This window comes from Streptococcus infantis ATCC 700779 (assembly GCF_000187465.1).
GTDB lineage: Bacteria > Bacillota > Bacilli > Lactobacillales > Streptococcaceae > Streptococcus > Streptococcus infantis.
Window position 1 is genome coordinate 835226 of record NZ_GL732439.1, and the last position, 115343, is coordinate 950568.

Consider the following 115343-nt stretch of genomic DNA (forward strand, 5'->3'; position numbering starts at 1 on the left):
CAACAGAAGCTCCTACTACAACAGAAGCGCCTACAACAACAGAAGCTCCTACAACAACAGAAGCTCCTACTACAACAGAAGCGCCTACTACGACTTCTGTAACTACTACTGAAGCGCCTACTACGACTTCTGTAACTACTACTGAAGCGCCTACTACGACTTCTGTAACTACTACTGAAGAAAAACCTGGACTGCCAAAAACTGGAGAAGGTAAAGGAACATTAGTCACTATCATTGGTTTTGTAACCTTAATTTCATCCATTATTTTGGTAGCATTTCTACATAAATCAAAAAAAGACTAATTCTAAATTAGAGATTAGGTTTGATTAGAAGTTCAAAAAGGATTTACTTTTAAAAAGTAAATCCTTTTTGTATGATTAAAAATAAAAATCGATAACCATTTTATGGTCATCGATTTTAAAATATTTTAGTCCTTTTCACCAAGTTTACTATTGATAGTCATCATGATACTTGCAATCTTTTCACCCCAATATGGATCAGAAGCGTAAAGAGTGTTCATTCCAGATGATTTATTACCAAGATGAGTTCTACCTTCATCAATATAATTCTCTCGGATCCATTTAGCTGCCCCCAAGATTCCTTTGTCGACATTGTCAAAACTCTTTGCTGAATCATATGGAGTTGTATCATAGGCAGCAATACCAAAGAAGTTATTCTTATCCTTAGCAATCTGACTACGTCCCCATGCACTTTCTAGAGCACTGTGCGCCATTAGATAGAGTGCATTGACCTGATAACGTTTCTCTGCTTCTTTGAAGACCTCTCCTTTACCTGCGAGACGACTTCCGTTAATATTCATAAGAGAATAAACTTTATCTAGTTCAGCTGCTGTGTAATTGGTTGGCTTTCTTAAGTCTCGATAGAGGAATGGATTCTCGACTTTAAAGGTATCAAAGTTAACACCATCCGCTGAATAGTATTTTTTACCAATAGCCATAGATGAACTATGAGGTGCTACACGAACGCTTGTATATGGTGATAATTCGTGGTAAACGTAACGACCGTCAGTCGTATAATGAGGGATAAACTCGTCACTTTCATTCACAGCTACAAGGTCACTCTTATTCATAAAGCCTGAAAGTCCAGAAATCTGAACTGGTAGTCTTTCTCCTTGAGCTCCTGAGGCAGAAACAGCCACGATAGAACCTTGCGAAATATAGCTAAGTCTACTACCAGAGGCACTATATACATAGGCTATAATTGGTTTTACCTTATAGTAAGTTGATGCAGACGGATTAGAAATCCATTTTCCATTATTCTCGAAACTATAATCTTTACCTTTGATTTTAAGAGTTCCAGTAGCATATAGTCCATCTTCTTTCAGATAATACCAAGCATTGTAACTCTTATCAAAGATCCACTCATTTTTGGCCATATAGCCACCTGATTTAAGATAGTAGGACCCTTGCCATTGATTTTCAGCATAAGTCCCATCTGGTTTTAAGTAGAACCAGCTATTGTACTGTTTGTCAAAAATCCATTCACTTTGTGCCATAGCACCACTATCTTTTAGGTAGTATTTATCTTTCCATTGACTACTCAACATGACCCCGTCTTTGTCAAATAAGTACCAAGAGCTATTAATCTTTTCCCATTTATTACGAACGACTTTACCTGAATCAGTAGCATAGTACCACTTTTCATCCATTTTTACCCAGTTCTTTTCAGCCATAGCACCGCTAGTCTGAAGAAGATAGTCATTATAAATGGTTTTACTTAACATGATACCAGCTTCATCAAAACGATACCATGAACCGTTAATTTTTTCCCATTTGTTGCGGATAATCTTTCCTGATTCTGTGGCATAGTACCACTTTTCATCCATTTTTACCCAGTTCTTTTCAGCCATAGCACCGCTAGTCTGAAGAAGATAGTCATTATAAATGGTTTTGCTTAACATGATACCAGTTTCATCAAAACGATACCATGAATCGTTAATTTTTTCCCATTTGTTGCGGATAATCTTTCCTGATTCTGTGGCATAATACCACTTCTCATCTATTTTTACCCAAGAAGTTTCAACCATAGCACCGCTTTTATTAAAGAGATAGTCATCATAAACTGTATTGCTAAGCATGGTACCATCCTGGTTAAAATAATACCAAACTCCAGCAATCTTCTTCCAATTTTTGACAGCCTTTTTATTTTCATAATAACGCCATTGACCATTCTCTTTTTGCCAACCTTCTTTGTTGACCTCTTCAGTAATTTCTTCTGTTGAAGAGTTATCCTTGGTAAGGGCTGTTTCTTGTTTCTGTGTAGATTGAGAAGAATCTTTTTCTGGATTCTGTTGATTTGAGTTTTGATTCTGCTTATCGTTCTGCTCTTGACCTTGAGCTTGCTTTTTCTCTTTAGCTTCTTTACTCGTTCCATTTGCTACAGTTTTTTCTGAACTTTGTACTTTGTTTGTAGCTTGGTTTTCCTCTGCTAATACAGTTGTTTTAGAAATCCCGGCTATGGAAAGAACAATTGTACTTGCTAGTAATATCTTTTTCATTTTTTACCTTTCAATTTTATATTCCCTATATTTTTTACTTCTTACTTATCGTTTTAAAGACAACGTTTATCCACTTTATTATACAATATAATTTCAATTATAAAAGTAACGTCTTAAAGAAGAAAGAAAGTTGTAATATTGTTAAAACAATTTAGAAATAAAAGTCAACAAAAAGTAGTCGAACAGGGTGTGAACGACTACTTTTTATCATTTATCTAAACTTCTGCTGTTCTGACATTCTTCTTCAATCGAATAGGATTTATAAAAATTGATAAAAGAGCTAGTACTGCAAAAGCAATACCTACATACCAGTAAGGGGCATCAAGAGTAGTTGAACGACCAGATAGATTGACAATCCCACGGAATAGTGTTCCTGTTGTAGCAATTGCTACTGCCGAATTCCATAAATTAAGACTAATACGAGAAAATTGAGGAAGAACTTTGAGAAAGATTGCTAGTAGAATTCCTCCAATAAGAGGTACCGCAAATAAATAGTGCATATGGACAGATGTCTCTCCAAAACTAAATGCTTCATAAATTCTAGAAAAAGCAAAGAAGAAAATCGTAATTAGTGTATAAGAGATGGCAGCTTTTTTAAAACGTTTTTTGTTAGGATTAATAACCGATGTAGACAATATCACTCACCGCCCTTTCTGAAATTTTGTTTCCTCCAGTCGTTGGTTTGTTGATAATCTGACCGTTGAAGTAAAGTGTAGAGGATCCCCCACCATCAAGATTGTAGGCAGTTTTTGCACCATAGGATTTCATAACTTCAGCAAGCTGGTACAAAGAGAGACCTTCACTTTCAGAAGTACGTCCGTCAGAAACAACAATAATGTAGTGGTTTTCGTCGATAATACCAATAGCTGTACGTGGATTCGAAGCCATAGCTTGTCCAACTTCTTGGTTTTTTCCTACTGCTATTTCACCATTTTCGACCAAGGCAGGACCAAAAGCTAAGAGATTAACAACTCCGTCTTTGACTAGTTGCTCAGCTGAAATCTGATCCTCGTAAATAATCTTGAAAGAACCATCTTTATAAATGGCTAAATCACCATTATTAGAATTTTCACGGACAGTATCACGATAGACAACTCCATTACGGATAACATAACCCGAAGAGTTGGCACCGTAATAGTCGCCATTGACTGCTAAAATTGCATCATTATCTGCAGCAGTGACAGATGTTTTAGCTGTTACGTTTGTTCCAAATGAGTTTTGAGCAAATGCTGTTTTTAGATATTCTGATGAATTTACTGTAACATCTGCAACATACACCTGGGTATGATTAACCGTCGTTTCAGTCAAATTGATAGAGATATTCTCGTCCTTATAACTTGAGTTAGTTACTGTTGCTGTTTTAGCAGCTTGACTAGCTTGAGCTGTATTGGAACTTGTATTAGTTGTTGCTACTGTCGAAATAGTCTCAGCAAGAACAAAAGTCTTTAACATGGAGTAACTAAAGGATCCTGTCAAGAGTAGGCCAAGAATCGAGGCATAAGCATATGGTTTCTTTAAAAATTTCATAGTACAGTTGATGTCCTTTCCTTAAAGATGAATTTCTTCTGCACTGTCCAAGAGACAGCGAAGAGAAGGATGCCGACGATAACTTTAGCGATCAGAAGGTTGACACCAAAGACTGTAAAGAAGAGACGAATCAGTAGCGTGTCTAAGACAAAGAGTCCAACTGCTAGACCAAAGTATCCCATTCCTGTTTTCACAAGGCTATCGTCGTTTTTAAAGACTAGTTTTTTATTTGTAGAGTAGTTAAAAACGGAGCTTGTCACACGAGCTAGTCCGTTAGCTAGGAAAATTCGGAAACTTGTTGGCGCTGTTGGTAAAAACAAGATTGCAATAGCGTAAACGATATAGTCTACAACAAAACTACTGAGAGATGACAGGGCGAATTTAAAAATATTTTTATAAATCATGAGCCCATCTTTTATTGGTCGGAAGTGTGAATCCTCATTATCATTGATATAGACAGTTTCGATGGGAACTTCTAAAATTTGATATTCTTTAGTAGCTTCAAGTAGCATATTCATTTCATATTCATAACGTTGTCCTTCGATCTTTAGCATAAAAGGAATAAGATTTGTTGTAAAAGCTCGAAGTCCTGTCTGAGTATCTGCTACTTCTACCCCAGTTTGAATCTTAAAAAGTGCTTTTGTCAAGCTATTTCCGAAACGGCTACGAAGGGGTACTTTACCTGTGAAGGCCCGCACACCTAAGACTAGCTTATTAGGATTTTCAGAAGCTTTGTTAGCCGTACGGAAAATATCCCAAATCTTATGCTGACCATCTGCGTCTGCCGTTACAACCGTTCCATAGCTATTTTGTTGTTGGATATAAGCAAAGGCCGTTTTAAGCGCTTGGCCTTTACCTTGATTCACTTGGTGACGGAGCACCGTAGCATATTGTTCTGCTTTATCAAAGATATTTTGACACTTTGATGAACTACCGTCGTCGATAATTAGAATATGAAAATCACTCTTTTCGTGGATTTTTTCGATGAGTTTGATAAGTTTATTATCAGGTTGATAAGCTGGAATTACTATATAGTTCATACCGGCACTCCTTTCTTAATGATGGTATAACTATACAGAACATCGCTTAAAGATACCTTATATCAGTTTTCTTTAAGAAAAAGTTTAAGAAACTTTAAGAATGGAACTCATTTCCTTTAGAAATCAAAAACAAACAATATTAATAAATATACAAAAATCCTCAAATAGCAAATGAATTTGAGGATGGAATTTATTATAAAATAAACTATTTACTCTATTTTATCTCTTAATTTCTCGACAAAGAGATAGGCTGCGGGACAAGTTAAAGTGTTTTTGATAGTCAGATTATTGATTTGATAAATCTTTTTACGGTCGGTATGTGGAAATTCTCTACAAGCCTTGGGACGGACATCATAGATGGAACAGAGATTGTCACCACCGAGAAACGGACAAGGCATTGACTTAAAGACCTTATCACCGTCTTCATCAACTTGGAGAAACTCGGCTTCGAAGGCTGGTAATTTCATTTTAAAGTACTTGGCAATGCGTATAATATCTGCTTCCTTAAAGTCTGGTCCAAGGCTCTTGCAACAGTTAGCACAGGCTGTACAATCAATTTCTTCAAACACTTCTTGGTGAATCTCCAGCGCAATCTTATCTAGGTTTTTTGGTGCTTTCTTCTTCAAATTTCCAAGAAATTTACGATGTTCTTTTTGCTTTTGTAATGCTAATTGGTGATAGTATTCGATATCGATTTCTTTTGGCATAGATTCTTTTACATCCTTTTCTGAAACTAGTATACCATAACTGAAAATAAATAAAAACTACTGCCATTAAGGCAATAGTTTTTATAAGATTAGTTGACTTCGACCACCTCAACCATTTCTTTACCAAGTAAAATCAAATATTTTTCAACTTGATCTATTTGGTAAGAACGAGACAAGGCTTCTGCATAAAGTTCCAGTTGACCACGATAACGCTCAATCAATTGACTAGCATAATCGTATCGGTCTGTCTTGTAGTCAAATAGAATAATCTTGTCCTCATAGACTAGATAACCATCTAAGATTCCACGGACAACAAAATCTTCCTGACTTTTATCATCTCGTTTTAACATTGAGAACGGTTGTTCTCGATACAGTTTATCTTGGTTTGCAAGAATCTCTTGACCAAGATCTGTATCAAAGAAAGACAAGATTTTTTCTAGATTAACTTTATCTTTAACAGCTGAACTCGCTTGCACTTGTTCCAATGCTTCTGTTAGAGTTTCGATACTTGGTTTATGACAAAGGTTAATTCGCTGCATAAGTTCATGGGTAGCACTACCAATTTCAGCTCCAGTAACTTTTTCAGTCTTGGAAAAATCTGGCAGTTCAAATTGGAGAGTAGTTTCTTTTGGCCTACTTTGACCAGCTACCACTACACCTTCCATATCCATGACTGGTTCATAAAACTTTTTAATCTGACTTGGAGTTTGCACACTTGGAAGATTGATTGCTGCACGGTGGATTTCATTATACACTTCCACTTCTTTCAGCATTTGTAAAGCTTCCCTAATGGTATCAGACTGACGGTTGCTTGCCTGAGAAAGATCTTGGAGCTGGCTTTTATTTTCCAATTTACCGATAGCTTCTTCTGTCAGTTGTTCTTCACCCTCGAAACGAACACTAAAGTGTAAGTCCTCTTTAGAAAAAGCTTGATAGATGGCCCAAATCCAGTCCTGGAAATTTTGAGCATCTAACCTGGTTTGACGAGTTAGGAGACCTTGCCCATTTGTCGGGTATTCTTTAGACTCCAACTTTTCTCTCGATCCCTTTCCGACTAGATAAAGTTTTTTCTCAGCACGAGTCATAGCTACATACAGTAAACGCATTAACTCAGAATAGCTTGCTAATTGGAGCTCCTCTTCATTTTGACTATAAGTCAAGCTTGGAATCGATAACTTAATTGTAGATGGAAGATATTCCTCTTTTGCATTTGTAGCTACTCTAGCTACGTACTTAAGACCAAGGCCATTTTTACGACTTAGGATAACTTCAGACATGGAATCTTGCTTGTTAAATTGCTGATCAATATTGAGAATAAAGACATAAGGGAACTCAAGCCCCTTACTCTTATGAATACTCATAAGCTCCACAGCATCCTTAGGTGGAGCTACAGTGACACTGGCAAGGTCGTGCTTGGCTTCCAAGACTTGATCAATCATAGTTATGAAACGTGATAAGCCTTTAAAATTACTCTTTTCAAACTGGTCAGCTCGTAGTGCTAGGGCATAGAGGTTGGCCTGTCTAGCTTGACCATTTGGTAAAGCACCAACATAATCATAGTAGAAACGTTCGCTATAGATTTTCCAAATAAGGTCATAAAGCGAATGCGTTTTTGAGAACAAACGCCAAGCATTAACAGTTTCCAAGAAAAGGTTAAGCTTTTTATGGAGTTCAGATTTTATTAAATCCTTTTGGATACTAGTTTTTGCTTGAGCATTGACTAGTTTTTCATAAAAGTTCTCTTGAACCTTATCCTCAGAATTTTGAAGAGATAGACGAGCTAATTCATCTTCATCAAAGCTAAACATAGGAGACTTCATGAGAGCTACTAAAGCAAAGTCTTGGAGAGGATTATGGATAACACGAAGAGTATCCAACATAACCTGCACTTCTAAAGATTGCAAATAATTGTTTAGAGCGCCATCAGTTTTAACTGGTATCCCATATTCCGACAAAGCAAGTAGAACATGGTCATTCCGACTTCTGCTGGCAGTTAAGAGAGCAATGTCATTAAAAGGAACCCCTTTATCATTATGAAGATGCAATATCTCCTTAATGACCATTCGCATTTCACCAGTCAGTTTGTTGGACGAAAACTCTTCCTCTTCCTTAGAATCACCATCAACATCCTTATCATACAAGAGGACTTCTGCCTTGTTTTCTGGATCTGGCTGTAAATCAGTATTTCCGAAAACAAGTTGATGCATGCCGTCATAAGAAATCTCTCCAACTTCCTCATCCATGAGATGCTTAAAGACGTCATTGGTAGCATTTAGTACTTCAGAACTACTACGGAAGTTTTCCTTGAGCAGTATTAACTGACCTTCTTTGCTATCCTGAGCAAAACTGTGGAATTTTTCATTGAAGATTTGGGGATCTGCCTGTCTAAAACGATAAATAGACTGCTTGATATCTCCCACCATAAAACGGTTATGCCCGTTAGAGAGAAGTTCTAACATTCTTTCCTGGATATGGTTGGTATCTTGGTACTCATCGACCATGACTTCGTGGAAGCGTTCCTGATACTCTTTTCGAACTTGAGGGAAGTTTTCCAGAATCTCAATAGTATAGTGACTAATATCCGCAAATTCGAAGGCATTTTCTTCACGCTTACGCTTTCGATAGGCATCAACAAAATCACTCATGAAAACTTGAAAAGTCATTGCCAAGTCCCAAGACTCTTGATGATAATCTTCTTGGAATTTCAATAAAGTAATTTGGTCATTTAGTGCAATTAGCTTTTCAAACTTGTCTTTTCTCTTTTGGTTGTATGCTTCTTTCAGTTCTAGGAGTTCAGCCTTGCGACTAGCATTTGTGAGAGCACGGCCACCCTTATCCTTAGAAATACACACAACTCGCTCTAGAACTTCTTGATATTGATTAAAAGTTGATTCGTTGGTTAAAGCTCCGATTTCATCAAGAACTTGTTGGACAGCTTCTAAGTAGGCAGCTTTCCCAAATTCCTTGGCATCATTCTCTAGATGGTAACGGAAGAAACTTTCCAATTCCCAGAGTATTTGCTGAATATCTTGAGCCAGCTTTTCTTTAGAACTTGTAAAATCGGCCTTTTTGAATCCTTTTAAGAAAGATTCCTGTAGCCAGGCCTGAGGATTACTTGTAGATTGCAAAAAGTCATAAATCATATAGACCTGTTTACGCAATCCACGTGCATCCTTACTTTTACCCGCAAAGTTCTTGACCAGCTGACTAAACTGTTCTTGTTCCTTACTTTGGTAGTGACTTTCGAAAACTTGTCGAAAAACATCATTCTTTAAGAGGAGTTGCTCACTTTCATTCTCAAGAATGCGGAAGTTTGGAGCGAGGTCAATCAGATAACCATGTTTAGCCAGGAACTTCTGAGTAAAAGAGTCCATAGTTCCGATAGCAGCGTTTGGTAAATCAGCTAATTGTCTTCCAAGATGCTTTTTTAGCTCCATATCTTGAGTTTCTTGGATTTGTTGGCTGATTTTCTTTTCCAAGCGTTCTTTTAACTCGGTTGCTGCCTTTACCGTAAAGGTTGAGATAAAGAGTTGGCGAATTTCTACACCACGCGCTAGTTGATCAAGAATTCGTTCAGCCATGACAAAGGTTTTTCCTGAGCCAGCTGATGCTGAGACCAGAATATTTTGACCAGAACTGTATATAGCTTGAATTTGCTCAGCAGTTTTCTTGGGTTTCTTGTCAGAATGAGCTTCTTCTATTTGCAACTTTTCAATCTCTTCTTGGGATAAAAATTTCATCGCTCCAACTCCTCTCTTATTTTATTAAACCATGTTTCTTTATCATTGCTCTTAGCGACCTTATCTAACAATCTAGCTTGACCTAAATGGTAATTAGCTTCAAAACCAGTTATCGACTGATATTGTTGGACATAAGGAGCAATACTTCTGCCGTCTTCTGTGTAAGGATTGATAGCAAATCTACCAGATAAAATCTTCTCAGCAGCTTTCTTATAGATAAGGGCATTATAATCCAACAATAACTGGAATTCCTCATCAGACAACTGATAGGTCTTGTTTTTATTATATAGTTCCCCAAGGTTCTTTATCTCTTTTTCAAGAAATAACCCTTGATACTTCATAGTCTTAGTTGTTTCTGCTAAAGCCTTTGAAAGAGTTTTAACAGTTTGTAAGGACTGAACTGGCTCAGTCATCTCTAAATACATGGCACCAAAGAAGTCTGTATTTCCTTCTTTTTTAAGTGCAGCCAGATAGGTTGGTAATTGTGAATTAAGGCCGTTATAAAAGAGAGGGAAGTTAAACTGAGTTAGAGAAGATTTGTAGTCTACAACACCAATCGCATCACTTGTCTTTAAGCGATCTATACGGTCAACTTTACCACGGACATAGACATTTCTGCCGTTATCTAACTGGACAAAGGCTTGTTCCTTACCACCAAAGACTGCTTCTTCCTGAATTGTTTCAATTTCAGAATTATGACGAAGTATATGCCCAGTTGCACGCGCAACGTCTAAAAGAACTTCCTTGGTTAATTGGGCTTCCAAACTTTCTTGATAAATGGCTTGAAACTCACGTTCTTGACTGGTTTCAGAGATTGCTTGTTCTAAACGTCGGTCAAAAGGTGTATCAACAGGAAGTTTCATAGCTCGTTCAAAAATACGATGCAAGAAATTCCCATGGCTTCGAGCATCAGGTCGCAAACGTAATTCTTCCTGCAAGCCTAAGACATAACGAAGGTAATAGCTGTATTCATTACGATAAAACTCTGTTAATCCAGAAGTTGATAGATAGAAATCCTGATCTTGAGGATACAAGGCTTCCAAAGTTTCAGTAGCTAAGGTCTTACTTTTTGGACTAGTCGGTAGGACAGGATTTTCAAGACCTTGATCTTCTAATTTTCTCCCCATGACACGAGCTAGAACCTTAATAAAGGTTAAGTCCTGCTCACTTGTCTCCGACTCACCTTGCTGGTGATAAGCAACAAGACTAGACAAAAGACTGTGATAAGAACCAATATCATCCTTTGATAGGTTTCTTCGATCGATTCTCTTTTCAATCTTGCTAAAACCAAAATCCTGCAATTCTTTCAGATAAAATGACTCTTTGCTCTCGTTTTCATTGAGTAAACTTGGTGTCGATAAGACCAATTGCTTCTTGGCAGAATTTACCAAAGAAAGCATGGTATAGCGATTCTTCTTAAGATTTTCATGGCTAGCAATCAATAATTGAGAGCCTTCTTGAGTCCTTTGGTTCAGTACTTCTCTTTCTTCATCACTCAATAAACTCATGTTTTGGGTGATTTTAGGTAGATGATCCTGGGTTAAGCCAAGTGCATAGATGTAATCAGAAGTCAAAGGCGCAATCAAATCATAACTTTGCACCAGAACCTTATCTACCGTTGCTGGGATTGTACGATAATTTGACAAGGACATCCCTGAATGAAGAAGAGCCAAGAAATCATCTAAAGTGACCTGGGACCCTTCAAAAACAGTCGCAAATTGCTCCATTACGTGGCAAAATGCTTTCCATACCTCTTCTTGTCTTTCTTGCTCTGTCGCATCCATCGTTTCAGATAAGGATTGTAATTGCTTGGTAACAGATGCGTCCTTCAAAAAGTTATTCCATTTTGTAAGGATATTTTCAGTCTTTTGCTTACGACTGGATAATAAAGTTTCTAGTGGATTTAGGACACGGACACGCAGCTCATTTAATTTTTCTAAATCAAATTTTCCATGATGATTTTTTGTAAACTCTTGTTTAAAGTTAGAAAGTCCATCAATACCTAAATAGCGGATATATTGTTCAAAGCTATCGATTTCTTCTTGACTAATGTCGGTATATAAGCCAGTTCGCAAGAGATTAATCAAATCTTCTTGACGGAAATAGTACCGTTTGAGACGTCCCACAGATTCTACAAATTGAGTCAAAGGATGATGAGCCATAGACTCACTTCTCCCCAGATAGAAGGGAATCTGATATTGATTAAAAATTGTCTGCAAGGACAGTTTATAAGACTCTACGTCTCCTAGTAAGATATGAAAATTCTTATAGCTAAGTTTTGGCTCTTGGTGCAATTTCTGGCGAATACTACGAGCAACGAGCTCCAGCTCTTCTTTTTGTGTCAGACAAGACCAGATTTGCAATTCTTCTCTATCCTTAGCATCCACTTCCAAACTGATTTCAGAATAATCATAAGCACTTTCCAGTAATTTTGAGGCCTTGGCAAAAGCATCAAGGTTTTTATGTTCTTGACATGCATCTTCTGCCTTGGTCTGATATTTAAAAGCTAAATGACGTAGAAACTCAACACTGGCTTGATAGAGGTTACCTTCACTAAAAGAGCTATTATAGGCTCTCTTAGACGCATATACACCAATAATAATTTCAACACCCTTACGATGAAGCAAATCCACTAGGTGTTCCTCTTCTGCAGAAAAACGGGTAAAACCATCAATGACTAGGGCAATTTCACTAAAATCACTACTTACCTTGTTTTCTTCGATAGCATCAATCAGATAGGATAATGGACTTCCTTGTGAAACTTGACCTTGATTTAAATACGCTGTTATCTTTTCAAAAATCAAGATTAAATCAGAGCGTTTATCAGCATCTGTCAAACTTTCCAAGTCCAAAAAACTCATCTTTGCCGTTGTCATTTCATGATAAATCTCAATCAGTTGCTGGATGAATTGAGGATCTTGCTTAATAGCCCCGTAAACACGTAAATCCTTAGGATCAATCTCGGACAGACACTTATAGAAAGCCATACCAAGACCGATATCATCAAGACTAGTCCTCTCAGGAATATCATTTAAAACCAGATAACGAGCCATTTGAGCGAAGCGCGTGACTGTGATAGCAAAAGAAGCCTGCTGGCTTAAACATTCCAGCACGGCACGTTCCTTTTCAAAAGAAAGAGAGTTAGGGGCGATATAAAAGACTCGTTTGCCTTGGGCAACTAGTCCTTGAGCCTCCTTAGTTAGGATTTCTGTCAAAGAAGTCCGAATATCGGTATAAAGTAGTTTCATCTCTGCCTCATTTGTTTTTTCATTACTCTATATTATACCATGATTTAACAGAAGATTCTGCCTCTGATTCCCAAAATATGCTATAATATAGGCAAAAGACGAGAAAAGGAAAGACTATGATTAAATTACTTGCCCTAGATATGGATGGTACTCTTCTAAACGAAGCCAAGGAAATTCCTCAAGCTCATATTGATGCCATTCATAAGGCTATCGAAAAAGGTGTCAAACTAGTTCTCTGTACTGGACGACCTCTCTTTGGGGTTCTTCCCTACTACAAGAAACTCGGTCTTGATTTGCAAAATGAATATGTTATTGTCAATAATGGTTGTTCTACCCACCAAACCAGCGACTGGAGCCTTGTCGATTGGCGAGAACTTAGCAAATCTGACATCGAATACCTCAATGACCTTGCTGAAAAGAGTGAGGTTCAGTTGACTCTCTTTGATGAAGACCACTACTTCGTTCTTGGAGGCAAACCAAATCCTATTGTTCAATATGATGCCACACTTGTCTTTGCTGACCTGACTGAAATCTCACTGGAAGAAGCTACTAGTGGTAAATATCGTATGTTCCAGGGAATGTTTTTAGGGACAAAAGAACAAACGGATGACTTTGAACAACGATTTGCTGATGAACTTTGTCAGAGATTTAGCGGTGTTCGATCTCAACCAGTTATCTATGAAGCAATGCCACTCGGTACAACCAAGGCATCTGCTCTTTCTCGTTTGGCTGAGATTTTAGATATCCAACCTTCTGAAATCATGGCTATGGGTGATGCCAATAACGACATTGAGATGTTAGAGTTTGCTGGGCTGGGGATCGCCATGGGAAATGCCAGCGACCACGTCAAATCTCTTGCTGATGCCGTAACTGCCAGCAATGAAGAAAATGGTGTTGCACGCGCTATTGAGAAATATATTTTTTAGATATATAAAAAGCAACTAACAGATAACTCTGCTAATTGCTTTTTATTTTTAGAATATTGCTGTCAAAGCGGTGATAAGTCCAAAAATGATACCTGGTGCATTAGCTGCTGCCAAAGGAATATCACGTTCTTTTTTAAAGAGACCGTAGTAAACCCAAAGACTGCAGTTAAGTGCAGCTACTGCTGGTTGGATAAAATTCCCTTTTTGACCAGCAAGGTTATTCATAATTTGAGGAATATAAGAAACATACATCATTACAGACATAAAGGTTGCAATCCAACCTAAAGTTTTCATTTGTTTTTCAGTCATTTTTTCTCCTTTCAAAAACAGTCTCAATTATACACTGTTTTTTAAGATAGTGAAGTTTAAAAAGCTATTTGTTAAAAACTTGTAAATTATCACAATCTTGTGATAAGGGAATCTTATTCGTTTAGAAACTTACTTTTTCTCAATCGGTGCAACACTGGCCAAAAGTTTTTTCAAACCGACTTCTGGGAAGTTGATTTTTAGTTCCTGTGTAGCTCCACTACCCGATACTTCAAGGACAGTCCCTTGACCCCATTTTTTATGAAGGGCAATATCACCGATAGACCAGCTAGTTTCACTGGAAGACGATTTACTAGTAGATGCAAATTGTCCAAATGGTAAGCCACTTGATTGGATCGATGTAGGCGCAGTATTCCGTTTTCGTTCTTGAAGAGCCTGTGCCAGACTCATTCCTTGCCCAAATGTAGTACCACCACTACTGTAAGATGCTTTAAAGCTTGTATTAGCAGGACGAGCCAAACCTTGATAGGTCAACAAATCTGAACTAATTTCATTGATAAATCGTGTCGGACGGTTATAGTTAGTCTTACCGAATAGTAAGCGAGAGTTGGCGTTGGTTAGATAGAGAATTTTCTCGGCGCGAGTGATTCCTACATAGGCCAAACGACGTTCTTCTTCCAATTCATCTGGATCTTCAGAGGCACGACTAAGAGGAAAGACATTCTCCTCCATCCCGATGATAAAGACAACCGGAAACTCTAGTCCTTTCGCTGCATGGAGGGTCATCAAGGTAACCTCTGATGTCTCCTGACTGCCAGAGTCAGTGTCGGCAATCAAGGCAAGATCATTTAAGAAACGACTCAGTTTGTCCAAACCTGTTTCTTCTTCTTGACTATCAGGATTGTCGTCAAAGTTCTTGGTAACAGATAGGAACTCTTCGATATTTTCAACCCGCGCCTTGCTTTCCAAGGTTGCCTGAGCATTAAGAATATCGACATAACCTGTTTTTTCAAGGACAGCCTCAACCAACTCTGTAATGGTTAATTGGTCCAGTTGCTCCCGTAAATCCAGTATCATATTGGCAAAATCCCAGATCGACTGAGCTGCCTTACCCTTAATTCCTGATAACATGATATTGGCTGAAGCATCTAGCATGGACATTTCTTGCAAATTAGCAAAATCACGAATCTTCTCAACAGTACCTGGGCCAATTCCACGCTTTGGTTCATTGATGATACGCTCAAAACTGATATTATCACTTAGGTTGGCAATGAGATTGAGGTAAGCAATGATATCACGAATTTCCTTACGGCTGTAGAATTTCGTTCCACCAACCATGGTATAAGGAATATTAGACTTGAGCAGAGCTTCCTCGATCGTACGTGACTGGGCATTGGTACGATAAAGAACTGCGAAGTCTTTATGAAGGAAGTTTTGATTACGACCAAGTTCATCGATGGTTTTGGCTACAAAAACAGCCTCATCCTGTTCATCGTTAGCTCGGTAGTAAATAATTTGTTCGCCATCTGCATTTTGAGTCCATAGATTCTTAGGACGACGATTTTTATTGTTTTTGATGACATCATTAGCTGCTTGGAGAATGGTTTTGGTTGAGCGATAGTTTTCCTCCAATAAAACAACCTTGGCTTGAGGATAGTCCTTTTCAAAATCAAGGATATTTTGCATATCAGCACCACGCCATCCGTAGATAGACTGGTCCGCATCCCCAACAACACAGATATTTTTAAAGCGAGAAGCCAACAGTTTGACCAGTTGGTACTGGGCATGGTTAGTATCTTGATACTCATCAACATGGATATATTGGAATTTTTGCTGATAGTAAGTCAAGACATCGGGATTTTGATCAAAGAGACGCAAGGTCAACATAATCAAATCATCAAAGTCAACTGACTCAGACTGACGGAGTTCCTTTTGATAGGCATCATAACACTTAGCGACAATGTTTGTATATAAATCTCCTGCTTGTGCAGCATAAGCAACATCGTCAATTAGATCATTCTTAGCATTAGAAATGGTCCCTAAAATAGAGCGTTCATTCCACTTTTTAGGATCCAAGTTTAACTGCTTGAGAATGCGTTTCATCAATGTTCGCTGCTCACCTGGATCGATGATGGTAAAGTTGCGATTGTAACCAATATGATCCGCATCACGACGTAAGATACGAACGCACATAGAGTGAAAGGTCGCTATCAAACAGTCCTGTGTAGCTGGATTGAGCCCGTAGGCACGTTCTTTCATTTCACGAGCAGCCTTATTGGTAAAGGTAATGGCTAAAATATTCCAAGGATTAACCATCTTTTCATCAATTAAGTAGGCAATACGATGGGTCAAAACTCGTGTCTTACCAGAACCAGCCCCCGCCATGATCAGCAGTGGACCTTCTGTTGTTTGGACCGCTTCAGCCTGTCGGTCATTCATACCGTTTAATAAAGGGTTCATTTTCTCTTCCTATTCTTCAAATCAATGTTTCTATTATATCAAAAAAGACTGAAAATAACTCTATCAGGGACAAGCTTCTTTTTTTCCTAAAAAAGAACACTAACAAGTGTTCTTTTTATTTTAATCATGAATAGATTGTAAAAGTGTCAACAAGGCTTGAGCCGATCGGCGTCCTGCTTCTACGATAAATTCATCAAATGTAATAGAAGCTTCGTGGTTAGCATTATCACTCATGGCACGAACAACCAAGAATGGTAGATTAAGCGCGTGAGCTGCTTGAGCGATAGCCGCTCCTTCCATCTCAACCGCAAGCACCTGAGGAAAATGTTCTTTTATAGCTTTAATCTTATCTTCACCCGCAATAAAACTATCACCGGTCGCTATCAACCCTAAATGCCATTTTTGGCTAAGTTTAGACAAACTCTCTTGAATCAAACTAACAAACTTCTTGTCAGATTCGAAATAGAGTGGTTGTTGGGCCATTTGACCGTATTCATAACCAAAAGCAGTCACATCAACATCATGATAAGCTAGATTATCAGCAATCACTACATCTCCAACTTCGATTCCTTCTGCCAAAGCTCCAGCTGAACCAGTGTTGATAACAGCATCTACTTTAAAGTGGTTAGCTAAGATTGCTACACTCATAGCAGACATAACTTTACCAATTCCACTCTCGACCAAGACAAGCTCGACTGAACCAATTTTACCCGTATGATACTGATTTCCTAATACCGTCTCTTCTTGAGCGTTTTCTAAATGTTGAATCAGATAAACTAGCTCTTCTGGCATAGCTGCTATAATTCCAATTTTCATGACATTCCCCTTAAATAAATCTCATTGCTAACACTAGCAAAATCAAGAGAAGAATAACAGCAAATAGAATCTTATTCAGTTTTGAGTTAAAAACATTTCTCTTAGTATTTTCAATTCGACGACTTTTATGGATTTGTGGTTCAACCTCAATCGTTAGGGTATCTTGACTAAAACCATGGTCACTTGAACGTGAAGCTCTATAATGTTGAGATGAAGTGGATAAAATCTTTGTTTCTTGATCATCTACTAAAGTAGGACCAGAGATATCTTCACCACGTTTTGCACGCTCGATTATTTCGTCTGTTAATAAAGGTTTTCCCATAGGTTCCTCCCCTATTTTTCTTGTAATTCCCAGTACTGGATAGCCATGATAGTCTTGGCATCACAGATATCACCAGACTGGATCAGTGCTTTTGCTTCTTCAAGACTAACTTCAAGTAATTCTAAAGTTTCATCTTCATCCTGTGGACGTGGATTATTAACCTTTGTCAAATCACTTGCCAAATAAAGTTTTAATCGCTCATTACAGAAACCAATAGCAGAATAGAAATCATACAAAAGAGTTAGTTTTCCAGTGTAGGCAGCTTCTTCTTCCAATTCGCGAAGGGCTGCCGCTTCAGGATCAGCGTTTTCTCCAATTTCTAGTTTTCCTGCAGGAATTTCAACAGAAACTTTTTCAATCGCCTTGCGATATTGCTTGACTAGAACAATCTTATTTTCTGGAGTAACTGCAAGAACACATACTGCACCATTATGGAAAATCAAATCACGTTGAGCTGTCCCTTTTCCATTAGGAAGTTCAACCTGATCTTGGACCAATTTAAAAATAGGACCTTTATAGATTTCTCTACGGCTGAGTGTTTTCTCTTCAAATTCCATGGTTAGCTCCTATTTGTTTTTAGGATGGTGAGGGAGATGAGTTGCATATTCGTCTTTGTTAACTTGGCGGCCACGACCGATGGCAATAGCATCAGCAGGCACGTCTTTAGTAATGGTTGAACCTGCGCCAACAAGAGAGTTATCTCCTAGTTCAACAGGAGCGATGATGGTTGAATTAGAACCAACAAAGACATTGTTGCCGATAACTGTCTTGAATTTATTTTTCCCATCATAGTTCACTGTTATAGTACCAGCACCAAAGTTGACGTCACTGCCAACTTCACAATTACCAATGTATGTTAAATGGCCAGCTTTTGTATTTTCTCCAATGCTAGAACCTTTCACCTCAACAAAGTTTCCAATATGAACATCTTTTGCCAGGCTAGAACCTGGACGAATATGAGCGTAAGGTCCGACTGTAACACCATCAGCAACTGTGCTCTCCTCAATCATAGAGTTGGTAATCACTGCACCTGAACCGATAGTACTATCGACAATATAAGTTCCATTCGTCAAAATAGTTTCAGCACCAATCTTACTAGAACCTTTGAGGGTTACATTAGCTTCAATTTGTACATCTGGAGCAATTTCAACATCCACATCAATATAAGTCGCTTCTGGATTTACAAAACTAACGCCATTAACCATGTGAGCTTGGTTAATACGACGACGCATAACAGCTTCTGCTGTAGCGAGCGCTACACGGTCATTTACTCCAAGACTTTCATCAAAGTCTTTAAGAGTATAAGCTCCTACTTTTTCTCCAGCTTCACGGAATATTCCAATCACATCCGTGATATAGTATTCACCTTGAGCGTTGTTGGTATTGATGTTTTTAAGAGCTTCAAAGAGACGTGCATTATCAAAAACATACGTTCCTGTATTGATTTCTTTGATTTGCTTTTCAAAATCAGTCGCATCTTTTTGTTCAACAATTCTTAGTACTTCAGCATTATCGTTACGAACAATACGTCCATAACCAAATGGATCTTCAGCTTCTGCGGTAAGGATAGTGGCTACGTTCTTGTGGTTCACATGAAAATCAATCAAGTTTTTCAAACTTTCACCCGTGATTAATGGTGTATCACCTGCAATAACCAATGTTTGTCCAGAAAGACCCTCAAGAATTGGTTCGGCCATCATAACCGCATGACCAGTACCTAATTGCTCAGTTTGTCTCACAAAATCAGTCTGTCCTGCTAAAACTTGCTCTACAAGTTCAGCCTTATGCCCGATTACAGTAACTGTTTTTTCGGGATTAATTGCGCCCACGCTACGAAAAACATGCTCAAGCATTGAAATTCCCGCAACCTTGTGCATAACTTTAGGTAGATCTGATTTCATACGGGTACCTTTACCCGCTGCTAAAATAATTGCATAATTTGCCATATTTTTCTCTTTTCTATAGAAATTCTTTATCATTATACCACAATTTACTTCACGATACACAAATTTGTTGACCTCAACATCACGCTAATGACTGTCACTACTCCGTTTTGAGTATATTTTTTGATTTTTTTCACAAATTACGATAAACTATAGGAGTATGAGAAAAAAAATTCGTCCAGCTTTTATAGTTATTATATTTGCTGCTTTTATAGGACTCTTGATTCTCAATCGTCCACGATTCGAAGAACATCCTGTAAAAACCAAACAAAATCCAGTTCAAATAGAAACACAAGCTCTACATAACTTGGATAAGCCTATCATCGATATCTCTGGTTGGCAAAGACCGTCAGAGATTAATTATGATATTTTATCTAAAAATATCTCTGGTGCTATTGTTCGAGTCCACGGAGGAAACCAGATTACTACTGAGAACGATGCATCTTATACGAATGGAACAGATAAAGCTTATAAAAGTCATATCGTTGAGTTTCAAAAGAGAAATGTTCCAGTTGCTGTCTATGCCTATGTATCTGGAAAAAGTGTAGAGGATATGGAAAAGGCTGCTGAAGCATTCTACAATTCAGCTTCCCCATACAATCCAAGTTACTATTGGTTAGATGTCGAAGAAAAAACCATGTCAGACATGAATAAAGGGGTTGAAGCTTTCCGTGCTAAACTAGAATCTCTAGGTGCTAAAAACATCGGTATCTACATCGGAGTTTACTTCATGGAAGAGCATAGCATCAGCACAGATAAGTTTTCACCTATTTGGATTCCTTCCTACGGACCTGATTCGGGCTACTTTGAAAGTTCACCAAATACAGACCTTGACTTTGATCTTCATCAATACACCTCAAAGGGTAAACTGGTTGGATTTGAACATCATCTAGACCTAAATCTTATTTCTTTGTCAAAAGATAAGGAAGAGACGTTTAGAAAACTATTTTTAAAACCTTAATTTCATTCAGCAAGCAAGATATTACTTCTGCTTGCTTTTTTTATTTCTCTTACTTTGTGATATAATACAAGAAGAGAATTTTAGAGAATAAATATGGAGAGAGTTTATGTTATCTTGGATTTCAAAAATGATTAAAGGAATTGTTATTGCGCTAGGATTTATCTTGCCTGGTATTTCTGGTGGAGTCTTGGCAGCTATTTTAGGTATTTATGAGAGAATGATTCGTTTTCTTGCCCATCCATTTAAAAACCTAAAAGAAGATATTCTTTATTTCTTACCTGTTGCTATCGGTATGTTACTAGGTATTGGTCTATTTTCTTATCCAATTGAGTACTTACTAGAGCATTATCAAGTTTATGTTTTATGGAGTTTTGCGGGTGCTATTATTGGTACAGTCCCTAGTCTTGTAAAAGAGGCTACTCAAGATTCTGAAAGAGACAAAGTCGATCTTATCTGGTTTTGGGTGACCTTTATTGTTTCTGGAATTGGTCTTTACGCTTTAAACTTTGTGGTTGGTTCACTCAACGCAAGTTTCACAAGTTTTATCCTAGCCGGTGTTCTTCTTGCTCTAGGTATTTTAGTTCCAGGATTAAGCCCCTCAAATCTTCTCTTGATTTTAGGTCTCTATACCCCGATGTTAACTGGATTTAAAACTTTTGATTTATTTGGTACCTTCCTTCCGATAGGAATTGGAGCTGCTGCTACACTTATTATTTTTTCAAAATTAATGGACTACGCTCTTCGAGTGTATCACTCTCGTGTTTATCACTTCATCATTGCAATCGTTCTTTCAAGTACACTCTTGATATTGATTCCAAATGCGGGTAATGCTGAAAGCATTAACTACAGTGGTTTATCTCTTGTGTCTTATGTGATTGTTGCCTTCTTTTTTGCTCTTGGCATTTGGTTAGGTATTTGGATGAGTCAGTTGGAGGATAAATACAAATAATGGCTAAGAAAGTTAAAGTAAAAAAGACCTTAGTAGAGCAAATTTTGACTAAGGCAGGTGTTGACCATCAAGGCATTCAAATCAATGCTTTAGAAGGAGAACTTCCTTCTGGTTATAATAGAAATCATATCTTTAAGACCTTAGCATTATTGGGTGATAAAACTGGTCCGGTAATAGGAATTGTCCCTATCACCGAACACCTTTCTGAAAAGAAATTAGCAAAGATTTCTGGAAATAAAAAAGTGGCCATGATTCCTCAAAAGGATTTAGAAAAAACGACTGGATATATCCATGGAGCTAATAACCCTGTAGGTATCCGTCAAAAACACAACTACCCTATTTTTATTGATGAAACAGCTTTAGAATTGGAAAAAATGATTGTCTCTGCTGGCGAGGTCGGGCACAGTATCATCATCGCACCTAAAGATCTGGCAAACTTTGTAAAAGCCAGCTTTGTTGATATCTTGGAGGAAAGTAACTCATGAAACTTTACTTTGTCCGTCATGGTCGAACAGTCTGGAATCTAGAAGGTCGCTTTCAAGGGGCTGGCGGAGATTCACCACTTCTCCCTGAATCCATTGATACCTTAGAGGAACTCGGTCAATATCTTAAAGATATCCCTTTTGACAAGATCTATTCGAGTGATTTACCGAGAGCTGTAAAATCAGCTGAAATTATCCAAAGTCAGCTGACAAATCCTTGTCCTTTAGAAAGTGTTCCTGAACTCAGAGAATGGCACCTGGGTAAACTGGAAGGTCTAAAAATTGCGACTTTAAATGCTATCTACCCTCAGCAAATTCAAGCCTTCAAAACTAACTTAGCTAAGTTTGATACTCGCATGTTTGAAGCTGAATCACTCTACACTACAACTCAGCGCACCATCCAATTTATCAAGTCCTTAAAAAACTCTAAGGCAGAATACCTATTACTTGTTGGTCATGGAGCAAACCTTACTGCAAGTCTTCGCACGCTAATAGGCTATCAGGAAGCTCTGCTTCGTAAAGACGGAGGTTTGGCTAATGCAAGTCTATCAATTATAGAAACTGATGACTTTGAAAGATTTACTCTAAAGACTTGGAACGATACTTCTTATCAAAAAATATAAAACTTGATATTAACAATCAAGTTCTTTTTAGTTTTTATAGAATATCCGTGAATTTCTTGACTATTTATGATAAAATGGAGTATCGTGAAAAATTAATTTATTATTTCAAATTTCGATTAAAATTAGGAGGAACTCATGTCAATAGAACACATGGAAGAACTAAATGACCAGCAAATCGTTCGTCGCGAAAAAATGGCTGCGCTCCGTGAACAAGGAATTGATCCTTTCGGTAAACGTTTTGAACGTACTGCCAACTCTCAAGAACTAAAAGATAAATTTGCTGAGCTAGATAAAGAACAACTACACGAACTAAATGAAACTGCCACTATCGCTGGACGCTTGGTGACTAAACGAGGTAAAGGTAAAGTTGGTTTTGCTCACCTTCAAGACCGTGAAGGTCAAATCCAAATCTACGTTCGTAAAGATGCTGTCGGTGAAGAAAACTACGAAATCTTTAAGAAAGCCGACCTCGGAGACTTTCTTGGTGTCGAAGGTGAAGTCATGCGTACCGATATGGGAGAACTCTCTATTAAGGCTACACACATCACTCACTTGTCTAAAGCCCTTCGTCCGCTTCCAGAAAAATTCCACGGTTTAACAGACGTTGAAACTATTTACCGTAAACGTTACCTTGATTTGATTTCAAACCGTGAAAGTTTTGAACGTTTTGTTACTCGCTCAAAAATCATCTCTGAAATTCGTCGTTATCTTGATCAAAAAGGTTTCCTAGAAGTTGAAACACCTGTGCTTCACAATGAAGCTGGTGGTGCTGCTGCTCGTCCGTTTATCACTCACCACAATGCACAAAACATTGACATGGTGCTTCGTATCGCAACTGAGCTTCACTTGAAACGTCTTATCGTCGGTGGTATGGAACGTGTGTATGAGATTGGTCGTATCTTCCGTAACGAAGGGATGGATGCTACACACAATCCTGAGTTCACTTCTATCGAGGTTTACCAAGCTTATGCAGACTTCCAAGATATCATGGACTTGACTGAAGGTATTATCCAACACGTTGCAAAAGCTGTTAAAGGCGACGCTCCAGTTATCTATCAAGGAACTGAGATCAAACTTAACGAACCATTTAAACGTGTACACATGGTGGATGCCATTAAGGAAATCACAGGGGTTGATTTCTGGCAAGACATGACCTTCGAAGAAGCTAAAGCAATCGCAGCTGAGAAGAAAGTTCCAGTTGAGAAACACTATACTGAAGTTGGTCATATCATCAATGCTTTCTTTGAAGAATTTGTTGAAGAAACTTTGATTCAGCCTACCTTTGTTTATGGACATCCAGTAGCAGTATCTCCACTTGCTAAGAAGAACCCTGAAGACGAACGCTTTACAGATCGCTTCGAGCTATTCATTATGACCAAGGAATACGGAAATGCCTTTACTGAGCTCAATGATCCAATCGATCAGCTTAGCCGCTTTGAAGCCCAAGCCAAAGCCAAAGAACTTGGTGACGATGAAGCAACTGGCATTGACTACGACTACATCGAAGCCCTTGAATATGGTATGCCACCAACAGGTGGTTTGGGAATCGGTATCGACCGTCTTTGCATGCTACTCACTGATACTACTACTATCCGTGATGTACTTCTTTTCCCAACTATGAAATAAAAACTAAACTCCTAGATGATTTCTAGGAGTTTTTTGTAGTTAAAAAGACAACCTTATCAAAGAGGTTGTCTTTTGTGTTTGAATTAGAATAGACCTAAAACAGTTCCATCACTTTCAACATCCATGTTGAGAGCGGCAGGTCGTTTTGGAAGTCCAGGCATGGTCATGACATCACCAGTAAGGGCTACGATAAAGCCTGCACCCAGCTTAGGTACCAATTCACGAATAGTAATTTCAAAGTTTTCAGGTGCTCCAAGAGCGTTAGGATTATCTGAGAAACTGTATTGAGTTTTGGCCATACAGATTGGCAATTTGTCCCAACCATTTTGTACGATTTGTGCAATTTGTGTTTGAGCTTTCTTTTCGAAGTTTACTTTGCTACCACGGTAGATTTCAGTAACAATCTTTTCGATTTTTTCTTGAACAGAAAGGTCGTTGTCATAGAGACGTGTGTAGTTGGCTGGGTTTTCGTCAATTGTTTTGACAAGAGTTTCAGCCAAAGCAACGCCTCCTTCAGCTCCATCAGCCCATACGCTAGCCAATTCGACTGGAACATCAATTGAAGCACATAGTTCTTTCAAGGCTGCAATTTCAGCTTCTGTATCAGAAACAAATTCATTGATAGCAACAACCGCTGGAATACCGAACTTACGAATATTTTCAACGTGGCGTCTCAAGTTTGCAAATCCAGCACGTACTGCTTCCACATTTTCCTCTGTCAGAGCATCTTTAGCAACTCCACCATTCATTTTAAGGGCACGAAGAGTCGCTACAATGACTACTGCACTTGGAGCTGTTGGCAAGTTTGGAGTCTTGATATCCAGGAACTTCTCTGCACCAAGGTCTGCACCAAAGCCAGCTTCTGTTACAGTATAATCAGCTAAACGAATAGCTGTTTTTGTCGCCAAAACAGAGTTACAACCATGGGCAATATTGGCAAATGGGCCACCGTGTACGAATGCAGGTGTACCATAGATTGTTTGAACCAAGTTGGGTTTAATAGCATCTTTCAAAATCAATGCCAAGGCACCCTCAACCTGTAAATCACCAACTGAAACTGGTGTGCGATCATAACGGTAGCCGATGACGATATTAGCCAAACGACGTTTCAAATCTTCAATATCAGTTGCCAAACAAAGGATAGCCATGATCTCTGAAGCAACTGTGATATCAAAACCATCTTCACGTGGAATACCATTAAGTGGACCACCAAGACCAACAGTTACGTGACGAAGAGCACGGTCATTCAAGTCAACAACACGTTTCCAAAGAATACGACGTTGGTCAATTCCTAGCTCATTTCCTTGGTGCAAGTGATTATCAATCAAGGCAGAGAGAGCATTGTTTGCAGTTGTAATAGCGTGCATATCACCAGTAAAGTGAAGGTTGATATCTTCCATTGGTAACACTTGGGCATAACCACCCCCAGCAGCTCCACCTTTAATACCCATAACAGGGCCAAGTGAAGGTTCGCGGATAGCAATCATAGTTTTCTTACCAATCTTGTTCAAAGCATCAGCAAGACCAATGGTAATGGTTGATTTTCCTTCACCTGCTGGCGTTGGGTTGATAGCTGTAACAAGAATCAACTTACCTACTGGATTTGCCTCAACCTCACGAATCTTGTCAAAGCTTAGTTTAGCCTTGTACTTTCCATACAACTCCAAATCATCGTATGAAATACCAAGTTTCTCAACAACATCAACGATCGGTTTTAACTCAATACTCTGTGCAATTTCAATATCTGTTTTCATAAAAAACTCCTCTAGCCTCTAATGTGTTAATTCATTATATCATAAAACAAGATTTTTAACAGTCATTATGATTAGTAACGTTCGTGAATATGGCTAAATAACAGACTTTCTTTATCTCTATTTAATTTTTTATATGCCTTTATAGATTTTAACTATGGATTAACATCCTATTTTCGGCCCTTGTTACATCGCTTTCATTTTACTTAATGCTCATTTTTTTGTACAATAGTTCTATGAAAATTTTAGTTACTTCTGGTGGTACAAGTGAAAAAATTGATAGAGTTCGTTCTATTACCAATCACTCTTCCGGTAAACTTGGAAAAATTATCACCGAGACTCTTCTAAAGGCTGGCCATGAAGTTTGTTTGATTACCACTCTTCAGGCAGTTAAGCCAGTTAGTCATCCAAACTTGAGAATCATCGAAATTAAAAATACTGCTGATTTGCTGCAAGTCATGAAAGATAAGGTTATGGATTACCAGGTCTTAATCCATTCTATGGCTGTATCAGATTACACTCCTGTCTATATGGCTGGTTTTGATGAGATTGAATCTAGTCAAGATTTAACAGAGTTTTTAGATAAGAAAAATCAGGAAACAAAAATCTCATCTAAGGAAGACGTCCAGGTTCTATTTCTCAAGAAGAATCCAAAAATCATATCTCTGGTTAAAGAATGGAATCCTAACATTCACCTGATTGGATTTAAATTACTGGTTGATGTCAGCCAGGAACATCTGATTCAAATTGCCCGGGAAAGTCTTGAAAAGAACCAGGCTGATTTAATTGTCGCAAACGACCTTACTCAGATTAGTAGCGAGCAACATAAGGCTTACCTAGTTGAAAAAAATTCTTTCCAAACTGCTATGAGTAAACATGAAATTGCTGATTTACTCCTCGAGAAAATAAAAAGTTATGACTAAAAGAAAGGGATTTTATGGCCCGTATTACACTCGCTATTACAGGATCTATTGCTGCATACAAGACAGTTGACCTAGTTAGTTCTTTAAAAAAACAGGGGCATTCTGTTACTGTTCTTATGACTCAGTCAGCAACAGAATTCATTCAGCCATTAACTTTACAAGTACTATCTCAAAATACTGTACATCTCGATGTCATGCACGAACCTTTTCCAGATCAAGTGAATCACATTCAAATAGGAAAAGAAACAGATTTATTTATCGTAGTTCCTGCGACAGCCAATACAATCGCTAAATTAGCTCACGGTTTTGCTGACAATATGGTGACTGCTACTGCTCTTGCTTTGCCACACTTTGTACCCAAACTATTGGCTCCAGCTATGAACACAAAGATGTATGACCACCCTGCGACCCAAGCTAATCTTAAAACTTTAGAAGATTATGGTTATACAATTATTTCTCCCAAAGATTCTCTACTGGCCTGTGGGGATACAGGTCGTGGTGCTCTCGCTGATCTCGAAACTATTTTACAAAAAATAAAGGATAAAATTCATGAACAAACGCTCTAATATTGCTCCAATCGCTATCTTTTTTGCCATTATGATTGTTATTCATTTACTAAGCTCGATTTTATTTAATGTACTTCCCTTTCCAATCAAACCAACCATCGTTCACATTCCAGTAATTATTGCAAGTATTATCTACGGACCAAGAATCGGCGCAACCTTAGGTTTTCTGATGGGAATGCTTAGCTTAACGGTTAATACTCTCACAATCCTGCCAACAAGCTATCTCTTCTCACCATTTGTACCAAATGGTAACTTCTATTCAGTTGTAATCGCAATTGTTCCTCGTATCTTAATCGGTTTGACACCTTATTTCGTCTATAAACTACTAAAGGGAAGAGCTGGACTCATCTTTGCAGGTGCACTTGGCTCACTCACTAATACAGTATTTGTCTTAGGTGGTATCTTCTTCCTCTTTGGAAATGTTTATAACGGGGACATCCAACTGCTACTCGCGTCTGTAATCTCGACAAATTCGATAGCAGAGTTGATTATCTCGGCTGCTTTAACTCTCGTCATTGTTCCGAGACTTGAAAAAATTAAACAATAAAAAACTGTATCAAGAGATACAGTTTTTTTAATTATTACTGGGCTAAACGAGCTTCTTCTAAAATCTTCTCAATCTTTGTTGTCAGTAAATCAATAGCTACAGTATTGGTTACACCTTCAGGTATCACAATATCAGCATAGCGTTTAGTAGGCTCAATAAACTGATGATACATAGGTTTTACGACTCCAAGGTATTGATCAATGACGCTGTCTAAACTACGACCACGTTCTTCCATATCGCGTTTAATACGACGGATGATACGAACATCATCATCAGTGTCCACAAAAATCTTTATATCCATTAAATCACGAAGACGTTTGTCTTCCAAAACCAAAATTCCTTCCACTATAAATACGTCTTGAGGTTCTTGGCGATAGGTTTTCGAGCTTCTTGTATGGGCAGCATAATCATAGGTAGGAATATCAACAGGACGACCCGCTAACAATTCTTTGATCTGCGCAATCATCAAATCAGTATCAAAAGCAAAAGGATGATCATAGTTGGTTTTGATACGCTCCTCAAAAGTTAAATGAGATTGATCTTTATAGTAGGAATCATGCTCAATCATGGCAATTTTTTCGTTGGGAAAATGCGATAAAATCGCTTTAGAAACACTGGTTTTTCCTCCACCAGATCCCCCTGTTACTCCGATAATGATTGGTCTGTTTTGCATAGTTGCCTCCGTATTTTTCCTTTGTCTATTTTACCATATTTTTAGAAAATTTTACAGGATGACTTTTTAAATTATAGTACAAAAAACCTTGTAGTTTAGTTCTACAAGGTTTTAATGTTTTTAATCAAAGTTAACGTATTCTTTAGAAAGTTCAAGAACTTCTTCCATTGTTGAACATTCAGTAAGAGCACGGTTAGCGTATTCTTGCATCTTAGCTGTGTCAAGTTTCTTCATCAAGCTACGTGTACGAAGTACTGAAGTAGCTGACATTGAGAACTCATCCAAGCCCATTCCGATAAGAAGTGGAACAGCTGTTTGGTCACCAGCCATCTCACCACACATACCAGCCCATTTACCTTCAGCGTGAGCTGCTTTGATAACATTGTTGATCAAGCGAAGGATTGATGGATTGTATGGTTGGTAAAGGTATGAAACTTGTTCGTTCATACGGTCAGCAGCCATTGTGTATTGGATCAAGTCGTTTGTACCGATTGAGAAGAAATCAACTTCTTTGGCAAATTGGTCTGCAAGCATAGCTGCAGCTGGGATTTCAATCATGATACCAACTTGGATATCATCTGCAACTGCGACACCTTCAGCAACCAATTTTGCTTTTTCTTCTTCAAGAATAGCTTTAGCAGTACGGAACTCTTTCAACAAAGCAACCATTGGGAACATGATACGCAATTTACCGTGAACAGATGCACGAAGCAATGCACGCAATTGCGTACGGAACATTTGGTTACCAGTTTCTGAGATAGAGATACGCAAAGCACGGTAGCCCAAGAATGGGTTCATTTCTTTAGGAAGATCGAAGTAAGGAAGTTCTTTATCCCCACCGATATCCATTGTACGAACGACAACAGGTTTACCGTTCATACCTTCAAGAACTGCTTTGTAAGCTTCGTATTGGTCGTCTTCCGTTGGGAAATCTTGAGAATCCATGTACAAGAATTCTGTACGGTAGAGACCAACAGCTTCAGCACCATTTTCGTTCACACCTTCAACGTCTTTTGGTGTACCGATATTAGCTGCCAACTCAAAGTGTTTACCATCTGCAGTAACAGTTTTAGCATCTTTCAAAAGAGCCCATTCAGCTTTTTGTTTAGCGTAAGCTTCACCAGCTGCTTTGAATTCTGCAATTTGTTCTTCAGTTGGGTTGATAACAACTTCACCTGAAATACCTGAAACAGCCAAAATGTCACCATCTTTTACAAGTTCAGTGATGTTGTTTGTACCCAATACAGCAGCAATTTCAAGTGTACGAGCCATGATAGCTGAGTGACTTGTACGTCCACCAATGTTTGTTACAAAAGCTTTTACAAAGTTTTTGTCCAATTGAGCAGTATCAGACGGAGTCAAGTCATGTGCGATCACAATCACTTCTTCATTGATTGAAGCTGGGTTTGGCAGTTTCTTACCAAGAAGATTTGCCAAAACACGTTTGGTAACGTCGCGAATATCCGCTGCACGTTCCTGCATGTATGGGTTGTCTTCCATGCCTTCAAAGATTGTGATAAACATGTCTGTAACTTCTTTCAGACCTGCTTCTGCATTTACTTTCTTAGCACGAATTGTTTCTTTAATCTGACCGATCAATTCAGGGTCAGCAAGAACCATCAAGTGAGCGTCAAATACTTGCGCCGCTTCTTCACCAAGCGTACCTACAGCCTTCTCGCGGATAAGAGAAAGCTCGTTTTGAGAAGCTTCAAGAGCAACATCCAAACGAGCCTCTTCTGCATTTGTATCTTCGACTGTAATAGTCTCGAATGATAAATCCGGTTGAACGAGTAGATATGCTTTAGCAACTGCAACACCATCAGATGCTGCGATTCCTTTAAGCATTTCTGTCATATCCTTATGCCAATCCTTCTTTTTCCATTGTTTCTGAGATAGCAGCGATAGCGTCATCAGCGTCTGCACCTTCAGCAGTGATTGTAACGTCAGCACCTTGACCAACACCAAGGCTCATAACACCCATGATAGATTTAAGGTTAACTGATTTACCTTTGTATTCAAGAGTAATATCTGAAGCAAATTTGCTTGCAGTTTGTACCAACAATGTTGCTGGACGTGCGTGAATACCTGTTTCTGCCACTACGTGGAAATCTTTAGAAGCCATAATTTGACTCTCCTTTAAATGTTTTCTTTTTGAGTTATATCTGATAACCCTTACAATTTGATATTATATCACCTTCTAGGATTTTTTTCAAGTATTTTATGGGATTTCTTCTTTTTCCTTTCAGATAACTTGCTGAAAATCTTCTATTTTATGTATCAAAATACATCATGTAGTTTTTTATAATTTTAACATTTAGAAAACGCTGTTATTTATGGGTTTTATTTTTTACAATCACTATATATTGTGTTTAGACAACTCTCATCTAAAAAAAATCTACAATATTTAGTTTTTCTTCGTTGACAAAGATTTTTTTTCTGATATACTTAAGAAGTAATTAAATTTTGAAAGAGGAGTTACAGAATGGTAACCGTTTATTCTAAAAACAATTGTGTTCAATGTAAAATGACCAAACGATTCTTAGATAGTAACAACATCGCATATCGCGAAATCAATCTTGATGAACAACCTGAATTTATTGAACAAGTTAAAGAGCTAGGCTTCAACGCTGCTCCTATCATTCAAACACCAACTGAAGTTTTCTCTGGTTTCCAACCAGCAAAACTTAAAGAACTTGCTTAAGTATCAGGATTAAAAGCTTCTATGTCAATCTTAGAAGCCTTTCTTTTGTAATGAATTAAAGGAAATTTTATGGGATTAAAACAACTTGAGGATGTAACATACTTCCGTCTAAATAATGAAATCAACCGTCCTGTTAATGGACAAATCATGCTCCACAAAGATAAAGAAGCCTTGGACGCTTTCTTTAAAGAAAATGTTGTACCAAATTCTATGGTTTTTGATTCTATCACTGATAAAATCGATTACCTTATTAAACAAGACTATATCGAAACAGCGTTTATCAAGAAATATCGTCCAGAATTCTTAGAAGAGCTTTACCAATTTATTAAGGATCAAAACTTCCAATTCAAGTCTTTCATGGCAGCATACAAGTTTTACAATCAATATGCCTTGAAAACTAATGACGGAGAGTACTATCTTGAGAGCATGGAAGACCGTGTCTTCTTTAACGCTCTTTACTTTGCTGATGGTGACGAAGCTATCGCAATTGATATTGCCAATGAAATCATCCACCAGCGTTACCAGCCTGCTACACCTTCTTTCTTGAATGCAGGCCGTGCACGTCGTGGTGAATTGGTATCCTGTTTCTTGATTCAGGTAACAGATGATATGAACTCTATTGGACGTTCTATCAACTCAGCTCTTCAACTTTCACGTATCGGTGGTGGTGTCGGAATTTCCCTCAGCAACCTTCGTGAAGCTGGAGCACCTATCAAAGGGTATGAAGGGGCTGCTTCTGGTGTCGTACCAGTTATGAAGCTTTTCGAAGACAGCTTCTCTTACTCTAACCAATTGGGTCAACGTCAAGGTGCTGGGGTTGTTTACCTTAACGTCTTCCACCCAGACATTATTGCTTTCCTTTCTACTAAGAAAGAAAATGCTGATGAAAAAGTTCGTGTCAAGACTCTTTCACTTGGTGTTGTGGTACCAGATAAATTCTACGAATTAGCACGTAAGAATGAAGAAATGTACCTCTTCAGTCCTTATTCTGTTGAAAAAGAGTATGGTGTACCTTTTAACTACATCGATATCACAGAAAAATACGATGAATTGGTGGCAAATCCAAACATCCGTAAGACAAAAATTAAGGCCCGTGATTTGGAAACAGAAATTTCTAAATTGCAACAAGAATCTGGCTATCCTTACGTAGTCAATATCGATACTGCTAACCGTGCAAATCCTGTCGATGGTAAGATTATCATGAGTAACCTGTGTTCAGAAATTCTTCAAGTCCAAGAACCAAGTCTTATCAACGATGCGCAAGAATTCCTTCAAATGGGTACTGACGTTTCATGTAACCTTGGTTCAACCAACGTTGTAAATATGATGACATCACCTGACTTTGGACGTTCTATTCGTGCAATGGTTCGCGCTTTGACCTTTGTAACAGATAGCTCTCACATCGTTGCTGTTCCAACTATCGACCACGGAAATAGCCAAGCTCATACATTTGGACTTGGTGCTATGGGGCTTCACAGCTATCTTGCTCAGCAATTAATCGAATATGGATCTCCTGAGTCTGTTGAATTTACAAGCATCTACTTTATGCTTTTGAATTACTGGACTTTGGTAGAATCAAACAATATTGCGCGTGAACGTGGCATTACCTTCCACAACTTTGAGAAATCAGACTATGCAAATGGTACTTATTTCGATAAGTATACGTCTGGTCAATTTGTTCCAAAATCTGATCGAGTTAAAGAACTCTTTGAAGGAATCTTTATCCCGTCTGCAGCTGATTGGGCTGAACTTCGTGATAAAGTTAAAGCAGATGGACTTTACCATCAAAACCGTCTTGCTGTAGCGCCGAATGGTTCTATCAGCTACATCAATGACGTGTCTGCTTCTATCCACCCAATTACTCAACGTATTGAAGAACGTCAAGAGAAGAAAATTGGTAAGATTTACTATCCTGCTGCAGGATTATCAACTGAAACTATTCCTTACTACACTTCTGCCTATGACATGGATATGCGTAAAGTTATCGATGTCTATGCTGCTGCAACTGAGCACGTAGACCAAGGGCTTTCACTCACTCTCTTCATGCGTAGTGATATCCCAACAGGTCTTTATGAATGGAAGAAAGAGAACAAACAAACAACACGTGACCTATCTATCCTTCGTAACTACGCCTTTAACAAGGGCATTAAGTCTATCTACTACGTTCGTACCTACACAGATGACGGCGGTGAAGTTGGTGCTAACCAATGTGAAAGCTGTGTGATTTAATGGAAATAAAGAAGAAAGTAATTAAATTTTCCCTATTTTTAGCATTAGCAATTCTTGGTTATTTATTTGGTTTTTTATCAATTTGGGTCAACTCCAAATTAGATTATAATTCAACTCTAATAATGATTTTTTCATCACTATTCCTTCTTTTTGCTAATACAGATGCAAATAAGCTATTTTTTAATTATAAAAATATTGAAATTGTTGATGAAGTTAGAATAAATAAGTATGTCAGTATCCTAAAATACCTATATTTATACTTTACATCTTACCCTTTAATCATTAGTGCAATTAAGGAAATACACTGTTTCTATACAAATTTAAACTGGGAAATGATACAGACCCATCCAATAAATTTTGTATTATCTATTCTTCTACCATACATTTTTGCACTTGTATTAATAGACATTTTCAAAAGAATAAACTACTTAATAATGTCAAAAGAGCATAAAATACGTATGTTCATTAAAATATTGCTTTCAAACAAAATATTGCTTTCAATCTATAGAATAGAATTAAGACATATTATATTAAAGAAAAAATACCCAGCTATACTTGACAATACTAAAAAAAATTTAAAAGAAAAGCTAAACATAGATTCAATTCATCTAGCACCTGTTTCCAATCAGGATATTAGTATTTATTCAAACAACACAGATTCATATATCTTGACTGTTCAAATAAAATATATAGATACTGCAAAGGAAGAGCCACTAACTATTGAATCAATTTTATTAAAAATTCAAATAGATTTTGAAAATAATAGGATAAATCATGTTGAATTCTTGGACTAATAAATGACCATCATTCTTTACTATCAATTTAAGAAAGAGATTTCAAATGGAAACTTACTACAAAGCCATTAACTGGAATGCCATCGAAGATGTCATCGATAAATCAACATGGGAAAAACTAACCGAACAATTTTGGTTGGATACACGTATTCCCTTATCTAATGACTTAGATGACTGGAGAAAGTTATCAAATCAAGAAAAAGACTTGGTAGGAAAAGTCTTTGGCGGTTTGACACTTTTGGATACCATGCAGTCTGAAACAGGGGTAAATGCTCTTCGCGCTGATATTCGTACTCCTCACGAAGAAGCTGTTTTTAACAACATCCAATTTATGGAATCTGTCCACGCTAAATCTTATTCTTCTATTTTCTCAACCTTGAATACAAAGACTGAGATTGAAGAAATCTTTGAATGGACTGATACAAACCCATATCTTCAGAAAAAGGCACAAATCATCAATGAGATTTACCTTAACGGAACACCACTTGAAAAGAAAGTGGCTAGTGTATTCCTTGAAACCTTCCTCTTCTACTCTGGTTTCTTCACTCCACTCTACTATCTAGGAAATAACAAGTTGGCAAACGTGGCTGAAATCATCAAGTTGATTATTCGGGACGAGTCAGTTCATGGAACATATATTGGTTATAAATTCCAACTTGGTTTTAACGAATTACCAGAAGAAGAGCAAGAAAAGTTAAAAGACTGGATGTACGACCTTCTTTACACACTTTACGAAAATGAGGAAGGTTATACAGAAAGCCTTTATGATGGTGTCGGTTGGACTGAAGAGGTTAAAACTTTCCTTCGCTACAACGCCAATAAAGCTCTTATGAATCTAGGACAAGATCCTCTCTTCCCTGACTCAGCTGACGATGTAAACCCAATTGTTATGAATGGAATTTCAACTGGTACATCCAACCACGACTTCTTCTCTCAAGTTGGTAACGGATATCTGCTTGGTGAAGTTGAAGCTATGCAGGACGATGATTATAACTACGGATTAGACTAATTAAAAAATATAAAAACATCTGAGTAAAAAATAAACACAGATGTTTTTTGTTTTTGTTTATTTTTGTTTTATTTAAGTTGCTTGGATGTTTAAAATGTGATAAAATGATATTGGATATGGGGGTGATTCAATGCTAAAACAAGAAAAACTAGATGTGATTTTAGAGATTGTCAATACAAGAGGAACCATCACAGTCAAAGAAATAATGAATCGTTTAGATATTTCTGATATGACTGCTCGACGTTATCTGCAAGAGTTAGCTGACAAGGACCTACTTGTTCGAGTGCATGGAGGTGCTGAAAAACTTCGTTCTGGTTCTCTATTAGCAAATGAACGCTCGAATGTCGAAAAACAAGGTCTTCAGATTGCTGAAAAACAAGAAATCGCAAAATTTGCTGGTCATTTAGTCGAAGAAAGAGAAACGATTTTTATCGGTCCAGGTACTACTCTTGAGTTCTTTGCGCGTGAACTTCCGATAGATAATATTCGTGTAGTAACAAATAGCCTTCCTGTTTTCATTATCTTGAATGAACGAAAACTGACTGATTTAATTTTGATTGGTGGAAATTATCGAGAAATCACTGGTGCCTTTGTCGGAACCTTAACGCTCCAAGATATCGAAAGTCTTCAATTCTCTAAAGCTTTTGTTAGTTGCAATGGTATAAAAGATCATGCTATCGCTACTTTTAGCGAAGATGAAGGTGAAGTCCAAAAGCTAGCATTAAATAATGCTAATAAAAAGATCCTTCTTGCTGACCACAGTAAATTTAATAAGTTTGATTTTTATACTTTCTATAATATCTCTGATATTGATACAATTATTTCAGATTCAAAACTTAACCAAGAAACCCTGCAAGATTTATCAAAACAAACTAATATCATCAAACCTCAATAAAGCATTCGACTAACGAATGCTTTATTTTTTACTCCAAAATAATTTAACACTCTCACAAAAAATTAAGCCCATCATCTTGATGAGCTTATTATATTAGTGTTGAAATGGCATAAAATCCGAAACAAAGGAAATGTTATCCTTATCTTCTGCGTTGATAAAATTTAAAAATAGCTTTTGAAATTCTTCAAATTCATAGTCTGAATGACAAATCCACTCCTTACCCGTCGAGACATACCATTTCCCAAGACATGTAAGTTCTTCCTTGGTCAAGGATGGTATATGCGAGCAATGTTCAAAGTTAATAATATAAACTTTTTCATAGATTGATTTGATAAAATCTTTGAGCATAAACTTACCTCGCTTAAATTCTATACCTAATAATTAGTTGTACTATTCAATCACTTGTGTCTCAGCTAGTTTTTTGTACCAATGTGCAGATTTCTTAGGATAACGTTCTTGTGTATCGAAATCAACGTAGAAGAGTCCGTAACGTTTTTCATAACCATTAGACCATGAAAAGACGTCCATCAATGACCAGATGAAGTATCCTTTGACATTTGCACCATCGGCAATCGCATCAGACAATACTTCCAAGTGTTGTTTCACATAATCGATACGGCCATCATCGTAAACAGTGTTGTCCACAAATTCATCTTTGTATCCTAGTCCGTTTTCAGTGATGTAGATCTTCTTGTAGTTTGGATAATCCGCCTTCACACGCATGATCTGATCATATAGCCCTTGAGGATAAATGATCCAGTCCCAGTCAGTGCGAGGTACATAGTCAGGAGCTACACGACGACCAACACCTTTAATTTGGTACTTAGAGCTTCCTTTTTCCCCTTTACCGTTGTGGATGATTTCAGTTTCACCATCAAATGCTTCCATCCAATCACTCATGTAGTAGTTAATTCCAAGGAAGTCATTCAAGTCTTTAGCTGCTTCAAGTGCCACAAAGTCTTCATCTCGAAGATCCAACTCCCCACCATTAACTGAAAGAATGTGGTTTACACCTTCCATGGTTGCATCTGAATAGTGTCCAAGGTAAGTAGCATCCAAGATAAATTTGTTGTGGATGATATCTTCCAACTCAGCAGCCCGAACGTCTGCTGGATTTTCTGGATCCAAAGGGTACTTAGTTGGAAGGGCGTGAACAACCCCGATTTCACCTTTGTAGCCTTTGTCTTTGTACAATTTCACAGCACGTGCATGAGAAACCATCATATTGTGGTGAGATTGGAAAACTTTGGCAAGGTCATATTGAATACCTGGTGGGAATTTACCAACCAAGTATTGACCATCACCGATTGGGCCAATTTCATTGAAGGTTGTCCAGTAGTTTACTTCTGGGAATTCTTCAAAACAGAAAGCAGCATAATCTACAAAGTGTTCGATATTTTCACGATTCAAGAAGTCTCCGTTTGAGTGAAGAGCTTCCGGAGTATCAAAGTGGTGAAGGGTTACAAAAGGTTCTACATGACGTTTATGACATTCTGCAAATAACTTATGATAGAATTCTACTCCTTTTGGATTGACTTCACCATAACCAGTTGGGAAAATACGTGACCAAGCAATAGAAATACGAATTCCGTTGACGCCATATTCTTCCGCCAACTGTAAGTCTACTGGATATTTATGGTAGAAATCGCTTGCTGGTTCAGCAGTATACCAATAGTTATCTGCTAAGTATTTGTCCCATGCAACAGGTCCTTTACCGTCTGTATGAGTCGCACCTTCTGCTTGATAGGCAGCCGTTGCCCCACCAAAAATAAAATCTTTAGGAAGTGTTTTTGTCATTTTTTCACCTATTTCTTGATTGGATAAAATCAAAAGTGAGGGGAGAGGAGTTAGTGAGCCATCCATCTCCATCTCACTTCTTGTTCCAAGCCACCGAATTGTGACATGAGGAGGTAAAAACGATATATTTTTACCGACGAATTAACAAGGCGATTAGGAAAATCGCCATAGCGATTTCCGTTACGATAGGAGACTGTTTCACAGTCCCTATCGTTAATCGAATTGCGCCTGAACAAATGCCAGAGCACCTTTTCCATCACGGGTTAACTTGATGTACTGAGCACCTTCTGTCTTCGCCAATTTGATGCCTAGTTTATCTGTTTCAGCCTTCATATCTTCGAAGTTGGAAGCAACCTGAGGCGCCAAGATAACAAGGTCAAATTCTGGCAACATTTCACGGTGGGCTCCATAGCCACCTGCTGCAGCTTTAACTGGAACTTTATACTCTTCTGCGGCTTTATTCAAAGCATTGGCAAGAAGACCACTTGTTCCTCCACCCGCACAAAGAACGAGGACGTTTGTTTCTTCAGTAATTGTATTTTTTGCTGATTCTACTCCAGCTTTTGCAAGAATAGCATCTGCTTTTGCAGTGTTAAAGTTTGCAGCTACTTTATCTTTTAATTCATCATTAGCTTTACCTGAACGTTCTTCTTCAAGAATTTGTTCATCATAAACCTTGAGGAATGGATAGTAGATAGCAATATCTACTACAATTAACAATGCTGCAAGAGCGAATGATAAGAACTGGAAGTTTGTACCAAGAACAATACCAAGAGGTCCTGGTGTAGTCCATGGAAGGTTGGCAGTAAATGAGTTCATGCCAAGTGTTTCAATAAAGAACTTAAAGATCCATACGTTTGCAATTGGTGCAAAGATGAATGGGATAAAGAAGATTGGGTTCAAAACAAGTGGTGCACCAAACAAGATTGGTTCGTTTACACCGAAGAATGTAGGAACTACTGAAGCGCGTCCAATAGCACGATTTCGTTTCGATTTACACAACCACATAAACATGAATGGAACCACAAGAGTTGCTCCTGTACCACCCATAGTGACGATAAACATTTGTGTACCAGAAGTAAGGATTTTATCAGCGTGCATACCTTGTTGAAGGAGGTTCAAGTTGACTTCAGCATTTGCATAAGTGATCGCTGCAATCGCAGGCTCAACGATAGATGGGCCATGGATACCAATAAACCAGAAGAATGCGAAGGCACCAAAAATGATCGTAATACCAACATAACCGTCTGCTGCTGAGAATAGAGGCGCAAAGAATTTACCGATTGATTCTGCTACGCTTGCACCAACAAATTGACGAGCAAGTAAGTCAAGACCGTAAAGGGAAACGACAGAAAGCGTAAATGGAATAACATCTTTAAAGACTTGTGAGATATTTGGTGGAACTTCGTCAGGCATTCGAATAGTAACATTATTTTTCACACAAACCTTATAGATTGCTACAGTAACAAAGGCTGCTAGGAAAGCTGAAAGCAAACCTTTTGTTCCGAGGAAACCTGTTGCAAAGCCACCTTCAATTGGGTCAGCTGCCAAGATCAATAAACCAACAATAGCAGCTAATAGAGTTGACATATAGTTGATTTGGTTGGTTTTTTCCATGCTACGGTTAACAGAGTCTGTTAATGATTTAGCTGTTGTACCAGCAACCAAAAGTGCGAGAATACCCATTGAATAGCTATAAGGTTTCATCAAAAGCGCTACAACATCATCAGACCATACAAATCCCCATGAATTAGGCACAAAGGCAATCAAGATAAAAATACTTGAGAATAGAATGACTGGCATCCCAGCGATAAATCCATCACGAATAGCACGAAGATAGATATTTCGAGATAGTTTTTCAAAGAAAGGCTTTCCTTTCTCGATATAGGCAATTAACTTATTCATTATTTAGCTCCTCTTTTATAAAGTTCAATTAAATGATGCATCAAATCTTTTAGCAAGATTGTTGTCATCAGGTGATCTTGGCCATGCATCATGGTCACGCTATAGGCTAAATCTTCACCTGCAGCTTCCTTTGTTAACAAGCTTGTTTGGGCATGGTGAGCCTCTGCGATGCAAGCACCAGCTTCTTCAACTAACGCATCTGCTTTAGCAAAATCACCAGCTTCAGCAGCTTTCAGAGCTTCTAAGAGTTTTGAACGAGCATCGCCAGCATAGGCAACAATCTCAAAACCTAACAATGTTACTTCTTCTCTATTCATGATAGATTTCTCCTTATATAATTTTTAGTAAATATTATGACAATAAACGTTGAATGTGTAGAACAAGGTAAACTCGTTCACTCTTATAAAGGTCTACCCCAGTTTCCTGAGCAATCACCTCATAAATATTACTACCAATTTCAAATGCTTTTGGATATGTAGTTTTGATATGTTCCTCCATATCTAGCAAGGACTGGTTATCATCACGAGTTCGATCCAGATAATCTAAGAAATAATTCAAATGAATCATAAAACGGTCATAGAAATTATTATTATCTGGTGTTCTCTGAATATCATAGCTTCTTAAAACATTTTCAACACTCTTTAAAATTTCTTTTCTCTTATCAATTGACTCAACTACTTCGACTTCATTCACACCTTCTGCGTTGATAAAATGATAAGCAATACGAATAATCTCGTCTTCAGGAAGATTTTCTGTTAGTTTCTGACGATAAATTTCAAAAGCTTCATTTGCAATACGAAAAGCTGTTGGATACTTGGTAGAAATATCAGGTAAATTACTATCCTTATAACGCCCTTGGCTAATCGCTTGATAAGAACAATAGATATGGTCTGTCAAGGTTACGTAGAGGTACTCTTGAACAGGATATTGGTATTTTTTTGAAAGATTATCGATAATTTCATAAGTAACGGTAATAAAGTCTAACGGAACATCCTTGAGTAGAGTCATAAAATTTTCTCGAGATTCTTCAGTCTTCATCCGAAAGACTTTTTCAACCTGATCCTCAGAAATCAAATCTCCCTTCTTCTTACCAAACGAAATACCCTTACCGACTACGATCAACTCCTCTCCCTTGCTATTCCGCACAAGAGAAACATTGTTATTCATTGGATTTAATATCCGATACATGTCGACCTCCTTGTTGTGTCATTTAAGAGCTAGAGTATAAAAAATGACCACAAATGACCCTGAAAATAAATTTCTGAGTCATCTGTGATCATGCCTAATATTACTTAGTAACACTCACTCTTATTAACTTGTGACTTAAGTATAGCACAAGATTTTTATTTTGTAAACCTTTACATACAACTTTTTTTAAAAGTTTTTTAGCTGGGTTTTGACATAAAAAGGGTGGAAACTTACACACGTTCGGTCCATGAAGTTGCTGTTGTTTTAAGAACTTTGTTTAGTTCATCAATGTTCTCAAAACCAGTTGTACGAAGCCATTCGCGAGCTGCTGCTTCACCGTCTTTGATATAAGCTTCAACTGATCCAGCCCATGTTGCACGTCCACAAAGAACACCATTGAAGTTTGCACCTGATTCGTGGGCAAATACAAGAGTTTCTTGGAAGAGCTTAGCTGATACTCCTGCACTCAAGTAGATGTATGGCAAGTTAGTAGCTTCGTCTTGAGCTTTAAAGAAGTCTGCAGCTTCTTCACGTGTGTGAACGATTTCGCCATCGCCAAAGCCTTCAACGTATTTCACGTTAACTGGAACTTCCACTTTCAAGACATCTATGTTAAAGCGTGGGTCTGAGAAGACCTTCATAGCACCGATAACCTTGCGTGGTTTTACTTTAGCGTATTCTGCAGAACCTGCGTCCGCAATCTTTTCATCGTAAGCCAAGATTTCAAGGAAGAATGGAATATCTTCAGCTACACACTCAGAACCAATACGTTCAATGTAGGCTTGTTTTTGTTGGTTGAGTTCGTCAGAGCTATCTACATCATAGTAAAGCAAGAATTTAACGGCATCTGCACCTTGTTCCTTGATACGTTTTGCAGACCAAACGTCCAAGCAGTCTGGCAAGCGTTTTGTACTTGTTGTATCGTATCCTGTTTTCTCATAAGCAAGGAGAAGACCTGCATTTGGGTCAAGAGCTTTTGTAGCTGGAAGTCCGTACTCAGGGTCAAGTAGCATAGATGAAGCATATTTAGTCAATTCATCCGCTACCAATACTTTAAGTTCTTCCATTTGAGCAACTGTTGGCTCTTCTGTTTGGTATTGAGCCATGAGGCGTTTCAAAGCACCACGTTGGTCAAAGGCAAGAGCTGAGATGATACCATTCTCATCAGAGAGTTTTTGCATACAAGCGCGTTTATTTTCTGTTAAAACCATTTTATACCTCTTTTACAATTAATTGGTCATATAGACCTTGATAGTTAGCCATATTGACATGACCGGTCATTTTTTCTTGAGCATTAAGCATACCAAGGACATTTGCCTTGATCAACAGTACTTGATCCGTTTCTTTATGGAAAAGACCTGAAGCAATACCTGCCACTGTAGAATCGCCAGAACCGACTGGATTTACTACTTGAATTCTTGGAATATCTACTTTGTAGAAAGTGTTACCGTGTTTAGCGAATGCTCCGTTAGCACCTAAGGAAACGATAATCCACTCGATTCCATCAAATAGTGGTTCTTGAAGGACTTCCTTTAATTCATCCAAGTCTTTAGAAATTTCTCTTCCTAAAAGTTGAGATAATTCTTCATTATTTGGTTTGATGACTGTTGGTTTATGTGGAGATTCAAGAACCGCCTGAAGTGAAGCTCCTGAACAGTCCAAAACAACAGGTTTACCAGCTTGGTTAGCAAGTTCAACCAGACTAGCATAATAATCAACCGGAAGTCCTGCAGGTAGACTACCTGAAATGGCCACTACCTCTACAGTTTCTAAAAGTTCTTTGAAATGAGCCAAGAAATCTTGACCTTCTTTTTCTTGAACTTCAGGACCTTTTTCTAGGATTTCTGTTTGGTTTTCTCCATGTAGAATTGCGATACAGTTACGGGTTTCACCTTGAATAGAGAAGAAACGCTTGCTTACTTTATCATCAATATTCTCTACTAAAAAATCACCAAGTTTACCACCGACAAGTCCTGTTGCGACTACGGAGTCACCAAATTCTGATAGGACACGAGTAACGTTAAGACCTTTACCACCAGCCGTTTTAGTGACATCTACAACACGGTTGACAGTGTCAATTTTCAGTTCATCCAAAGGATAGGAAATATCAATGGATGGGTTCATTGTGACTGTTAAAATCATAAGTCACCTCTTAGTCGTGGTATTCACCACGATCCCATTTTTCAAGGAACTCTGTAAAGAAGTTGGCATCAGTTTGATGATCGTTATGAGTTTCTAAGTGTTGGATTTTAGCGATCAATTTTTTGTTTTCTTCTGATGGTTTGTATTCCGCATTGATGAAAGCATCAATGATATCACACATAAGCAATTCACCAGTGATTTTACCACCAAATCCAATTACGTTTGCATTCAATTGTTCTTTTGCATATAGAGCTGTTGTCATATCGCGAACCAAAGCAGAACGAACACCAGGAACCTTGTTAACAGCATTATTAATACCTACACCAGTACCACAGATACATACACCAAGATCAGCTTGGCCACTAACTACTGCTTCACCAACTTTTTTACCAAAGATTGGATAGTGGGTACGAGCGTGGTCATAAGTACCAAAGTCGATAACTTCATGTCCTTTTGATTTCAAAAATTCTGAAACAGCCATTTTTTCATTTGTTACGATGTGGTCACATCCGATTGCAATTCTCATTTTATCTTACCTTTCTTTCAATATCAAATTAGCACATTTTGTTCAACATGTCGACCCTGATTTGGTGACGACCACCGTCGTATTTACCATTTACAAAGCCTTTAGCAATGTTTTTAGCTAATTCATCACCAACAAGTTGAGCACCCATAGTAATCATACGTGAGTTGTTGTGACCGCGAGTCATATAAGCTGAACGTTCATCAGATACTTCTGCAGCAACCATTCCTTTGATTTTAGTAGCAACCATAAACGGACCTGCACCATAAGCATCAATAACGATACCAAGGTTTTGTTCTTCTTTCTTAACTTCTTCCGCAACTGCTAGAGTTACATCAACAAAGTCTTGACCTTCTGCTGTAACATCCACTACGTGGAAGTTTTCTTTTTCCAAGAAGTCTTTTACAACTTCTTTCAATCTTAAACCTGCAGCATCTGCACCAATAACAATAGCCATATTGTATACTCCTTTTTTATAATAGACCAGTAAAACTTTTTGATTCTAGCCTAAAAGAGACCTTTCTCAAATAGTTACTAGTAGTTTTGTTGACAATAATTTAAATTAAGAACAAAAATCTTATTCGTTTCTTAATAAGCTTTCTTCATAGAAAAGCCAGAACAGTAATCTTGTTAAAACAAACACAAATTGTTCTTTATAAACATAATATACTACTATTAGTTGGAAAAGTCAACAATTTATGTTTGTTTTTGTTTATTTTTTTATAAAATCTCGATATTGAAACCAAGCTGTTCAAAACGGCCAGGCTTCAAAATTTTAACATCTTTCTTATCTTCCAGTCTATCTCCTTCTTCTATTGAAGTAGACAAACCTGACCATGGTTCCAAGGCAATAAAAGGGCCTTTATTAAGAGTTGACCATACAATTAAATTTGGAAACTCTTTAAAATGTAGTTTTAAACCTTTATCATGTTTTCGTGAACGTAAAGCTACTGTGCGAGATTCCAACTCATCTAATGTCACAGCATCATAGCTAAAGAAGTCAAAATTTAAATCTAATTCTTTTTGATTATTCAACCAAGAACTTCTATCTTTGAAATCCAACATTCCTGTTTCTGGGAAAGGTTTTGGAACTGTACATGTTTCTGGCTTTTCAAATTCAAGATAGTAATCTTCATATACCTCGTCATCTAGTAAGGGACAGTTAAAACCAGGATGCCCACCGATAAAATATGGCATACTCTTTTCAGATTCTTTATTATAGATTTTATACTGAGTACGTATGGTTTTCCCAATCACTGTATAAGTGATTTCTAAACGAAAATGATAAGGGTAATTTGCATACATTTCTTCATCATCTTCAATAGCGAATGTAACAGAATTATCTGTTTGTTCAATTAATGTAAAATCTTTTTTTCTTACTAAGCCATGTCGAGGGATTTTTCCTTCTTTTTGACTACCATCTTCCATATCATAAAGAACCGTATCATTTCTTACTGAACCACATATTGGGAATAATACGGGTGCTTGCCCACTCCAATAAGTTGGATCCCCCTGCCACAAATACTCTACATCATCTTTATCTTTTATAGAGGATAGCGCTCCTCCAAGTGTTTGAAACTCAACATTTAATTGATCTGATTTTAATACAATCACAAGTCTTACCTCCAATTTTCTAAAAAAACTAGGCTGACTGCTCCATAGTGGAAACTGACAACCTAGTTTTTACAATTTACATTTTTAGGAGCAAATTATTTTGAGTTTGCTGCGTATTCTTCGTTACGTTTGATCATTTGTTTTCTGTACCATGCAAAAATACCGATATAGAAAGTAAGGAAGATTACTGCACCAATAATTGCTTTGATATCACCTGTTGTAGTGTTACCAATTGTCCAACCAAGAAGTTTTTCAATTGGTCCTTCAAGTGTTGAGTGAGTGATCAATTGAGTTTGGCTCACACCTTCTGGGAAGGCACCTACACTTTTAGCAAGATCTGTTGCAAATGGTGCGATAAGTGTACCTGAAAGAAGGAAGAGTGGCAACAAGAGTGTTCCGAAGATAATCATACGGAGCAATTTACCACGAGTAACTACCAAGAGAGCTGGAGTCACACCCATAGCGATGATACCAGCAAGTGGCAAGATACCATTTCCGACATTTGAAAGAAGCACTGCTTCAATCAACATGATTGGTGCAAGTACGTTGGCACAAGCCCAGATTTCAGCACGACCAGCGATAAATGGCCAGTCAAGACCGATGTTGAATTTACGTCCTTGAAGACGTTTAGTAGCAACGTTTGTAATACCTTGTGAAAGTGGTTCTACGGCTGCGATGAACCATGAACCGATCAATGAGAAGAGCTCCAAGCAGACACCGGCAGTCAAACCAAGTGACAACCAACCTTTAATTACAAGTTCCCATTTTTCAGCACCTTCTACACCTGGAACCGGTTGTGGAGTACCCATCAAACCGATAACGATACCAAGGATGAAGCCGATGAAGAATTTAGATCCCCAGAAACCGATTCGTTTGTTCAATTTAGCAGCATCAAAGTCGTATTTATCAAGACCTGGGAAGAATTTATCAAAAATCTTGTCCAAAACCATGATAACTGGGTTCATCATGTAGTTCATGTGAGTTGAAGTCATTGGTGATGAACTTGGTGCATTAAGAAGATCATCGAATGTTGGTTTCATCAAATCAGAGTTAATAATTTTAAGAACCCCTACAAGAACAACTGCTGCAGTCGCGATGAAAAGAGAAACCCCTTGACCAACTCCACTCTTGTCAGCATACCATTTAATCAAAAGACCTGTGATAGACAAGTGCCAGATATCGAAGATATCAACGTCAAGTGTGTCTGTTTTCTTCATTGCAAGCATTACAATGTTGACAATCAACATAACTAGCAAGAAGTATAGAGTCCATGCAGATCCCCAAGTGATTGTAGCAAGTGGTGCCCAACCAACGTCGGTGATGGTCAATTGAATACCAGTATTTTCAACGAATTTTGCAAGTGAAGCTGAGAAAGCTCCGTTAAGCATTCCGATGATAGCACCGATACCAGTAAGTGCGATGGCAAGTTTAATACCACCTTCAAGTGCTTTGGAGAATTTAACTCCGAAAAGCAAAGCCAATACTGTCAAAATGATCAGCATGATGATTGGGCCACCCATAGCCAAGATTGGTTTAAAGAAATCGTTGGCTAGATTGATAATGAAATCCATAATTTTTCCTCCCTTTATTTTTATGGAAAATTACAAAATAATAATTAACTTAATCCGTGTTCTTTGATTGCTGCTTCAATATTGTCATATACTGGAGCGCTCATTGCTGGAATACGGAACAAGATTGGTCCAGCTTCTACTACTGGGATACCAGGGTCAAAACCTAAGTCTGTTGCAGCAATTGGTGTGAAGATATCATAACCTTTAATCAAGTCTTCGTTGACATCTTTAACCATAACTGCGTCACACTGTACGTCGTATCCACGGTTAGATAGCTCTTCTTCTAGAGCGCTTTTAATTTGGTGGCTTGAGTTAACACCTGCACCACATGCAGCAAGAATTTTAATCATTTGGATTTCCTCCGATTTTTATTTACTATTTACTTATGAATTTAAGCAGTTGCTTCTGAGATATACTGGAACAAAGCTTCTGGTTCTGTAATCTTAGAAAGTGCTTCTAAATGACCATTACCTGTAAAGAAGTCCATCAATTGAGCAAGAATATTTGTTTGACTCGAACTTGAATTATTGATGATAAAGAAGAGTAATGATACTTCTACTTCCTTGTCAGGAGCAATCATGTTGTGGAATGTTACTGGTTTCGCTAAGCGAACCACAACAACGTTTTCAGTTAAATTATGAATCGTGTCTGTGTGAGGGATTGCTACATTCGGCAAGTCCTTCCCAAGAAATTCCATATCTAAACCTGTTGGGAACATTTTTTCACGTTCAATCAATGCCGATCGATAGGTATCCGTAACAACTTTCTTTTCTTCCAATAGGGTTGCAACTTGATCAAAGAGTTGCTCTTGATTATCTGCTTCTAAACAAAAAACTAAGTCTTTGCTGAAGAAATGATCTAATCCCATGACCTTCTCCCTTCATATTTAACTTTTATGATACAAGTATAACACTATATGAAACCGTTGTCAATATATTTTTGTTGTATTTTGTTTGATTTTTATTTTTTTTGTTTGATTTTAAACAACAAATAATTTTAAATAGTTTTGAAAAAAGGTAGAAAAAAACAGGACATACATCCTGTTTTTCTATTAATCTTTTTTTGTAGTCCAACTTTGTTCAATCAATGGAAGCATATCCTTCAACACTTCAGGTGTTCCTTCTAGAGAAACGTATCTTAACTTTCCATCATCTGATTCAAAGATCCAGATCACTAGATATTTACCATTTTTAGCAATACAGTTTACGACATAGGCGTCATAACCACCAATTTTTGACTTAGATCCCCAAACTTTAGAGAAATCCTTGCTTTGTTGTTTCGTTTGATAAACACTAGTAGAGACTTGAACAGCATCAAGAGCAGCATATTCACTTTCACTAACACCAAGGTGCTCTGGTTTAAAAGTATTTAGGGTTACGATATTGATGTCCGTTCCATCACAGTACTGAATATCATCACCACCCTCAACTTCTGTAAAATGAATCCATGATTTTGGAACTTTTACGTAGCCATAAGCATCTGACCCAATTACCTGTGTATCTTTAATTGTTGATTCAGCTACAGTTGTTGTTTCTTGGGCTGTAGTAGTTTCTTGAACTGTTGTTGCTTCTGAGGCTACTTCTTTTTTAGATTTTGAAGTATTACAAGAAGCGAGGCAAAGGCAACACACTAAAAGTGTAGATAAGTTTACGATTTTTTTCATAATCCTTCTCCTTTCACCTCTATTTTAATGTATGTAAATAAAAGTGTCAAAAGATAACTGTGATTCATTCAAAAGAATAATTGAAATCAATTATTCTTCATCCATACTCAAGACACTTAGAAAGGCTTCTTGAGGAACTTCTACTGATCCAATTGCTTTCATGCGCTTTTTACCAGCTTTCTGTTTTTCAAGAAGTTTACGTTTACGAGAAACGTCACCTCCATAACACTTGGCAAGAACATTCTTACGAAGAGCTTTGATATCTGTACGAGCAACAATCTTGTGTCCAATTGCCGCTTGGATTGGAACTTCAAACTGTTGACGTGGAATAATTTTCTTAAGCTTATCAACAATGAGTTTTCCACGTTCATAAGCAAAGTCCTTGTGAACGATAAAGCTGAGTGCATCAACCTTGTCTCCATTGAGAAGGATATCCATTTTCACTAGCTTAGATGGGCGATACTCTGACAGTTCATAGTCAAAGCTTGCATAGCCGCGTGTTGAAGATTTGAGCTTGTCAAAGAAATCAAAGACAATTTCAGCAAGTGGAATTTGGTAGATAACATTGACACGATTATCATCGATATAGTCCATCGTGACAAAGTCACCACGTTTGCGCTGAGCTAGTTCCATAACAGCTCCTACAAATTCCTGTGGTACCATGATTTGTGCTTTAACATAAGGTTCTTCAATAGTTGCAATTTTAGTAGGATCAGGAAACTCGGATGGATTCGATACATCCATAGATTCACCATCAGTCTGATTGACCTTGTAAATAACAGATGGTGCAGTCATAATAAGATCTATGTTAAATTCCCGTTCTAGACGTTCTTGGATAACATCCATATGTAGAAGTCCGAGGAAGCCACAACGGAAACCGAATCCAAGAGCTTGCGATGTTTCGGGTTCAAACTGAAGACTAGCATCGTTCAACTGCAATTTTTCAAGGGCTTCACGAAGGTCGTTGTATTTATTTGACTCGATTGGATAAAGACCTGCGAAAACCATCGGATTCATCTGCTTGTATCCAGATAGGGGCTCTGAAGCAGGGTTTGCCGCCAAGGTAACTGTATCACCGACACGAGTGTCTTGAACAGTCTTGATAGATGCTGCAATATAACCAACGTCACCTGTCGCAAGGAAGTCACGTCCTACTGCTTTTGGGGTGAATATTCCGACTTCAGTAACATCGAAGGTTTTACCATTGCTCATGAGCTGAATCTTATCACCTGGCTTAACAACTCCATCCATGACACGAACTTGGAGGATAACACCACGATAAGCATCGTAAACTGAGTCAAAAATCAAAGCTTTTAATGGTGCTGATACATCACCAGTTGGTGCTGGAACTTTTTCTACAATTTGCTCTAAAATATCTTCAATTCCAATCCCAGCTTTTGCTGAAGCTAATACAGCATCACTAGCATCCAGACCGATGACATCTTCAATTTCTGTACGCACGCGCTCCGGATCTGCAGCAGGCAAGTCAATCTTATTGATAACTGGAAGGATCTCCAAATCATTATCTAAGGCAAGGTAAACGTTAGCTAATGTTTGAGCCTCAATCCCTTGGGCAGCATCGACAACCAAAATGGCTCCCTCACATGCAGCTAGAGAACGTGATACCTCATAAGTGAAGTCCACGTGTCCTGGTGTGTCAATCAGGTGGAAAATATAGGTTTCGCCGTCTTTGGCAGTATAATTAAGCTCGATGGCATTCAATTTGATAGTAATCCCACGTTCTCTCTCTAGATCCATACTATCAAGAAGCTGAGCTTGCATTTCACGACTAGAAACCGTCTCTGTAGCCTCTAAAATACGGTCAGCCAATGTTGACTTCCCATGGTCAATATGCGCGATAATGGAAAAGTTCCGGATCTTCTCCTGACGTTTTTTCAATTCTTCTAAATTCAAGATTCTCTTCCTTTCAGGGTATCTATTAATTATAAATTGTTTTTATGTTTTTGACAAGACCATAATACCCTGTAGAGAGTATTAATCTTCAGCAACAAAGCCGTCATTTTCAATGAAATAATGCTCTGTCATACCTTGGTCAGTAAAGACAATTCCATGAAGGACACCACCATAGACAGCTCCTCCATCCATTCCAACCTTGCCATCTTCTGTCACCCAAAGGTCAGCAGTACCTGGTTTCTGATCTAGTAAACCATAGACAGGTGTATGCCCAAAAACAATTGTTTTCCCTGTATGATTAACTGCTTCGTGGAATGGTTTTCTGAGCCAGACTTTCTTGTAATCTGTAGTTTCATGCCAATCATCCAAAGTTAAATCAATTCCAGCATGAACAAAGATATACTGATCTGTTTCAATCACAAATGGCATTTGTCGGATAAATTCTACTAAGTCTGTAGCTTCCGTCTTAACACGCTTAGCATCTGCTACTCCATCTACTGGTGCATCCAGTGGACGCCCCAAAATAGAATTAATAGTTGTATCCCCACCATTCCTACGGTAATGATCATAACTTTCTTCAGGATTATCCAACCAAGTTAAAAACATGTACTCGTGATTTCCTGATATGCAAATCGCTCCTTGATTTTCTACCAAGTCCTTAACCATTTCAAGAACACGTCGACTATCTTCTCCTCTATCAATCAAGTCTCCAAGAAAGAGTAATTGGGTTTTGCCATCCCATGTTTTTAGAAGGTCCTCGAGCATTCCTGCTTTTCCGTGAACATCTCCAATAACATAATAGTCTGTCATTTATTTCTCCTTACTTTGTAACAATTCTCTCGCTTGACTAAGTGCTGCTTCAGTCACATTCTCACCAGCCAACATTTTAGCAACTTCTTCCACCCTTTCTTCAACTGTCAACAAGCGAACTGTTGAAACAGTTGAATGGTCATTACTAATCTTTTCAATAAAGAACTGATAATCTGCGATCGCAATGACTTGAGGAAGGTGAGATATAGCTAATACTTGACCATTCTGACCTATCTTATGAATCTTTTGAGCGATTGCTTGGGCTACACGACCTGAAACCCCTGTATCTACTTCATCAAATACAATGCTGGTCTTACCTTCCTTACGAGAAAAAGCAGACTTGATTGCCAACATGAGGCGAGACAACTCTCCTCCAGAAGCTACTTTAACCAATGGTTTAAAGTCTTCTCCAGGGTTGGTGGAGATGTAAAATTCAACACTTTCATTTCCTTCGCGAGTAAACTTACCTTTAGTAAATTGAACCTGAAATCGAGCCTTATCCATATAAAGGTCTTTGAGTTCTTGCTGTATCTCAATTTCTAATTGTTGAGCTAAGTTATGTCGAGCAGATGCAAGCTTAGTTGCTAAGTCAACTAGACTTACTTCCAATTTTTTGAGTTCTGCTTCCATATCATCTGAAGATAAATGATTGCCAGTCAGAAGGTTGTATTCTTCTGTGATTTTAGCAAAATACATCAAGACATCGTCAACATTCCCACCGTACTTACGTGTAATGGAGTGAATGAGATCTAAACGGCTTTCAATCTGCATCAAGCGATTACCGTCGAAATCAAGACTTTCAATAATATCCTCTAAGCGTTTAGTAACATCTTCTAGAACATAATAAGATTCAGATAAGGAAGTAGAAATTTCACGATATTCTACATCATACTCTTCTAAACTTTCCATATCATTCATAGCTGAACGCACGTTAGCTAGACTTGAAAATTCTTCATTATCTAACATTGTATAAGCATTAGTCAACGTATCAGCAATATTTTTATGATTTAAAAGTTTATCTCGTTCTTGGTTTAGTTTGAGGTCTTCACCTGGCTGTAAGGACGCAGATTCAATTTCAGTCATCTGAAATTCCAACATTTCAATACGAGCCTTGTGCTCTTCTTGATTTTTCTTAATCTCAAGAAGTTGCTTGCGCATTTTACAATAAGCATCAAAGTTTGTCTGATAGGCTTGCTTCAGTTCCAGAAAATTTGCATCACCAAACCCATCAAGCATCTGAATGTGCACTTGGGGACGCATTAACTCTTCTTGATCATGTTGGCCATGGATATCAACAAGATACTGTCCAATTGAGCGAAGAACAGATAGATTAACCATCTGTCCATTGACACGACTAACACTACGCCCGTTTTGTAAAATTTCACGACGGATGATAATTTCATCACCTATCTCTATTCCTTGCTCATCAAAAATCATTTGCAAAGCATGACTGTTTTCAACCGAGAAAAGACCTTCGATTTCAGCCTTAGGAGCACCATGACGAATGACGTCCGTTGTAGCTCTTGCTCCCAGCATCATATTCATAGCATCGATGATGATAGACTTCCCAGCACCGGTTTCCCCCGTCAGAACTGTCATTCCCTTCTCAAAATTAAGTGAAATAGCCTCAATGATGGCAAAGTTTTTAATTGAAATTTCAAGTAACATAAGGTCCTACCACTTTTTAACTTGTTCAACAATCTCTATAGCTGCTTCTTCAGTTCGCGCCACAATTAAAATTGAGTTATCATCTGCTAAACAGCTAAAAATCATATCCGAAAATGTTTGAGTTAATTGACTTTTTACAAAAATTGTATTCCCAGGAATAACATCTAAGTTGATGAGATTACCCATTCTTTCAAAACTTTCGATATTGTTCTCAGCTAACTGTAAACTTTTAACTACTGACTTTGGTAATTCATAGACATATGTATTGTCTTTCAAAGGAATTTTTACAATCCCTAATTCTTTGATATCACGTGAAACAGTTGCTTGAGTAGCAGAGATGCCTGCTTCTCTCAAGTGTTCAACGATTTCTTCTTGTGTGCCGATTTGATAATCAGTCACAAATCTTCTAATCTTTTCAAGTCTTTCTTTTTTATTCATCTTTAAACTCTCTATGTGCTTTCTCTACTACTTTTTCTATTTCAGAAACTACTTGGTTGCTTGCATGTTCTTCTTTACGTAAATAAGCAAGAAATTCAATATTCCCGTGTCCACCTTGAATAGGAGAGAAATCCAATTCTAAGACTGAGAATCCTTCATCAACTGCCATTTTAGTAACTGATTCTAAAACATTTTGGTGAACTTTGGCATCTCTTATAATTCCATTTTTACCAATCTGTTCTCGGCCTGCCTCGAACTGTGGTTTTATGAGTGCAACAACTTCCCCTTGGTCGACCAATATTCTATATAGAGCCGGTAAAATGAGACTCAAAGAAATAAAACTCACATCAATACTTGCAAAACTTGGCTCTTCTTCAAAGTCATTTTTTTCAGCATAACGAAAGTTAAATTGCTCCATGCTGATAACACGTGAATCTTGACGTAATTTCCAGGCTAGCTGATTGGTCCCAACATCAACGGCATAAACCAGTTTTGCACCATTTTGAAGCATGACATCAGTAAAGCCTCCTGTAGAAGCGCCGATATCGATGGTCGTTTTGCCTTCAACTGATATGTCAAATTTTTCTAAAGCTTTCTCAAGTTTCAAGCCCCCTCGACTCACATACTTGAGTTTCTCACCCTTGAGTTTTAATTCAGTATCATCAGGAATTTTTTCTCCTGGTTTATCAAAACGCTCACCATTAAGGACTGCAATCACTAATCCAGCCATTACGCCCCTCTTAGCCTGTTCTCTTGTTTCAAATAAACCTTGTTTGTAGGCAAGTACATCTACTCTTTCCTTAGGCATTGATTCTCAAACTTTCTACTATTTTCACAATTGGTTCTTTATCAAAGTCGACTAATTGGCTAATCACGTCTAATTTTTCATTAGCCTGATTCAAAGTTCGGTTACAAAAAACTTTTGCCTCGTCCAAACCTAACAAAGCAGGATAGGTTGATTTCTCAGCTTGCAAATCTTTTTGTGGTGTTTTACCAATTTCCTCAAAACTAGCAGTAACATCAAGGATATCATCTCTCACTTGAAAAGCAAGCCCAATCAGCTCTCCAACTGTTTTCAACTGTATTTGAAGATTTTCATCCAATTCTGCAATAACTCCTGCCGCTTGAAAAGGGAAGGCTAAGAGTTTACCCGTTTTATTAGCATGGATGGTCTGAAGTTCTTCTAGGTTTAAATGTTTACCTTCACCTTCCATATCCAAAACTTGGCCAGCGACCATCCCCATACTTCCAGAAGAAAGGGACAAAGAAGCTATTAAATCTACCTTAATTTCGTTTGGCAAGTTTGCTTGCGCTATCAAAGCATAAGGATCTAAAAAGAGGGCATCTCCTGCTAAAATTGCTAGTGCTTCACCAAACTTCTTATGGTTGGTTAAACTCCCACGACGAAAATCATCATCATCCATAGCAGGAAGATCATCATGAATTAAGCTTCCTGTGTGAATCATCTCAAGCGCTGCTGCAACCTGGGCGTGAGCTATAGTGATTGGAACTTGTAAAGACTCCAAAACTTCTAAAAGCAGATAAGGACGAATTCGTTTACCACCTGCATGAATAGAATAGAGAACAGCTTCTCTGAGATTAGCAGCTAATTGCTGGTCTCCATAAAACTCCTCAAGAGCTGACTCAACCAAAGCTAATTTTTCTTGCTTGTTCATAGAAGTTCGCTTTCTGTTCCATCTTCTTGCATGACTTTAACCAGGGTCTTTTCTGCTTTATCAAGTGTTGCTTGCAATTCTTTTGAAAGAAGCATTCCTTTTTGAAATGCAGTAATAGCATCTTCTAAAGCGATTTCACCATTTTCTAAACTCTGAACAATAGTCTCAAGCTCTGCTAAATTATCTTCAAATTTCTTCTGTTTTGACATCTTTAACCTCTAATTCTACATGACCATCTCGCATCATCAACATCACCTGGTCATTTTTTTTCAAATCATTTGCTGAAGATACCACGGTATCCTCTTTTTTAACAATCGCATAACCCCTTGCTACGATACGACTCGTATCTAACATGAGCAGAGCTTCTGACAAGCGTTTTACTTCAGCAACCTTGGCATCATAGATCACAGCCATCTGGCTACGCATTAATTTTTGTAACTGTTGAATACGGTCTTGGTAGCGCTGAATCTTGACATTTGGGGATAATTGCTCCAAACGATGGATTTGAGCTTGAACCTTCTGTTGATTTCTAACTAACTCACCATTCAATCCCTGCTTCAGTCGAAGTACTAACTGATCCAATCGTTGCAGATATCCATCATATAAACGCTCTGGTTGCCTGAAGATGACTGATTGACTAAGCCCTCTCAAGGCTTCTTTTTTCTTTGATAAAGTATTTTGTACAGCAGTAGCCATTCGTTTCTCTTGATTTTTAAGGTAGGTCAGAAGATCTAACTTAGTCACAGGTGTAGCTAACTCTGCTGCAGCAGTTGGTGTTGCTGCTCTCTTGTCGGCAACAAAATCAGCCAAGGTTACATCCGTTTCGTGGCCCACACTTGAAATAATAGGAAGGCGCGATTCAAAGATAGAACGCACTACAATCTCTTCGTTAAAAGCCAAAGATCCTCAATTGAACCACCACCACGACCAATGATAAGAACATCCAAGTCTTCTCGTTCATTAGCTCTAGCAATGTTACGGGCAATCTCCTCTGCTGCCCCTTCGCCTTGAACCTTGGTAGGATATAAAACAATCTCAACCCCTGGGAAACGTCTACTAACGGTAGTAATAATATCCTGTATAACAGCACCACTAGGACTAGTCACAACCCCGATGCGTTTTGCAAACTGAGGGATTGCTTGTTTAAAGCGTTCTTGAAAAAGGCCTTCTTCTGATAATTTCTTTTTTAATTGTTCGAACTGAATTGCAAGAGCCCCTACACCATCAGGCTCTGCTTTTTCAATGATGATAGAGTAGCTCCCACTTGGTTCATAGACTTGGACACGACCGATAACATTGATCTTCATCCCTTCTTCCAAATCAAAACCTAGTTTCTGATAAATACCTGACCAAATAGTTGCTTGGATAACAGCTCGATCATCTTTTAGAGAAAAATATTGATGAGTTGGACGCTTCCGGAAGTTAGAAACCTGACCAGTTAAATAGACCCTCTCCAAGTATGGGTCTTTATCGAATTTCATTTTCAGATACTTAGTCAAAGTTGTTACTGACAAATACTTTTCCATCTCAACCTCCTTCTTTCTCTAGTTTTTCCTGGGTATTATTATACCAAAAAAACGTTTAAAAATCTCTCTTTTCACCTCTAGAATACGAAAACAAGACTGGATTTCTTTGAGCTTGTCTAATAATATACAAAAGCCCTCGGAAAAATCCAAGGGCTTTCATTAGTTCACTGAACTATTTTATTTTTTCAAGTTGTAGAATGATTTCAATCCACGGTATTCAGCTACTTCACCAAGTTGATCTTCGATGCGAAGCAATTGGTTGTATTTAGCGATACGGTCAGTACGTGAAAGTGAACCAGTCTTGATTTGTCCTGCGTTTGTTGCAACTGCGATGTCAGCGATTGTTGAATCTTCAGTTTCACCTGAACGGTGTGATACAACGGCAGTGTAACCAGCTTCTTTAGCCATTTCGATAGCTTCAAAAGTTTCAGTAAGAGTACCGATTTGGTTAACTTTGATAAGGATTGAGTTAGCAGCACCTTCTTGGATACCACGTGCAAGGTAGTCAGTGTTTGTTACGAAGAAGTCGTCACCAACCAATTGAACTTTCTTACCAAGACGTTCAGTAAGAGCTTTCCAACCATCCCAGTCGTTTTCATCCATACCATCTTCGATAGTGATGATTGGGTATTTGTTAACCAATTCTTCAAGGTAGTCGATTTGCTCTTCAGAAGTACGAACAGCAGCTCCTTCACCTTCAAATTTAGTGTAGTCGTATACTTTACGTTCTTTATCGTAGAATTCTGATGAAGCACAGTCAAATCCGATAAATACGTCTTTACCTGGAACGTATCCAGCAGCTTCAATGGCAGCAAGGATAGTTTCAACACCATCTTCAGTTCCTTCGAAACGAGGAGCGAATCCACCTTCGTCACCTACGGCAGTTTCCAAACCACGTGATTTAAGGATTTTCTTAAGAGCGTGGAAAATTTCAGCACCGTAACGAAGAGCTTCTTTAAATGTTGGAGCACCAACTGGCAAGATCATAAACTCTTGGAAAGCGATTGGAGCATCTGAGTGAGATCCACCATTGATGATGTTCATCATTGGAGTTGGAAGAACTTTAGTGTTGAATCCACCAAGGTAGCTGTAAAGTGGGATTTCAAGGTAGTCAGCAGCAGCGCGAGCTACAGCGATAGACACACCAAGGATTGCGTTTGCACCCAATTTACCTTTATTAGGAGTACCGTCAAGAGCGATCATAGCACGGTCGATAGCTTGTTGGTCACGTACATCGTAGCCGATAATTGCTTCAGCAATGATGTTGTTTACGTTGTCAACAGCTTTTTGTGTACCAAGACCACCGTAACGAGATTTGTCACCGTCGCGAAGTTCAACTGCTTCGTGTTCACCAGTAGAAGCTCCTGATGGAACCATACCACGTCCGAAAGCACCTGATTCAGTATAAACTTCTACTTCAAGTGTTGGGTTACCGCGTGAGTCTAGGACTTCGCGAGCGTAAACATCAGTAATAATTGACATTTTTTACTCTCCTTTGAGTTAAATTATTTTACACCTCTATGATACATCAAAAAGATACCTTTTTCAAGAAAAAACGTTATCTTTGTGCAAATTTTCCTTAAGTTTGTTAAGTAATCGCTTTCTTTTCCGCCTTATCTATAGACTTTTATGATATACTATATTTATGACTGATATATCAAAACAAATATTAGAAAAAGCTCATGGCGGGCTTAAATTAAATCCAGACGAACAAAGACGCTTTCTTGGTACCTTTGAAGAACGTGTTCTTGGCTACGCCGAACTCGCTACTGCGAATGATGACAAATTTCAAAAGGCATTTTTAACAATTTTAGAGACTTTTAAAAAAGAAACTGAACCTCTGTTTGTCAAAATCTCTCCTCAAGTTGAGTTTGAAAAACAAGTTTATTATTTAAAAAATGCCAAAGATTCTGATTGCCAAGCAACTATCGTTTCTGAAGATCATAACTCTTCTCCTTTCGGACTGGTTATCCATAGCGATGTTCCGGTTCAAACAAGTGAAAAAGACCTCAGAAAGGCCTTTTCAGACTTGTGGCAAGAGAAAGAGACGAAAGCTCCTACTTCTCTCTGGAAAAAATGGTTTGGTTAACTCTATCTCAAAGACATGATTCGTGCGATACTTGCAGCTGTATTTTCTAAATAGACAGCTGCTTTTTTTAGACTGTCTGCTAACGGTTCGCTTTTTTCAAGTATGGAAAAAGCTGCGACTATATTCTCAAATGGTAAGGGTGGTAAATCCTCTGATAAACTACCACAAATAGCAATAACTGGAACACCCCTTGGTGTTCTTTTTGCTACTCCAATTGGCGCCTTTCCAGCTAGACTTTGCGAGTCCAGTCTACCTTCACCAACGATAACGAGATCCGCATCTGCGACCTGTTCATCAAATTTCACTAAATCCAAACAAGTTTTGATACCAGATACAATCTCTGCTCCAGCGAAGGCACACAAGCCAGCTGCAATACCACCGCCTGCTCCTGCACCCTCTAATTTTGATATTTCAGGTGCGACTTTACCATAAAAGTTTTCAATAGCAATATCAACGTCTTGGAATTTAGCAGGGTTTAATCCTTTTTGTTTTCCAAATGTATAGGTGGCTCCATGAGGTCCACAGAGAGGATTGGACACATCCGCTAAAATTTTGATACGAACATCTGCAGGAACAGATGAGGCTTTATCTTTCGAAATATGACTAATTTCAAACAAGGACTGGCCACAAGCCTCCAGTTCAATTCCATTTTCATCATAAAATTGATATCCGAGTCCTGCAGCAATGCCAATTCCACCATCGTTACTAGCCGTACCACCGACACCAACGTAGATATCTTTGATTCCTTGTTCTATCAAATGGAGAATAAGTTGACCAATTCCCTTTGTTTGAATCTCTAGAGGATGTCGTTTTTCAAAAGGGATTTTAGCAAGACCTACTAAATTTGCAACTTCAAATAGAGCTAATTCTCTTTTTTGAAAGTAAGACATCAAAACCTCATCACCAAAAGGTCCAGTTACCTGGACTGTTTTTTCTTCCAAACCTAGAGAACTTTTAATGGCGTCTACTGTTCCTTCACCTCCATCACCAACAGGTAAAAGTAGACATTCAGCATCTGGTATCACCCTTTTAAATCCTCTTTTTATAGCTTCTGCTACTTCGTTTGCAGGAAGACTCTCTTTGAAAGAGTCCGGCGCGATAACAACTTTCATTTTGATTCCTCTTTCTATCTAAAGGAAGTCTATCATTTCCAAAACTTTCCCAAAATCTCTCTCATCTATCTGAAGATTTATTTCCTTTTTCACAATATCCTTGGCACAAAAGGCTATTCCAAGTCCTGCACTTTTAAGCATTTTTAAGTCATTAGCTCCATCACCGATTGCAATTGTTCTATCAAAAGGGACTTCTAATTCTTCAGCCCATCTCACGAGGGTTGCTTCTTTTACTTCTCTGCTAATAATAGGGCAAATTAGATTTCCAGTTAAATGATCATCTTTGATTTCCAGTTGATTAGCAGTATATAATGAAATACCCAAATCTTTTGCTAATCTTTCTACAACAGTGGTAAATCCGCCTGATACTAAACTGACTTCTATCTTATTTTCTTGAAGAACTTTAATAAACTTGACAGCATTTTTACTAAGGTGAAGTTCATGATAAATCTTATCAAAAGAATTTATAGAGAGACCTTTAAGAAGAGAAACACGTCTTTTTAAACTTGCCTCGAAGTCTAATTCTCCTCTCATAGCTTGAGCTGTTAGCAGGACTACTTCTTCTTCGCACCCTGCCTCTTTCCCTAATAAATCAATAACCTCTTCTTCTATCAGAGTTCCATCAACATCTAGGACACAGAGTCCTCTAGCTTTATTCATTTATTCCCCATACTTTCATCATCTCAAAAAATCGTATGAAAGCATCATACGATTTTATTTATTTAATTTGCTAAGCTGTGATACAAATCAAGGTAAGACTGACAAGCTGTATCCCAAGAGAAGTCACATTCCATTGCTTGGACTTGAAGTTTCTTCCAAACATCTGGATGATTATAATAGACATCCAAGGCTGTTTGAAGAGCCCAGTTAAGCCAGTATGAGGTTAAGTTATTAAAACTAAATCCTGTACCCGTTCCTTCAATTGGATTGAATGGTTGAACAGTATCTCTCAACCCGCCTACCTCATGAACAAGTGGTAATGTTCCATAACGCATCGCCATCATTTGAGAAAGTCCACAAGGTTCAAAACGACTTGGCATGAGGAAAATATCACAGGCTGCATAAATTTCTTGTGCTAGCTTGACATCAAAGGTAATATTGGCAGAAAGTTTATCTGGGAATACTTGACCAAACCATGAGAAAGCTTGTTCAAAACCAGGATCACCTGTTCCCAAGAGAACGATTTGAACATCTTCTTGAAGCATGCGATGCAAACCTTCAACGACGACATCAAAACCTTTCTGTCTTGTCAAACGCGACACAATACCAATCATTGGAACATCAGGACGAACTGGAAGACCAACTTTCTCCTGAAGTTTAGCTTTATTCTGAGCTTTTCCTGATAGGTCTGATTTATTAAAATGATAATCCAACAAAGGATCCGTTTCTGGATTATAAAGATCCGTATCGATTCCATTTACAATACCAGAAACCTTACCAGACTCCATTCGAAGAATTTGATCCAAACCACATCCAAACTCTGTTGTCATGATTTCATAAGCATAGCTTGGCGATACAGTAGATACACGGTCTGCATAGAGGATACCAGCCTTCATCCAGTTCAGGCAGTCATTCCAGCGAACTGTACCATCCGCATAGCGTTCAAATCCAACTCGAAACAAATCCCAAAGCATACCTTCAGAGAATTGACCTTGGAATTCCAAATTATGGATCGTTAAGACAGTCTTAATGTTTTGATAGGCTTGAATCCATCTGTATTTTTCCTTCAACAAGAAAGGAATCATAGCTGTATGATAATCATGAGCATGAAGAACATCTGGAATAAATCTAATGCGCTCCATAGCCTCCAGAGCCGCGAGTTGGAAGAAAGCAAAACGTTCACCATCATCGAAATCACCATACACATGACCACGGAAGAAATAATACTGGTTGTCAATAAAGTAGAAGGTAACACCATTTAAAACAGTCTTCTTAATGCCACAAAATTGTCTACGCCAACCAACGTATACTTCAAATTGAAGAACATCTTCAATTTGATCACCAAACTTGGATTCCACCATGTCATAGTATGGCAGGATAACAGCAACTTCATGACCAGCTTTAACTAATGATTTTGGAAGAGCCCCGATAACATCTCCCAAGCCACCTGTTTTAGAAAAAGGGGCTCCTTCAGCTGCTACAAATAAAATTTTCATGAAAGAATGTCCTCTGTTACTTTTTCACCTTTTTTGATGACAACAGGATTTTCTGCTGTACCACGAATAATAACTCCATCAGCTACTTCAGCACCCTTATCAATAATTGCATATTCAACCTGAGCACCTTCACCAATGACAACACGAGGGAAAACAATAGATTCTTTAACTAAGCTATCTTTATGAATTTGAACATTACGCGAAACAACTGAACGAACAACCTTACCTTCGACAATACTACCTGAAGCAAACTGCGAAGTATTTACTTCACAACCAGGTGCATAATAAGTTGGTTCTTCGTTTTTCACCTTTGTGTGAATCTTTTGATTTGGAGAGAATAAAGAGTAGAATTTATGCAGATCAAGCATATCAATATTGGCTTGGTAATATGTTTCTACAGAATGAATATTAGCTAAGTAACCAGTATACTCGTATGCAAAAGCACCTGATTCTACTGCTAAGTCACGTAGAACATAACGTAGTTTTTCTGGGTGTTCTTTCTGAGCTTCTTCTTCCAGACGTTCAATTAACCATTGAGTATCTACAACAAAGATATCCGTTGACATGTTGTAGTATTCTTGTTCAGCTTTTTTATCGAAGAGTTTGTGAGAGAGCACGTGGTCAGTTTCATCAATATCTAGGATAGCATTTACTTCTGAAATATCCTTTTTAGGTAGTTTTTTATAAACAACCGTAATAGGAGATTTTGTAGTATTATGCAAATGGAAAACCTGAGTAAGATCAATATTTACCAAAACGTCACAGTTCAAGGAAACTGTTTGGTTAGATCCAGAACGTTTTAAATAAGTCAAGAGTTGTTGATAATACTCCTTACCAACAGTACTACTTTCCACACGAGTATTGTAGATTCCAAGATAGTAGTGGCTAAGAAGGGTATTCAAGCCCCATTCACGTCCAGAACGAATGTGGTCAAATACAGAGCTGATGTTATCTTGTTGGAAGATTCCAAAGACACTTCGAACACCAGCATTTGCTAAACTTGAGAGTGGGAAGTCAATCAAACGATACTTTCCTCCAAATGGCAAACTTGCCACTGGACGGTTACTTGTCAAGGTTGACATATCATGGAAACCAACGGTATTTCCTAAAATCGCTGAATATTTATCAATCTTCATCTGTTGCTACCCCCACTACTTCGTTATATCCGACTACTTGTACTTCTTCTGTACCATCAATTTCAACACCATCGGCAATAATTGCACCTTCACCGATGATTGCACGTGTAATTTTAGCACCTCTACCGATAACTGCTCCACTCATGATGACAGAATCAACAACTTCTGCTCCCTTACGAACTTGAGCAGCTGTAGAAAGAATGGAATGTTTTACAGTACCATTCACGTAACATCCATCTACTACTAGAGAGTCTTCTACTTGAGCAAATTCTCCAAGGTAGTTTGGTGGAGCGATAAGGTTACGAGAATAAATTTTCCATTGACGATTTCGGCTATCTAGAGCATTTTCTGGAGAGATGTATTCCATATTTGCTTCCCAAAGAGATTCGATTGTACCGACATCCTTCCAGTATCCATTAAATTCATAAGCATAGACACTTTCACCTGTCTCAAGATAATTTGGAATAACATTCTTTCCGAAATCAGACATATCTAGGTTAGCCTTTTCAGCAGCAACTAGCATGTTGCGAAGTCGTTTCCAGTCAAAGATATAAATCCCCATTGATGCCTTGGTTGATTTTGGTTGAGCAGGTTTTTCTTCGAATTCAACAATGCGATTATTAGCATCTGTATTCATAATACCGAAACGACTAGCTTCTTTTAGTGGTACATCCAAAACAGCAACTGTCAAGCTGGCATTGTTATCCTTGTGTGATTGGAGCATATCATCATAGTCCATCTTGTAGATATGGTCTCCTGAAAGAATCAAAACATACTCAGGATTAATGCTATCGATATAGTCAATATTTTGGTAAATCGCATGACTTGTACCTTCAAACCAACGATTTCCTTCACTTGCAGAGTAAGGTTGAAGGATAGAAACACCTGAATCAATTACATCAAGACCCCAACTAGAACCATTACCAATGTGACTGTTGAGAGCTAGTGGTTGATACTGTGTAATAACCCCAACATTGTGGATACCAGAGTTGGCACAGTTAGAAAGAGCAAAGTCAATGATACGGTAGCGCCCACCAAATTGCACAGCAGGTTTTGCAATGCTTTGAGTGAGTTTACCGAGACGAGTTCCTTGCCCACCGGCAAGGATTAAAGCTAGCATTTCATTCTTCATTTTCTACTCCTTTTTGAGATTTATTTGATTCTTTTTTAGCGGGTTTTAAGCGACGTTTGATTTTCCAGATACTTGCCCCCAAAGCTGGCAAGGTAAAGGTCAAAGTCTGCTCATAATCCTTCCATAATCCTTCTTGAGTTTGAACGGTTTGATTGTGTTCTTTCCAAACACCTCCCCATTGATCCAACTCTGTATTCCAAATTTCTTCATACACACCTGCAACTGGCAGTCCAATTGTGAAATCAGGACGTTCAACCGGTGCCATATTGAAGACACAGACTAGCATCTCTCCTTTCTTTCCTTTACGAATAAAGGAAAGAACACTCTGATCTCTATTATCTGCATCGATAATTTCAATTCCATCATAGCTTGTATCAATTTCCCAAAGACAACGGTGGTCCTTATAAAGTTGATTCAACTGAGATGTGAAGTATTTCATCTTGGCATTCATTGGATCTTCAAGGTTTGACCATTCTAATTGCTCTTCTGATTTCCACTCTAAGAATTGACCGAATTCGCTACCCATAAAGAGCAATTTCTTACCAGGGTGGCAAATTTGATAAGTATAAAGGTTTCTAAGGCCTGCAAATTGATTGTAACGATCCCCCCACATCTTATGCATCATACTCTTCTTACCATGTACAACCTCATCATGTGAGAATGGTAGGAGATAATTTTCATTAAAAACATACATAAAACTGAAGGTTACAAGGTTAAAATCATACTTGCGGTAAATTGGATCTTCTTCGTAGAAACGTAAGATGTCATTCATCCATCCCATGTTCCACTTGTAGTCAAATCCAAGACCACCCATCTCTTTCGGACCTGTTATTTTAGTTGCCGAAGAGCTTTCTTCTGCAATCATCATGACATCAGGGTGAGCTAGCTTAATAACAGTATTTAAACGCTGAAGGAAATAATAGCCTTCGTAGTTAAGATTTCCACCGTCTTTATTTGGTGTCCAAGGTGCATTATCATAATCAAGATAAAGGATATTACTTACGGCATCTACACGGATACCATCTAAATGATAAAAATCAATCCAGAACTTAATGCTAGAAATTAGGAAAGATTGTACTTCGTTTTTGCCTAAGTCGAAGTTTAATGCCCCCCAACCATAGTTATGAGCTTTGTTATGGTCTTGATATTCAAAAGTCGGAGTTCCATCATAGTAGGCTAAGGCATCATCATTGATTGTAAAGTGACCTGGAACCCAGTCCACGATAACACCGATATTGTTTAAGTGACACTCCTCAACAAAGTCTTGAAACTCTTCTGGTCTTCCGTAAGAATGTTCTAAACCGAAATATCCCATCAGTTGATAGCCCCAACTCAAACCTAGCGGGTGAGCCATCAAAGGCATAAACTCAATATGAGTGTAGTTCATTTCAACTAAGTAAGGAATCAGCTCATCTTTTAATTGAGCAAAACTATATGGAGTTCCATCTGGATTTCGTTTCCACGAACCAGCGTGTGCTTCGTAAATATTTACTGGTCTTTCGAAGAATCCCAAACGTTTTCTACGAGCTAACCAAAGTCCATCCTTCCATTTCTTTTCTGGAATTTCTGTTAACACAGCCCCTGTTCCTGGACGTGCTTCATACCGAACAGCTAAAGGATCAATCTTCATAAGCTGATGACCGTTAGCCCGTGTGATATGATATTTATAAATCTGACCTTCTTGGGCAAAAGTTGTAAAAACTTCCCAAACTCCAGATTCGTTTCGAACCATAGGGATTTGATTTTCAACCCAATTCGTGAAATCACCGACTAGATGAACAGCCTGCGCATTTGGAGCCCAAACACGGAATGTGTAACCCCATTCCCCGTCTTTCTCCTCACGATGTGCGCCCAAATAGTGCTGAAGATGGAAATTTTCGCCTGTTGTAAAAGTTCTTAAAGCTTCTAATGTATCCATAAATCCCCCTTTATATTGTAAGCGTTTTCTATATTTCTATTATACTATCTTTTAAGAAAACTTTCAACCAATTTCCGAATTATCATAAATATTTTTTAGAAAATCTTCAAGTAATTATCTTGACATTTCTTAAATTTTCAGTATTTATTGATATTCTACCTTGATATCAGTTTTTGTAGCATTAAATTACTTACAATATTTTTTTCAATGCTAATTTTGCAAAACAGATACTTTAAAAACTTAACGTTATTTTCATGAATCAAACTTTTTGTTCGGATAAAGTATCTTAAGTACAATTTTATCAAATTTTCTGAAATTTTCAACTATTTTTGGTAATATTCCCATATTTTTTATTAGGACAAATTTATATATAAAAAAACTCAAGATTAATCTTGAGTTTTATTTTTTTAAATTAAAACATTCATAACTGCAACGCTCACATTATCAAGAGTGTTTTCTTGGTTTGAACGACTATTTGTTACCAACATTTCTAGATTTCCAGCATTTTCATAATAGAAAGATGCACCTTTGGCATTAAATACAACCAAGAAATGTTCCTTAGTTCCCTGAATCTCATAGACAATCCAGCCACTATTTTCAATAGCTGTGTGAACAAAGACGTGACGGTATACTTCTTCGTATGTAGGGTATGAAAAGGCCCTAGTCTTTGTTTTAAGACCTATAATCTGACGAATAAATTCTATGCTTTCTTGACGCTCATTGATTAAGTTCCAGTCTACCTGGTTAACAGCATCTGGAGCATTGTAACTGTTCATAGCACGTTCGCGATCATCATGAGTCAACTCACCGTTTTCACCTGTAGCAACCAGTTTGGTACGTCCAAACTCTTGACCAAGTTCCATAAAGGAGATACCTTGCATGAGTAGATTCATTGCAGTTGCTGTTTCTACCTTTTTCATGATACTTGCTTGGTCTTCTGTTGGATGAAGTGTCGCTAATAAATCATGCAAGTTATAGTTATCATGGGCTTCTACATAGTTGACAACCTGGTTAGGGCTTAGATAAGAGCCCAGTTCACGACTACCAAGGATAGCTTTGGCAACAATTGGTTCAGTGGCAGCACCACTTACGAAGCCTGATTTGATATCACCATAAACTTCAGCACCTTTAACCGCATTACGTTGATCATCATTGAAAAAGCCAATATTAGGTAATTGATAGGCATTGTCTTTCTTAGCCTTATCATAAGGAGCAAGTCCAGTTCCCATATCCCACCCTTCTCCATAAAGGATTATTTTAGGATCGACTTCATCCATAGCCCAACGAATCATCTGCATCGTTTTAACATCATGGATTCCCATCAAGTCAAAGCGGAAACCATCAATATTAAACTCATTCACCCAATAAAGAAGTGAATCAATCATGTACTTACGGAACATTTCGTGTTCACTAGCAGTCTCGTTTCCTACACCTGTACCATTTTGATAACTTCCATCGCGATTCATTCGGTAATAATAGTCTGGAACTGTTGTTTGGAATGGGGCATCAACAGTTGAAAACGTATGGTTGTATACCACATCCATAATGACGCCAATTCCAGCATCATGATAAGCTTGAATCATCGTCTTCAAATCACGGATGACTTGACCTGGATCATTTGGATTCGTAGACATGCTGGTTTCTGGTGCATTGTAGTTTTGTGGATCGTAACCCCAGTTGTAGGTCACATTTCCATCTGCATCATACTCTTTATGACGGTCAGCAATCGGCTGTAGTTGAACATAGTTAACACCAAGTTCCTTGATGTAGTCAAATGCAGTAGACTGACCGAAGTGATTGACTGTTCCAGTTTGGGCAGCACCTAAGAATGTTCCTCTTAATTCTGGAGCAACACCAGAAGTTTCAGACTTGGTCAAGTCACGAATGTGCATTTCGTAAACAACCGCTTGACAAGAATTTTCCAATCGCCAAGTAGCTTCCGTTCCATTCTTAACTTCAAAACCTTCAACTTGACGTTCTTTTTCTGAAAGAATCGCTGAACGTTTACCATCTGGACTTGTCGCAATGGTATATGGATCTCGTGTCAATGATTGATGATGTGGAAAATTAATCTGATATTGATAGGCACGACCAGCAAGACTTTCAGGAACTGTCAAATTCCAAACTCCAATTGTATTATCCTTGTGACTATATGAATAACTGTTGCCACGTTGCATTTCATAAGTCTTTAGGATAGCCGCATCATTACTTGCTGATTCATAAACTACAACTTGTACAGTTGTTGCTGTTGGCGACCAAAGTTTAAAGCTTGTTTCTTCTTCGGAAACCTGACATCCCAACTCTCCTTGGTAACCCCAGTGGTGATCAAAACTAGCACTGTTAATCGCTTTATCAAAAGCAAATGGATTTTGATCTTTATAGTGTGGACTTGCAATGGCTGGGTTTTCAGAATAATAAACGGTGGCATCTCCATCTAAAATCCAAACTTCTGTTAAGAGTGGATAATGATTGAGTCGGATAGGATATTCTTTGCTTACTCCATCTTTATCAACTGTAAACACCATTTGTTCAAGAGGTGTTTCACTTGATTGGGTAAATGAAAATTTATCTCCAAAGTATTCTTGCTCTTTAACAAATTCTATTGAATCAGCTAGGCTTTTACTAAAGTTGCAACTCTGATATGCTTCATCCTTACGATGATAATGAATAAGTACAGGATAGTTGTACATGTTTTTCCCTAATTTCTAATTATTAATTTATATAGTAACATTTCTTGATTCACTTATTTGGATAGAAGCAAGAAATGATAGATGATTATTCTAGACTGTGTATTCCTTACAAACCCTCAAGCCAAGCTTCATCTCGAATCTCAATTCCAAGTTCTTGTGCTTTTTGGAGTTTGCTTCCTGCTTCTGCTCCTGCTACAACAAGGTCGGTCTTCTTCGATACGCTACCCGTTACCTTGGCACCAAGATTTTCGAGCTTACTTTTGGCTTCCGAGCGAGTAAGACGTTCAAGTTTCCCTGTCAATACGACAGTTAGACCTGATAAGGCAGCATCTACTGCAACGACCTGTCCTTTATAGTCTAGATTAACACCTAATTCTTTCAATTCACTTAAAAGAATTTTTGCACCCTCAGTCTCAAAATAAGATTGAAGACTTTGAGCAATGACATTTCCCAAACTTTCGATGCTTGCTACTTCTTCAGGATTTGCTTGTGCAAGTGATTCGATTGAATGGAAATGTTGTAAGAGTAACTGACTTGCCTTGCTTCCAACATGACGAATCCCTAAACCAAACAACAGTTTTTCAGCAGAATTTTCTTTAGAAGCTTGAATAGCCTGGTAGAGCTTTTGAGCAGATTTTTCCTTGATACCATCTAGCACGAGAAAATCTTCCACAGTTAAGCGATAAATATCCGCAACATCTTTAACTAAATTGGCAGCAAATAATTTTTCTACGATTGATGGACCAAGGCCAGAGATATTCATGGCATCACGGGATGCAAAGTGAATCAACCCTTCCTTAATCTGAGCAGGACATTGAGGATTGATACAACGAAGAGCCACCTCATCTTCAAAGTGTAACAGCTTGCTCTCACAACTTGGACAGTTTGTTGGAATACCTAGTTTCTCCTCAGACACACGCTTAGACTCCACCACTCGTAAAACAGCTGGAATGATATCTCCCGCCTTGTAGACAATGACTGTATCATCCTTGCGGATATCCTTTTCAGCTATATAGTCGACATTATGAAGCGTTGCACGACTAACTGTTGTACCTGCCAATTGCACCGGAGTAAGATTAGCAGTCGGAGTTACAACTCCTGTACGACCAACTGTCCAGTCAACAGAAAGAAGTTTCGCTTCTTTTTCTTCTGCTGGGAATTTATATGCTACTGCCCATTTAGGTGCTTTGACTGTAAATCCTAGTTGCTCCTGACCAGTTAGGTCGTTGACCTTAATCACGACACCGTCGATATCATATGGCAATTGGTCTCTTTCTTGACCTACTTCTTGGATAAATTCCCAAACTTCGTCCATGCTATGGGCTAATAAGCGTCTAGGGTTAACCACAAAGCCCAACTGTTCCAGATGATTTAAAACCTTTTCTTGGCTGTCTCTAGTTGAAGGACTTGCTTCCTGATAGAGGAAAGTTGCAAGATTACGCTTAGCTACTACTGCTGTATCTAACTGGCGAAGGGTTCCTGCAGCTGCATTTCGTGGATTAGCAAACTCCGGCTCCCCGTTTTCTTGACGAGCAAGATTGACTTGATTGAAAGAATCTCTTGGCATATAACATTCACCACGAACTGTTATATCTATTTTTTCAGATAATGATAAAGGAATGTCCTTGACACGTTTGAGATTTTCTGTGATATTCTCACCGACTGAACCATCACCACGAGTAGCTCCAGCAGCAAAAATTCCTTGCTCATAAGTCAAGGAAATCGATAAACCATCAATTTTCAACTCACAGATATAAGTAACATCATCCAATTCTTTACGAACACGCGCATCAAAGGCATCGAGTTCTTCACGTGAAAAAGCATCCTGCAAACTATAGAGAGGATACTGATGGCTATATTTTTTAAATCCATCTAGAATCTTACCGCCAACACGGTGGGTTGGACTATCTGGCAAGACTTGCTCTGGATAAGCAATTTCTAACTCTACCAGTTCACGATAAAGACGATCATACTCACTATCAGATACAGATGGGTTATCACTTGTATAATACTCTGTCGCATAGCGATTGAGCAACTCAACGAGCTCTTTCATTCTTTCATTCATAGAACCATTTTACCATAAAAAGGACTATAGAAACAATATAGAAGCTCTAAAAAAGAAAATGAGAAGGATATTTCAATCACTTCTCATTTATTTTTATTTTTTACGATTCAAAATAGCGTTCAAAATGATGGCCACTGTACTTGCAATGACGATACCATTTGAGAAGAACATTTGTAATTCTGTTGGTAAAGTATTGAAGAGGTTACTTCCGTTTAATCCCACACCGGCAGCAATAGAAACTGCTGCAATAAGGAAATTGTGTTCATTATGTTCGAAATCCACACGAGACAAGATTTGCATCCCTTGTAGAGAAACAAAACCAAACATGACCAGCATGGCTCCACCTAGAACAGGGCTAGGGATAATCTGCGCTAAGGCACCAAACTTAGGCAAGAGACCAAGTAAGATAAGAAAACCTGCAGCATAGTAGATCGGCAAACGTGTACGAATACCTGAAAGTTTAACCAAACCTACATTTTGTGAAAACCCTGTATAAGGGAAGGTATTGAAAAGTCCACCAAGTAAAACAGCAAGACCTTCAGCACGATAACCATTACGGAGACGAATGCTATCGATTGGATCTTTAGTAATATCAGAAAGGGCAAGATATACACCAGTTGATTCTACCATTGATACAGTAGCGATAATACACATCATTACAATAGAAGAAATCTCAAATTGTGGAGCACCAAAGTAGAATGGAGTTGGGATATGAACAAGTGGAGCTTCTGCTACTGGAGAGAAATCAACCAAGCCCATAGTCGCAGCGATGATAGTACCTGCAATCAAACCAATCAAAATAGAAATTGACTTAATAAATCCTTTTGTAAAGATATTAACCAAAAGAATGATGAGAATGGTGATTGTTGCTAATGCTAAACTTTGTCCCGTTGGTTTTTCGACGTTATTTCCCATATTTCCGATAGCTACAGGAATCAAAGTTAAACCGATTGTTGTAATGACAGAACCTGTTACGATTGAAGGAAACAGATTTGCAACCTTAGAAAATACGCCAGCTACAAGAACGACATAAATACCAGAAGCAATCAAGGCACCAAACATAGCACCACTACCGTGACTTTGTCCAATCATAATAAGTGGAGCAACAGACTGGAAAGCTACCCCAAGAACAATAGGTAAACCGACACCAAAATATTTATTAAGTTGCAATTGTAAGAGAGTTGCGACCCCACACATAAAGATATCTGTAGAGATAAGGTATGTCAGTTGTTGAGGTGAGTAACCTAGGGCACCTGCAATCATGATTGGTACCAGGATTGAACCTGAGTACATGGCAAGTAAGTGTTGCAAGCCCAATACGGCCGCTTTTGAGTGGTTTTCTTTTTGATTCATTAGATGTCTGCCTCCTTGAAGATAACTCTTCCATTTTCAAAACGCTCTAAACGAGCAAGTGATACGACTTGATGACCTGATTTTTCTAACAGTTCACGACCATCTTGGAAAGATTTTTCAATCACAATCCCGACGGCCTCGACTGTAGCACCAGCTTGTTCGATAATCTGAATCAAACCTTTAGCTGCTTGACCATTAGCCAAGAAATCATCAATAATTAATACTTTATCTCCAGGAGATAAGAACTTCCCTGCAATGGAAACGGTACTAGTAACTTGTTTAGTGAAAGAATAAACCTCAGCAGTCAAAATTCCTTCATTCATGGTAATATTTTTTGCCTTCTTAGCAAAAATCATAGGTACATCTAATTGTTCTGCAACATATAGAGCTGGAGCAATTCCAGATGCTTCAATGGTTACGACTTTGGTAATACCTGCATTTTTAAAATATTCTGCAAAGGTGCGGCCAATCTCGCGCATTAACTTATAATCAACTTGGTGAGTTAAGAAAGAATCCACCTTAAGAATATTCTCACCTAGAATATTCCCATCTTTTAAAATACGTTCCTCTAGTAATTTCACAATAACCTCCGAAATAAAAAGGGACTTACATAGTAAGCCCCTTAGAAAGATTGAAACAGATATTCCTGCTTCTTTAATCTCTCTTCGACTTACTCATTGTTAGGTATTTACGGTACCTTGTAGAAACGCCACGCCAATTCGCGACATAAATAAGTAATCATATTTTTAGTGAGCATCTCCATTCCAGATAGAGTTCTTCACAATCACATAATCCACATGTCTAAGATCAGCTACCTTTCGACCTCCAGCATAAGAAATCGAACTTTGCAAATCTTGTTCCATTTCAGTTAGGGTATCTTGTAAATGTCCTTTGGCAGGAAGAAGAATTTTCTTACCTTCGACATTCTTATAGGCACCTTTTTGGTATTCTGAAGCGGAACCATAGTATTCTTTAAATTGTTTCCCATCGACTTCGACAGTTTTACCAGGGCTTTCGATATGGCCTGCAAATAAAGAACCAATCATAACCATACTTGCACCAAAGCGGATTGACTTGGCAATATCTCCGTGTGTACGGATACCACCATCGGCAATAATCGGTTTACGCGCAGCCTTAGCACACCAGCGAAGAGCTGCTAACTGCCAACCACCAGTACCAAAACCAGTTTTAACCTTAGTAATACATACTTTACCTGGACCGATCCCGACCTTAGTAGCGTCTGCTCCAGCATTTTCAAGTTCACGAACTGCCTCGGGAGTACCAACGTTACCGGCGATGACAAAGGTATCTGGCAATTCTTTCTTAATGTGCTGAATCATTGAAATCACGCTGTCGGCATGTCCATGAGCGATATCAATAGTGATGTACTCTGGAGCATCTTCCTTTAATTGACTAACAAAATCATATTCGTAATCTTTAACACCAACAGAGATAGAAGCAATCAACCCTTTTTCATGCATGCGTTTCACAAAAGGAATGCGTCCAGCTTCATCAAAGCGATGCATGATATAGAAATAACCACCTTTTGCAAGTTGTTCTGCAACATCTTCATCCAAGATAGTTTGCATATTAGAAGGAACAACTGGTAATTTAAAGGTGTACTTCCCTAGTGTCACCTGTGTGTCAGCTTCTGCTCGACTTTGAAGAACACACTTATTAGGAATTAGCTGAATATCTTCATAGTCAAAAATCGGAAATTCGTTTAACATTTCGATGTCTCGTTTCTTTTATAATGACCTACCTATGCTTGCGCATCACTACGCCTTTTCCGACGTTTCCTTTAAAGATTATAAACTAAGGTAAAGTTTTTGTCAATTATTTTGAAACCTAAAATTTATAACGTTCGGATTTTACTCGTGATTTCACAAAAAATAGAGAGTTTATAGACTCTCTAATTTTGTTTTATATTATTTTGAAAAATTTTTTCTGACTTCCCTAGCATTTCATAGAATTCGCTGTAGGATGACGTCTTTTGAGGAATTTGGATAGACCACTTTTTAAGCAAGACCCCATAACCTTCAACTTTTCCTATTTCACTACTTACTGTCTGATCTATGCTAGGGAAAATCAAGCCAGCTTTCTCTGCTTGTAAGATATAAGCATAAGAAATCAATTGAAATAGATCATCACGATTGATTCCCTTTTCAGTCAATTCCAATTTTTTATATTTAGCATCTAGAATGATTTTTAACTCTTTATGATAAAAATCTGGAAATACCTTTCGTTTCCCACCAGAAAATACAGAGATACCACCTTTCTTTTCTTTATTGCGTGGATGGATGAATTCTTTTGGCAACAAGGTATGAACATACTCTTCCCAAAGCCAGGCAACATCAAAAAGAATACCATGGATTTTTTGCTCTTGGTATCCTAAACCATGCTCTTCTCTATTTAGGATCATCAGGCAAAGTTCTTGCAATTTTCTGTACTCGCGAAAGTAGGCATGACGAAGGGGTTTATCTTGATTTCGTCGAATAACCTTAGCACGATCAGCTTGTTTATACGAAGGTGTTACACGAATTATTTCTGTAATATTTTCACGATTAGTATATATGATGCCTCTTCCTAGAGATTTTTGATTTTTAATGTACTCGATAGTATGACGAATCAGCTGCATCATCGGATTGTCATAAGTAAATTCTCTTGTAGTATAAGCAATATTACCTGTGAAAGGAAGATTTTTCTTGAGATGATTTACTACATCAATCACTCCCTTGATATGACTATCATTATGGGAAAACCTCTGGTATTCCTTATAAAGTCCCTTTCGCATAGCAGCTTCCAAATACTTTGGAAAGAGGTAGATTAAAAGCTGATAGAGTATTTCCTCGCGCGATAAACCAACATCCAAACTAGTGAGATTGATATTTAGAACTTTCTGCAATAGATAATGCAAAAAATAGTCATCACTTTTACTCGAAAAGCGAGAAGAAATGGTTAATCTCTCCTGACCACACCCCAGAAATCCAATCACATTCCCTGTTTTAATTTTCTGATTGACTGTTTCCAAAATCTTTTGGTCCTTATCCAAATCAGGAGAATTTTTCAGGTCGTTTGGAAATATAAAGATACTATCTTCTTGAGAAAGATTATCTAGAGTTCTATCTAGAAGAACTTGACTAATTTTAGGATATTCTGTGATAAACTCTTCTTTGTTTAAGCCCTGTTGATTGTCAGTTAACTGCATCGTCATCACCAATATCTTGCTGATTTGTCAGATCATATGCTTTTTTCAAAGTATTCAGTATTTCATCTTCTTCATAAGAACCACGCAAGTAATCTTCCAAAAGTGGTTTAAGATAATCAGACCAGAGTAACTCATAGTCAAAGTCTACTTCTTCCAGTTTAAGGAAATAACTTGGTCCGATATGATAATGACTATTCAGTTCTTGAACTTTTTCAATTTTAGCATTCAAGTTTCTTAGACGCGCTTTAGCTTCTTCAGCCTTATCACCAAGAGCATCATCTAGCATGCCTAGTTGGCTTTCAGCAGTAACTTCAATAAAACGGAAACGACGGCGCATTGCAAAATCAAAGGTGTCCACCGAACGGTCAATATCATTCATAGTTCCAATGATGTAAACATTTTCTGGGATATAAAACTTTTCATCAGTTTCGTGTAGATTGGCATATTGGGTAGATACACTTCCCTTTTCACCACGATATCCAGGATCAATGGAGAAAAAGAGTTCACCAAAAATCTTAGAAATCTCACCACGGTTGATTTCATCGATGATGAAAACGAATTTCTTGTCTGTATCAATTTCTGTTGGGGAAAGGTAGTCTTTCAGACCAAATCTCTTTCTCAATGTTTCTAGGACAGTTCTTCCACCACTTTTGTAGTATTCTTGCTTATTATAATTTTTATCTTTATACAACTCGTAAACATATTTGCGAGGTAGTGACCATCCTGGAACACCACTATCATAATTTACTGACAAATTTTGTCTACTATTAACAGATAAGTAAGATGTTTTTGTTATATATTCTTTTTCTTCAGTAACATTTATATATTCTAAGTAAGAGTCCCAAGCCTCATCAAAATTATCTTGTCCTCCAATCAATTGGGCTTCTTTTGCTTTCTGACAGAAATCTTTAAAAATACCATCCTGTAGCCTAAACTCAATAGCTCCATCCCCATTTGATACTGGTCTTAACCCCTCCACAAAATCTGTATAGTCATAGGATGGATGAAACTGAACAAAGCCGATTTGGTCTTCGTTGCCATCCGTTAATTCTTTGGCAATTTCTTTAGCAAGATAAGTTTTTCCTGTACCAGGTGCACCACGAAGGATGAGGTTTTTGGATTGTAGTAGAGTTTGACTCAATGGATAATAAACCTTATATTCTAGAGACATTTTTTCTTCTTTCTTTTCTTTTTCGTCTAAAAATTGTGTTGAATAATCAAATAAGATACTTCCCAACAATGATGGTTCCAGCTCAGGATACTTTTGCAATACAAGTTGACAAATCTCATGATTCTGAAGATAAGGCCCCCCTTGATTTTTTTGAGGAAGTAGCTTGTTCCAGAATCTCTTTTGACTATTCATATTTACCCCTAAAAAAGAATGATTCTCAGAATAAATACAAAGTAATTTTGTCACCACCGCAGAACGACCAATAAATTCATTCTTTGAATTTTTCATGTCAAAGATAGGATTATTGAAATCTAATTTTCTACCTGCTTGAATGATCTCATACAAATCAGTTTTTAATTTGTTAAAACGGTCTTCTAGTTCTGATTCTGGAATGACTTTATTAGCTTGATTCTTATAGCTTTTAGTATCCTCATTCCAATAAATACCAAATTTTGAAGAACCTCCGCCTCCAATTCCCATAAATAAAGATTTGTATTTTCCCCTCTCAAGACCGTAGCAAAAAGAATTACTTTGAGCTCCTTTCCCAATGACGTATTCATCGATAGATAGTGTTAAAATTCTATCAAGTGGCCACTCTTTAAGAAATTCTTCACGTAATTGTTCATTGTAAATACTATATTTAGATGCATCTTCTCTTAATCTTATTTTATTTTCTTGGTACCAAGCATAAAAATTTTCCAAACTGACTTTTCTTTTCAGCATCAATCTTACTCCTTTTATAATAATGTTCGAATAAAAAACTATATATTTCATATATAGAATATCATATCCTATAAAAAATGAAAAGAATTTCTAAAGAAAAAGCCCAGCGTTAGGAGTTTCAATGTCTCTTAACACTAGACTTATTTTTATCTTAATAATACTCCCCTTGACGGTAATCCCATGAGTTAAAGGTGTCTGACAGATGCATCATGATTTTATCGATCTCAAGTCCTTTACGGATCACAACTGGTGCTGGTGAAGTTGAACGTGCTCCTCCTTGTTCTGGAATAAGCTTGCCGTCTTTATCAACCATAGAGACCATCACACCTTGCTCGTAGCGAGTTTCGATTGTTTTGTCTGGTTGGATTGAGGCAACGTAGTCGTCTGCTTCGATGACAAGATCCACTGCTCCTTCGATACGTTGACCGATTCCTTCAACCTTACCACGATTTCCTTTTCCAGAAGGGTTTGCAGATGAAGCGTAGACCATTTTCCCTTCTTCCCAAAGTTTGGCAGCTAATTGTTCACCAGCTTTACCAAACTTGATAACAAAACAACTCGTTCCACGAACGTCAGTCATGAGTTCTTCACGTCCATCACCATATGCTTTCAATTTTTCAAAAGCTTCTGGTTTCCAAGGCAGAATACAACCAAGGAGAATATCTTCGTCCCAATGTTTTTGATAGAAGGCTTCGATTTCAGGATTTAGCTGTGCTAAAGCGCGAAGCTCATCCATACTACCACAGAGGACAACGCCTGGTTTGTTACGATTACGTTCTTTGGCTTCAAATTTACGCTCAAGTCCAGCCTTGTCGCTAGTCATGATAATGTAACCGACTTTAGTAGGACAAACGATACATCCGCCCTCACCTTTTAAAATGTCATAGCCTTCTTGTGAAAGTGTTCCGTCCCATTGAATGTGTTTTGTCATAGTTCTATTTCCTTTTCTATATTTATTCTAATCCTACCAGTAGGCTGGACGTTGTTTTTCATAAGCAGCAATCAAATCTTCATACTGCAAGGTAATACCGATATCATCCAAACCATTTAAGAGCTTGTGTTTCCACTCGCTATCAATTTCAAAGGAGAATTCTCCGACTGGTGAAATGATTTTTTGTTGTTCCAAGTCGACCGTCACTTGATCAGTTGGTTGTATTTGGGCGAGTTTTTCTCTAACTTCCCTTGGTTGAACAATTGGCAACATGCCATTATTGAGTTCATTATTGTAATGAATATCTCCAAAAGATCCTGCAATTACGACCTTAAAACCATAGTCTGCTAGCGCCCAAGCAGCGTGCTCCCTCGAAGAACCAGCTCCAAAGTTATCTCCCGTGATGAGGATAGTAGCTTTGCGATATTCAGGTCGGTTAAAGACAAAATCTGGATCCTCAGTGTACTTATCGTCCAGATAACGCCAAGCATACATGAGGTATTTACCAAAACCTTTCTTGTCAATCAACTTCAGAAACTGTTTGGGAAGAATTTGGTCGGTATCGATATTGTCATTCATCAGAGGAACGGTTGTTCCTGTATAAACTGTAAATTTCTCCATATCCTCTCCTTACTGAGCTTCTGGCATTTGTCGAACATCTACGAAACGCCCTGCAATAGCTGCTGCTGCTGCCATTGCTGGACTGCAGAGGTGTGTTTTAGCACCAAAACCTTGTCTATCTTCAAAGTTGCGGTTACTGGTTGAGGCACAGTGAACACCATCTGGTACTTTGTCAGGATTCATTCCTAGGCACATGGAGCAACCTGGGTCTCTCCACTCAAAGCCAGCATCTTGGAAAACCTTATCCAAGCCCAACTTTTCAGCAGCTCGTTTGACTGGTCGAGAACCAGGTACCACAATAGCTGTTAAATTGGGAGCTATTTTCTTTCCTTTGACAAATCGCGCAGCCAGTTGCAAATCACTAAGTCTAGCGTTGGTACAAGAACCAATAAAGACATAGCCTAGTTGGATATCTGCTGGTTTTTGACCTGGTTGCAAATCCATGTAATGATAGGCTCGTTCATCATTCATATCCTTAATTTCTGGAAAACTAGAATCAAAGTCAACGCCCATAGCAGGATTAGTACCCCAAGTCACCATAGGAGCCAATTCTGAGACATCCAAACGAATAACCTTATCATAAACGGCATCTTCATCACTAACCAGTCTTTTCCAATCAGCTACTGCTTCATCAAAGTCCTTGGGAACACACTCTCGACCCTTCAAATAATCATAAGTCCTCTGATCTGGATTCATAATTCCCATCTTAGAGCCAAACTCGATAGACATATTGCAGATAGTCATTCGTTCTTCCATACTAAGTGCATCAATGGCCTGACCTCGATACTCCACCACGTAGCCAACACCACAAGCAACACCGTATTTGGCAATTAAGGCTAGAATGAAATCTTTGGCATAAACCCCTTTTTGAGGAACTCCTGTGAATTCCACCAACATTTTTTTGGGTTTAACCTGCCAAATGGTTTGGGTTGCAAAGACATGTTCAACCTCACTGGTTCCAATACCGAAGGCAATCGCTCCAAAAGCTCCGTGAGTTGCAGTATGGCTATCACCACAGACGATAAATTTTCCTGATTGTGTTCTTCCTGTTTCTGGACCAACCATATGAACGATACCTTGCTTTTCTGAACCGTGGGCCGCATGTTCGATTCCAAACTCTTCAACATTTTCAGCTAACTTATCAATCTGTGCTTTGGAGATTACATCTCGAATATCATATATATTGACCGTCGGGACATTGTGGTCAAAGGTACCAAATGTTAAATCTGGTCGTCTCAATCTACGTCCTGCATCCCGCAATCCTTGAAAAGCTTGCGGACTGGTCACCTCGTGAATATAGTGCTGATCTACATACATGAGTTGAGGCTGTCCTTCTTCTCCTGTAATCACATGGAGGTCCCATAATTTATCAAAAATCGATTTTCCTGCCATCCATTACCTCCATATCAAATACAAAGCTACTAGTGTAGTCACTATTCCTAGGAACCAAACCGTTTTAAAATACCATTTTCTAGTCTTGTGATGAAAGGTAACACCTGCCAACCAAGCACCAAAACCACCACACAAGAATGCAAATGATAATAAATATTTTTCCGGGATGCGCCAAGCACCTTTTCTTGCTTTGGATTTGTCAATACCATAAATCATAAATACCAATAGATTCCAAATCAAAATAGCAAAAGTAATTCCTTGATTTATCTTCATAGTCTTTCAATGATGGCTTCTGTCATTTCCTTGGTTGAAGCCTCTCCTCCTATATCTCTCGTTAAAATTCCTGCTGCTAAAGTTGCTTCAACTGCTTCTTCGATACGTTTAGCATCCTCATATCGCCCAAAACTATCTCGCAACATCATAGCAACTGATAATATCATAGAAATGGGATTGGCGATTCCTAGGCCTGCTATATCAGGTGCTGAACCGTGAATAGGTTCATAAAGACTCGGACCATTTTCAGAATGACTGGCTGATGGCATAACACCCAGTGTACCAGATAGAACACTTGACTCATCCGAGAGGATGTCCCCGAAAAGATTCTCTGTTACGATAACATCGAACTTAGCAGGATTAGTAATCATAAGCATGGCAGCTGAGTCCACCAACTGGTGCTCCAAGGTTACATCTGGAAAATCTTTTGCGACTTCCTCAGCCACTCTTCGCCAAAGTTTTGATGTTGCCAAAACATTTTGCTTATCAATACTGGTAAGGATTTTTCTCCGACTTCTTGCGATTTCAAAAGCCTTACGAATAATCCGCTCTACTTCCTCATAACTATAATCATTGATATCACGCGCTTTTCGGTCTTCAAGGATATGATCACCAAAGTAAATTCCACCAGTCAACTCACGTACTACAACAAAGTCAACACCCGCAATTCGTTCAGGTTTGAGAGGCGATAAGTGCTTAAGGCTATCAAAAATTTTAACTGGACGAATATTGGCATAAAGATTAAGTTCCTTGCGGAGTGCCAAAAGCCCTTGTTCGGGTCGAACTGTAGCATTATCATACTGAGCACTACCTATTGCAGCAAGGAGGATAGCGTCCGCTTCTCTAGCAGCCTTGAACGTTTCGTCTGGTAAGGGGTGTCCTGTAACATCAATACCTGCACCTCCAAAAGGTCTTCTATCTATCTCATAGTCAAAGCCTGTTTTTTTGGCTATCGATGCTAGAACTTCTAAACCAGCTTCCATGATTTCTGGGCCAATACCATCACCTGCTAGGGCAACAATTTTTTTTGTCATAGCTTACTCCTTTAAAGACTAGGCATGTCGCGATAGGAAACATTTGGACCTATCTCTCCGGTATTCTCTTTTTGAACAAAAGTATTAGCATTGATGTAGGCAATAGCTGAAGCCTTCAACACATCGAAATCAATTCCGGCTGCGTTAAAGATGGTTTCTGTATCTTTGTTTTCAACAGTAACTAAGACTCTTGCCTGAGCGTCTATACCATCCGTTACCGCATCAATAGTGTAGGACACCAAGCGAACAGATTGGTTGAAGAATTTGTCAACAGCGTTAAAGATAGCCTCAACAGAACCTTGTCCAGTTTCATTAAAGTCGACTTTCTCACCATCCAAATTAGCCAATCTAACAGTCGCTTCAATTTCATTTTCCGCATGAGTTTGAAGTTGTAAATCATCAAAGTGAAATCCTTCTGGGTTTTCAACCATGGTTCCAGCTACTAGAGCACGAATATCCGCGTCTGTGACTTCTTGTTTCTTATCTGCAAGTGATTTGAATTTGTCAAAGAGTGGCTTGATATCCTCTTCTGTGAAGTCTAAGGCCAGTTCTCTCAGTTTTTCTACAAAGGCATGGCGACCAGATAATTTTCCAAGTGGGAGGCTATTACTCTTGACACCGACTAATTCAGGGGTTATGATCTCATAAGTGAGAGGATTTTTAAGGACTCCATCTTGGTGAATACCAGATTCATGAGAGAAGGCATTTCCTCCAACAACTGCCTTATTTTTTGGAACTGGAATCCCTGAGAAGCGAGAGACCATTTCGGACGTATTAATCGTTTCGTTTAGGACGATACTTGTCTCCGCTTGATAATAATCTTGTCGAATATTGAGGGCTACTGCTATTTCTTCCAAAGCAGCATTCCCAGCTCGTTCTCCAATACCGTTAATGGTTCCTTCAACACGTCCCGCACCATTTTTAACAGCAGCAAGGCTATTTGCTACCGCCATTCCAAGGTCATCATGGCAGTGAGGCGAATAGATAATCTGACGGTCTGTTTGGACATTGTCAATCAGATATTTAAAGATACTTCCATATTCCTCTGGAGTTGTAAAACCTACTGTATCAGGAATATTGATATAAGTCGCACCCGCATCAACCGCAGTTTGAACAACTTGTAGGAGAAAGTCCAGCTCAGTTCTAGTCGCATCTTCTGGAGAGAATTCTACTACTTCAAACTTACTCCGTGCATAGGAAACATGTTCACTGATAGCTTCCAAAATCTCTTCCTTACTCTTATTGAGCTTATACTTACGGTGAATAGGACTTGTTGCTATAAAGACATGTATTTGTGGATACTTAGCATCCTTAAGTGCTTCATAACAAGCGTCAATGTCTGATTTAACAGAACGAGCTAAGCCTGTCACGGCTGTTTTTTTCATAGCCTTAGCAATTTCTTGAACAGCTGTAAATGAATCTGGACTGGCAGCCGGAAAACCAGCTTCGATTGCTGAAATTCCCCATTTCTCTAGCTGTTTTGCTATAGCAACCTTTTCCTTTATTGAAAAATTGACACCTGGTGTCTGCTCACCATCTCGAAGACTGGTATCTAAAAACTCAACTACACGCATGAGAATTCTCCCTTCACATTTTCGATATAGAAAAAACATCTCACTCGGGGTTCCAAGCGAGATGTTGATTTACTCCCGCTTGGTAAGCCAAACAGGACTAATGCTTTTGCACTAGTCCGAGTACCTCAACAACAAAGCAAATTGATTAAACTTAGCTGTTTTCATGTTTGGCTTTCTCCTTTGTCTGATGTCTTGTTTAGTATTCTAGCATAGGAAAAATCACTTGTCAAGAAAAAATCCAATATTTTCTGAAAATTTCTTCAATAAAGAATATTTTGCGAATTGAAAGTATTTGAAAACTCAAATATATTTATTTCTTAGAAGTCAAAAACCAACTTCTCTCAAATAATTCAAGGACCTTTTCGTCAGTTAGAGTTTCATCAAGTGGAAGACTAATCCAATAGCGTTTATTCATATGAAAGGCTGGATAAATCCCATTTTGTGAAAGCAAGTCAGCTACTTGGTCGTGTTTGAGGTTGACTGCTTCCACTAGCCCTTCTCTACCCTTATCTAGCCTATCCCAAGGAATTCTCATTAAAATAGCATACCACTTCTGATTATCTTCATGGCGCAAAACCGCCGTATCAGGTGATTTCTCCCATAGATATTCCAGCTGATTGCCATACTTTTCTTGAACAAGCGTCATGATTCTCTTGGTCTGTGGACAGAGAAATTCCTCTACCTCAAAACAAGCCTTTCGAATGCCATAAAGAACTTCTAAACAAGCCTCTCGAACGCTTCCGACAAAAGTACCTCTCATACTTTCCATATGAACTTGAGGATAGAGGTCCCTAGTTTCTTGGTCATAAACTCGAAAACTTAAGTCCCCATCCTCAACTGTAACCATCATGAGAAAATCTCCCTGCAAGATAGTCGAACTATAGGTCCATACACCTTGATTTTCTACAAAACCATACTCTTTAGCCTTTTTACTATTAAACTGATAGGCTTTAAAAATTTCAAACATAAGCGAAAACTGCTACCAAAAGCTAGCAGTTCCTTTCTATTTTTTAAAAGACAACCTTTGTTCCATGTAATTGTGTCACACCCAGTTGATCGATAAAGGTTTGACGGTTGTCCATGTCAATCCCACCACCCGGTAAAATTTCGATTTTTCCTGCAGCGTGTTCTAAAATTCTGCGGTAGTGAGCAAAACGTTTCTCTAACGAGTCGCCAGATACACCAGCTCGAGTGAGGATGCGTGTTACACCAGCCTGGCTGAGCCAATCAATGGCTTCCAACTGCTCTTCATCGCTCAAATCATCGAAAGCCATGTGGAAGACAATCTCCATACCTTTAGATGCAGCAATCAACTTTTCGAGGTTAGCCTTATCCAATTTCTTATCTGCTGTTAAGGCACCAAAGACAACCCCTTGGCTTCCTGCTTGAGCAGTTAGACGAATATCCTCAAGCATAATAGAAATCTCGAGGTCATTGTAAACAAAGTCACCACCACGTGGACGAATCATAGTCATGATGGTCGTATCATAGTCGGCCGCCAGTTCCACAGCTGCCTTTGTCACTCCGTAGCTTGGAGTTGTTCCACCAACTGCTAAATTATCACAGAGCTCAATACGGCGAGCGCCAGCTTGCATAGCCTTTTCAAGCAAGGTTACATTTTCAGCACAAAATTCGTAAATCATTTGATACTCCTTGAAGGTTTCTTTGATATTATTATATCATATTGTTTTAAGTAACCCCTACTTTTTATCAAGGAAAATCATGACTTTTTTAGCTATTCTTTATCTGGAATTACCTTAAAGAGATAATAGGTTATAAATACTGTTAAGCAGCCTAAAGCAATTTTTACAGGTAAGAGCGGAGCAAAATAAATGGAGATTCCCATCAAAATATAAATCGATACGATAATCTTCTTCTTTCGTTCACGCGCAATAGACTTAGTTTCTCTGAAGTCCGCAACATAAGTTTGGTAGAGCTTGGTATGATAGAGCCAATCTTCAAAACGTTTAGAGGATTTTGAAAAACAAGCAATTGACAACAAGAGAAAGGGTGTTGTCGGTAATAGTGGCAAGGCAACTCCAACGATTGCTAAAGCTAAAGAAATGAATCCAATGCAAAGATAAATAATGCGCATATCTGCTCCTAAGTAAGAATAATCTTCTTCTAGTTAAGCATAAAAAGATAAAATCTGTCAAGTTTAAATTAAAAAGAGCTGAAATTATCATTTCAGCCCTAATTATTTTTATTTAATCTTGTCTTCTTCGTAGTCACCATTGCTACATACGATCTGTTTCCCGCCACCACGGATTTTTTTCTCCATGAGGAAGTGACCACATTTAGGACAATCACGTCCAACAGGTTTATCCCAAGAGGTAAACTCACATTCTGGATAACGATTGCATCCATAGAAAATACGATTACGTTTGGTTTTGCGTTCGATGATTTGCCCTTGATGGCATTTTGGACATGTAACACCAACTTCTTTAACAATGGCCTGCGTATGTCGACAATCTGGGAAATTACTACATGCATAAAACTTACCGAAGCGTCCAATCTTAATCACCATCGGACTACCACAAACTTCACAGTCAAATCCTGCTGGTTCGTCCTTGATTTGAATTTTTTCCATCTCTGCTTCAGCTTTTGCGACCTCTTTAGAGAATGGTTTGTAAAATTCATCAATAACCCGTTGCCACTCTTCTTTTCCGACCTCGACATCGTCCAGTTTACCTTCCATTTCAGCGGTAAATTTCACGTTAACAATATCTGGGAAGTATTCAACAATCAGCTTGTTAACGACTTGTCCTAGATCAGTTGGTTCAAAGCGTTTAGATGCTAGTCTTACATAGTAACGTTTTTGAATTGTTTCAATGGTTGGAGCATAGGTAGATGGACGTCCAACTCCGTTTTCTTCCAAGGTTTTAATCAGTGTTGCTTCTGAATATCGTGCCGGTGGTTGTGTGAAATGTTGTTCAGGTTTGCTATTAACCTGTTTGACCACATCTCCTACTTCCATATCAGGCAGCATCTTATTTTTATCAGAATCGTTGTAAATGGCTAAATAACCATCAAACTTAACCTGACTACCATTCGCCGCGAATTGAACACCATTTTGCGAAAGTTTAACAGCCATGGTATCAAAAATTGCACCAGTCATTTGACTCGCTACAAAGCGGTTCCAGATAAGGGTATAAAGTTTTAGCTGGTCTTTATCCAAATACTTAGCAATTTTCTCAGGTGTATTAAAGACACTTGAAGGACGAATAGCTTCGTGGGCGTCTTGAGCGCCATAGGCATTTTTCACCTTGCTACCATGTTTAGAATACTTACTACCAAAACGTTCATTGATGTAGCTAGCGGCTTCATTCTGAGCAACTGGACTGATACGAGTAGAATCCGTACGCATATAGGTGATCAAACCTTGGACACCTGTACCAATATTGATTCCTTCATAGAGTTGCTGAGCAACCATCATAGTCTTTCGAGTACGGAAGTTAATCTTGTTAGCAGCATCCATCTGCATAGAAGACGTTGTATATGGAAGAGGAGCATTGCGCTTTCTTTCCTTTTTATCTACTTGATCAACAGTAAAGTCTTTACTGCTAAGATGAGATAAAACTTTTTTGACTTCATCATTGGTAGTCAACTTCATCTTCTTGCCATTCATTCCATAAAAAGAAGCTTGAAATTGCTTGGTACCTTTTTTAAAGACACCATCAATTGTCCAATATTCTTCTGGTTGGAAGGCATTGATTTCATTTTCACGATCAATGATTAGCTTAAGAGCAACAGACTGAACACGCCCTGCTGATAAGCCTTTTTTAACCTTTTTCCAAAGAATTGGTGAAATTGAATACCCCACTAAACGGTCCAAAACACGACGGGCTTGTTGGGCATCCACCAAATCCATATCAATCTTACGAGGTTCTTTAAAGGCATTTTTTACTGCATCTTTGGTAATCTCGTTGAAAACAACACGGTTGGTATCATTCTCGTCTAGATCTAAAATATGCGCTAAATGCCATGAAATAGCCTCCCCTTCTCGGTCCGGGTCACTTGCAAGAAATACTTTATCAGCTTTCTTAGCTTCTTTTTTCAAATCATTGATGAGAGGACCTTTCCCACGAATATTGATATATTGCGGTTCGTAATTATTTTCCACGTCAACTGACATACTTGATTTTTTCAAATCACGAATATGTCCTACGCTGGCTAAAACCTTATAATTACGTCCTAGATATTTTTCAATCGTTTTCGCCTTAGCAGGCGACTCCACGATTACAAGATTTTTTTTACTTGTTGATTTTTTCTTTTTGGTTGCCGTTACCACAGTATCACACCTTCTCAAAGTAATTAAACTTTATAAAGTGTAAACCATTTTTAAAAACCTGTCAAGACATAACACCCTATAATAGAAGAAAAGTTTTCTAAATGAAATCATTTCATTCATTAAAATTCAAATTCTGCTAGTATATCCTGCCCACATGTTGCTAGTTTTGCTCCTTCTTGGATTAAATGATGACAGCCGTCTGAGCGTCCATCTAAAATGGAACCTGGAATCGCAAAGACATCTCTACCTTCCTCCATGGCACGCTCACAAGTGATTAAGCTACCAGATCTCATTTTGGCTTCTGCAACGATAACTCCTCGACACAATCCTGCAATAATCCGATTTCTGGCAGGAAAATGAAATTTTAAGGGTTCTTCCCCTGGCCCGTACTCACTTAGTATTAAATGATTGTCTCCAATATATTCTTGAAGACGTTTATTGGAGCGTGGATAATAGGCATCTAAACCAGTCCCAATAACGCCAATCGTTTTGCCCCCAGTTTGAAGAATTGACATGTGGGCTGCTGTGTCGATTCCTCTAGCAAGTCCACTCACAACAACTAATTCATTTTCCAATTCTTCAATGATTTTACGGACTGATTTGGTTCCTATTTGACTACAAGAGCGACTACCAACAACAGCAACCTTGGGTAATTTCAAGAGATTTAAATCTCCTTTATAAAAAAGCAATACAGGAGCATCATAAATTTCACTGAGTGAAATGGGATAAACATCATCCAAAATTGAAAATGATGGGAACTTTTCAAAATCTTTCTTCAGGCGTTCCATGCTTTCAAAAGTCAGTTTATGGTACCGCTCCATAAAAACTACTGGATTACGACACTCTGAGGCTTCAGCGATTGTCTCTAAACTCAATTCCTGATCATAAATTTCTCCGTATTGAAGTACTTTCAGAACTTGCTGATTACTTAAGCCCGCTTGCTTTAACTTATAAATCTCAAAATTATCAATCTTAATCTTCATTATTAACTCCTTGTCATCCTATCTCTATTTATATATTCGTAGAAAAAGAAAAAAACTCCCAACAATTTTTACTTGTAGGAAGTTTCTTTTTATATTTGTTATCTTAATAATCAGGTCGAAGAACTCCAGTGACAGTCGCTTTAGTCGCCTCATAGTCTCCGTCAATAACAACCTTGATAATGCGTTTAGCATCCTCTTCAGGCGTAGGAACCAATGGAAGGCGGGTTGGACCAGCTTCAAATCCCATATAGTTGAGGACTGCCTTAACAGGTGCAGGACTTGGGTATGAGAAGAGAGCATTAACCTTGGGAATAAACTTACGTTGAATAGCTGCCGCTTTCTTCATATCACTCTCTTCAATCGCAGTGAACATTTCATACATTTCATCACCATTGGTATGAGAAGCAACAGAGATAACCCCGTCAGCACCAAGGTTCATCGCATGAAAAGCATCTCCATCTTCACCAGTGTAGATCAAGAATTCTTCTGGTTTGTGCTCAATCAAATAAGCCATATTTGCAAGGCTAGTACATTCTTTAACACCAATGATGTTTGGATGTTCCGCTAAGCGAAGCATGGTTTCTGGAGTCAATTCTACTACTACACGACCTGGAATGTTATAGATAATGATGGGTAAATCAGAGGCATCTGCAATAGCTTTAAAGTGCTGGTACATACCTTCTTGAGATGGTTTATTGTAGTAAGGAACAATTGCGAGACCAGCCGCAAAGCCTCCAAAATCTGCCACTTCTTTGACGAACTCAATAGAGTCTCGTGTATCATTAGTACCGACACCAGCAATTAAAGGAACACGGCCATTAACAACTTTCTGAACTGCTGCAAACAACTGCAATTCCTCATCGTGAGTAAGAGTCGGACTCTCAGCAGTCGTCCCCGCCAAGAGAATTCCGTCTGTATGATGTGCCAATAAATGTTCAATCAACTTTGGAATAGCGTCGAAATTTATTGACCCATCCTCATGGAAAGGGGTAATAAAAGCAGTGATAATTTTACAATCTTTTAAATCTTGATAAGACATAGAAAAAACCTTTCTCTATATAAGAAAGAGGCTGGGGCTTACTTGCCTTTGCCTCCTGTTCTGTTCGTAAAATAAGTAGATTCGCTTTCTAGCGAAGGAGAAATCAAACTCTTCGAGTTACTGATTTCTGTCTCATAACGCAGTGGTTGATTGGAACTACTCATGTTTGCAACATTCGTACTTACTAATCAACTGTGCGGGGGCAAAACTACGAAATCAAACTCTTCGAGTTACTGATTTCTGTTTTGCTCCCTATTTCAATTCAAACTTCAACTCAGCTGTTGGGTGTACTAGACCACGTTCATGTAAAGTCTCTGCAATTTGAACTGAGTTCCAAGCAGCACCCTTGAGAAGGTTATCAGAAACCACCCACATGTGGATCCCTTTTTCAGCATCCAAGTCTTTACGGATACGTCCGACAAAGGTATCGCGAGAACCAACCGCATTGATAGCTTGAGGATAGATTTGATGAGCCAAATCGTCTTCAAGAACTGCACCTGGAAAGGCAGCAATCGCAGCTTTGACTTCATCGATTGGAGCCACTTCTTTTGTTTCAATATAAACTGACTCAGAGTGAGCTGACAAGACAGGAATACGCACGCAAGTTGCTGAAACGGCAATGCTATCGTCTTCCATTATTTTCTTAGTTTCGTTTGTCATCTTCATTTCTTCATAAGTGTAGTCATTATCAGTGAAGACGTCAATTTGAGGAAGGGCATTAAAAGCAATTGGATAGTGTTTCTTATCGCCACCTGATGGCAAGATTTCCGCATGCAAATCACGTGGATTTACACCATCATTCAATACTTCACGCAATTCACGTTGTGTCTCAAGAATAGCTCCCATACCAGCACCTGAAACAGCTTGATAAGTTGAAACAATGATACGATCTAAGCCCCATTTTTGACGAACTGGTTCAAGAGCTACCATCATTTGAATAGTTGAACAGTTAGGACATGCGATGATCCCGTTATGAGCATCAAGAGCATGGGCGTTTACTTCAGGAACAACCAATGGCACATCTGGATTTTGACGGAAATAAGAAGTGTTATCTACTACTACTGCCCCTGCTTTAACAGCATAAGGTGCGTATTTTGCAGAAGTTGAACCACCAGCTGAGAAGAGAGCAATATCAACTCCTTCAAAAGCTTCTTCTGTTGTTTCTTCAATAGTCACATCTTGGCCCTTGAATTGCAAGACCTTTCCTGCAGAACGTGCAGACGCAAGGTAGCGAATCTTATCAATTGGAAGAGTTGATTCTTCCAACATTTTGATCATTTGAGCACCAACGGCACCTGTAGCACCGACAACAGCAACTGTATATCCCATAACAAACCTCTTTTGGAATTTTCTAAAAATTTCTATAATAGAAATATTATACTACTTTTTAGAAAAATTGAAAAGTCTTTACCTTATCTATTTTCTGAAATTAAAAAGAAAAAAGGTCGCTATCATTAGCGAACCTTTTTCAAAAAATTTTCGAATTAATATCTTTGTTTATACGGTTTATTAAATGCAGCTAAGACATCTGACGGAGTGTCTGAATAAGATTTGATTTCTTTTAAATCTCCCTTTACGATAATCCGTTCGGTTGCATCATAGTCTACACAAGTCACCAAGGTAATTTCATTGATACCTTCACGATCATCAATTTCATCAACTCGATCTGGGGTTACGTGTTTCACTTCCCGAATTTCGTAGGTATAAACTTTATCCTTATCAGTCAGATAAATCTTCATACCTTCTTTGGCATTAACCAAAGGAGAAAATAGCATTTGGCTAGCATTCTCAGCTGTAAAGATATGGTGACTAGCTAGAGAATAATTTCCTTCACCCATTTTTTGATTTGGTTTCATGGTTCCTGCTCCGTAGAACAAGTTTACATTGTCCAAACCTTTAAAGATTGGCAAGTTGATTTCTACTTCGGGAACTGCAATTCCACCTATAACAGGCAACTGTTGTGCATCCCATTGGGATGATAAAACAGCCTCCGAAGAAATAGCTTTCACGGAATTAAAATCAAAATTTCCTTCTGCACCATTGTTCTCTTCAAGCTTCTCTTTAGAGACTTGACTAACTTGATACTTGTTAGTATTCCAAACCATAAAGATATTACGAATCTTTGAGTTAAAAATCAAGGCTAGAGACAAAAGGATTAGAAAGCCAGCTAAAATATTAATCAGCAGATTCTTACGTTTACTTTTTTTACTCTTAGTTCTTTTTTGAGACATTATTCTTCACTTTCTGTTTCGTTGTCTGCCCCAACTTCTTCTTTCTCAGCTGCCGCAACTGTTGTAAAGGTTACAATCTTAGCATTCTCATCTAAACGCATAACCTTAACTCCCATGGTTGAACGTCCAGTTTGAGAAATATTGGCAACATTTGTACGAATCATGACACCGGTATCTGTGATAACCATCAAATCTTCGTCACCTTTTACTGTTAGAAGACCAGCAAGATGACCATTCTTATCTGTAATATTGGCGGTCTTCATACCTTTACCAGCACGACCTTTAGTTGGATATTCAGTGGCAACTGTACGCTTACCGTATCCTTTTTCGGTGATAATGAGGACCTCATCTTGGTCAGTGATTACTCTAGCTCCAACTACAGCATCGCCTTCACGAAGGTTTACCCCTTTAACACCAGTAGCACTACGACTCATGCTACGAACGGATGACTGGTTGAAACGAACTGCATAGCCTAACTTAGTACCGATAATGATATCAGTATCTTCTTGAGTAAGAAGAACATTAATCAATTCGTCCTCATCTTTCAAATTCAAGGCTTTTAGACCATTTTGGCGAATGTTGGCAAATTCTTTAACGCTAGTTCTCTTAACAATACCTGCTCGAGTCGTAAAGAAGATGTATGCATCATCACTACGTTCTGATTCGATATTAATGATAGTTTGGATGCTTTCTCCCTCATCCAGTTTCAAGAGGTTAACTACAGGCAATCCCTTGGCTGTACGACCATACTCTGGGATTTCATAACCTTTCAAACGATAGACACGGCCTTTGTTGGTAAAGAAGAGCAAGTGATCATGGGTGCTGGTAGAAACCAACTCACGGACAAAGTCATCATCCTTGACTCCTGTTCCCTGTACGCCACGTCCACCACGTTTTTGGGCAGTAAACTCGTCTTGGTCCAAACGTTTAATATAACCTTTATTTGATAGAGTGATAAGAACATCAGACTCTTCAATCAAGTCTTCATCTTCAAGCGTCAAGACTTCACCAACCATTAACTCAGTACGGCGTTTATCTTCATACTTGCGTTTGACTTCATCCAATTCTTCCTTGATGATTTGAGCCACACGTTCTGGTTTTGCAAGAATATCTGCTAAGTCGGCAATCAAAGCAATCAACTCATCATATTCAGATTGAATCTTATCACGCTCCAAGCCAGTCAAACGACGGAGACGCATGTCTAGGATTGCTTGGCTTTGACGTTCAGATAGCTTGAACTTGCTCATCAATTCCGCTTGAGCTTCTTGGTCAGTTTCGCTGGCACGGATGATACGAATGACTTCATCAATATGATCCAGAGCAATTAGCAAACCTTCCAAAATATGCGCGCGTGCCTCAGCTTTTTCTTTATCAAATTGAGTGCGACGAGTCACAACTTCTTTTTGGTGCTCAATGTATGCATCCAAGATTTGGCGAAGCGATAAAATCTTTGGAACACCATTTTGGATAGCAAGCATGTTAAAACCAAAGCTAGTCTGCATCTGAGTCATCTTGAATAAGTTGTTCAAAATAACATTAGCTGATGCGTCGCGTCTAACTTCAATAACAAAGCGAACACCTTCACGGTTAGATTCATCACGAACAGCTGTAATTCCATCGATACGTTTTTCCTGAACTAAGCGCACAATATGCTCATGAACTTTTGTCTTATTAACCATATACGGGAATTCAGTAACAACGATACGTTCGCGACCTGTTTTAGTTTCTTCAATTTCCGTACGAGAACGAAGAACAATAGATCCCTTACCAGTCTCATACGCCTTGTGAATACCTGATTTACCCATAACTAGGGCACCAGTTGGGAAGTCTGGACCAGGCAAAACTTCCATCAAATCTTTGGTTGTAACTTCAGGATTATCCATGACGAGTTTAACAGCATCAATAGTTTCACCCAAATTATGAGGTGGAATATTGGTCGCCATACCAACGGCAATACCTGTGGCACCATTAACCAAAAGATTTGGGAAACGAGCTGGTAAAACAACCGGTTCTCGCTCGTTGGCATCATAGTTATCAACAAAATCAACAGTATTTTTATTGATATCGCGAAGCATTTCAAGAGCAATCTTGCTCATACGTGCTTCGGTATAACGTTGCGCGGCAGCACCATCACCGTCCATAGAACCAAAGTTACCGTGTCCATCTACAAGCATGTAACGGTAGCTCCACCACTGAGCCATACGAACCATAGCTTCATAGATAGATGAGTCCCCGTGTGGGTGGTATTTACCCATTACGTCCCCTGTAATACGGGCAGATTTCTTATGAGGTTTATCAGGCGTAACTCCTAATTCGTTCATTCCGTACAAAATACGACGATGAACAGGTTTCAACCCATCACGAACATCAGGAAGAGCACGCGATACGATTACACTCATGGCGTAGTCGATAAAGCTAGTCTTCATCTCCTTGGTCAGATTGACATTCACTAAATTTTTATCTTGCATTAACAAATGCCTCATTTCACTATTAGTAACTAGATATATTATACCATAGTTTGGACTATTTTACAGTTTAACAACACGTGTAAAACGTTTACATATTTATCCCGAAGGTATATCCGTGACAAAGCTTAGCAAAAGTGATAGAATGAAATCAAATGGGGTTCCCCCTTAATAAAATAAAGGAGATGTTTAGACAAATGACAGCAACTAAACAACACAAAAAAGTTATCCTCGTCGGTGACGGTGCCGTAGGTTCATCTTACGCTTTTGCCCTCGTAACACAAGGAATTGCACAAGAACTTGGTATCATTGAAATTCCTCAATTGTTTGAAAAAGCAGTTGGTGATGCTGAAGACCTTAGCCACGCGCTAGCTTTTACTTCACCTAAAAAAATCTATGCAGCTAAGTACGAAGACTGTGCGGATGCTGACCTTGTAGTTATCACTGCTGGTGCTCCACAAAAACCAGGTGAAACTCGTCTTGATCTTGTTGGTAAAAACCTTGCTATCAACAAATCAATTGTTGAACAAGTTGTTGCATCTGGATTTGACGGTATCTTCCTTGTTGCTGCTAACCCAGTTGACATTTTAACTTACTCAACTTGGAAATTCTCAGGTTTCCCTAAAGAACGTGTTATCGGTTCAGGTACTTCACTTGATTCAGCTCGTTTCCGTCAAGCACTTGCTGAAACTATCGGTGTTGATGCACGTTCAGTTCACGCCTACATCATGGGTGAACACGGTGACTCTGAGTTTGCTGTTTGGTCACACGCTAACGTTGCCGGTGTTAAATTGGAACAATGGTTGCAAGCTAACCGTGACTTGAATGATGCAGACCTTGTTGAACTCTTCATCTCAGTTCGCGACGCTGCTTACTCAATCATCAACAAAAAAGGTGCTACTTACTACGGTATCGCGGTTGCCCTAGCTCGTATTACAAAAGCTATCCTTGATGATGAAAATGCGGTTCTTCCACTTTCAGTCTTCCAAGAAGGACAATACGGAGTTGAAAACGTCTTTATCGGTCAACCAGCTATCGTTGGTGCGCATGGTATCGTTCGCCCAGTTAACATCCCATTGAACGACGCTGAAACTCAAAAAATGCAACTTTCTGCTCGTGAATTGCAAGAAATTATTGACGAAGCATGGAAAAACCCAGAATTCCAAGCTGCTTCTAAAAACTAATTCAATTAAATTTTTAAAAAAAGAAATGTCTAGACAAAACAGTCTAGACATTTTTTTATAACGTTAATCCATTTGTGCAAACGCCGCTTCTGCATCTGCATTACTAATTGCACCTATTTGGATTTTGGCAATTTTACCATTTGAATCAATTAGAAATTCTGTTGGAATGCTTCGAATCTGATAGGCTTGGAAGGTTGTCGCCTTGGTGTCATATAGGACAGGTATATCCTTATAGCCCTGCTCCTCAAACCATTTTGGAAATTGGTCTATGGTTTTTTCACCTTGAAGGCCTGGTGCAATAACAGATAATATTTCAAAATCACGATCTTCTTTTGCAGCAAGTTCCATTAGTTCTGGCATGCTTTTTTTACATGGTCCGCACCAAGAAGCCCAGAATTTTAGATAAACTTTTTTACCTTTAAAATCAGATAGTTTGACTTCTTTTCCATCCATCGATTGGAGCGTAAAATCAGGTGCTTCTGCTCCTACAGCTATTTGCTTAACCGTTGCTTGTTGCTGTGCTTGAGTCGTTTGATTTTCTTGACTTGATTTTCCCTCTTCTTTGCCACAAGCAATCAGAAGAAATAGGGATAAAATACTAAGTCCGAAATAGATAAATTTTTTCATATGTAACTCCTTTTATCCTAATAATCCAGATAAGACATTTAACTGTCCCAACATTAATAAAATTCCCATGAGAATAATTAGCAAACCACCAATTCTTTTCAGTAAGAGTAGATGAGATTTAATTCTACTAAAATAAGGCATAATCAGACCTGATGCCAAAGCCAACACTAAAAATGGAAGCGCCATTCCAAGTGTATAAATTAGGGTTAATAAGGCCCCTTGAAGAGCTCCATTTCCTCCTGAGGCAGCTAATGCTAAAACTGAACTTAAAACTGGACCAATACATGGAGTCCAACCAAAGCTAAAGCTGATACCTAATAGAAAGGCTGATAGATATTTACTAGACTGTTTTTGATCAAATCTTACTGTTTTTTGGAACTCTAATTTTCGTAAATGAAGGATTTCCATCTGATGTAAGCCTAGTATGATAATAATGCCTCCCATAACATAACGAAACCAATCAGCATAGAGTAAATTGCCGAGAAATCCTGCTCCAAACCCTAGAATAAAGAAAATCAGAGAGATACCTGCGATAAAACAGAATGTCCGAATTAATCCTGACCAGGCAACATCCTTACCTAAAAACCGAAATGTCTTTGACTGCTCTTGATCATCTAACAAAACACCTGCATAAACTGGTAACAAGGGAAATATGCAGGGTGAGAAAAACGATAAAACCCCAGCTAAAAATACAGAGATAAAAAATATAATACTTTCCAATTAAGAACCTTCTTTCATATAGTCATCTTTTATTTTACTATAAAAGAAAACGTTTGTAAGATATCTGCTACGCAAATTTGATTTCAACTTTAACGAATAAAAAAAGGAGCTCAGCTCCCTTTTTTTATTAATAAGTTCCCTCTTCACCTTGACTTGTCAAGATTACAGGTCCATCCTTGGTGATAACAAACTGGTGTTCATACTGACATGATAGACCACCGTCGATAGTTTTGTGCGCCCAACCTGTCTTCATGTCTGTATCGATTTCCCAATCACCTGTATTAATCATAGGTTCGATTGTCAAAACCATACCTTCACGAAGACGAAGACCACGACCAGCTACACCATAGTTGGGAACCATTGGTTCTTCATGCATAGTTGGGCCAACACCGTGTCCTACAAGATCACGAACAACGCCGTATCCACGACTTTCAGCATATTCTTGAATCGCTGCCCCAATATCGCCAATTCGGTTACCAACAACAGCTTGCTCGATACCCTTATACATAGCTTCCTTGGTCACGTCCATCAAGTTTTTAACTTCTTCTGATGGTTTACCAACTGCGTATGCCCAACAAGAATCAGCCAAGCCACCCGTAAAGTTTTGAGTATATTTTTTCATCTGCTCAACGTTGTTAAAATTAAGTTTAGAAACATTGAGGTCAGACTTCGCGATTGGCCCACCAAGAACCATGTCAACCTTGAGAAGGTCACCCTCTTTGAGGATATAATGACGAGGGAAGGCGTGTGCTACTTCGTCATTGAGCGAACAGCAGGTTGCATATGGATAGTCCATCATTGCTCCATCAACACCAATCTGTAGTGGAAGGAAATTTTCTTCTTTACAACGACGGCGAACATACTCTTCTACTTCCCACATATCAACACCTGGCTTGATGATATCACGCAAGCCAATGTGAATGCTTGCAAGAAAATCGCCAGCCTTATCCATAGCTTCGATTTCTCTAGCTGATTTCAATGTAATCATGTTTACTCCTAGATTCTAATTAATTTTTACAGTAACATTTGCTTTTGATACAATTTGATGATTGAGATAAATATCATAATCAATAATAGCCGATCGTCTCGTATGATGAATAATTCTAGCTTGAATCCGTAGAACATCATCAATCTGAACAGCCTGTAAGAAGTAAATCAACATTTGTTCAATGATGAGGTTACGCCCGCTATTAACAACCAAGTCTTGCGTCATATGAGTCAAGATTTCCGAAAGAACACCATTAGCCAGAACACCATTTTTTTCTAACATAAAGGGTTCGACTGTAATAACAACTTCATCATGATGATAAGATAGCTTCTGTCCAATCTGTTCTGAAAAGGTTGGTAAAGTTGAGACCTGAGAACGACTCATTTTTTCCATAACATCACGTCTAGTAATGACACCAAGCAAGGTTTGATTGCTCCGTACAACAGGTACCATTTCAAAATCCTCAGCAATCATTCTCTGGCTCACGTTAGCAATATTTGTGGCTAAACCGGTCATGTAGACAGTTCTTGTCATGACCTTATCAATGGTAGTCCCTGGTGATTTATCTCCAGCATCACGCATGGTCACGACACCCACAACAACCTTATGCTGATTGATAACAGGGAAGCGACTACTTCTATTCTTACGAACTAAATCTAAATAATCTTTTACAGTATCCGTTTCTTGTAAAAAACCATATTCATGACAAGTGCGATAGATTTTTTCCACTGTTAGAATATCTGTCTTTATTTGTACATTTGACAAAGCTCGGTTAATCATGGTCGCAACGGTAAATGTGTCATGTTTACTGCGTAACACTGGGATATTTTTCTTATTAGCAGCATCCAAAACATCTTTATGAACTTCAAATCCACCTGTTACCAAGACAGCATTTTCATTTTCAAGCGCCAATAATTGGATTCGTGTTCTGTCACCGACAATAAGTAGACCGCCATCATGAAGATAAGAAAGAATATTCTTTTCTGTCATGGCTCCAATGGAGAATTTACTGAATTCTCTCTCCAAACCAGCTTGGCCAGCTAAAACTTCCGAACCAGTGACTTCTGCAATTTCTGCAAAGGTTAATCTCTCAATGGCAACTTTTTTTGACTTGACACGGACAGTTCCACTTCGAGGACGTGTTTCAACCAATCCTCTATTTTCAGCTTCTTTGATAGCACGATAAGCTGTACCATCACTCACTCCCAGCCTATTTGAGATACTTCGAACACTGACCCGTTTTCCGACTGGTAATTCTTCTAAATAAGCTAAAATTTCTTGGTGTTTACTCATTTAGCTCTCCTTTTGTATAGCGAAATTCTAGATAATCCCGCATCTTACGAGTATATCGATCACTACCCTTAAAACGACGATATAGAACGAAGCCTGATTTTTGTGCAACCTTTTGACTAGCACTATTTTCTAAATGTGTCACAATAGAAAGTTGCTTTAATTCAAACTGACCCATAGACAAATCGCGTAATTTGGTAACTGCTTCCGTCATATATCCCTGAGACCAATAGTCTTTCCTTAAAAAATAGCCAATTTCTGCTTCTTTACGGATTTCATCTAGCTTTTCAAACTTGATGGCTCCAATCATCTTCTGTGCTTTCTTATCACAAATCGCCCAAATTCCCAAGGGTGATTTCATAAAGTAGTTAGCAAGAGCATATTGACTTTCCTCAATGCTGGCTTGCGTAGGAAAAATAAATTGGAGATTTTCAGGGTCTGATGCTAGAGCATGAAAGTCATCTACATCCGTAAAAAAGAATGGACGGAAAAACAAACGTTCCGTCTCATAGAAAGAATACATTGCTAATTTTGTCCAGATATTCATTGTGTTCCTCAAAATGGCTAATCTTCGATTAGCTCAATATCTGCTCCAAGGTTACGTAATTTTTCAATAATATTTGAGTAGCCTCTTAAAATGAACTCTACACTAGTAATTTCTGTTCTACCTTCAGCCATTAATCCAGCAATAACCAAGGCAGCTCCTGCACGTAAGTCAGTGGCTCTTACACTTGCACCGTGTAAAGGATTGCCACCCTTGTAGAAAATATGGTCATTCGTTGTAGAAATATCTGCATTCATTTTGGCTAATTCGAAGACATGATTGACACGTTTTTCATAAATAGTATCGATTAATGTTCCTCGTCCTTCAGCTTTCAACAAAAGAGGAGTAATCGGTTGTTGAAGGTCTGTAGCAAATCCTGGATATGGAGCTGTTTTGATATTTACAGCCTTAAGATTTGTTTGTTCTTCAACATAGATACTGTCTTCAGAAACCGTCATATGAACACCCATTTCTTCAAGTTTTGCAATAAAACCTTCTAAGTGTTCATAAAGTACATTGTTAATACGAATTCCTTGTCCCACAGCAGCAGCCATTGCAATATAAGTCCCTGCTTCAATACGGTCAGGAATTACCTGATGGCGAGTTCCATGAAGGGATTCAACACCATCGATAGTAATCATATCTGTACCTGCACCACGAATATGAGCTCCCATATTATTTAACAAAGTAGCTACATCAATGATTTCAGGCTCTCTAGCCGCGTTTTCAATGACTGTACGTCCTTGAGCTTTAACCGCTGCAAGCATTGTGTTAATAGTTGCTCCAACACTAACAGTATCCATATAAATATGTGCACCTTGTAATCTAGAGCCGTTTGTTGAGAGATTCATATTGTCTCCCTCATAGGTTGTCTTAGCACCCATAGCTTCGAAGGCTTTTAAATGCAAGTCAATCGGACGAGGTCCTAAGTCACATCCACCAGGTAAACCTACTGTTGCTTCACCGAAACGTCCAAGAAGACTACCGTAGAAATAATAGGATGCGCGAAGACTGTTGATTTTACCATATGGCATTGGTTTGTTTTGAACACCACGAGGATCAATCTCTAAAACATCATCATAGCGCTTTACACTAGCACCCATAATTTCCATGATATCAACCAAACTAGCAACGTCAGAGATGTCTGGAACACAGTCCAAAATAACTACATCATCTGACAAAATAATAGCTGGAATCAGAGCTACCACACTATTTTTCGCTCCGCTAATGGTTATCTCACCCTTTAATGGGCGTCCGCCGTTAATGACAATTTTTTTCATTATTTTTTATATACTCTTTCACTATTTATTCATAAGGTCTCACCCTATATTATACCATATTTCTTTCTTATTATCTATTATAATAAATCAAATAAGTTCCTTGAGATTTTATTGAGTGAGAATAGTTTCTGAAGTAAACTTAAAAAATAACTGATACTAATATTGTTCAAGAAAAAAAGCTTTCCAAAAATATTGGAAAGCCTTATTTAATGTTTATTTTGCGATTGGGTAAACAGAAACTTGTTTCTTATCGCGACCTTTACGTTCGAAACGTACTACGCCTTCAACTTTAGCGAACAAAGTATCGTCTCCACCACGTCCAACGTTTACACCTGGATAGATGTGTGTACCACGTTGACGGTAAAGGATTGATCCACCAGTTACAGTTTGTCCGTCAGCTGCTTTAGCTCCAAGACGTTTAGCTTGTGAATCGCGTCCGTTTGATGTAGAACCTCCACCTTTTTTGTGGGCGAAAAGTTGCAAGTTGATAAGAGTCATTTTTAACATAATGTTTTCCTCCGTGTTAGTTTTCTGTGATAACTCTGGTTTGGACGAACTCAGAAGAGTTCTCCGATAAGTTTGCCATACCTAAGAAAAATGATTCAAAGAATAATTGTGTCATTTCTCTCTGGTGAGAAGGAAGATCTTTTGGAATTTCAACCATCAGATAGCCACCTTCATCTTCGTTTAATTCTAAGATTGGTTCATAGCCTGCAAATTTCTCAATTGAATTGATAAAGTTAATGGCAAGCGTAGAAACCGATGCACACACGACATCTAGGCCGTATTCGCCACTCTCGGCGTGTCCAGTAATCTCCGCACTCCTCAGCTCGCCATCTTCGGCTCTCTCAAAGACTGCTTGTATCATGTGTTCTCCTTAAAATTAAGCGTTGATTGCGTTGATGACAACTTTAGTGTATGGTTGACGGTGACCTTGTTTACGATGGCTACCTTTTTTAGGTTTGTACTTGTAAGTAACAACTTTCTTTTGTTTTCCTTGTTTTTCAACAGTTCCAACTACAGTAGCTCCAGCAACAAGTGGAGTTCCGACAACAGTGTTTTCACCACCAACAAGAACAACTTCGTTAAAAGTAACTTCTTGACCAGCTTCAACGTTCAATTTTTCAACGTAAACTGCTTGACCAACTTCAACTTTAACTTGTTTTCCGCCAGTTTTGATAATTGCGTATGTGCTCATTATGCACCTCCTATGATTTTTTGGGGTTACCCCGAATTTTTGTGAAGACTCGCCTAGCATCGTGGGACGAACCACTTAAAAGAAGAGCTCTTAGTATAACAAAGAATAAACTAGGAATTAAGCCGAAGACATAACTTATGTTAGGCAAGGCGATAATGACGAAGTTTAAATTTGTTATATGACGAGCAACGATGTTCGTGCGGTTGCACAGGACTGTGCATAGTCAACTCTACAAGTATAGCATGATTCCAAATTTTTGACAAGTATTTTCACTCAAAATTCAGCCTTTTATCAGACTTTTTTCGCAAAGAAGATAAAAGCATACTTAGATAAAAAATACTCATCATGATAGGGACACCTAAAATCGTTTTTTCGTTGAAGATAATCGTTAAGTAAGCTGAAAATACTACTCCTAGAATGAAACTAACAAGAAGGCTTACAAAAATCAATCCTTCCATCAAAAAGGCTGTATGCTTGGTCCGGACGTATTCGCCAAAAGCCAACATGGTGCGTTTGATATTTCCCGTCATAAAGGCATTATTATAGGCAATTCCAGAAACCTCTCCAAAAGCTGTTGTAACGAGACCCATACAAAAAGCCAGAGGAGGAATAATAAACATGTTATCAACACTTAATGGAACAAAGCCGATTATCAATGATAAAATAGCTAATGGAACAAGTGATAGAATGGGTTTTTTAACAATGCGAAGTTTTTCCTTGTAAATCGTAAGCAAAAAAACGCCTAACATGAAAGATAAAAGTGTCAATATCTTTATTTCAGCATCAACCAAATTTTTCTGAACGATTCCGACTGATAGAAATACCACATTCCCCGTTTGCCCAGCGACTAAGGTATTCCCTCTTACAATAAACGTATAGGCATCGACATAGCCTGCACAAAAAGTCAAAAAAAGCGCCAATCTTTTTGAATGACGAGAAATTTTTCTCATAGGTAATAATCTCATACTAATCTCCTAAATATACTGTAACTATTGTACCATTTTTTCTAGAAATTTCGAAGTATCAAAGCAAAAGAATTATCTCAAGCTAACGAGTTGACTCTTTCTATGATATAATGAAATCAATCATTACTTGTGGAAAAGGAGTAACTATGCTAAAACTTGGTATCATAGGAACTAGTTCAATCAGCCATCATTTTCTAGAGGCTGCCCATACTAGCGGGAACTTTCAACTGGGTGCAGTCTATTCTAGAAAAATTGAAACCGCAGAAAATTTTGTTGAACAGTATCAAGGCGTTAAGCTATTTGATCAGTTAAATGATTTCTTTAATGATTCATTCGATGTGGTATACATTGCTAGTCCGAATTCCCTGCATTTTAGTCAAGCAAAAATGGCTTTATCTGCTGGAAAACATGTTATCCTTGAAAAACCAGCTGTCACTCAACCACAAGAATGGCAGGATTTAGTTGAAACGGCTAAAGATAATAAATGTTTTATCTTTGAAGCAGCAAGAAACTACCACGAAGATGCTTTTGCCACAATCAAAGACTTTCTTGCGAACAAACAAATTCTGGGTGCAGACTTTAACTACGCTAAATATTCTTCTAAGATGCCTAACCTACTTGCTGGCGATACTCCTAATGTTTTCTCAGACCGTTTTGCAGGTGGTGCACTTATGGATCTTGGTATTTATCCTATTTATGCAGCTGTTCGCTTATTTGGAAAACCGACTCATGCAACCTATCAAGCTCAGAAACTAGATAATAGCATTGATTTAAATGGGGATGGTATTCTCTCATATCCTGACTATCAAGTACACATCAAAGCAGGAAAGAATATCACTTCTAATCTTCCTTGTGAGATTTATACTACTGATGGGACCTTGACACTTAATACCATCGAGCATGTCCAATCAGCTTTTTTTACAGACCATCAAGGAAATGATGTTCAACTTCCTATCCAGCAGGCTCCTCACACCATGACTGAGGAAGTTGCTGATTTCGCAAACATGATCAAGCAAGCAGACCGGACTCTCTACCAATCTTGGATTGATGATGCGACACATGTCCACGACCTACTTTACACTATGCGCCAGGATGCTGGCATTAGATTTGAGGCAGAAAAATGAAAACCAAACTACCTACCGAATGGCAAGAATTGATTGATCAACTGGGATTCCAAGAATTTACTCCCATTCAAACTCAACTTTTTGAACCTATAACAGAAGGTGAAAACCTACTTGGAGTCAGTCCAACTGGTACAGGGAAGACTTTAGCCTATCTCCTACCTAGTCTTCTCAAACTCCAAAAGAAAAAAGCCCAACAATTATTGATTTTAGCACCTAATACTGAGCTTGCTGGACAAATTTTTGAAGTCACTAAAACCTGGGGTGAGGCCATCGGATTAACAGCTCAGCTATTTCTATCTGGTTCGAGCCAGAAACGCCAAATTGAACGACTTAAAAAAGGACCAGAAATTCTGATTGGAACACCTGGTCGTATCTTTGAACTCGTCAAATTGAAAAAAATCAAGATGATGAATGTGGAAACAATCATTCTTGATGAATTCGACCAACTCCTTGATGATTCTCAAATTCATTTTGTTGAAAAAATTACCAACTATGCACCTCGTGACCATCAACTTATTTACATGAGTGCCACTACCAAATTTGACCAAGATAAGATTGCACCTAACACGCGCATCATTGATCTATCAGACCAAAAGTTAGACAATATTCAACATTTCTACATGCAAGTAGACCAACGTCACAGAGTAGATATGCTTCGTAAACTAGCACAGGTTGAAGATTTCCGTGGTCTTGTCTTCTTTAATAGCTTGTCTGACCTTGGAAGCGCCGAGGAAAAATTACAATATCGTGATGTTTTAGCAGTTTCGCTAGCTAGCGATGTCAACGTTAAATTTAGAAAAGTTATTTTAGAAAAATTCAAAGATAATCAACTGACACTACTTCTTGCCACAGACCTTCTCGCTCGTGGTATCGACATTGATAGCCTGGAATGCGTGATTAACTTTGATGTCCCTAGAGACAAGGAAACTTACACTCACCGTGCAGGTCGTACAGGACGTATGGGTAAAGAAGGCTATGTCATCACTCTTGTCACCCATCCAGAAGAGCTTAAAAAACTGAAGAAATTTGCAAGTGTACGTGAAATCGTCTTGAAAAATCAAGAACTCTATATCAAATGAGAGTGGGGCAGAAATCGGTAATTCGTTAGAATTCGATTTCGTCGTCCCACCTCCGCACAGTTGAGTAGGGCTGTAAAAGCTGATGAAATCAGCGTAGTAGAGCCCACTCAACCACTGCGTCTTGCTCGACAATCCAAAGACAATTTAGAGGCTAGGACTTTTGTCCCAGCCTCTTTTTCTTATCCCCAAGTAATTTCTAAACGGTAGTTGGCAAATGGAACTCCTTCTTTGTTTTGTAGTTGGTAGGCTAGTTCAATCTTCTCTTCACTAACTTCATAGTGGCTTGTTTGGATGATAAACTCCTGCAGTCCCATAGGTGTTGGAATATAGGCTAAACTATCAGAATCTTTCAGAAAACGCATGATGGTCTTGGGATTTGAGAAACGTGACATGACCAGTTCCTCCCCATTAAATTTCAAAACTACTTTTTCTTGCTCCTCATTGTAAAAAAGGAGATAGGAAAAATCTCCCCTTTCACGTAACTCAACATCATAAAGTTGGTCGATTACTTCCAATTGTTCATCGAACTTGATGGTATTTCTCATTCTAATCTTCACAACTATTCCTCTTTCTTCTCACTTATCCCTACTATTTTACCAAAAAGGCAAGGAATTTGCTATAATGGTCTTATGAATGAAAAAGTATTTCGTGACCCAGTTCACAACTATATCCACGTTAATAATCAAGTCATTTATGACCTGATCAATACCAAAGAATTTCAGCGGCTCCGTCGCATCAAACAGCTTGGGACATCTAGCTATACATTCCATGGTGGAGAGCATAGTCGTTTTTCTCACTGTTTGGGTGTCTACGAAATTGCTAGGCAAATCACGGAGATTTTTGAGGAGAAATATCCTGAGGAATGGGATTCTAATGAGTCTTTACTAACCATGACTGCGGCTCTTCTACATGATCTCGGACATGGTGCCTACTCTCATACTTTTGAAAATCTCTTTGACACGGACCATGAGGCAATTACCCAGGAAATTATCCAAAGCCCTGATACAGAGATTCATCAGGTTCTTTTGCAGGTAGCACCGGACTTTCCAAAAAAAGTAGCCAGCGTTATCGATCACACTTATCCAAACAAACAAGTGGTTCAGCTCATTTCGAGTCAGATTGATGCAGACCGTATGGACTATCTCCTTCGCGACTCCTACTTCACCGGTGCTTTTTATGGCCAGTTTGATCTGACACGTATTCTTCGTGTCATTCGTCCTGTTGAAAATGGCATCGCCTTTCAGCGTAATGGGATGCATGCCATCGAGGATTATGTACTCAGTCGTTACCAGATGTACATGCAGGTTTATTTCCACCCAGCCACACGCGCCATGGAAGTCCTTCTGCAAAATCTTCTCAAACGTGCTAAGGAGCTCTATCCTGAAAATAAGGACTTCTTTGCCCTTACATCCCCACATCTACTGCCATTTTTTGAGAAGAAGGTAACCTTATCTGACTATCTTGCACTTGACGACGGGGTTATGAATACCTATTTCCAACTCTGGATGACTAGTACAGATAAAATTCTAGCTGATCTTTCGCAACGTTTTATCAACCGTAAGGTCTTTAAATCTATTACTTTTTCTGAGGACGACCAAGACAAACTTGAGATCATGCGGAATTTCGTAGAAGAAATTGGGTTTGACCCCAACTACTACACTGCTATCCATAAGAATTTTGACCTTCCTTACGATATTTATCGACCAGAGTCTGCAAATCCAAGAACTCAAATCGAGATTGTCCAAAAGAATGGCGAGCTGGCAGAACTTTCTAGCCTATCTCCTATCGTCCAATCTCTTGCAGGAAGCCGTCATGGTGACAACCGTTTCTACTTCCCTAAAGAAATGCTTAAGCAAAACAGTATTTTCACGAATATCATTCAACAATTTTCACATTTGATTGAGAATGATCATTTTACTCCAGACAAGAAATAACAGAGGAAATTTATGAGTATAAAACTAATCGCCGTCGATATTGATGGTACCCTGGTTAATAGCAAAAAAGAAATTACTCCAGAAGTTTTTGCAGCTATCCAAGATGCCAAAGCAGCTGGGGTCAAGGTTGTCATTGCAACAGGACGCCCCATCGCTGGTGTTGCCAAACTTCTTGACGACTTGCAGTTGAGAGACGAAGGAGACTATGTTGTGACCTTCAACGGTGCCCTTGTCCAAGAAACCGCTAATGGCCATGAGATTATCAGCGAATCCTTGACTTACGAGGACTATCTTGATATGGAATTTCTCAGCCGTAAACTGGGAGTCCATATGCATGCTATTACCAAAGACGGCATCTACACTGCCAATCGCAATATCGGAAAATACACCGTACACGAGTCAACTCTCGTCAGCATGCCAATTTTTTACCGTACACCTGAAGAGATGGCTGATAAAGAAATCGTCAAATGTATGTTTATCGACGAACCAGAGATTCTCGATGCTGCTATTGAAAAGATTCCAGCAGAATTTTACGAGCGATACTCTATCAACAAATCTGCTCAATTTTACCTAGAACTCCTTAAAAAGGATGTAGACAAGGGATCTGCTATCACTCACCTAGCTGAGAAACTTGGACTAAGCAAAGATGAAACTATGGCGATCGGTGATGAAGAAAATGACCGTGCCATGCTAGCAGTCGTTGGAAATCCCGTTGTTATGGAAAACGGAAACCCAGAACTCAAAAAAATCGCCAAATACATCACCAAAACAAATGATGAATCCGGCGTTGCCCATGCCATTCGAACTTGGGTCTTGTAAACTGAATAGAATATAATAAAAGCACCCCAGAAGTTAGAGAAAAAGTCTAACTCCTGGGGTATTTTCATTACAGATTACTCTTCTGATTCCCTTTTTATTTTTGGAATTTTCTTATTATCAAGTTTAGGAATGCCATTGTTCTCAATCTTGGGAAGGTTCTTTAGTTCATCGGCAGTAGGCACCTTCTGGTATACCTTAGCAGGCCTATAGAGTAAAGCAAACGATAATAACAAGGCAATAATGCTCCCAACAGTTGCTATGTTTCGTTTACTCGCTTCTGTCGAAGGGACCCTGGCTCCGCTTGTACTAAGGTCCTTCCATTCAGGATGCTCTGCTTCAATCGCTTTTTTCTCTTCCCAAAGTGGAACGAGTAAGAAATGGTTGAACGGAACAACTGTAGCCATAGCTGTCGCGCCTAGCGGGATAAATCTATTGAGATTTATGATGAGCAAGATACTTAGGATAGAAAATAATACGAATAGAAGGATTACTAATACTAGGCGAATTTTATATTCTTTTTTTATTCGAAGGTATTCTTCTTGGGACATCTAACATATTACCTCTTTCTCCAAAATTCTATACATCTGAAAAGCATTAGTCCAGTGACTCCTGCTGTAAATCTTTGATAAACTTCACAACTTGACGGTTTCCAATCCTAACATGATAGCCACCGCTATTATTGACTAGTTTATCCCCTTCATATCGATCAATCTTTACAGCATAAAGACCACTAGGTAAGGGTTGATTGTTAAAAAACTCTTTCAATTGCGATTCAAGGTCTTTAAGATAAGCATCATATAACTGATCCTTCTTGTCTTCTGGAGTGTAGTATCGAAATTGAAATTCTGGTATAAAGATATCTTTTTGGAAAAGATATTGAGCATCCATAGGATACATCCCTTGTAATGCTTGTCCTTTTCTTTGATTTTCCTCTAAAATTTCATCATAAAGATACATATTGCCAGATTTACTATTAAATTGAAAATCAATCCCATCGTATTTCAAAGCAGTCATTTTGGGATCTGTTATTGAAGTATCCAATGTTTTTAAAAACTCACTGGTGCCTGGACTTATTTCAATCCCTAGATAGGCTAATTCTGGAAAAGCGTGATAAATTTTTTTGTTTTGTTCATAATCTACTTCTGCATCCGTCTTTTTATACTTTTTGTTTTCCGAAGGACGAGTATAGTATTCAAAGCGAGAATTAGCCTGATAGGTTTTACCATCTATATTTTCAGTGTAAGTACCATGGATTACAAATCCTCCTACACTTGTATAGTTTTTTTCGTATTTTTCTAACTCAAACTGACCTGTAAGACCGTAGTTCTCATAAGAACGATGTACAGCTTGCTCAAGTTCATTCCGACTTGCATGGGCAAATAGACCCCACATATCCATCATAGCAATAATAGGACTCAGTACTATGAATATTGCAAATAGTATAACCATGGATAAACAACCAATTAATAAGCCTTTTTTCATATTTCTATCCCTAACTAGCATTTGTATTGCTTACCTTTCGACCCGACGATTGCTCTTTTCGATTTCGTTCATAAACTATCATCCCTTTTGTTTAAATATAGTTAAATCCAACTGAACTGTCTTATCTTTCGAATTCATCTGAATTGTAATACCATAAATTGTATAACTAGAATAGCTAACTATTATTCGACAGGTTGTATCATCTGGCATATCGTACTTATTTTTAAGATATTTATAGAGGTCAGATTGATTTTCTGACTCGTAGATAATATCACTCAATTCAGTTTCAGCGCTCTTAAAGGTTTCTTTTATATCCAAAGAAGCAAAATAATCTCTTTGTACTACTAAATTAAGAATTTCTTCATCATATAAAGGAGTTACCTCCGACCCATAATTTAACTTCCCATTTGAGTATGTAACAGGAACCGATTCTTTTTTATCTCCGGTTTTTATTGTATAGTCACCCTTAATGGCTGATTCAGTAATATCTAAATCAATCTCATAATCCTGTACTTGAGTTCCAGCTTTTATATAAACATCACAAATATAAGCCTTTAATCCCGTAAAGTCCTTCTTGTCTTGTTCTAAAAATTTAAATATAGGATCAAACGTTTTTTCAAATTCGTACTGTTCTTTTGTTCTGTTTTTGGGAATGGTTTCACCACCCAAACTACATCCACTCAGTGCAAAAAGTGTCAAAAACATCAGCATTACACTGACAACCCAAAATAAGTATTTATGATTTTTCATGTAAAAATTTCTCCAATTTTGAAATTAGTGCTATTTTTAGCTTACAATCTTTTTGATCGGATTCAAAAAATTACTTTCCTTTCGCTAAATAAATTGCAGCACTGATTTGAACCAATTTTTCTTCAGATTCTAAACTTAGTAGTATATCGTATCTGTCATAATACGCATATCCAAGACTAACTGAAAGTTTTGTGTCAGATGGAAGATTATACTTTTCCACTATTTTTTTATATAACTCTGATTGATTTTCTGACTCGTAGATAATATCACTCAATTCAGTTTCAGCGCTCTTAAAAGTCTTTTTCACATCTAAGGAAGCGAAATAATCTCTTGAAACCACTAAATTAAGAATTTCTTCATCAAATAAAGGATCTATCTCTGACTCGTAATTTAACTTACCATTAGAGTAAGTAATAGGAACTGTCTCTTTAGTGTCACCACGTGTTATTGTGTAATCACCTTTAATGTCAGCTTGATTAATATCTAAGTCCACTTCGTAGTTTTTGACTTCAGCTTGTTTTTTTATATAAACATCACTAGTGTATGACTTTAATCCCGTAAACTCCTTCTTATCTTGCTCCAAAAATTTAAACATAGGCTCAAAGGTTTTTTCGAATTCGTACTGCTCCTTTGTCCTGTTTTTGGGAATGGTTTCACCACCCAAACTACATCCGTTTAGTGCAAAAAGTGTCAAAAACATTAGCATTACACTAACAACCCAAAATAAGTATTTATGATTTTTCATATTTTGTATCCCTAACTAGAATTTATATTGCTTTACCTTTCAACCAGACGATTACTCTTTTCGATTCCGTTCATAAAAACCTCATTCTTTTGCAAAAATAACGTTACTTATTTGTACAATCTTCTGATTCGATTCTAGTTGTATAGTAGCTCTATATATAGTTGAGCTTGAATGATTTATTACTACTATACATGTCGTTTCTTCTGGTAAATCATATTTACTTTTCAGATGTTTATAGAGGTCAGAGTTTTGTTCTGGCTGGTATACAATCTCACGAAGTTCTGTCTCTGCGCTCTTAAAAGTTTCTTTTACACCTAATGAAGTAAAATAATCTCTTTTAACAACTAAATTGAAAATTTCCTCATCAAATAAAGGATTTATCTCAGACTCATAATTTAACTTGCCATTAGAATATGTAACAGGAACAGTTTCTTTATTCTCCCCATGTGTTATTGTGTAATCACCTTTAATGTCAGCTTGATTAATATCTAAGTCCACTTCGTATTTTTTGACTCCATCTTCAGTTTTTATATAGACTCTACTAATGTATATCTTTAGTCCCGTAAAATCCTTCTTGTCTTGTTCTAAAAATTTAAACATGGGTTCAAACGTTTTTTCGAATTCGTACTGCTTCTTTGTCCTGTTTTTGGGAATGGTTTCTCCACCCAAACTACATCCATTTAGTGCAAAAAGTGTCAAAAACATTAGCATTACACTAATAAGCCAAAATAAGTGTTTATGATTTTTCATATTTCTATCCCTAAGTACCATTTATATTGTATTATCAATAGCATTACCTTCTAATCCATCGATTACTCTTTTCGATTCCATTCATCGAGTCTCCTCCCTAGTTTTCAAATATTCTTAAATCTATTTGAATTGACTTAGTCATTGATTTCATTTGTATAGAAGTTCGATAAATACCTCCACTGGAGTGTTTAATTCTTACTCTACAGTTGGTATCTTCTGGTAGATCATACTTATTTTTTAGGTATTTATAAAGTTTAGAGTGATTTTCTGGTTGGTAGATGATTTCACGAAGCTCTGTTTCAATGCTATCAAAAGTCTCTTTCACATCCAAGGAAGCGAAATAATCTCTTGAAACCGCTAAGTTAAGAATCCCTTCATCAAATAATGGGTCTGTATCTGATTCATAATGCAACGTCCCACTAGAGTATGTGACAGGAACTGTTTCTTTGTTTTCCCCAGCTATTATTTTGTACTTACCTTTAATGTCAGCTTTATTAGTATCTAGGTCAACTTCATAATTCTTTACGTCGTCTCCAGTTTTTATATAAACACTACTTTGATATGCTTCTATCCCAGTAAATTCTTTCTTTTCTTGCTCCAAAAATTTAAACATGGGTTCAAAGGTTTTTTCAAATTTGTATTGTTCTTTTGTCCTGTTTTTTGGAATGGTTTCACCAACTAAACCACATCCATTCAGTGCAAAAAGTGTTAAGATTATTAGCATTACACTAATAAGCCAAAATAATCCTTTTTTCATTTCATTCTCCTAAACATTCTACGTCCATTATACCACACCATGGATATCTTATGAATGCTTCAAAATTTGGTCAAAGAAAAAACACTGGTTATCCAGTGTTTTTGTGACTAGTTTCGCTCCCTGCAGGAATCGAACCTGCAACTACTCCTTAGGAGGGAGTTGTTATATCCATTGAACTAAGGGAGCTAGAGAAAAACCCTGCCGAATGAGCAGAGTTTTTTTCATCGAATTAACGACGGATTTCTTTGATACGAGCTGCCTTACCTTGAAGAGCACGCAAGTAGTACAATTTCGCACGACGTACTTTACCGTAACGAACAACTTCGATTTTTTCAACACGTGGAGTGTGGATTGGGAAGATACGTTCAACACCTACACCGTTAGAGATTTTACGAACTGTGTAGTTTTCTGAGATGCCAGCACCTTTACGTGCAATAACAACACCTTCAAAGATCTGAACACGTTCACGGTTTCCTTCGACAACTTTCGCGTGTACACGAACAGTGTCACCAGGACGGAATGAAGGGATATCTGTACGAAGTTGACCTTCAGTCAAGCTTTGGATTAATGGATTCATTTTATTCTCCTATCTTTGTCAATCTTGAGGAAACTTCCTCAGCGGATAAACTGTATTTTTGTGCGTCCATTACACACAAGATACAGTTTATCAAATTTCCTAGAAAAAGTAAAGAAATTTAAAGCAAAATTCCCAAAAAAATTGCAAGAAAACCAAGCAAGTAGGTTAATAATAAATAACTATAAAATGCCTTCTTGTCATTGATCAGTCTTTGGAGTTCATCATTCAAAGTTGAGAAAGTAGTCAAACCACCACAAAAACCAGTTGCAAGAATAAGATAGACTTCTTTTGATTCCACATGATTATAAAATAAGCCAATCAGAAAACAGCCAAGAATATTGGCTATGAGAGTTCCTAGAGGCAGTACTGAACCCTGATTATAACGGGAAAAGAAATAACGAACAAGAGCACCAAATCCACAAGCAAGTGCTAGATAAAATACTACCATTTCTTCCTCCCTAGACAATAAGCAAATAGAAGCCCACCACCGATGCTCAAAAGCAAATAGGTCACCAAACTAAGGTACCGCCCTGTGTCCAACAATTTCACAGCATCTAATAGGAGACTAGAAAATGTCGTTAAGCCGCCACAGAATCCTGTTCCAAGCGCTAGAATAGTGCCTTTACTACTTCCCTTATAAACCAGATAACCTTTTACAAGGTAGACAAGGCAAAAAATTCCTAAATAGTTGACTACTAGTGTTCCCCATGGGAAGTCTGGACTAGATGGCAACCATCTCGAAATCTGAAAACGCACAATTCCTCCCAGCATACCAGCTAGAAAGATTCCTAGAGGGTAAAATTTTTCTTTATTCATTTGATCGTTTTATCCTGATAATCACGTGAACGTTTGAGAATATCTGAAAAAGTCTCAACAATTGTATCTTCGTATTTTTTATTGCCTACACGACTTTTGACTTTCTCAAAGATAACTTCTTCTCTTTTAGTATCTAGAATAGGTTTTCCTGAAGCTTTTTTATAGGCGACTACTCCTTCAACTAAATGCATCCTCTCTTCTAAAAGTTGAACGATCTGGTCATCGATTTTATCGATTTCTTGTCGAATATTATCTAAATCCATAGAGTCTCCTTTTTAATTGAACTATTGTACCAAAAAAGCACTAAATAGGCTAGTAAAGTCCTAATCCTGTTTAATAAAAACTGCACTGACAATTTTCATCAGTGCACTTCATGCTTATCCTACTTTAGCAGCTAATTCTTCAGCGAATTGCTCCAAGCGTTCAATATCTTCTTCCTCGGCAGAAAGGTCAACTTTAACGCACTCTGAACCCTTTTCAGCTCCAGTGGCGATAAATACTCGGTCGAAGTCATCAACTGCTTTACAGAATTCATCGTAGAAAGTATCACCAGATCCGACTACACCATAGATTTTACCGCTCAAGTTGAGGTCTGCTAGATCTTCGTAGAAGTCCATCATCTCATCTGGTAATTCTCCATCTCCGTAGGTATAGGTTGCGACAATGGCGATGTCTGCTTCTAAAAAGTCAGAAGCGTCAACGGTTGTACACTCATCAACATCGACATCTAATCCACATTCTCTTAATTTATCTGCTACAATATCAGCGATTTCTTCAGTATTACCGGTCATACTGGCAAATACAATTTTTGCTAATGCCATAAGGTCCTCCTCAATTAATCTTTCTCCATTATATCACATCTTTTTGATTTTAAAAATAAAAACTCTTGTGCTAAAATGAAATGAGAAAGAATTGAGGTTCATTATGGAAATTTGTCACCAAATTTTAGAAAAAATTAAAGAATATGATACTATTATCATTCACCGTCATATGAAACCAGACCCTGACGCTCTGGGGAGTCAGGTAGGTTTAAAAGCCTTGCTTGAGCATCATTTTCCAGAAAAAACGATAAAAGTAGTTGGTTTTAATGAACCAACCTTAACTTGGCTTGCTAAAATGGATCAGGTAGAGGACACAGACTATCAAGGTGCACTGGCCATTATCTGTGATACAGCAAACACAGCACGTATTGATGATAAACGATACACTAAGGCTGAGACTATTATCAAAATTGACCACCATCCAAATGACGAAGTCTACGGCGATCTTGTTTGGGTAGATACGAACTCTAGTAGTGCGAGTGAAATGATTGCTCTTTTTTCTGAAGCAACTAACTTAGAATTATCCGACTACGCTGCTAAAATGCTCTGCGCTGGAATTATTGGTGATACCGGCCGTTTTCTCTACCCTTCTACTTCTGCACGCACGCTTCGTATCGCAAGTCAACTC

At 38.2% G+C, this 115343-nt stretch carries 111 protein-coding genes, 1 tRNA gene, 1 pseudogene and 1 riboswitch (1 of these 114 cut by a window edge); of the genes and pseudogenes, 22 read left to right on the top strand and 91 right to left on the bottom strand.

The features are described from left to right. The coding region (locus tag HMPREF9423_RS12665; protein ID WP_029689689.1) for an LPXTG cell wall anchor domain-containing protein at nucleotides 1-302 on the top strand (302 nt) is incomplete at its 5' end. A gap of 125 nt (nucleotides 303-427) precedes the next feature. Here HMPREF9423_RS12665 and HMPREF9423_RS06540 read toward each other — a convergent pair. The 7 genes from HMPREF9423_RS06540 to rexB form a co-directional block, all read right to left on the bottom strand. Further along, on the bottom strand, nucleotides 428-2518 hold the full coding sequence (locus HMPREF9423_RS06540; protein WP_006148547.1) for a glucosaminidase domain-containing protein: 2091 nt from the start codon (nucleotides 2516-2518) through the stop codon (nucleotides 428-430). Nucleotides 2519-2733: 215 nt separating this feature from the next. After that, nucleotides 2734-3153, bottom strand: a complete 420-nt coding sequence (locus HMPREF9423_RS06545; protein ID WP_006155832.1) for a hypothetical protein — start codon at nucleotides 3151-3153, stop codon at nucleotides 2734-2736. Next, entirely contained in the window at nucleotides 3134-4045 is a 912-nt protein-coding gene (locus tag HMPREF9423_RS06550) for a phosphodiester glycosidase family protein (RefSeq protein ID WP_006148549.1), read from the bottom strand. The genes HMPREF9423_RS06545 and HMPREF9423_RS06550 overlap by 20 nt, the downstream gene beginning before the upstream one ends. Beyond that, the gene (locus HMPREF9423_RS06555; protein ID WP_006148550.1) at nucleotides 4042-5085 is read right to left on the bottom strand and encodes a bifunctional glycosyltransferase family 2/GtrA family protein; all 1044 of its coding nucleotides are present in this window, start codon (nucleotides 5083-5085) and stop codon (nucleotides 4042-4044) included. Before HMPREF9423_RS06555 ends, HMPREF9423_RS06550 begins: the two co-directional genes overlap by 4 nt. Nucleotides 5086-5294: 209 nt before the next feature. Then, the gene (locus HMPREF9423_RS06560) at nucleotides 5295-5792 is read right to left on the bottom strand and encodes a YkgJ family cysteine cluster protein (protein WP_006148551.1); all 498 of its coding nucleotides are present in this window, start codon (nucleotides 5790-5792) and stop codon (nucleotides 5295-5297) included. An 89-nt stretch (nucleotides 5793-5881) separates the two neighbouring features. Further along, nucleotides 5882-9532 (bottom strand): helicase-exonuclease AddAB subunit AddA, encoded by a 3651-nt coding sequence (addA, locus tag HMPREF9423_RS06565; protein ID WP_006148552.1) that lies wholly within the window; start codon nucleotides 9530-9532, stop codon nucleotides 5882-5884. Further along, nucleotides 9529-12780 (bottom strand): ATP-dependent nuclease subunit B, encoded by a 3252-nt coding sequence (rexB, locus tag HMPREF9423_RS06570; protein WP_006148553.1) that lies wholly within the window; start codon nucleotides 12778-12780, stop codon nucleotides 9529-9531. The genes addA and rexB overlap by 4 nt, the downstream gene beginning before the upstream one ends. A gap of 116 nt (nucleotides 12781-12896) precedes the next feature. On the opposite strand from rexB, the gene HMPREF9423_RS06575 reads away from it, so the two are divergent. Further along, nucleotides 12897-13706 (top strand): Cof-type HAD-IIB family hydrolase, encoded by an 810-nt coding sequence (locus tag HMPREF9423_RS06575; protein WP_006148554.1) that lies wholly within the window; start codon nucleotides 12897-12899, stop codon nucleotides 13704-13706. A 48-nt stretch (nucleotides 13707-13754) separates the two neighbouring features. On the opposite strand, the gene HMPREF9423_RS06580 is transcribed toward HMPREF9423_RS06575, so the two are convergent. From HMPREF9423_RS06580 to glmU, 6 genes are all read right to left on the bottom strand, one after another. Continuing rightward, on the bottom strand, nucleotides 13755-14015 hold the full coding sequence (locus tag HMPREF9423_RS06580) for a SemiSWEET family transporter (protein WP_006148555.1): 261 nt from the start codon (nucleotides 14013-14015) through the stop codon (nucleotides 13755-13757). A gap of 129 nt (nucleotides 14016-14144) precedes the next feature. After that, complete coding sequence (gene pcrA / locus HMPREF9423_RS06585; RefSeq protein WP_006148556.1) at nucleotides 14145-16433, bottom strand: DNA helicase PcrA; 2289 nt, start codon at nucleotides 16431-16433, stop codon at nucleotides 14145-14147. Between the two features lie 120 nt (nucleotides 16434-16553). Then, entirely contained in the window at nucleotides 16554-17249 is a 696-nt protein-coding gene (locus tag HMPREF9423_RS06590) for a 5'-methylthioadenosine/adenosylhomocysteine nucleosidase (RefSeq protein ID WP_006148557.1), read from the bottom strand. Nucleotides 17250-17259: 10 nt separating this feature from the next. Further along, nucleotides 17260-17571, bottom strand: coding sequence for a cell wall synthase accessory phosphoprotein MacP (gene macP / locus HMPREF9423_RS06595; RefSeq protein WP_006148558.1), 312 nt, complete (start codon nucleotides 17569-17571; stop codon nucleotides 17260-17262). An 11-nt stretch (nucleotides 17572-17582) separates the two neighbouring features. After that, nucleotides 17583-18128, bottom strand: a complete 546-nt coding sequence (locus HMPREF9423_RS06600; protein WP_006148559.1) for an NUDIX hydrolase — start codon at nucleotides 18126-18128, stop codon at nucleotides 17583-17585. Nucleotides 18129-18137: 9 nt separating this feature from the next. Then, nucleotides 18138-19517 carry a bifunctional UDP-N-acetylglucosamine diphosphorylase/glucosamine-1-phosphate N-acetyltransferase GlmU gene (gene glmU / locus HMPREF9423_RS06605; RefSeq protein ID WP_006155830.1) on the bottom strand — a complete coding sequence of 460 codons (1380 nt, stop codon included), beginning with the start codon at nucleotides 19515-19517 and terminating at the stop codon, nucleotides 18138-18140. Between the two features lie 157 nt (nucleotides 19518-19674). Here glmU and HMPREF9423_RS06610 point away from each other — a divergent pair, with 157 nt between their 5' ends. From HMPREF9423_RS06610 to lysS, 5 genes are all read left to right on the top strand, one after another. Then, the gene (locus tag HMPREF9423_RS06610; protein WP_006148561.1) at nucleotides 19675-20475 is read left to right on the top strand and encodes a glycoside hydrolase family 25 protein; all 801 of its coding nucleotides are present in this window, start codon (nucleotides 19675-19677) and stop codon (nucleotides 20473-20475) included. A 106-nt stretch (nucleotides 20476-20581) separates the two neighbouring features. Next, complete coding sequence (locus tag HMPREF9423_RS06615) at nucleotides 20582-21424, top strand: DUF368 domain-containing protein (protein WP_006148562.1); 843 nt, start codon at nucleotides 20582-20584, stop codon at nucleotides 21422-21424. Next, nucleotides 21424-21909 carry an aminoacyl-tRNA deacylase gene (locus HMPREF9423_RS06620; protein ID WP_006148563.1) on the top strand — a complete coding sequence of 162 codons (486 nt, stop codon included), beginning with the start codon at nucleotides 21424-21426 and terminating at the stop codon, nucleotides 21907-21909. Before HMPREF9423_RS06615 ends, HMPREF9423_RS06620 begins: the two co-directional genes overlap by 1 nt. Continuing rightward, complete coding sequence (locus HMPREF9423_RS06625) at nucleotides 21906-22529, top strand: histidine phosphatase family protein (RefSeq protein ID WP_006148564.1); 624 nt, start codon at nucleotides 21906-21908, stop codon at nucleotides 22527-22529. The genes HMPREF9423_RS06620 and HMPREF9423_RS06625 overlap by 4 nt, the downstream gene beginning before the upstream one ends. Before the next feature lie 135 nt (nucleotides 22530-22664). Next, nucleotides 22665-24155, top strand: a complete 1491-nt coding sequence (gene lysS / locus HMPREF9423_RS06630; RefSeq protein WP_006148565.1) for a lysine--tRNA ligase — start codon at nucleotides 22665-22667, stop codon at nucleotides 24153-24155. Nucleotides 24156-24238: 83 nt separating this feature from the next. On the opposite strand, the gene HMPREF9423_RS06635 is transcribed toward lysS, so the two are convergent. Continuing rightward, entirely contained in the window at nucleotides 24239-25909 is a 1671-nt protein-coding gene (locus HMPREF9423_RS06635; RefSeq protein WP_006148566.1) for a formate--tetrahydrofolate ligase, read from the bottom strand. 233 nt (nucleotides 25910-26142) lie between these two features. Here HMPREF9423_RS06635 and coaB point away from each other — a divergent pair, with 233 nt between their 5' ends. From coaB to HMPREF9423_RS06650, 3 genes are read left to right on the top strand one after another with little or no spacing between them, the layout of a single operon-like run. Continuing rightward, a complete protein-coding gene (gene coaB, locus HMPREF9423_RS06640) occupies nucleotides 26143-26829 on the top strand; it encodes a phosphopantothenate--cysteine ligase (RefSeq protein WP_006148567.1) in 687 nt (228 codons plus the stop codon). A 14-nt stretch (nucleotides 26830-26843) separates the two neighbouring features. After that, the gene (coaC, locus tag HMPREF9423_RS06645) at nucleotides 26844-27395 is read left to right on the top strand and encodes a phosphopantothenoylcysteine decarboxylase (protein WP_006148568.1); all 552 of its coding nucleotides are present in this window, start codon (nucleotides 26844-26846) and stop codon (nucleotides 27393-27395) included. Beyond that, the gene (locus HMPREF9423_RS06650; RefSeq protein WP_006148569.1) at nucleotides 27379-27942 is read left to right on the top strand and encodes an ECF transporter S component; all 564 of its coding nucleotides are present in this window, start codon (nucleotides 27379-27381) and stop codon (nucleotides 27940-27942) included. The genes coaC and HMPREF9423_RS06650 overlap by 17 nt, the downstream gene beginning before the upstream one ends. 34 nt (nucleotides 27943-27976) lie before the next feature. On the opposite strand, the gene udk is transcribed toward HMPREF9423_RS06650, so the two are convergent. The 3 genes from udk to HMPREF9423_RS06665 all read right to left on the bottom strand — a co-directional run bounded on the left by udk (nucleotide 27977) and on the right by HMPREF9423_RS06665 (nucleotide 30737). Beyond that, nucleotides 27977-28615: a uridine kinase gene (gene udk, locus HMPREF9423_RS06655; protein ID WP_004253618.1), complete on the bottom strand. Its 639-nt coding sequence runs from the start codon at nucleotides 28613-28615 to the stop codon at nucleotides 27977-27979. 120 nt (nucleotides 28616-28735) lie between these two features. Next, a complete protein-coding gene (ptsP, locus tag HMPREF9423_RS06660) occupies nucleotides 28736-30469 on the bottom strand; it encodes a phosphoenolpyruvate--protein phosphotransferase (protein WP_006148570.1) in 1734 nt (577 codons plus the stop codon). A gap of 4 nt (nucleotides 30470-30473) precedes the next feature. Continuing rightward, nucleotides 30474-30737: a phosphocarrier protein HPr gene (locus tag HMPREF9423_RS06665; protein ID WP_000146952.1), complete on the bottom strand. Its 264-nt coding sequence runs from the start codon at nucleotides 30735-30737 to the stop codon at nucleotides 30474-30476. Nucleotides 30738-31097: 360 nt separating this feature from the next. Here HMPREF9423_RS06665 and nrdH point away from each other — a divergent pair, with 360 nt between their 5' ends. From nrdH to HMPREF9423_RS06690, 5 genes are all read left to right on the top strand, one after another. Beyond that, nucleotides 31098-31316, top strand: a complete 219-nt coding sequence (gene nrdH, locus HMPREF9423_RS06670) for a glutaredoxin-like protein NrdH (protein ID WP_006148571.1) — start codon at nucleotides 31098-31100, stop codon at nucleotides 31314-31316. Nucleotides 31317-31385: 69 nt separating this feature from the next. Then, nucleotides 31386-33545: a class 1b ribonucleoside-diphosphate reductase subunit alpha gene (nrdE, locus tag HMPREF9423_RS06675; protein WP_006148572.1), complete on the top strand. Its 2160-nt coding sequence runs from the start codon at nucleotides 31386-31388 to the stop codon at nucleotides 33543-33545. After that, on the top strand, nucleotides 33545-34339 hold the full coding sequence (locus HMPREF9423_RS06680; RefSeq protein ID WP_006148573.1) for a hypothetical protein: 795 nt from the start codon (nucleotides 33545-33547) through the stop codon (nucleotides 34337-34339). The genes nrdE and HMPREF9423_RS06680 overlap by 1 nt, the downstream gene beginning before the upstream one ends. A 46-nt stretch (nucleotides 34340-34385) precedes the next feature. Continuing rightward, a complete protein-coding gene (nrdF, locus tag HMPREF9423_RS06685; protein ID WP_006148574.1) occupies nucleotides 34386-35348 on the top strand; it encodes a class 1b ribonucleoside-diphosphate reductase subunit beta in 963 nt (320 codons plus the stop codon). A gap of 130 nt (nucleotides 35349-35478) precedes the next feature. Beyond that, nucleotides 35479-36243 (top strand): DeoR/GlpR family DNA-binding transcription regulator, encoded by a 765-nt coding sequence (locus HMPREF9423_RS06690; protein WP_006148575.1) that lies wholly within the window; start codon nucleotides 35479-35481, stop codon nucleotides 36241-36243. Nucleotides 36244-36336: 93 nt separating this feature from the next. On the opposite strand, the gene HMPREF9423_RS06695 is transcribed toward HMPREF9423_RS06690, so the two are convergent. From HMPREF9423_RS06695 to eno, 23 genes and pseudogenes are all read right to left on the bottom strand, one after another. Beyond that, entirely contained in the window at nucleotides 36337-36591 is a 255-nt protein-coding gene (locus HMPREF9423_RS06695; RefSeq protein WP_006148576.1) for a DUF3884 family protein, read from the bottom strand. A gap of 42 nt (nucleotides 36592-36633) precedes the next feature. Then, nucleotides 36634-38040 carry a 6-phospho-beta-galactosidase gene (gene lacG, locus HMPREF9423_RS06700; protein ID WP_025170186.1) on the bottom strand — a complete coding sequence of 469 codons (1407 nt, stop codon included), beginning with the start codon at nucleotides 38038-38040 and terminating at the stop codon, nucleotides 36634-36636. 213 nt (nucleotides 38041-38253) lie between these two features. Beyond that, entirely contained in the window at nucleotides 38254-39945 is a 1692-nt protein-coding gene (locus HMPREF9423_RS06705; RefSeq protein WP_006148578.1) for a lactose-specific PTS transporter subunit EIIC, read from the bottom strand. After that, nucleotides 39945-40262: a PTS lactose/cellobiose transporter subunit IIA gene (locus tag HMPREF9423_RS06710; RefSeq protein WP_006148579.1), complete on the bottom strand. Its 318-nt coding sequence runs from the start codon at nucleotides 40260-40262 to the stop codon at nucleotides 39945-39947. The genes HMPREF9423_RS06705 and HMPREF9423_RS06710 overlap by 1 nt, the downstream gene beginning before the upstream one ends. Nucleotides 40263-40296: 34 nt before the next feature. Beyond that, nucleotides 40297-41133 carry a PRD domain-containing protein gene (locus HMPREF9423_RS06715; protein ID WP_006148580.1) on the bottom strand — a complete coding sequence of 279 codons (837 nt, stop codon included), beginning with the start codon at nucleotides 41131-41133 and terminating at the stop codon, nucleotides 40297-40299. 230 nt (nucleotides 41134-41363) lie between these two features. Beyond that, nucleotides 41364-42344, bottom strand: coding sequence for a tagatose-bisphosphate aldolase (gene lacD / locus HMPREF9423_RS06720; protein WP_006148581.1), 981 nt, complete (start codon nucleotides 42342-42344; stop codon nucleotides 41364-41366). Between the two features lies 1 nt (nucleotide 42345). Next, nucleotides 42346-43275: a tagatose-6-phosphate kinase gene (locus HMPREF9423_RS06725; RefSeq protein WP_006148582.1), complete on the bottom strand. Its 930-nt coding sequence runs from the start codon at nucleotides 43273-43275 to the stop codon at nucleotides 42346-42348. Nucleotides 43276-43285: 10 nt separating this feature from the next. After that, nucleotides 43286-43801: a galactose-6-phosphate isomerase subunit LacB gene (gene lacB / locus HMPREF9423_RS06730; protein WP_006148583.1), complete on the bottom strand. Its 516-nt coding sequence runs from the start codon at nucleotides 43799-43801 to the stop codon at nucleotides 43286-43288. 28 nt (nucleotides 43802-43829) lie between these two features. Next, the gene (gene lacA / locus HMPREF9423_RS06735) at nucleotides 43830-44255 is read right to left on the bottom strand and encodes a galactose-6-phosphate isomerase subunit LacA (RefSeq protein WP_006148584.1); all 426 of its coding nucleotides are present in this window, start codon (nucleotides 44253-44255) and stop codon (nucleotides 43830-43832) included. Nucleotides 44256-44518: 263 nt separating this feature from the next. Next, on the bottom strand, nucleotides 44519-45412 hold the full coding sequence (locus tag HMPREF9423_RS06740; RefSeq protein ID WP_006148585.1) for an aldose 1-epimerase family protein: 894 nt from the start codon (nucleotides 45410-45412) through the stop codon (nucleotides 44519-44521). Nucleotides 45413-45507: 95 nt separating this feature from the next. Beyond that, nucleotides 45508-46983, bottom strand: coding sequence for a PTS galactitol transporter subunit IIC (locus tag HMPREF9423_RS06745; RefSeq protein WP_006148586.1), 1476 nt, complete (start codon nucleotides 46981-46983; stop codon nucleotides 45508-45510). Between the two features lie 44 nt (nucleotides 46984-47027). Beyond that, nucleotides 47028-47333, bottom strand: coding sequence for a PTS sugar transporter subunit IIB (locus tag HMPREF9423_RS06750; RefSeq protein ID WP_006148587.1), 306 nt, complete (start codon nucleotides 47331-47333; stop codon nucleotides 47028-47030). A 41-nt stretch (nucleotides 47334-47374) separates the two neighbouring features. Continuing rightward, a complete protein-coding gene (locus HMPREF9423_RS06755; protein WP_006148588.1) occupies nucleotides 47375-47851 on the bottom strand; it encodes a PTS sugar transporter subunit IIA in 477 nt (158 codons plus the stop codon). Nucleotides 47852-48034: 183 nt separating this feature from the next. Further along, nucleotides 48035-48646 (bottom strand): hypothetical protein, encoded by a 612-nt coding sequence (locus tag HMPREF9423_RS06760; RefSeq protein ID WP_006148589.1) that lies wholly within the window; start codon nucleotides 48644-48646, stop codon nucleotides 48035-48037. Between the two features lie 90 nt (nucleotides 48647-48736). Beyond that, entirely contained in the window at nucleotides 48737-50560 is a 1824-nt protein-coding gene (lepA, locus tag HMPREF9423_RS06765) for a translation elongation factor 4 (protein WP_006148590.1), read from the bottom strand. A gap of 81 nt (nucleotides 50561-50641) precedes the next feature. Continuing rightward, nucleotides 50642-51370 carry a metallophosphoesterase family protein gene (locus HMPREF9423_RS06770; protein ID WP_006148591.1) on the bottom strand — a complete coding sequence of 243 codons (729 nt, stop codon included), beginning with the start codon at nucleotides 51368-51370 and terminating at the stop codon, nucleotides 50642-50644. Then, nucleotides 51371-53038, bottom strand: coding sequence for a DNA repair protein RecN (gene recN / locus HMPREF9423_RS06775; protein ID WP_006148592.1), 1668 nt, complete (start codon nucleotides 53036-53038; stop codon nucleotides 51371-51373). A gap of 6 nt (nucleotides 53039-53044) precedes the next feature. Next, nucleotides 53045-53476: an arginine repressor gene (locus HMPREF9423_RS06780; protein ID WP_006148593.1), complete on the bottom strand. Its 432-nt coding sequence runs from the start codon at nucleotides 53474-53476 to the stop codon at nucleotides 53045-53047. Beyond that, nucleotides 53469-54284 (bottom strand): TlyA family RNA methyltransferase, encoded by an 816-nt coding sequence (locus HMPREF9423_RS06785; protein ID WP_006148594.1) that lies wholly within the window; start codon nucleotides 54282-54284, stop codon nucleotides 53469-53471. Before HMPREF9423_RS06785 ends, HMPREF9423_RS06780 begins: the two co-directional genes overlap by 8 nt. Next, nucleotides 54277-55152, bottom strand: a complete 876-nt coding sequence (locus HMPREF9423_RS06790) for a polyprenyl synthetase family protein (protein ID WP_006148595.1) — start codon at nucleotides 55150-55152, stop codon at nucleotides 54277-54279. The genes HMPREF9423_RS06785 and HMPREF9423_RS06790 overlap by 8 nt, the downstream gene beginning before the upstream one ends. After that, on the bottom strand, nucleotides 55149-55361 hold the full coding sequence (locus HMPREF9423_RS06795) for an exodeoxyribonuclease VII small subunit (RefSeq protein WP_006148596.1): 213 nt from the start codon (nucleotides 55359-55361) through the stop codon (nucleotides 55149-55151). The genes HMPREF9423_RS06790 and HMPREF9423_RS06795 overlap by 4 nt, the downstream gene beginning before the upstream one ends. Continuing rightward, nucleotides 55339-56678, bottom strand: a pseudogene (gene xseA / locus HMPREF9423_RS11765) (exodeoxyribonuclease VII large subunit). The gene HMPREF9423_RS06795 and the pseudogene xseA overlap by 23 nt, the downstream one beginning before the upstream one ends. A 177-nt stretch (nucleotides 56679-56855) precedes the next feature. Beyond that, a complete protein-coding gene (gene eno, locus HMPREF9423_RS06805; protein WP_006148599.1) occupies nucleotides 56856-58160 on the bottom strand; it encodes a surface-displayed alpha-enolase in 1305 nt (434 codons plus the stop codon). A 163-nt stretch (nucleotides 58161-58323) separates the two neighbouring features. Here eno and HMPREF9423_RS06810 point away from each other — a divergent pair, with 163 nt between their 5' ends. Then, a complete protein-coding gene (locus HMPREF9423_RS06810) occupies nucleotides 58324-58767 on the top strand; it encodes a DUF1694 domain-containing protein (RefSeq protein WP_006148600.1) in 444 nt (147 codons plus the stop codon). A 2-nt stretch (nucleotides 58768-58769) separates the two neighbouring features. On the opposite strand, the gene HMPREF9423_RS06815 is transcribed toward HMPREF9423_RS06810, so the two are convergent. The 28 genes from HMPREF9423_RS06815 to gyrA all read right to left on the bottom strand — a co-directional run bounded on the left by HMPREF9423_RS06815 (nucleotide 58770) and on the right by gyrA (nucleotide 94268). Beyond that, nucleotides 58770-59879, bottom strand: coding sequence for a glycerate kinase (locus HMPREF9423_RS06815; protein ID WP_006148601.1), 1110 nt, complete (start codon nucleotides 59877-59879; stop codon nucleotides 58770-58772). A gap of 18 nt (nucleotides 59880-59897) precedes the next feature. Beyond that, entirely contained in the window at nucleotides 59898-60539 is a 642-nt protein-coding gene (gene serB / locus HMPREF9423_RS06820) for a phosphoserine phosphatase SerB (RefSeq protein ID WP_006148602.1), read from the bottom strand. A gap of 62 nt (nucleotides 60540-60601) precedes the next feature. After that, entirely contained in the window at nucleotides 60602-62035 is a 1434-nt protein-coding gene (gene glgA / locus HMPREF9423_RS06825; protein WP_006148603.1) for a glycogen synthase GlgA, read from the bottom strand. Continuing rightward, nucleotides 62032-63171: a glucose-1-phosphate adenylyltransferase subunit GlgD gene (glgD, locus tag HMPREF9423_RS06830; RefSeq protein ID WP_006148604.1), complete on the bottom strand. Its 1140-nt coding sequence runs from the start codon at nucleotides 63169-63171 to the stop codon at nucleotides 62032-62034. Before glgD ends, glgA begins: the two co-directional genes overlap by 4 nt. Next, nucleotides 63161-64303, bottom strand: coding sequence for a glucose-1-phosphate adenylyltransferase (locus HMPREF9423_RS06835; RefSeq protein ID WP_004253502.1), 1143 nt, complete (start codon nucleotides 64301-64303; stop codon nucleotides 63161-63163). The genes glgD and HMPREF9423_RS06835 overlap by 11 nt, the downstream gene beginning before the upstream one ends. Beyond that, nucleotides 64293-66221 (bottom strand): 1,4-alpha-glucan branching protein GlgB, encoded by a 1929-nt coding sequence (glgB, locus tag HMPREF9423_RS06840; protein ID WP_006148605.1) that lies wholly within the window; start codon nucleotides 66219-66221, stop codon nucleotides 64293-64295. Before glgB ends, HMPREF9423_RS06835 begins: the two co-directional genes overlap by 11 nt. Nucleotides 66222-66628: 407 nt before the next feature. Continuing rightward, nucleotides 66629-68911: a type I pullulanase gene (gene pulA, locus HMPREF9423_RS06845; RefSeq protein ID WP_006148606.1), complete on the bottom strand. Its 2283-nt coding sequence runs from the start codon at nucleotides 68909-68911 to the stop codon at nucleotides 66629-66631. 106 nt (nucleotides 68912-69017) lie between these two features. Beyond that, nucleotides 69018-70976: an NAD-dependent DNA ligase LigA gene (ligA, locus tag HMPREF9423_RS06850; protein ID WP_006148607.1), complete on the bottom strand. Its 1959-nt coding sequence runs from the start codon at nucleotides 70974-70976 to the stop codon at nucleotides 69018-69020. A 93-nt stretch (nucleotides 70977-71069) separates the two neighbouring features. Beyond that, complete coding sequence (locus tag HMPREF9423_RS06855) at nucleotides 71070-72329, bottom strand: nucleobase:cation symporter-2 family protein (protein WP_006148608.1); 1260 nt, start codon at nucleotides 72327-72329, stop codon at nucleotides 71070-71072. Next, a complete protein-coding gene (locus tag HMPREF9423_RS06860; protein WP_006148609.1) occupies nucleotides 72329-72910 on the bottom strand; it encodes a xanthine phosphoribosyltransferase in 582 nt (193 codons plus the stop codon). Before HMPREF9423_RS06860 ends, HMPREF9423_RS06855 begins: the two co-directional genes overlap by 1 nt. A gap of 76 nt (nucleotides 72911-72986) precedes the next feature. Beyond that, nucleotides 72987-73083: riboswitch (purine riboswitch) on the bottom strand. After that, complete coding sequence (guaC, locus tag HMPREF9423_RS06865) at nucleotides 73076-74059, bottom strand: GMP reductase (protein WP_006148610.1); 984 nt, start codon at nucleotides 74057-74059, stop codon at nucleotides 73076-73078. It overlaps the preceding riboswitch by 8 nt. A 182-nt stretch (nucleotides 74060-74241) precedes the next feature. After that, entirely contained in the window at nucleotides 74242-75537 is a 1296-nt protein-coding gene (locus HMPREF9423_RS06870) for an McrC family protein (protein ID WP_006148611.1), read from the bottom strand. Further along, nucleotides 75524-77431, bottom strand: a complete 1908-nt coding sequence (locus tag HMPREF9423_RS06875; RefSeq protein WP_006155598.1) for an McrB family protein — start codon at nucleotides 77429-77431, stop codon at nucleotides 75524-75526. Before HMPREF9423_RS06875 ends, HMPREF9423_RS06870 begins: the two co-directional genes overlap by 14 nt. Before the next feature lie 151 nt (nucleotides 77432-77582). Then, on the bottom strand, nucleotides 77583-78362 hold the full coding sequence (locus HMPREF9423_RS06880; RefSeq protein ID WP_006148613.1) for an L-threonylcarbamoyladenylate synthase: 780 nt from the start codon (nucleotides 78360-78362) through the stop codon (nucleotides 77583-77585). A gap of 33 nt (nucleotides 78363-78395) precedes the next feature. Continuing rightward, nucleotides 78396-78983 (bottom strand): 3-isopropylmalate dehydratase small subunit, encoded by a 588-nt coding sequence (gene leuD / locus HMPREF9423_RS06885; protein ID WP_006148614.1) that lies wholly within the window; start codon nucleotides 78981-78983, stop codon nucleotides 78396-78398. Nucleotides 78984-78992: 9 nt separating this feature from the next. Beyond that, a complete protein-coding gene (gene leuC / locus HMPREF9423_RS06890; RefSeq protein WP_006148615.1) occupies nucleotides 78993-80375 on the bottom strand; it encodes a 3-isopropylmalate dehydratase large subunit in 1383 nt (460 codons plus the stop codon). Between the two features lie 3 nt (nucleotides 80376-80378). After that, the gene (locus HMPREF9423_RS06895) at nucleotides 80379-80648 is read right to left on the bottom strand and encodes a DUF1294 domain-containing protein (protein ID WP_006148616.1); all 270 of its coding nucleotides are present in this window, start codon (nucleotides 80646-80648) and stop codon (nucleotides 80379-80381) included. Next, a complete protein-coding gene (leuB, locus tag HMPREF9423_RS06900; protein ID WP_006148617.1) occupies nucleotides 80645-81682 on the bottom strand; it encodes a 3-isopropylmalate dehydrogenase in 1038 nt (345 codons plus the stop codon). The genes HMPREF9423_RS06895 and leuB overlap by 4 nt, the downstream gene beginning before the upstream one ends. Before the next feature lie 11 nt (nucleotides 81683-81693). Further along, nucleotides 81694-83256, bottom strand: a complete 1563-nt coding sequence (locus HMPREF9423_RS06905) for a 2-isopropylmalate synthase (protein WP_006155599.1) — start codon at nucleotides 83254-83256, stop codon at nucleotides 81694-81696. 310 nt (nucleotides 83257-83566) lie between these two features. Beyond that, the gene (locus tag HMPREF9423_RS06910; RefSeq protein ID WP_006148619.1) at nucleotides 83567-84223 is read right to left on the bottom strand and encodes an MmcQ/YjbR family DNA-binding protein; all 657 of its coding nucleotides are present in this window, start codon (nucleotides 84221-84223) and stop codon (nucleotides 83567-83569) included. 43 nt (nucleotides 84224-84266) lie between these two features. Further along, entirely contained in the window at nucleotides 84267-84899 is a 633-nt protein-coding gene (locus tag HMPREF9423_RS06915; protein WP_006148620.1) for a copper homeostasis protein CutC, read from the bottom strand. 92 nt (nucleotides 84900-84991) lie between these two features. Beyond that, nucleotides 84992-85351 (bottom strand): YbaN family protein, encoded by a 360-nt coding sequence (locus HMPREF9423_RS06920; protein WP_006148621.1) that lies wholly within the window; start codon nucleotides 85349-85351, stop codon nucleotides 84992-84994. 108 nt (nucleotides 85352-85459) lie between these two features. Beyond that, on the bottom strand, nucleotides 85460-87547 hold the full coding sequence (gene topA, locus HMPREF9423_RS06925; protein WP_006148622.1) for a type I DNA topoisomerase: 2088 nt from the start codon (nucleotides 87545-87547) through the stop codon (nucleotides 85460-85462). Nucleotides 87548-87666: 119 nt separating this feature from the next. Continuing rightward, the gene (dprA, locus tag HMPREF9423_RS06930) at nucleotides 87667-88524 is read right to left on the bottom strand and encodes a DNA-processing protein DprA (protein ID WP_025170187.1); all 858 of its coding nucleotides are present in this window, start codon (nucleotides 88522-88524) and stop codon (nucleotides 87667-87669) included. A gap of 109 nt (nucleotides 88525-88633) precedes the next feature. Next, on the bottom strand, nucleotides 88634-89569 hold the full coding sequence (gene dapA, locus HMPREF9423_RS06935) for a 4-hydroxy-tetrahydrodipicolinate synthase (protein WP_006148624.1): 936 nt from the start codon (nucleotides 89567-89569) through the stop codon (nucleotides 88634-88636). A gap of 252 nt (nucleotides 89570-89821) precedes the next feature. Continuing rightward, on the bottom strand, nucleotides 89822-90898 hold the full coding sequence (locus HMPREF9423_RS06940) for an aspartate-semialdehyde dehydrogenase (RefSeq protein ID WP_006148625.1): 1077 nt from the start codon (nucleotides 90896-90898) through the stop codon (nucleotides 89822-89824). A gap of 155 nt (nucleotides 90899-91053) precedes the next feature. After that, complete coding sequence (locus HMPREF9423_RS06945) at nucleotides 91054-91800, bottom strand: class A sortase (RefSeq protein ID WP_006148626.1); 747 nt, start codon at nucleotides 91798-91800, stop codon at nucleotides 91054-91056. Then, nucleotides 91800-94268 (bottom strand): DNA gyrase subunit A, encoded by a 2469-nt coding sequence (gyrA, locus tag HMPREF9423_RS06950; RefSeq protein ID WP_006148627.1) that lies wholly within the window; start codon nucleotides 94266-94268, stop codon nucleotides 91800-91802. The genes HMPREF9423_RS06945 and gyrA overlap by 1 nt, the downstream gene beginning before the upstream one ends. A gap of 194 nt (nucleotides 94269-94462) precedes the next feature. Here gyrA and HMPREF9423_RS06955 point away from each other — a divergent pair, with 194 nt between their 5' ends. Further along, nucleotides 94463-95449: an L-lactate dehydrogenase gene (locus HMPREF9423_RS06955; RefSeq protein WP_006155600.1), complete on the top strand. Its 987-nt coding sequence runs from the start codon at nucleotides 94463-94465 to the stop codon at nucleotides 95447-95449. A gap of 63 nt (nucleotides 95450-95512) precedes the next feature. Here HMPREF9423_RS06955 and sdbB read toward each other — a convergent pair whose 3' ends face one another. The 10 genes from sdbB to HMPREF9423_RS07005 all read right to left on the bottom strand — a co-directional run bounded on the left by sdbB (nucleotide 95513) and on the right by HMPREF9423_RS07005 (nucleotide 103061). Continuing rightward, the gene (sdbB, locus tag HMPREF9423_RS06960; RefSeq protein ID WP_006148629.1) at nucleotides 95513-96076 is read right to left on the bottom strand and encodes a thiol-disulfide oxidoreductase-associated lipoprotein SdbB; all 564 of its coding nucleotides are present in this window, start codon (nucleotides 96074-96076) and stop codon (nucleotides 95513-95515) included. Between the two features lie 12 nt (nucleotides 96077-96088). Further along, nucleotides 96089-96796 carry a thiol-disulfide oxidoreductase-associated membrane protein CcdA2 gene (ccdA2, locus tag HMPREF9423_RS06965; protein WP_006148630.1) on the bottom strand — a complete coding sequence of 236 codons (708 nt, stop codon included), beginning with the start codon at nucleotides 96794-96796 and terminating at the stop codon, nucleotides 96089-96091. A gap of 127 nt (nucleotides 96797-96923) precedes the next feature. Continuing rightward, nucleotides 96924-97784: a methionyl aminopeptidase gene (locus tag HMPREF9423_RS06970; protein ID WP_006148631.1), complete on the bottom strand. Its 861-nt coding sequence runs from the start codon at nucleotides 97782-97784 to the stop codon at nucleotides 96924-96926. Between the two features lie 15 nt (nucleotides 97785-97799). Further along, nucleotides 97800-99077 carry a CBS-HotDog domain-containing transcription factor SpxR gene (gene spxR, locus HMPREF9423_RS06975; RefSeq protein ID WP_006148632.1) on the bottom strand — a complete coding sequence of 426 codons (1278 nt, stop codon included), beginning with the start codon at nucleotides 99075-99077 and terminating at the stop codon, nucleotides 97800-97802. Then, a complete protein-coding gene (locus HMPREF9423_RS06980) occupies nucleotides 99070-99621 on the bottom strand; it encodes a GNAT family N-acetyltransferase (RefSeq protein WP_006148633.1) in 552 nt (183 codons plus the stop codon). Before HMPREF9423_RS06980 ends, spxR begins: the two co-directional genes overlap by 8 nt. 17 nt (nucleotides 99622-99638) lie before the next feature. Next, a complete protein-coding gene (locus HMPREF9423_RS06985) occupies nucleotides 99639-100898 on the bottom strand; it encodes a UDP-N-acetylglucosamine 1-carboxyvinyltransferase (protein ID WP_006148634.1) in 1260 nt (419 codons plus the stop codon). 213 nt (nucleotides 100899-101111) lie between these two features. Then, the gene (rpmA, locus tag HMPREF9423_RS06990) at nucleotides 101112-101405 is read right to left on the bottom strand and encodes a 50S ribosomal protein L27 (RefSeq protein ID WP_006148635.1); all 294 of its coding nucleotides are present in this window, start codon (nucleotides 101403-101405) and stop codon (nucleotides 101112-101114) included. Between the two features lie 16 nt (nucleotides 101406-101421). Then, nucleotides 101422-101766: a ribosomal-processing cysteine protease Prp gene (locus tag HMPREF9423_RS06995; RefSeq protein WP_000613699.1), complete on the bottom strand. Its 345-nt coding sequence runs from the start codon at nucleotides 101764-101766 to the stop codon at nucleotides 101422-101424. Between the two features lie 15 nt (nucleotides 101767-101781). After that, nucleotides 101782-102096, bottom strand: a complete 315-nt coding sequence (rplU, locus tag HMPREF9423_RS07000) for a 50S ribosomal protein L21 (RefSeq protein WP_000109141.1) — start codon at nucleotides 102094-102096, stop codon at nucleotides 101782-101784. 269 nt (nucleotides 102097-102365) lie between these two features. Further along, nucleotides 102366-103061 (bottom strand): YoaK family protein, encoded by a 696-nt coding sequence (locus HMPREF9423_RS07005; protein ID WP_006148637.1) that lies wholly within the window; start codon nucleotides 103059-103061, stop codon nucleotides 102366-102368. A 146-nt stretch (nucleotides 103062-103207) separates the two neighbouring features. Here HMPREF9423_RS07005 and HMPREF9423_RS07010 point away from each other — a divergent pair, with 146 nt between their 5' ends. Both HMPREF9423_RS07010 and HMPREF9423_RS07015 read left to right on the top strand, forming a co-directional pair. After that, a complete protein-coding gene (locus HMPREF9423_RS07010; protein WP_006155601.1) occupies nucleotides 103208-104185 on the top strand; it encodes a Gfo/Idh/MocA family protein in 978 nt (325 codons plus the stop codon). Continuing rightward, complete coding sequence (locus HMPREF9423_RS07015; RefSeq protein ID WP_006148639.1) at nucleotides 104182-105264, top strand: DEAD/DEAH box helicase; 1083 nt, start codon at nucleotides 104182-104184, stop codon at nucleotides 105262-105264. Before HMPREF9423_RS07010 ends, HMPREF9423_RS07015 begins: the two co-directional genes overlap by 4 nt. A gap of 179 nt (nucleotides 105265-105443) precedes the next feature. On the opposite strand, the gene HMPREF9423_RS07020 is transcribed toward HMPREF9423_RS07015, so the two are convergent. Continuing rightward, nucleotides 105444-105821 carry a YwiB family protein gene (locus HMPREF9423_RS07020; RefSeq protein ID WP_006148640.1) on the bottom strand — a complete coding sequence of 126 codons (378 nt, stop codon included), beginning with the start codon at nucleotides 105819-105821 and terminating at the stop codon, nucleotides 105444-105446. 72 nt (nucleotides 105822-105893) lie between these two features. Here HMPREF9423_RS07020 and HMPREF9423_RS07025 point away from each other — a divergent pair, with 72 nt between their 5' ends. Together HMPREF9423_RS07025 and yidA are read left to right on the top strand one after the other, a co-directional pair. Next, the gene (locus HMPREF9423_RS07025; protein WP_006148641.1) at nucleotides 105894-107198 is read left to right on the top strand and encodes an HD domain-containing protein; all 1305 of its coding nucleotides are present in this window, start codon (nucleotides 105894-105896) and stop codon (nucleotides 107196-107198) included. Between the two features lie 12 nt (nucleotides 107199-107210). Then, the gene (gene yidA / locus HMPREF9423_RS07030; protein WP_006148642.1) at nucleotides 107211-108017 is read left to right on the top strand and encodes a sugar-phosphatase; all 807 of its coding nucleotides are present in this window, start codon (nucleotides 107211-107213) and stop codon (nucleotides 108015-108017) included. Between the two features lie 74 nt (nucleotides 108018-108091). On the opposite strand, the gene HMPREF9423_RS07035 is transcribed toward yidA, so the two are convergent. The 12 genes from HMPREF9423_RS07035 to HMPREF9423_RS07090 form a co-directional block, all read right to left on the bottom strand. Further along, nucleotides 108092-108565 carry a hypothetical protein gene (locus HMPREF9423_RS07035; RefSeq protein ID WP_006148643.1) on the bottom strand — a complete coding sequence of 158 codons (474 nt, stop codon included), beginning with the start codon at nucleotides 108563-108565 and terminating at the stop codon, nucleotides 108092-108094. A 46-nt stretch (nucleotides 108566-108611) separates the two neighbouring features. Continuing rightward, nucleotides 108612-109499 carry a hypothetical protein gene (locus HMPREF9423_RS07040; RefSeq protein ID WP_233419432.1) on the bottom strand — a complete coding sequence of 296 codons (888 nt, stop codon included), beginning with the start codon at nucleotides 109497-109499 and terminating at the stop codon, nucleotides 108612-108614. Nucleotides 109500-109577: 78 nt separating this feature from the next. Continuing rightward, a complete protein-coding gene (locus tag HMPREF9423_RS07045) occupies nucleotides 109578-110249 on the bottom strand; it encodes a hypothetical protein (protein ID WP_006148645.1) in 672 nt (223 codons plus the stop codon). A 70-nt stretch (nucleotides 110250-110319) separates the two neighbouring features. Further along, complete coding sequence (locus HMPREF9423_RS07050) at nucleotides 110320-110994, bottom strand: hypothetical protein (protein ID WP_006148646.1); 675 nt, start codon at nucleotides 110992-110994, stop codon at nucleotides 110320-110322. Between the two features lie 81 nt (nucleotides 110995-111075). Then, nucleotides 111076-111744 (bottom strand): hypothetical protein, encoded by a 669-nt coding sequence (locus HMPREF9423_RS07055; RefSeq protein WP_006155694.1) that lies wholly within the window; start codon nucleotides 111742-111744, stop codon nucleotides 111076-111078. A 97-nt stretch (nucleotides 111745-111841) separates the two neighbouring features. After that, nucleotides 111842-112501: a hypothetical protein gene (locus HMPREF9423_RS07060; protein ID WP_006148648.1), complete on the bottom strand. Its 660-nt coding sequence runs from the start codon at nucleotides 112499-112501 to the stop codon at nucleotides 111842-111844. A gap of 114 nt (nucleotides 112502-112615) precedes the next feature. Then, nucleotides 112616-112687, bottom strand: a tRNA-Arg gene (locus HMPREF9423_RS07065). A 43-nt stretch (nucleotides 112688-112730) separates the two neighbouring features. Further along, nucleotides 112731-113078, bottom strand: a complete 348-nt coding sequence (rplS, locus tag HMPREF9423_RS07070) for a 50S ribosomal protein L19 (protein ID WP_001068670.1) — start codon at nucleotides 113076-113078, stop codon at nucleotides 112731-112733. Between the two features lie 118 nt (nucleotides 113079-113196). Continuing rightward, nucleotides 113197-113526 (bottom strand): fluoride efflux transporter CrcB, encoded by a 330-nt coding sequence (crcB, locus tag HMPREF9423_RS07075; RefSeq protein WP_006148649.1) that lies wholly within the window; start codon nucleotides 113524-113526, stop codon nucleotides 113197-113199. Next, nucleotides 113520-113894, bottom strand: coding sequence for a fluoride efflux transporter CrcB (crcB, locus tag HMPREF9423_RS07080; RefSeq protein ID WP_006148650.1), 375 nt, complete (start codon nucleotides 113892-113894; stop codon nucleotides 113520-113522). Before crcB (HMPREF9423_RS07080) ends, crcB (HMPREF9423_RS07075) begins: the two co-directional genes overlap by 7 nt. Then, nucleotides 113891-114157 (bottom strand): chorismate mutase, encoded by a 267-nt coding sequence (locus HMPREF9423_RS07085; protein WP_006148651.1) that lies wholly within the window; start codon nucleotides 114155-114157, stop codon nucleotides 113891-113893. The genes crcB (HMPREF9423_RS07080) and HMPREF9423_RS07085 overlap by 4 nt, the downstream gene beginning before the upstream one ends. Before the next feature lie 114 nt (nucleotides 114158-114271). Next, a complete protein-coding gene (locus tag HMPREF9423_RS07090) occupies nucleotides 114272-114715 on the bottom strand; it encodes a flavodoxin (protein ID WP_006148652.1) in 444 nt (147 codons plus the stop codon). Between the two features lie 103 nt (nucleotides 114716-114818). Between HMPREF9423_RS07090 and HMPREF9423_RS07095 the strand changes: the two genes are divergently transcribed. After that, nucleotides 114819-115343: the 5' portion of a DHH family phosphoesterase gene (locus HMPREF9423_RS07095; protein ID WP_006148653.1), read on the top strand. Its footprint extends 414 nt past the window's final position; 525 of the gene's 939 nt are visible here — the first part of the coding sequence; it begins with the start codon at nucleotides 114819-114821; its stop codon lies beyond the right edge, outside the window.

What these genes read in the sequence shown, in the direction of transcription:
- HMPREF9423_RS06615 (WP_006148562.1), top strand. Translation starts at nt 20,582, where the DNA reads ATGTTATCTTGGATTTCAAAAATGATTAAAGGAATTGTTATTGCGCTA.
- ligA (WP_006148607.1), bottom strand. Translation starts at nt 70,976, where the DNA reads ATGAATGAAAGAATGAAAGAGCTCGTTGAGTTGCTCAATCGCTATGCG.
- dapA (WP_006148624.1), bottom strand. Translation starts at nt 89,569, where the DNA reads ATGTCTTATCAAGATTTAAAAGATTGTAAAATTATCACTGCTTTTATT.
- HMPREF9423_RS07010 (WP_006155601.1), top strand. Translation starts at nt 103,208, where the DNA reads ATGCTAAAACTTGGTATCATAGGAACTAGTTCAATCAGCCATCATTTT.
- glgA (WP_006148603.1), bottom strand. Translation starts at nt 62,035, where the DNA reads ATGAAAATTTTATTTGTAGCAGCTGAAGGAGCCCCTTTTTCTAAAACA.
- HMPREF9423_RS06985 (WP_006148634.1), bottom strand. Translation starts at nt 100,898, where the DNA reads ATGAAAAAAATTGTCATTAACGGCGGACGCCCATTAAAGGGTGAGATA.
- coaB (WP_006148567.1), top strand. Translation starts at nt 26,143, where the DNA reads ATGAAAATTTTAGTTACTTCTGGTGGTACAAGTGAAAAAATTGATAGA.
- addA (WP_006148552.1), bottom strand. Translation starts at nt 9,532, where the DNA reads ATGAAATTTTTATCCCAAGAAGAGATTGAAAAGTTGCAAATAGAAGAA.
- spxR (WP_006148632.1), bottom strand. Translation starts at nt 99,077, where the DNA reads ATGAGTAAACACCAAGAAATTTTAGCTTATTTAGAAGAATTACCAGTC.
- gyrA (WP_006148627.1), bottom strand. Translation starts at nt 94,268, where the DNA reads ATGCAAGATAAAAATTTAGTGAATGTCAATCTGACCAAGGAGATGAAG.
- leuD (WP_006148614.1), bottom strand. Translation starts at nt 78,983, where the DNA reads ATGGAGAAATTTACAGTTTATACAGGAACAACCGTTCCTCTGATGAAT.
- nrdH (WP_006148571.1), top strand. Translation starts at nt 31,098, where the DNA reads ATGGTAACCGTTTATTCTAAAAACAATTGTGTTCAATGTAAAATGACC.
- HMPREF9423_RS06955 (WP_006155600.1), top strand. Translation starts at nt 94,463, where the DNA reads ATGACAGCAACTAAACAACACAAAAAAGTTATCCTCGTCGGTGACGGT.
- HMPREF9423_RS06810 (WP_006148600.1), top strand. Translation starts at nt 58,324, where the DNA reads ATGACTGATATATCAAAACAAATATTAGAAAAAGCTCATGGCGGGCTT.
- rpmA (WP_006148635.1), bottom strand. Translation starts at nt 101,405, where the DNA reads ATGTTAAAAATGACTCTTATCAACTTGCAACTTTTCGCCCACAAAAAA.
- HMPREF9423_RS06910 (WP_006148619.1), bottom strand. Translation starts at nt 84,223, where the DNA reads ATGTTTGAAATTTTTAAAGCCTATCAGTTTAATAGTAAAAAGGCTAAA.
- HMPREF9423_RS06755 (WP_006148588.1), bottom strand. Translation starts at nt 47,851, where the DNA reads ATGGGATTAGATCATTTCTTCAGCAAAGACTTAGTTTTTTGTTTAGAA.
- HMPREF9423_RS07035 (WP_006148643.1), bottom strand. Translation starts at nt 108,565, where the DNA reads ATGTCCCAAGAAGAATACCTTCGAATAAAAAAAGAATATAAAATTCGC.
- sdbB (WP_006148629.1), bottom strand. Translation starts at nt 96,076, where the DNA reads ATGAAAAAATTTATCTATTTCGGACTTAGTATTTTATCCCTATTTCTT.
- HMPREF9423_RS06815 (WP_006148601.1), bottom strand. Translation starts at nt 59,879, where the DNA reads ATGAAAGTTGTTATCGCGCCGGACTCTTTCAAAGAGAGTCTTCCTGCA.
- HMPREF9423_RS06705 (WP_006148578.1), bottom strand. Translation starts at nt 39,945, where the DNA reads ATGAATAAGTTAATTGCCTATATCGAGAAAGGAAAGCCTTTCTTTGAA.
- HMPREF9423_RS06620 (WP_006148563.1), top strand. Translation starts at nt 21,424, where the DNA reads ATGGCTAAGAAAGTTAAAGTAAAAAAGACCTTAGTAGAGCAAATTTTG.
- leuC (WP_006148615.1), bottom strand. Translation starts at nt 80,375, where the DNA reads ATGGCAGGAAAATCGATTTTTGATAAATTATGGGACCTCCATGTGATT.
- HMPREF9423_RS06790 (WP_006148595.1), bottom strand. Translation starts at nt 55,152, where the DNA reads ATGAACAAGCAAGAAAAATTAGCTTTGGTTGAGTCAGCTCTTGAGGAG.
- HMPREF9423_RS06580 (WP_006148555.1), bottom strand. Translation starts at nt 14,015, where the DNA reads ATGACTGAAAAACAAATGAAAACTTTAGGTTGGATTGCAACCTTTATG.
- HMPREF9423_RS06650 (WP_006148569.1), top strand. Translation starts at nt 27,379, where the DNA reads ATGAACAAACGCTCTAATATTGCTCCAATCGCTATCTTTTTTGCCATT.
- HMPREF9423_RS06995 (WP_000613699.1), bottom strand. Translation starts at nt 101,766, where the DNA reads ATGATACAAGCAGTCTTTGAGAGAGCCGAAGATGGCGAGCTGAGGAGT.
- HMPREF9423_RS07090 (WP_006148652.1), bottom strand. Translation starts at nt 114,715, where the DNA reads ATGGCATTAGCAAAAATTGTATTTGCCAGTATGACCGGTAATACTGAA.
- HMPREF9423_RS06715 (WP_006148580.1), bottom strand. Translation starts at nt 41,133, where the DNA reads ATGTATCGGATATTAAATCCAATGAATAACAATGTTTCTCTTGTGCGG.
- HMPREF9423_RS07025 (WP_006148641.1), top strand. Translation starts at nt 105,894, where the DNA reads ATGAATGAAAAAGTATTTCGTGACCCAGTTCACAACTATATCCACGTT.
- coaC (WP_006148568.1), top strand. Translation starts at nt 26,844, where the DNA reads ATGGCCCGTATTACACTCGCTATTACAGGATCTATTGCTGCATACAAG.
- HMPREF9423_RS07015 (WP_006148639.1), top strand. Translation starts at nt 104,182, where the DNA reads ATGAAAACCAAACTACCTACCGAATGGCAAGAATTGATTGATCAACTG.
- HMPREF9423_RS06710 (WP_006148579.1), bottom strand. Translation starts at nt 40,262, where the DNA reads ATGAATAGAGAAGAAGTAACATTGTTAGGTTTTGAGATTGTTGCCTAT.
- HMPREF9423_RS06625 (WP_006148564.1), top strand. Translation starts at nt 21,906, where the DNA reads ATGAAACTTTACTTTGTCCGTCATGGTCGAACAGTCTGGAATCTAGAA.
- HMPREF9423_RS06725 (WP_006148582.1), bottom strand. Translation starts at nt 43,275, where the DNA reads ATGATTTTAACAGTCACAATGAACCCATCCATTGATATTTCCTATCCT.
- glmU (WP_006155830.1), bottom strand. Translation starts at nt 19,517, where the DNA reads ATGGCAAATTATGCAATTATTTTAGCAGCGGGTAAAGGTACCCGTATG.
- lacB (WP_006148583.1), bottom strand. Translation starts at nt 43,801, where the DNA reads ATGAGAATTGCAATCGGATGTGACCACATCGTAACAAATGAAAAAATG.
- HMPREF9423_RS06550 (WP_006148549.1), bottom strand. Translation starts at nt 4,045, where the DNA reads ATGAAATTTTTAAAGAAACCATATGCTTATGCCTCGATTCTTGGCCTA.
- udk (WP_004253618.1), bottom strand. Translation starts at nt 28,615, where the DNA reads ATGCAAAACAGACCAATCATTATCGGAGTAACAGGGGGATCTGGTGGA.
- HMPREF9423_RS06610 (WP_006148561.1), top strand. Translation starts at nt 19,675, where the DNA reads ATGAGAAAAAAAATTCGTCCAGCTTTTATAGTTATTATATTTGCTGCT.
- crcB (WP_006148649.1), bottom strand. Translation starts at nt 113,526, where the DNA reads ATGGTAGTATTTTATCTAGCACTTGCTTGTGGATTTGGTGCTCTTGTT.
- HMPREF9423_RS06665 (WP_000146952.1), bottom strand. Translation starts at nt 30,737, where the DNA reads ATGGCTTCTAAAGATTTCCACGTAGTGGCAGAAACAGGTATTCACGCA.
- nrdE (WP_006148572.1), top strand. Translation starts at nt 31,386, where the DNA reads ATGGGATTAAAACAACTTGAGGATGTAACATACTTCCGTCTAAATAAT.
- HMPREF9423_RS07060 (WP_006148648.1), bottom strand. Translation starts at nt 112,501, where the DNA reads ATGAAAAAAGGATTATTTTGGCTTATTAGTGTAATGCTAATAATCTTA.
- rexB (WP_006148553.1), bottom strand. Translation starts at nt 12,780, where the DNA reads ATGAAACTACTTTATACCGATATTCGGACTTCTTTGACAGAAATCCTA.
- HMPREF9423_RS07050 (WP_006148646.1), bottom strand. Translation starts at nt 110,994, where the DNA reads ATGAAAAATCATAAATACTTATTTTGGGTTGTTAGTGTAATGCTAATG.
- pulA (WP_006148606.1), bottom strand. Translation starts at nt 68,911, where the DNA reads ATGTACAACTATCCTGTACTTATTCATTATCATCGTAAGGATGAAGCA.
- HMPREF9423_RS06745 (WP_006148586.1), bottom strand. Translation starts at nt 46,983, where the DNA reads ATGGATTTCATTATCAATCTAGCCAACGATTTCTTTAAACCAATCTTG.
- HMPREF9423_RS06680 (WP_006148573.1), top strand. Translation starts at nt 33,545, where the DNA reads ATGGAAATAAAGAAGAAAGTAATTAAATTTTCCCTATTTTTAGCATTA.
- rplU (WP_000109141.1), bottom strand. Translation starts at nt 102,096, where the DNA reads ATGAGCACATACGCAATTATCAAAACTGGCGGAAAACAAGTTAAAGTT.
- glgB (WP_006148605.1), bottom strand. Translation starts at nt 66,221, where the DNA reads ATGGATACATTAGAAGCTTTAAGAACTTTTACAACAGGCGAAAATTTC.
- HMPREF9423_RS06980 (WP_006148633.1), bottom strand. Translation starts at nt 99,621, where the DNA reads ATGAATATCTGGACAAAATTAGCAATGTATTCTTTCTATGAGACGGAA.
- eno (WP_006148599.1), bottom strand. Translation starts at nt 58,160, where the DNA reads ATGTCAATTATTACTGATGTTTACGCTCGCGAAGTCCTAGACTCACGC.
- HMPREF9423_RS06895 (WP_006148616.1), bottom strand. Translation starts at nt 80,648, where the DNA reads ATGAAGATAAATCAAGGAATTACTTTTGCTATTTTGATTTGGAATCTA.
- lacG (WP_025170186.1), bottom strand. Translation starts at nt 38,040, where the DNA reads ATGACAAAAACACTTCCTAAAGATTTTATTTTTGGTGGGGCAACGGCT.
- recN (WP_006148592.1), bottom strand. Translation starts at nt 53,038, where the DNA reads ATGTTACTTGAAATTTCAATTAAAAACTTTGCCATCATTGAGGCTATT.
- HMPREF9423_RS06600 (WP_006148559.1), bottom strand. Translation starts at nt 18,128, where the DNA reads ATGGAATTTGAAGAGAAAACACTCAGCCGTAGAGAAATCTATAAAGGT.
- guaC (WP_006148610.1), bottom strand. Translation starts at nt 74,059, where the DNA reads ATGTTAAACGAATTTCCGATTTTTGACTATGAAGATATTCAGCTAATT.
- HMPREF9423_RS07085 (WP_006148651.1), bottom strand. Translation starts at nt 114,157, where the DNA reads ATGGATTTAGATAATATTCGACAAGAAATCGATAAAATCGATGACCAG.
- HMPREF9423_RS06540 (WP_006148547.1), bottom strand. Translation starts at nt 2,518, where the DNA reads ATGAAAAAGATATTACTAGCAAGTACAATTGTTCTTTCCATAGCCGGG.
- HMPREF9423_RS06945 (WP_006148626.1), bottom strand. Translation starts at nt 91,800, where the DNA reads ATGTCTCAAAAAAGAACTAAGAGTAAAAAAAGTAAACGTAAGAATCTG.
- lacA (WP_006148584.1), bottom strand. Translation starts at nt 44,255, where the DNA reads ATGGCTATTGTTATTGGTGCAGATGCTGCAGGTTTAAGATTGAAAGAA.
- leuB (WP_006148617.1), bottom strand. Translation starts at nt 81,682, where the DNA reads ATGACAAAAAAAATTGTTGCCCTAGCAGGTGATGGTATTGGCCCAGAA.
- HMPREF9423_RS06555 (WP_006148550.1), bottom strand. Translation starts at nt 5,085, where the DNA reads ATGAACTATATAGTAATTCCAGCTTATCAACCTGATAATAAACTTATC.
- HMPREF9423_RS06870 (WP_006148611.1), bottom strand. Translation starts at nt 75,537, where the DNA reads ATGCAGTTAACTGACAATCAACAGGGCTTAAACAAAGAAGAGTTTATC.
- HMPREF9423_RS07045 (WP_006148645.1), bottom strand. Translation starts at nt 110,249, where the DNA reads ATGAAAAATCATAAATACTTATTTTGGGTTGTCAGTGTAATGCTGATG.
- yidA (WP_006148642.1), top strand. Translation starts at nt 107,211, where the DNA reads ATGAGTATAAAACTAATCGCCGTCGATATTGATGGTACCCTGGTTAAT.
- HMPREF9423_RS06560 (WP_006148551.1), bottom strand. Translation starts at nt 5,792, where the DNA reads ATGCCAAAAGAAATCGATATCGAATACTATCACCAATTAGCATTACAA.
- serB (WP_006148602.1), bottom strand. Translation starts at nt 60,539, where the DNA reads ATGAATAAAGCTAGAGGACTCTGTGTCCTAGATGTTGATGGAACTCTG.
- HMPREF9423_RS07005 (WP_006148637.1), bottom strand. Translation starts at nt 103,061, where the DNA reads ATGAGATTATTACCTATGAGAAAAATTTCTCGTCATTCAAAAAGATTG.
- HMPREF9423_RS06635 (WP_006148566.1), bottom strand. Translation starts at nt 25,909, where the DNA reads ATGAAAACAGATATTGAAATTGCACAGAGTATTGAGTTAAAACCGATC.
- HMPREF9423_RS06590 (WP_006148557.1), bottom strand. Translation starts at nt 17,249, where the DNA reads ATGAAAATTGGAATTATAGCAGCTATGCCAGAAGAGCTAGTTTATCTG.
- HMPREF9423_RS06880 (WP_006148613.1), bottom strand. Translation starts at nt 78,362, where the DNA reads ATGACAAAACACATTCAATGGGACGGAACACTTTCACAAGAAGGCTAT.
- HMPREF9423_RS07040 (WP_233419432.1), bottom strand. Translation starts at nt 109,499, where the DNA reads ATGAAAAAAGGCTTATTAATTGGTTGTTTATCCATGGTTATACTATTT.
- rplS (WP_001068670.1), bottom strand. Translation starts at nt 113,078, where the DNA reads ATGAATCCATTAATCCAAAGCTTGACTGAAGGTCAACTTCGTACAGAT.
- HMPREF9423_RS06855 (WP_006148608.1), bottom strand. Translation starts at nt 72,329, where the DNA reads ATGAATCAAAAAGAAAACCACTCAAAAGCGGCCGTATTGGGCTTGCAA.
- HMPREF9423_RS06970 (WP_006148631.1), bottom strand. Translation starts at nt 97,784, where the DNA reads ATGATTACATTGAAATCAGCTAGAGAAATCGAAGCTATGGATAAGGCT.
- HMPREF9423_RS06795 (WP_006148596.1), bottom strand. Translation starts at nt 55,361, where the DNA reads ATGTCAAAACAGAAGAAATTTGAAGATAATTTAGCAGAGCTTGAGACT.
- HMPREF9423_RS06940 (WP_006148625.1), bottom strand. Translation starts at nt 90,898, where the DNA reads ATGGGATATACAGTTGCTGTTGTCGGTGCTACAGGTGCCGTTGGTGCT.
- HMPREF9423_RS06905 (WP_006155599.1), bottom strand. Translation starts at nt 83,256, where the DNA reads ATGCGTGTAGTTGAGTTTTTAGATACCAGTCTTCGAGATGGTGAGCAG.
- HMPREF9423_RS06835 (WP_004253502.1), bottom strand. Translation starts at nt 64,303, where the DNA reads ATGAAGAATGAAATGCTAGCTTTAATCCTTGCCGGTGGGCAAGGAACT.
- pcrA (WP_006148556.1), bottom strand. Translation starts at nt 16,433, where the DNA reads ATGAACCCTTTATTAAACGGTATGAATGACCGACAGGCTGAAGCGGTC.
- HMPREF9423_RS06785 (WP_006148594.1), bottom strand. Translation starts at nt 54,284, where the DNA reads ATGCCTAAGGAAAGAGTAGATGTACTTGCCTACAAACAAGGTTTATTT.
- HMPREF9423_RS06695 (WP_006148576.1), bottom strand. Translation starts at nt 36,591, where the DNA reads ATGCTCAAAGATTTTATCAAATCAATCTATGAAAAAGTTTATATTATT.
- HMPREF9423_RS06780 (WP_006148593.1), bottom strand. Translation starts at nt 53,476, where the DNA reads ATGAATAAAAAAGAAAGACTTGAAAAGATTAGAAGATTTGTGACTGAT.
- HMPREF9423_RS06875 (WP_006155598.1), bottom strand. Translation starts at nt 77,431, where the DNA reads ATGCTGAAAAGAAAAGTCAGTTTGGAAAATTTTTATGCTTGGTACCAA.
- ptsP (WP_006148570.1), bottom strand. Translation starts at nt 30,469, where the DNA reads ATGACAGAAATGCTTAAAGGAATCGCAGCATCTGATGGTGTTGCAGTT.
- HMPREF9423_RS06915 (WP_006148620.1), bottom strand. Translation starts at nt 84,899, where the DNA reads ATGATTTACGAATTTTGTGCTGAAAATGTAACCTTGCTTGAAAAGGCT.
- crcB (WP_006148650.1), bottom strand. Translation starts at nt 113,894, where the DNA reads ATGAATAAAGAAAAATTTTACCCTCTAGGAATCTTTCTAGCTGGTATG.
- macP (WP_006148558.1), bottom strand. Translation starts at nt 17,571, where the DNA reads ATGGGAAAACCTTTATTAACAGACGAAATAATCGAGCGTGCAAAACGT.
- HMPREF9423_RS06575 (WP_006148554.1), top strand. Translation starts at nt 12,897, where the DNA reads ATGATTAAATTACTTGCCCTAGATATGGATGGTACTCTTCTAAACGAA.
- HMPREF9423_RS07055 (WP_006155694.1), bottom strand. Translation starts at nt 111,744, where the DNA reads ATGAAAAATCATAAACACTTATTTTGGCTTATTAGTGTAATGCTAATG.
- HMPREF9423_RS06920 (WP_006148621.1), bottom strand. Translation starts at nt 85,351, where the DNA reads ATGCGCATTATTTATCTTTGCATTGGATTCATTTCTTTAGCTTTAGCA.
- lacD (WP_006148581.1), bottom strand. Translation starts at nt 42,344, where the DNA reads ATGGTTTTAACAGAAAATAAACGCGCTTGTATGCAAAAACTCTCTGAT.
- HMPREF9423_RS06750 (WP_006148587.1), bottom strand. Translation starts at nt 47,333, where the DNA reads ATGATTAAAATTCTTGCTGCATGTGGTGCAGGTGTTAACTCAAGCCAC.
- lysS (WP_006148565.1), top strand. Translation starts at nt 22,665, where the DNA reads ATGTCAATAGAACACATGGAAGAACTAAATGACCAGCAAATCGTTCGT.
- HMPREF9423_RS06690 (WP_006148575.1), top strand. Translation starts at nt 35,479, where the DNA reads ATGCTAAAACAAGAAAAACTAGATGTGATTTTAGAGATTGTCAATACA.
- HMPREF9423_RS06770 (WP_006148591.1), bottom strand. Translation starts at nt 51,370, where the DNA reads ATGACAGACTATTATGTTATTGGAGATGTTCACGGAAAAGCAGGAATG.
- HMPREF9423_RS06760 (WP_006148589.1), bottom strand. Translation starts at nt 48,646, where the DNA reads ATGAAAAAAATCGTAAACTTATCTACACTTTTAGTGTGTTGCCTTTGC.
- glgD (WP_006148604.1), bottom strand. Translation starts at nt 63,171, where the DNA reads ATGAAGATTGATAAATATTCAGCGATTTTAGGAAATACCGTTGGTTTC.
- nrdF (WP_006148574.1), top strand. Translation starts at nt 34,386, where the DNA reads ATGGAAACTTACTACAAAGCCATTAACTGGAATGCCATCGAAGATGTC.